Origin of the sequence: Melghirimyces thermohalophilus (assembly GCF_900102685.1) — a bacterium.
Taxonomy (GTDB): domain Bacteria; phylum Bacillota; class Bacilli; order Thermoactinomycetales; family DSM-45169; genus Melghirimyces; species Melghirimyces thermohalophilus.
In genome coordinates this window covers 1-83,769 of the sequence record NZ_FMZA01000017.1, presented here as the reverse complement: position 1 = coordinate 83,769, position 83,769 = coordinate 1, and the positions used below count along the sequence as shown (strand labels likewise).

The window sequence follows — 83,769 nt, the reverse complement described above, 5'->3', positions numbered from 1 at the left end:
GTCCGTGATAAAAGAAAAGTCGATATGCTTGTCCACTTTGCGGAGCAAGTGATCTTCCGGAACTAATTCTTCAATACAGACAAACTCCAGCTCATTTTGTTTCTCTTTATTGGAACGTAACACACCCATCCCTCCCATTCTTCTTCAACCTAATAAACGGTGGGAAGCAGTGAAAAGGATTCCCCCAAAAAAAATAGGCTGTCGAGACTTTCTCGACAGCCTGAGGCTTCCCATGAAGGGAAGCCTTCTCTTTTTCCAAAAGCGGGGTTAATGAGGTTCTTCCCCGTTGTCTCCGATCACGCGGGCACCCATAATGGCTTGTTTACCCCAGAAGGAGCCGTTAAACTTCGTAATCGTCACCCCTACTCCCTTTTTGTAGGTATGGAGAATTTGATTGTTTCCGATATAAATGCCTACATGGTCGATGTTCTTATAGCGGCCCTTGGCACTGCGGGAGGCGTCGAAAAAGACGAGGTCCCCTTTACGAAGTTTGGATCTGTCGTGAATCGGCTGTCCATCCCACTTCGCCTGTGCCCCGGCAGTACGGTTGAGCTTGATTCCGTGTTTCTTGTACACATACTGGGTGAAGCTGGAGCAATCGAACTTGCCGCTCTTATTGTACTCCGCTCCCAACTTGTAGTCCGTTCCCATGAACTTTTTACCGAATTGGATAATCTTATCCGCTTTTTGTTCCCACTTCGGCTTCTTGCTTTGGTTTTGATCTTGACCTTCGTTTTGATCCTGCTTGGTTGCCTTTTGGGACTGATCCTGAGCAGAATTCTTCTTTTGATCCCCGGACTTCTCATCATTGCCCTTCTTTTCCGGGACCTGTAGGGAATCGGAGTGATCACGAGTTGCCTCGGAAGCACCCTTTTGCGGCTTTTCGGTCACTTGATCCCGGGATGTACCCTCAGAGTTTGAAATCCGTTTCTTTTCGGATTTTTCCTTATCGACTTTTTTTTCCGCCGCCTGTTGCGGTTTTTCTTTTGCTTTCTCCGCGGGCTTGTTCGCCGGTTCCTGTTTTTTGTCACCAGGCGCGTTTACGGTGCTGAATACACTCTGTAAGATCCCTTCCACACTAGGAGGCATCTGACCCAAGCTGGGGCTAAAAAACATGGTGATGGCAGCCGCCGTGGCCAACATCCATTTCATATACGAAACTCCTCCTTATATGTAAGATTGAATTATACTTTTGTGAAATCCCCCTTGTTTTCACCATTCACGTTAACATGGATATACTGGAATCTCGATCCGTAAATGTTTCCAACTGTAATTGGTAATTCGGATTCCGGGCCAAACGAAAAAGCCCGCTGAGCCTGTCAGCGAGCTTAGATTCTTAACCTCTTTTCCTCTTTTAGACCACTTTCGCCTTCCGACCGATCGTCGTTTTTTTCCAAGCGGGCATATTGACAGCGACAACCTCGTCGGCGTAGATGATTCCCAAAGCGTCGGTCACATAGACCCGTCGCCCTTTATAGCGGTAGGTCTCTTTGATCTTCAGCTGTTTCACTTTACCAAAGGCACCGATCAGAGACAGCTCATCTCCCGCCTTCAATTGGTCCAGCACATCCGCCGAGCCGGCAGCGGTTCCGCCAAAGACATATTTTCCTCTATACTTAGCCATTTCCTAATTCCTCCTACATAAAAGTGTAATATTCAAATTATTTGTCGGTTGTTGTTTGGCTTGCTTGTGATTACACTCTCATTTTAATATGCATGATCCCGTTCTAACTGTTACTTGTATGAATAATTTTTGAACTATTCGTTTATAAAACAAGCTGTTGTCCCTCCGTGTCCCTCATCACTGGATATGCCCTCGCCGCCTGTATCCGGGGGGGGGATAAACATAAAAAGCACCCGCTATCGGTCGCGGGTGCTCCCTTGGAAAAATCAGATGCGAGGAAGGGTGATGCCCCGCTGGTTCTGATATTTTCCCTGTTTGTCTTTGTACGAAACTTCACAAGCCTCATCACTCTCCAGAAACAGTACCTGGCACAATCCCTCATTAGCGTAGATTTTGGCCGGAAGCGGAGTCGTGTTGGAAATTTCCAGCGTCACATGCCCTTCCCAGCCGGGTTCAAAGGGGGTGACGTTGGTGATGATGCCGCACCGGGCATAGGTCGATTTTCCGACGCACACCGCCAACACATTTTCCGGAATGCGGAAATACTCGACGGAAGTGGCCAGGGCGAAGGAGTTGGGCGGGATGATGCAGACATCCCCCTCGTAATCCAAGAAGGAATCAGCACTGATCGCCTTAGGATCGATCACCGGCATCAGGGCATTGTGAAAGATCTTAAACTGCTTGCCTACCCGCAGATCGTACCCATAACTGGACAAACCGAAGCTGACCGCTTCCCCCTTGCCGATGTTGTGATCGACAAAGGGCTCGATCATCCCGTGCTCCTCTGCCATCCTGCGAATCCATTTATCCGATTTGATGGTCATGATTGCGAAATCTCCTTTATCCTTTGCTTTCGTCTATTTTACAACATTATCGCTCCACACAAAAACCGCCTTTAACCAGGCGGTATGCCAGCGTTAATTTACCTTGCGTGCCTTCCCTGTCCAAAAGGGTTTTCGCAGCAAATTTTTATTAATTTTACCTGAACCAGTATTTTGCTTCATCCACAAACTGAACCGATTTTGGCGCCTTAAAGGGACGCCTTTTTACATTAATTCGAATTCCCGGGAAAAAAGATGAGTTCGATTCCGGTTTTTACTGTTGTGAAAAACATGTCAAATCCGAGGGTGGCGCGACCTGTGACTACGATGAAGGAGGGGGAAGAAAAAACCATCCTGCAGAGGAGAGAAAAAGTGAGGTTATGAACGAGGCGTTTTCGGTCAATCGGACAGCAGTCCGCCGCTTAATGATAGCCAACCGACGGATGTGATGGAGGGGCTGCGCCGCCTGGAGTGCATCCAAATCGATCCCTTCGCAGCGGTGCACCTGGTCTTGTCCGCCCGTCTTCCGGGATATCGCCCTGAAGAGCTGGACCGGCTATTGGATCAGAGACAGGTATTTGAGTATATCGCCAACGCCGCCTGTGTGATTCCGATGGAGGATGATCCACTGTTCGCTCCTATGCGACAGCGACTGCAGGCACCATTGGAAGGGCGGCTCCAAGCATTGAAGCCAGTGGTGGAACATGTCTTAAAAAGGGAAGGGCCTCTGCCGGCGTGGGCTTTTTCTTCGACGGAACGCGTACACGGCTATTGGGACCATCAAGCACCCAAAACCAAGGCGACTTTCACGCACTCAACCTGCTGTTGGATGCGGGATGATTCAAGTGGCCGGGAGAAAAGGCAGCGAACGCTATTTTGACCTTACAGAACAGGTTGTCCCTGATATGGTCTGGCGTCGAGCGAAAGAGATAGACCCGACGAAGGCGAAAGAAGCCCTGCTGGAAAAATATATGCGGGCCTATCGCGTCTTCGAGCCGAGCGACTCCCGCTTTGGCTGGCTTTGCCTGTCGGTTGCTGAACGGAGGCAGGCGATCAGCGGATCGTTGGAGCGAGGAGATGGGGTTCAGCTGGCGATTGAGGGCATCTGCCGGTCCTATTTTATCCTAGCGGAAGACCTGGACAGCTTGCGCAGCCATGTCCCCCGCTCCAATCGGGAATGCACCCCCGAGGAGAATCCCATCCGTTTTTTACACCTCTGGACAACCTGCTGGGCGACGGGAACGGATCGCCGACCTGTTCAGCTTCCATTACCGATGGGAAATTTATGCACCGACAAACAAACGGCGCATGCCGATCCTGGCAGGAGATCGGTTGATCGGCCGGGTCGATCCCCGACTGGACAAAAAACACGGGCGGCTCACCATCCGCTTGTTGCAGCTGGAACCTGACTTTCCCTCCGCCGCCACTTAACCACAGCCCTCCATGCCCTCGCCGAGCACCACGGAGCCCGGGAGCTGGTGGTGGAGAGGACAAAAGGCCCGCAGACTTGATTTAGAACAGACAAAACAAAAGCGACAATCCCCTGGAGAATGGCTGCTGCCGACTTTTCTTACTTCCTTCTCCATCACACGGATTGGACGCAGTTTTGCAGGGCTTTCATATCATAGATCAGCACTTCGTTGCGGTTAAATTCCAGCAAACCCGCTTTGCGGAGTTGGTTGAGCGCACGGTTGATCGATTCCCGGGAAGCTCCAACCATACTGCCGAACTCGGTGTGGGTTATGGGCAGGGAGATGTGCATCACGCTTTCCTTCTGCACTCCGAACTCTTTGGATAACCGGATTAACGAGTAGACGACCCGCTGCTGCACAGTGCCGGAAGTAACGTTCTGCAGACGTCTTTGCAGGCGGATCAATTGACGCCCCATGACCTGCATCACTTTCTTTGCGATCTTGGGCTGATCCTCCAACAAACGATCAAAATCTTCAATTTGGATCGCCAACAGATCCGCGTCCTTAAGCACTTCTGCTGTCCCGGGGTAAGGGGCTTCGTCAAAAAAGCCCACATGGGGAAACATATCCCCTTTATGAAGGAGGGAAATCACTTGGGCGTGCCCCTGTTCGTCCACCTTAAAGACCTTAATCACCCCAGATTGAATAAAGTAGACCGCTTCCCGCTCTTGACCTTCCAAAAAAACAAAGGATTGTTTGCGAAACCGGCGTTGAATGGCGATCGAGGAAAGATGGGTGATCTCCTCGTCAGTCAGCTCGGAAAACAGAGGGATCTGTCGGAGAGCTTTTTCCATGTTTCCCATGAAAGCACCTCCTCTTTGTCAGATGCTACCCTTATATTATTAAAAGCGGTTCATTCCTCGATCCGAAATTTTTACAATAAGCAGGAACGTTTTTTGACCGTTTCGTGACGCGGGGGTGAATCGGGAGTGTCCCACATAAAAAGCCAGACTGCCAACCCTGTATGACGGGTCGGCAGTCTGGAAAAAGCATCGGCGAAGAATTCATCCTTTGAAGAATTCTGCATTCTTCTGGATAAACTCTTTCTCGTCCTCCGGTACCATCTCTTCTTCAAAAATCGCTTCCACCGGACAGACAGGTTCACAAGCCCCACAATCGATACAGGTATCGGGATCGATAAAATACTGTTCCTCACCTTCATGGATGGCATCGACGGGACAGACTTCTACGCAGTCCGCCGCTTTTTCCCCGATACAGGGGGATGTAATGACAAATGCCATCGGAGCTTACCCCCGATCCGCTACTTTTCGAATGGCAACACGCCATACTTCGGGACCCTGCTCAAGATATTCCCATTCAAAGGAACCGGACCTTTCGGCTTGAAATTGATAATATAAGGGTTTGGGGTCATGGTCATTCAACAGTTCCATTGCCGTACCTGGTTGCAAATCATCAAAGGTTGCAAAAATCGTCGGATGCTTTTCTTTCGGGGGGTACAAACGGGCGTCAACATGGGCAGCAAATTGCTTATCAGCCACTAGATCTTCCTCCTTTGATTGAAGCTACCTCAAGTATACGTCGTGGTTATCACAGCCGTTGTGAAATACAACACAAACTCTCGGATTTTATCGAGTCACCTTGAGAATCGCTTTGGCTCCCTTGGAAAATTGGTTTAACTGGTGACTGATGATCGTATATTCGCCAGGTTCATCTACCTCGAATTCAACGACCGTCCCGCCGCCAGGCGACACTGTAACTGTCTGCACCCCATTAAGAGAATTGCGTGGATCTCCATCCACGTAAACGCGATCCAGAGTGGTTCCCACCACGTGCAAGCTGGACATCTCATTAGGTCCCGCATTGACGAAGTAGATGCGAATCCGTTCTCCCGCTTTCGCCTTCAGCGGACGGGCGGCGTCGTACTTGTGCGCAACCCCGTTAAACGCCACGTATTTGGGGCGGTCCTCTTCCATATCTCTCCCTTTATACCATTCGCTTTGGGTGAGGGTGAATGTTCGATCCACCGCCTGATCTGTGGGATATCCCTCCTTCGGTTCGACAATGATCATACCGTACATCCCATTGGCCACGTGCTCCATCATCGGGGTGGTGGCACAGTGGTACATATAGACACCCGGATCCTCGACTTCGTATTCAAATTCATCGGTTTTACCCGGTTGTACATCGGCGAAGTGTTTATCTGGTGCGGCGTTGACCGCGTGGATATCCACACTGTGATTCATCTTCGAATCCATATTCTTCAACTGCAGATGGAGGCGATCCCCCTCCCGAACCTTCAATACCGGACCTGGGACGGTCCCGTTAAAGGTCCAGGCAGGGTACTCCACCCCTTTAGCGATTTGAATCCGCTGCTGCTGGGCCGTCAGTTTCACGTGGACATCCTTCCCGTCCCGTGAAATTTCCACAGGGACCGGTTTTGGATGCTCCTGCTCTTTTTGGCTGCTCTTCGATGGTTCTTCACTAGGCGGGATTCGTTCCTCGATCCAATCCGAGCTGACCCAAACCAATGCCCAGATAATCAGAAGACCTAACGCGATCAGCACTTTCCCTTTCACGATCCCACCTCCTTCCCAAGATCGTAGAGATTGACACGCAGGCTTGTTTTCCCTAAGCTTGCGGGGTCTTCCGAACTTCGTATCTCGAATCCAATACCTCCGCAATTCGACGGCATGGATCGATCCCTTCCCCTTCCACTTTCAGGACGAAGGTGTCCCCTTTTTTTAGATGAGAAAAAAACACCACGAGCCCCAATAAACTCTTTCCGTTGCATAAAACACAACCCCGGCAAAAGTAGACCTCCCTTTCCAGTGAACCGGTAACATTGGACAACTCGATCATTTGATGAAGAGACCAATCTCCTGGAAACACCATCTGTTGTTCCATCATTCGCTCCCTCCGCTCATTGCCAATGTGGAATGCCCGTGAGTGTTTTTATCCCGTCCCTTCCCCTTCAGTATGGAGCGATCAGCCCCCTCTGTTTGTGATCACTCTCACAAAAACGGGCCCTTGTCATGATTTCTCAACAAAGACAACGGGTTTTGTGATAATCATCACCTCCTATTTTCAGTGAAGGGGTTATGATCGATGTGAACACCCTAAAGAAAGAAGGGAAGGTCATTGAGACGAAAATCGAATACCTCCCCCAAAACCGTCGAACTGGATATTCGGGAGGATTTGCGCAATAAAAAAGAGCCCTTTGAAAAGATCATGAAGGCGGTCCGCTCTCTCGAAAGAGATGACACGTTCATCCTGCACGCCACGTTCAAACCGAAACCTCTGATCGGTCTGTTGCGTAGCAAAGGATTTAAGAGCGAGACAGAGCAGTTGGGACCGGATCACTGGGTGGTCACCTTCGTCCATAAAAAAAAGGCAGCCTCCTCGATGGAAGGGACCAGCTCCTCCCACCGACAGCCCGCTCCCTCTGACCGGGAATCATCCCGGGTCTGGGAACTGGACAACCGCGGTCTGGAACCGCCCCAACCGATGGTGCGGACACTGTCTACCCTGGAGCGGATGAAGGACAACGACACCCTCATCATCCACAATGACCGAGTACCGGTCTTTTTGTTGGAGGAACTGGACGGGCTCGGCTATGATTACCGCGTGGAAGAAGCGGAAGACGGTTCCGCCTGGGTGACTATTCGTAAAAAATAGGGGGGATTGGATGCAAATGCATGCGGGAATGCCGGGGACAACGGTGGATCGAGCCACTTTTCGTCTACCTTTCCTGTTTATCGTTACAGGAATGATCGGTTTTGTCACCTTTCACCTTTTCACCCTGGTGGGCCATCTCGGATGGATCGATGACGCACCGCGAAACCCAGTCGGTTGGTCCCATGTCCATCTCATCCTGCTCGGATGGGCCACCATGGTCGCCATGGGCGCCGTCTATCAATTGATTTCCGTCATCCTGCAGCGCGACGTTTACAGCCGAAAACTCGGCTTTATCCAATACGCCCTGTTCACCTTGGGTGTCGCCGGTCTGGTTGTCGGTTTTCGACAGTTTCAAACCGGCTGGATCGCCGCTTTTGCGCTTCTCACCTTTACAGGGATCCTGCTATTCACCTGCAATATCGGACAAACCCTGCGATTGGCCCGCAGTTGGAACCCCATCACTCTCAGTGTCGCCTCGGCTCTCATCTACCTCCTGCTGGCGGGGGGAACGGGACTTACGATGGGAATCGGCTTCGCCACCGGCTGGGATGCATCTTTTCGTCTGCAGCTTTTAACCGCCCACCTCTGGTTGGGAGCGGTCGGTTGGTTTGGGCTGCTGATTACCGGTTTCAGTTATAAATTGCTGTCCATGTTTCACCTCGCCCACCAGGTTCCCACCAGGAAACAGAAGGTGGTGTGGTTCCTGTGGAACCTCGGGGTGATCACAGGGGTCACCGCTTCCATTCTCGATGCTCCCCTCGGCCATTGGCTCGGTGGAGGATTGATCACATCGGCCTTGATCGCATACAGCCTGCACCTCAAGGAGATCCGGAAACACGCGATCAAAAAACACCCCGGCCCCGGCATTGCCTTCACCCAGTGGTCCGCCCATGGCGTCACGCTGATCGCGGTGCTGTTTCTCATCTCAGCTCCCTGGCTCTCCTTCGAGGATCCCCGCCTTCAGTTGATCCTCGGCTGGATTTATCTGTACGGCTGGGTCGGCATGACCATCCTCGGCTATCTCTCCAAAATCGTTCCTTTTCTGTGGTGGACGTACAAATACGGCGTTCACGCCGGTAAACCATCCACCCCCACCCTCGGCGATCTGATCAACCAGCGATGGATTGGGATCACCTTAAAAATGATCGGGATCGCACTGCTCTTGATGACGGCGGGAATCGCCATCCCATCGGAAATGTTCACCGTCCTTGCCGGTGCCGTTCTATCCCTCAGCTCCCTCGCCTATATAACATGGATCGCCCTCGTCTTTGTCCGCTAGGATTGCCGATCAAAAGGAGGTGATGGAACCATGTCCTTAACGGTAGAAGACGCCACTCAACTGCTGAAGCAAGTGATCGATCCGGAGCTGGGCGTCAACGTGGTCGACCTGGGCTTAATCTACGACTTACAAGTAGACGGTGGCTGCGTCTATGTCCGTATGACCTTAACCACCCCGGGCTGCCCGCTTCACGATACCATCGCCGAAGGCGTGCGACGCGCCCTCCAAGAACATCCCGACATCCAAGAAGTTGACGTGGAACTGGTTTGGAACCCGCCATGGAATCCGACGAGAATGTCCGAGGAAGCCAAACGCCAACTGTTCTTTTTCGGATAAATCCTGCGTTGAAAGTCGACACGTTTCCCGTCACGGGAAACTTTTTTATTTATCCCCCGATCGGAGAAGGAGGTTCGCTCAGATCTCCCGCATCCAGACAGGAGATGAGTGGCGGGTCCTTGGTCTCCTTTATCCACGATGCGCCTCCCGGAACCGGTGTTCCAATGCATATCCACCGGGATGATGACGAGTGCCTCTATGTCATCGACGGGGAGCTGATCGCACAGTTGGGAGACGAGAAGCTGGAAGCCCGTCAAGGAGATATCGTGTACATGCCCAAGAGCATCTCCCACGGTTTTCGAATCACCGGTGAGTCGATGCCCAAAGTCCTATCACCGACGAGCGACTCCGAAAAGATGTTCGACGGACTCTCCAGACTACAGCCGAAAGAGACCGAGAAGACTCGAGAGGTGTGCGCCGCTAACAATGTAACATTCCTCTCCCCTCCTTCTGCCGTGAAAATGATATGATCCTTATCCCTTGTCAAACAAGCTAAACCCGTCTTTTATAAGTGAAGAGCCGCCCATGTTATCGGCGGCTTTTATAAAGAGATGGCTTTGATCGCCCTGCGCAGACAACCAAACGGAGATTGGAAAGTAGTGGACGCCCAAAATCAAAGCGACCGAAGCTTTCTTGAACAAACAGAGGGGTCGGGGATTAAACGCTAAACCTTCCCAACTCCGATGAGTGACCTTCCCCTGATACCTGAAATTCCCTCTATAAATAAGCCTTACGCCGGAGCGTAAGGCTTTGTCCTCGGGAACTATTCTTTTGTCGGCTTGCGAAGATGAAAGAGGGAGCGGACTACGAACCAAACGAGGGGGAGCACACCGACCAGAATGAAAATGGTATCGGGCAGCGCTCTCCACCACAGCAGTGTTTCAACCAACGGCTGTTCATAGAAGGAGGGGTCCCGGGCCACCCAAAACCCTTGAGTGTAGGATTCCTGCAACTGAATCATACCCACAGGCAACAAAGTCACCAAAATCATACCAGCCAATCCGATATTGAGTCCCCACATGGAGATCTTCAGCAAGCGGTCGTTCCATTTTTCCGGCTTGACCAGATTCCGCATGGTGTAAAGAAGCACCGCAATCGCGAACATCCCGTACACGCCCATCAGCGATCCGTGACCGTGGGCCGGTGTGAGGAAGGAGCCGTGTTGAAAATAGGAGACCGCCGGGAGGTTGATCAGGAACCCGAGCACGCCGGCGCCGATCAGGTTCCAGATCGCGGTCGAGATCAGAAACCAGAAGGAAGCCCGGTAAGGAAAGTGAACGCCGCCGTGTTTAAGCACCCGGTATTGTCCGTAAGCTTCCAAGATCAACAGGGTGAGCGGAACCACTTCCAGGGCGGAAAAAACTGCACCCAGTCCGATCCATGCCTCGGGAGCACCGATCCAGTAGTAGTGATGGCCGGTGCCGATCACTCCGGAGCCCAACAGTAGAATCAGTTGAAAATACAGGGCGCGCACGGTGGATTTTTTGGTCACCAGGCCCATGTGGACCATCAAAAACCCGATCACTACCACCGCGAAGACCTCGAAAATGCCTTCCACCCACAGGTGGATGATCCACCACCGCCAGTAGTCTGCGTAGGTGATGTTGCTGGATGGGTTGAAGAAAAAGGCGAAGATGTAGAATACCGGAACCGCGATGGCCGCGTAGAAGAGCAGGTGAGTAAGCCCTCCCTTATCCGTCTCTGTGCGGAGTGCCCCGCGCAAGCCGCGCCAGACGATCAACAGCCAGATGAACATGCCGACGGCGAGGATCACCTGCCATATCCGGCCCAGTTCGAGGTATTCCCAACCCTGGTGGCCGAACAGGAACCAGGCGTTGCCCAAGTAGCCGTTGACACCCAACCACTGACCGATCAGGCTGCCGAACACCAGGATCACCAACGCCCAGAAGAGGAAATCAACCCATTTCCCTTGACCCTTCGGTTCCTGTCCTCCGACCAGCGGGGCGAGATAAATCCCCATACCCAGCCAGGCGGTGGCAATCCAGAAGATGGCCAGCTGGAGGTGATAGCCTTTGGTGATATTGAAAGGGAGAATGTCGGCGATAAAACTCAGCCCGAAAAAGCTGTCCGGTTCCAGGTAGTAGTGGGCGAGCAGACCACCGAGCATCGATTGGATCAGAAACAGAAGGGCAACGACCGCGAAGTATTTCCCCGATTTCAACTGACTGGGTGTCACCCGGAGATTTTTCAGATCGAACTGGGGAAACGTCTTCGCTGTATACGCTTCCTCCATATCCAGCTTGTACCGCCAGTACACGTACACGATCAATCCGATGAACCCGATCAGCAGCGCCACACTGGCGGCGCTCCACCAGACGGATGAATAGGACATCTCATTGCCAGCTTCCGAATCGTAGGGCCAATTATTGGTGTAGGTGTAGCTTTCACCGGGACGGTCCGTGCTGGAAAGCCAGCTGGTCCAGAAAAAGAAGTCACCGATTTGCGTCAGTTGATCTCCTTCCCCCACCCAGGCTCGATCCTGCTCCGGCATGTGTTCTTCCTGTATCAATCCGGGTTGAATTCCGCGTCCATCCCCATCGGTGAAGACCTTTGCGTAGTGGTCCCTCACCGCGTTCAAGGCATGGACTTCCGCCTCGCTCAAGGTAAGCGTATCCGTTTCCGGGTCATATCGATTTTTCTTCAATTCCTTCTTGACTTTGTCCTCGATGACGACCTGCTGTTCAGCACTCAGCTCCTCCCACGGCTTGTCGTAATCCCGCTCAGCAAAGAAGGACTGCATCGCTTCCACCTGAATATGCAGGGCTTCCGCCGTGAAGTCCGGACCCAGATAGGAACCGTGGCCCAAAACGGAGCCGTAATCCATCAGCCCGTATTTCTGATAGACTGCTTGCCCCCCTTGAATCTGCTCAGCGGTGGTCACGACATCTCCCGTCGGATCGACCACCTTGTCCGGACGGGGAGCCATGGATTGGTACACCCAATACCCACCGATCAACAACACCGTAAATCCTAAGACGATGGTTAAGATCAGCACCTGTTTCAAAAGTGACCGCCGAAATCGTTGCGGCCGGGGCTTCACTTCCGGTTTCACGCTGTACCCCTCCCTCTATTGATGGCATCGTTTTACACTTTCAGTATGGAGGGCTCAGCCTATTCGGTTTGTGATTCCCTACACAAACGGGGGAACTGTCAACGTTTTGTAAACCAAACCGACCAAAAAAGCCCTGAGGGCTCCCCTGGGGCTTTTAACCGATCATCTTGGATCCGTCCGCAGCTTTGCCGCGTATATTGGCCTTGATATAAAGCAAGCATTCGTTCACAAGCAAGCCCAACACGATCCAGGCGCCGCCGGTGAGAATCCAGCGGTGGATGAGGTGGAGGATGGATAGGTGCGCAAAAACTGTTTCGGATAGATCGAAATGGAGTGTAAACGCATAGAGCATCCCAAAGGTAAAGTTTCTAGACCACTGGGTGATCCGGTGAGTTCCGATCCCCACTGTGGGGCCATATTGCTTCAATCTCATGGCCACCCGGACCAGTTCGATTGTTTCTACGATCACAAACCAGACAAGGACCCAAAGCCAGATGAGCAGGGTCCAGTCTGGTGACACCGCTCCCGAAGTAGCAGCGGCCAAACCGGTAATCGACATCGCCCCATGGATGATGCAGTTGGTGTTTTCCCAATCGTCGGCAACGGTCCATTCCCGCAACCGGCGATAACGATTGACGACGAGCAGCCATCCGACGACATACAGGATGACACCGAAGAGGATCATAGCCTGACTCCAACGCATGAGAATAGGATGATCGATGATAGTGTTGTAGAGTACCACCAGGGATTGTGTACTGACCGTGGACAGCAATAGGACCCCGTGGGACTTGTTCCGCAAGGCGGGTGTGGTGATGATCCTTCTAAAATTGGCCCAACACTGCTTGATAAAGAGGATCCATAAGCACAGATTCACGAGGGCCATCAAAAAGACGATCCATCTCGACTCAGGCATTCGCTCGTATAAAGCAACACCCAGTACCGACGTGCCTGCAATCCACGTTCCCAAACCGAAACTCTGAATAGGGTGCTCCAAATGGCGTCGGTAAAACATTCCCTGTCTGTACGATCGAACAAAGGAGGCCGTGATCAATATCCACACCAGCAATAAAAATACGGTCAGATCTTTACCCAGTCCCTGATCGAGGACGGGGAAATGGTGAATCGCCCCGTTGATGAATATACCAATTGCCATCACCGTCGCACCGGAAGCGGTGACAGCTTCTTTCTTTTTAAAAATCCATCGTTGACTGATGATGACCAAGCTGGCCAATACAAACAGCCGCAACCATTCGTAGGGACTACCGGCGATCCACAGGACCGCCCACACCCCAAACAGCACCACCACCTGTAAGACTGACCAATAAAACGCATGCGTTTGATTCATGACGATAGCCTCCACCCATTCCCTATCTTCTCCAAAATGCGGGACGAATCCATCATACTGGGATTCGCCCCTACTTCCGACACGACAATCTATACGACGGTCTTATCCGATTTCCGTTCGCAAGACGGGCGGCGCTGACGGTAGATCACATAGCGGCGGCGCAAATAAGTGAGTGGAAAACTGAAAACGTGAACCAGGCGCGTAAACGGCCAAACCGCGAACAAGCTGAGAGCAGCTAGGATGTGAATCTTAAAGGCAACCGGAACCGCTGTCATCAAAGAAGCGTCGGGTTGAAAGGTGAGGATTCCCCGTATCCACGGATTGATCGTCGTCCGATAATCAAACCCCGTTTGGCCAACCGCGTTGGTGCCGGTGGCAGTGAGACCGGTAAACAAGACGATCAATATAAGGACGATCGCCACTCGATCTCCAACACTGCTGGTCGCACGCACCCGTTTCACCCGGAACCGACGCACCATCAGGATGAAAGCGCCGATGAGCGTGGACAGGCCGGCGATTCCCCCAGCGGACAATGCCATCATGTGGTACGCCTCATCGGAGATCCCAAGACCCTGATAGACCGAGATCGGTACCAGTAACCCTGCCACATGGCCGACAATGACAAAGATGATCCCCCAATGAAATAGGAGGCTCCCCCATCTCAATGTTCGCTTCTCCAGAAATTCGCTCGACTTGGAGGTCCAACTGAAGGGGTAGTGGTTCAATCGATAAAAGTGCCCTGTGATAAAGATGGTGATCACAATATAAGGATAGATGATCCAGAGAAATTGATTCCACCCGTTCATGGGGCTTCCTCCTCTGCAATCGATTGGATGCCCTGCTGATCGAGGATGAACAAAAGCGCGTCAAAGATAGCGACATATGGGCTGTCCATCTTCGTCAGATGTTCCTGGATATCCTGTATCGCTGGACGATATTCACGGAGAAGGGCCATACCGGAATCGAGCCGCGCCACAGAGGCAAATTCCAGCATGAGCGGCAAATAATCGGGCAGCTCACCTTCCACCATTTGAAAGCCATTCTGGGCATACACCTGCTTTAAGGCGAGCAGTGCGGAGCCGCGTTCGCGCTGCTCGCCGTGCCGGGCATAGGTGAGATACAGATGGGTTTTTTTTCCGAAATCGAAGGTTTGCACGTAACGGATCTGCATCGCTTCGATCCCCTCCTCGTCCACAAACTCCGCGAATCGAAGGATATAGGGAGCAATGGGATCCTCGAACGGATCGATCGCTCGCCGCAGATCGCCCACCATCTTCTTCCACCCCTCCTCAGGATATTGCAATAAAAAGGAGATGAGTCGAAGTCGATTTTGTAATGTCTCCATAAGGAATCACCCTCCTCCAGATCGCGATCGACTGAAATGCGTCGTATCCATCGATCGTCAACCAAAAACCCCGCAGGAACCCGGTCCACCAGCAAAATCGAGTCCACAAGCTCCTTGCTCCAGCATCAGGTCTGAACATTCCTCCTTATGAGCGGCAGGAATGACGAACCGGTCTTCGTATTTGGCGATAGCTAGCAACCGATACATGGCCTCCACCCGATCAGCATCCATCCCCACTTTCTCGAGCCATTCCGGCTCCATCTGCCCCCCGACATGGACCGTACGCATGTAAGAACGCATCGCCGCCATTTTTTTCAATACGCGACGGATCACCTTCGTATCGCCTGCAGCAAGCAAGTTGGCCAAATACTGAATCGGAATCCGCATCTCATCGATAGCGGGAAAAACGTCCTCCGGGTGAGCCGAGCTACCCTTCCCTTCAAACCGATTGATAATCGGGCTGAGGGGCGGTACATACCAGACCATGGGCAATGTGCGGTATTCGGGATGCAGCGGTAGGGCGATCTTCCAATCGACGGCCATCTTATAAACAGGCGAGCGTCGGGCCGCTTCCAACCAATCCTCCGGAATTCCATCGTGACGGGCCTGCGCGATCACTTCGGGATCATGGGGATCGAGGAAGATCGAGAGTTGGGATTCATATAGGTCTTGTTCATCGGCGACGGAGGCGGCCGCTTCCACGGCATCAGCATCGTACAAGAGGATGCCGAGATAACGGATCCGCCCCACGCACGTCTCCGAACAGATTGTCGGCATCCCGGCTTCAATCCGCGGGAAGCAGAGGGTGCACTTCTCCGCTTTGTGGGTTTTCCAATTGAAGTACACCTTTTTATAGGGACAACTGGAGACGCAGAAACGCCATGCCCGACACGCCTCTTGGTCGACCAGCACAATGCCATCCTCATCGCGTTTGTACATGGCCCCGGAGGGACAGGCGGATACACAGGATGGATTGAGGCAGTGCTCGCAGATTCGCGGTAAATACATCATGAACACGTCCTCAAATTCCATGCGAATCGACTCTTCGATGTCCTCCATATTTACATCCTGCGTCCCCGTCTCGTGTGCGCCTGCAAGGTCATCTTCCCAATTGGGTCCCCACTCGATATCCATGTACTCGCCGGTGACGGTGGATTTGGAGCGGGCCACCGGCTGGTGTTTCTTCTCCGGGCTGTCGGTCAGTTTTTCGTAGTCGTAGGTCCAGGGTTCATAATAATCATCCATCGTCGGTTGATCGGGGTTGTGAAAGATGTTGGCCAACCGGCTGGCTCGACCTCCCGAGCGAAGCTCCAATTGTCCGTCTTTAAGGACCCAGCCCCCCCGATAAGTTTCCTGATCCTCCCATTGTTTCGGATACCCGATCCCCGGCTTGGTCTCGACGTTATTCCAATACATGTACTCGGTGCCGGAACGGTTGGTCCAGGTGTTTTTACAGGTGACACTGCAGGTGTGACAGCCGATGCATTTGTCCAGATTCATGACCATCCCGATTTGCGCTTTAATCTTCAAGCCAGTCCACCTCCTGCAATTTGCGAATCACCACGTTCAGGTCCCGTTGGTTCCCAGTGGGGCCGTAATAGTTAAAACCGTAGGAGAGCTGCGCACAGCCGCCGATCATATGGGTCGGTTTGACATGGATGCGCGTCGGGCTGTTGTGGGTGCCGCCGCGTGTTTGGGTCAGTTTGGTCCCTGGGACATTGATCGTCCGATCCTGGGCGTGGTACATAAAAGCTACTCCCCGGGGAAGCCGATGGGAGACGACAGCCCGTGCCACAACCACCCCATTCCGATTGAAACACTCGATCCAGTCATTGTCCTCAATATCGGCTTCTGCCGCATCATCCTTGTTCATCCAGACCGTGGGACCCCCGCGGAACAATGTGAGCATCATCTGGTTGTCAAAGTACATGCTGTGAATCGACCATTTGTTGTGGGGGGTCAAATAGTTCAACGTCACTTCCTTGCCCTCCCTGTCGGGACGGTCGCTCTCGGGATGAAACGGTGCATGGTGAAGCATCGGCTTGTAAGTAGCCAGTCCTTCCCCGAATTCCCGCATTATCTCGTGGTCGACATAGAAGTGCTGTCGCCCGGTGAGCGTTCGCCACGGAATGCTTCGTTCCACGTTCGTCGTAAAGGGAGAGTAACGTCGGCCGCCCTTTTCCGAACCGCTGAAGGTCGGTGAAGTGATCACGGTTTGGGGTTGGGCAGTGATCTGATCGAAGGTAAACCGATCCTCCGCTCGGTCTTCGGCAAGGTCCTTCAGTTTTAGTTGTGTTTTTTCCTCCAACGCCTCCCACGCCCGCAGGGCCAGCTTCCCGTTGGTCGTCGATGAGAGGGTAAGAATCGCTTCCGCGACGCGGCGGTCGGTGCTGATGTCGGGACAGCCCTGTGCGACCCCATCCTGATCGATGGTCCCGTTTACGCGTTTCAATAGATCATACATATCCTCCGCCGACCAGGAAATCCCTTTCGCTCCCATGGGTTTCTCCCGAACCCGCGGCCCTAAGGCGATCATTTTTTCGTATATCTGGCGGTAATCCCGTTCAACCACCTGGATGCGCGGCATGGTCTCGCCAGGGATGGGATCCACTTCCCCCTGATGCCAATCCCGAATCGCGCCGAAGGGCTGGGCCAATTCATCGGGGGAGTCGTGTTGAAGCGGGATCGCCACCACATCGTGGACCGGCCCATCAAACTGCGACCGCGCCATGTCAGAAAAGACCTTGGCCAACTCCTTAAAAACGTCCCAATCCGACTTCGCTTCCCACGGCGTCGCGATCGCCGGGTTAAATGGATGGACGAAGGGGTGCATGTCGGTACTGCTCAAATCGCTCTTTTCATACCAGGTGGCCGCGGGCAGGATGATATCGGAATACAGCGATGTGCCGGACATGCGGAAGTCCACATTGACGAGCAAGTCCAGTTTGCCTTCGGCGGCTTCATCCCTCCAGGTTACTTCCTCGGGGCGTAGACTGGCGGAATCATCGTTCATCAACCCGTGGGAGGTGCCGAGGAGATGCTTGAGGAAATATTCGTGTCCTTTGCCGGAACTGGAGATGAGATTGGCCCGCCACACGAACAGGACTCGGGGGAAGTTGTCCGGTCGATCGGGATCTTCGATGGCGAACTGCAAATCGCCCTGCTTCAACTGGTCCGCCACAAACCGACCGACTTCCTCCGATGTGTCCGCCCCCTGTTTTCTCGCTTCCTCAAAGAGAGTTAACGGGTTGCGATCAAACTGCGGATAGGACGGCAACCAACCGAGCCGTGCCGCCAGCACGTTGTAATCGGCATAGTGACGGTAGCGTGCCTTGGACCGCAGGGGCGAGACCAACTCGTCCACCGGCGTTTCCTCATAGCGCCACTGATCGGTCGCGAAATAGAAAAAGGAGGTTCCATTCTGCAGACGCGGCGGTATTGTCCAATCACGGGCGAAGGCGATCGTTTGCCAGCCTTCTGCCGGACGCAATTTCTCCTGGCCGACATAGTGAGCCCAACCTCCTCCGTTCACACCCTGTGCGCCGACCATCAGCACCAGGTTGAGGATAGCGCGATAGATCGTGTCCGCATGATACCAGTGGTTAATCCCCGCTCCCATGATCACCATCGAACGTCCCTCGGTATCCACGGCGTTTTGCGCAAATTCCCGGGCGATCTGTATCACCAACTCCCGCTTGATCCCCGTTATCGGCTCCTGCCAGGCCGGAGTGAAAGGAGCCACCTCATCGTAGTCGTCAGGCAGTCCGTCGCCCAATCCTCGATCGATGCCGTAATGGGCCAGGATCAGATCATACACACTGGTAACCCGGATCGGGCGGCCGTCCTCCCCTTCAATCCACTTGACCGGGACCGCCCGTTCCATCACGCGCCGTCCCTTTTCATCGAAATAGGGCAACTGAACCGTCACCACTTCATCTTCTGCGCCGAGCAGACTGAGTCGGGGGTTGATCGACTGACCCGTCTCATCATCCTGCATTTTTAAATTCCATGTCCCTTCATCGCTCCAGCGGGAGCCGATGGTCCCCTGAGGAATCGCATATCCCTCCCGGTTCTCGTCGTAGACCACCGGCTTCCATTCCGCACGATCGACCGATTGGTTCAGATCGGACGCTAGCAAAAAACGATCCGCCGTATAGCCCCCCTCCTCTGATCGCAAGGTGACCAAGAAGGGAAAATCGGTAAAGCGCTTCGCATATCGAGTGAAGTATTCCGTTTCCCGGTTCACGTAGAACTCTTTGAGGATGACATGCCCCATCGCCATCGCCAACGCCCCATCGGTCCCCGCTTTGACTGACATCCAATCGTCAGCGAACTTCACATATTCCGCATAGTCGGGGCTGATCGATACCACTTTCGTACCGCGATAGCGGGCTTCCGCCATAAAGTGGGCATCCGGCGTTCGAGTGAGCGGCAGGTTGGATCCCCAGACCAACATATAGGTAGAGTTAAACCAATCGCTGCTCTCAGGGACATCGGTCTGATCGCCCCAAATTTGAGGAGATGCGGGAGGCAAATCGGCGTACCAATCATAAAAACTTAGCAGGGGTGAGCCGATCAGGGATAAAAAGCGAGCGCCCGAGGCATAACTGATCATCGACATGGCAGGAATGGGGGAAAACCCGAGAATGCGATCAGGGCCATAGGTTTTCATCGTATGGATCGTGGCCGCTGATATGATCGCGAGCACTTCACCCCACGAAGCACGCACCAATCCGCCTTTCCCCCGTGCGGCTTTATACCGTTTCACCTTGTCCGGATCGTTCACGATCCGGTCCCAGGCGGCCACCGGATCGTCGGTCTCTCTCAGGGCCTCCCGCCACATATCCCTCAACACACCGCGTATATAGGGATACTTCACTCGCAGAGGGCTGTAGATATACCAGGAGAAGCTAGCACCCCGCGGACACCCGCGCGGCTCAAACTCCGGCATATCCGATCCGGTCGAGGGGTAATCGGTGTGCTGGTTCTCCCACGTCACAATGCCGTCTTTGACAAAGATGTTCCAACTACACGATCCGGTACAGTTAACACCATGGGTGGAACGGACCACTTTGTCGTGCTGCCAACGCCTGCGATAAACCTCCTCCCATTCTCGACCCTGGGGGGACACTTCACTCCAGGATTCGGAACGTTTTTTTCCCGGGGTAAAATATTTCAATTGGTTCAGGAAAGGAATGTTTTTTTTCATGATCCAACCTTCTTTCTCATAGGTCTCGATACATTTTTCATGGCACACGATCTCAGGGACGTCGGACAACGGTCATTATCTCCCATCAAAACCACCACCTCGTTCCTTTCACCTTCAGTATGAGTGGTCCACCCCTTCCCTTTTTGTGATCATCCTCACATGTTTCAAATCCTTCACCATTTCGAAACACCTATAAAAAAGGAGAAGGGGGTCCCTTCTCCATCTCAATCGGCTGCAGCCGTAGCATGAACATCCCGCCCTGATGGGGAGCTGAACGGTATGGACAAAATCACCACCGTATCCCTTCAGCCCGAGGCATCGTGATGGTTATTCAGCATCAGTCGGCGACCACAACAAAATAACTGATACCGGTATGTGGATAAAAAATGATCGTTCCCTTTGATGGTCATTCCTCAATGGATCACCATCGCGATCACATCGATTCGTTTATCCACTTCCTCTTTTCCTACCGCTTGCGCGCCGTAAATTTCACCGGTGAAGGGATGGAACACGCTTCAGCGTGATCGGATTCGCCTGTGGATCATAACCGGCACGGGTATATACCCAACGCATAGAGCCCGGGATTTTGTTCTCTCCATAATTAACTGAAGAAAGATGGAAACATGAGAGGTTTGATTAAGAGGGTTAAGCGTTGGTGCGATGCTATTCGCCTTGACGGTAGGTGGCTTCACAGCCCAGTCCGTATCTGCCAAAAGCGCTGTGGTGGATACCGGTTTGAAAGCTGTGGCCGAGGATCAAGCGGACAGAGCTTCTTTGCAAGCCAGAAGTGAACTGGCCGCCACCACCGAAGAAGAAAAGGAAAATGTTGCAGCCGATCTTGGAGCGGCGGCAACTCCTTTGGATGATGGCGATGAAAATGGCTTTTCACCCAATTTAGACGTTGTCCTCGATGAGCTCCTCGGCGGAGACGATGATAACAACGATGATGATGGACTGCTCGGAGGTCTGCTCTAAATCGGCAACCACAAAGAGGGGCCGCCCCAATCCATGGGCGGCCCCTTTTGACTGCAAGGCCGTTAACGATTGGTCAATTTTTTCCCCTGCATCCTGCGGTACACGATGTAATTGCGGTTTAAATATTCCAGGGGCAAACTCCACATATGGACGAGCCGGGTAAAGGGCCAAATCCCGAACAGGAACAGAGCGGAGAAGATGTGAATCTGAAAACCGATCGGCGCACTGGTCACCAGCTCTACATCAGGGGTGAAGGTTAAGATCCCACGAAACCAAGGGCCGATCGTCTCCCGGTAATCGAAGGCGCCTCCGGAGGCCGTATACCCCACGGTGTTGGTAAAGCCGGTGATGATCACCACCGATAACAGGATCAACACGAGAAAATCCCGTTTTTGGCTGTTGATGCGGATACGGCTCACCGTGGAGCGTCGGTACAACAAGAGAAGGGCGCCGACCGCGGTGGCTACACCAGCCGCCCCACCAAACCAAACCGCGCCGAAATGGTACATCTCCTCGGTGATCCCGACCGCTTCATAAAAACCTTTGGGGACCAGAATGCCCGCCACATGACCGAAAAAGACGAAGATGATCCCCCAGTGAAACAGAAGGCTCCCCCATCGCAATCGACTCATCTCCAAAAACTCACTGGACTTGGCCGACCACCCGAAGGTATCCGTGTTGTAGCGGTAAATATGGCCGACCACAAACAACGTGAGCATGAGATAGGGGTAGATCAACCAGAAGAACTGATCATAGGTACTCATGGGATTTCCTCCGTTCCGTGTCACCTCAAGAGACCACTTGATTTTCCTCGAGAAAGGAGTCGATGGCGCGAAGGCATCCGCGCACCACCCACTGATAGGGGCTATCGATCTCCTCCAGCCCCTCCAAAAGCTGATCGATTCCCTTCTTGTGGATCATCAGTACTTTTCGGCTGTACGGCGAATCCGCAATCGCAGCAAACTCCAGCACCAATGGGAGATAGTCAGGTAGTTCATCGCTCAACAAAGGGAAGCCCGCCTCTCGGAATTCCTTTTTCAATTTGAGGAAAGCTTCCCCCCGTTCCCGTTGATCGCCGAACAACGGGTAGGTGAGATACAAGGTCGTTTTATCACTGAAGTCAAAGGTTTGCACATAGCTCTCACACAGGGTGTCCAGTTCGACCTGATCCAAAAAGCGGAGATAACACTCCCGCACCCCCCGATGCTTCAAGGAGGCGACCTCCTCGCGTAACGCCTCGTTCTCCACCCACTCCCGATCCGGGTACTGTAAAAAGATCGAAGCCAGCTTAAAGATCGTTTGATGTTCGTCCACCGATATCCCCCCAATACGCTTCTCCAAACTGATAGGAATCGGTCATATTCGGATTGACCGCACAATCGGAACAGCCTTCCATAAAATCGTATCCAGCCGTGCCTTGACCGAGAAACATATTGTCCGCATGTTCCCGGTGAGAAGAGGGAATCACATAGCGATCGGAGTACTTGGCGATCGCCGCCAGTTCATACATCTCCCGCAGGGTCTCCTCGGTCATATCGATCTGTTTCAACAGATTCTGATCCGGCTGGCGGCCCAATTGAACCGAACGCATGTAACTACGCATCACCACCATCTTTTTCAGAACCGACCGGATCACCTCGGTATCCCCGGCGGTGAATAGGTTGGCCAGGTATTGGATGGGAATGCGCATATCATCGATGGCAGGAAAAATCATCTGGGGATGGATCCCATCGACCCCGTTGCCAAAGGAGTCCATAATCGGGCTGAGCGGAGGCACGTACCAAACCATCGGCATCGTCCGATACTCGGGATGGAGGGGTAACGCGATTTTTTGCTCCACCGCCAATTTATAGATAGGAGAACGCTGGGCTGCCTCGATCCAATCGTCGGCGTAACCAGCTTTACGAGCCTCCTCCACCACTTTGGGATCGTGGGGGTCGAGAAACAAATCCAGATGAGCCTGATACAGATCCTTTTCATCGGTGACTGAAGCCGCCTCTTCCACCTTATCCAGATCGTAGAAGACGATCCCGATGTAGCGAAGCCGACCGACGCAGGTTTCCGAGCAGATAGTCGGTTGCCCCACCTCGATCCTCGGAAAGCAGAACGTGCATTTTTCCGCTTTATGCGTTCTCCAATTGAAGTACACTTTTTTGTATGGGCAGCCGGTCATACAGAAACGCCAGCTCCGACAAGCGTCCTGATCGACGAGGACGATGCCGTCTTCATCCCGTTTATAGATCGCCCCCGAGGGACAGGAAGCAACGCAAGGAGGATTGATGCAATGCTCGCAGATACGGGGCAGGTACATCATAAACGTCTGCTCAAACTGGAATTTCACTTCTTCCTCCAATCCCCGCATATTGGGATCACGCCAACCCGTTTCATGGACACCGGCTAAATCGTCCTCCCAGTTAGGCCCCCACTCGATCTCCATATAGTCGCCGGTCAACTGGGATTTGGGGCGGGCGACGGGCTGGTGCTGTTTTTCCGGACTCTCGATCAGCGTCTCATAATCGTAGGTCCACGGTTCATAGTAGTCATCGATCGGCGTCACATCGGGATTGTAGAAGATGTTTAAAAGCTTATTGGTCCGTTTGCCGGCCCGCAGTTCCAACTCCCCGTCCTTCAACACCCAGCCGCCTTTGCGCTCGTCCTGGTTTTCCCACTCCTTGGGGTAACCGATCCCCGGTTTGGTCTCCACATTGTTCCACCACATGTACTCCGCTCCAGGGCGGTTGGTCCAAGTGTTATTACAGGTGACGCTGCAGGTGTGGCAGCCGATACACTTGTCCAGGTTCATCACCATGCCGAACTGCGCTTTAATGTTCAAGCCAGTCCACCTCCTGCTCGCTCAGTCTGCGGATCATCACCTGCTCGTCCCGTTGGTTCCCCGTCGGTCCGTAATAATTGAACCCATAACTCAACTGGGCATAGCCGCCGATCATCTGCGTCGGTTTGACGTGAATTCGGGTCGGGCTGTTAAAGGTTCCCCCGCGTTGCTTGCTGATGGTCGATCCGGGAACATAGATGTAGCGGTCCTGGACGTGATACATGAACACGACCCCCCGAGGCAGCCGGTGGCTGACGACCGCCCGAGCGACGACCACCCCGTTGCGGTTGTACATCTCCAACCAGTCGTTATCCGCGATCCCTACCTCCGCCGCATCCTCGTTGTTCAACCAGACGTGGGGCCCTCCCCGGAACAGGGTCAACATCGGCAGGGTATCCCAGTAGGTGCTGTGATACGACCATTTGTAGTGCGGCGTCAAATAACGGAGTGCGATCTCCTTCCTCTTTACATCGGGGCGACGATCCCCCTTATAGAAAGCTGCTTTGCGCAATGGCGCCCGGAAGGTGGGCAACTCCTCCCCGAACTCCAACATCAATTCATGGTCCAGGTAGAACTGTTGCCGACCGGTCAGCGTCCGCCAGGGGATGAGACGCTCCACATTGGTGGTGAAGGGGGAGTAACGACGATTTCCCGTCTCTGTCCCGCTGTAGACGGGAGTGGACAGCACCTGTCTCGGTTGGGAGGTGATCTCCTGAAAGGTGATGTGCTCCTCCGACCGCTCTTCCACCAGGTCCTTCAGCTTCTGTCCCGTCTTTCGCTCCGCTTCCTCCCACGCTTTCATCGCCAAAGAACCGTTGGTGCTACTGGACAGGGACAGGATCGCCTCCGCCGCATTGCGATCGGTGTACAGGCTGGGGCAATCTCGGTACTCTTCGGTCTCCGACGCTCTTCCGATCAACTCCTTCAAACGATCGTACTCTTCCTTCGCGTTCCACCCTAAACCTTTCGCTCCGATCTGCTCCTTGACCATCGGTCCCAGGGCGATAAATTTGTCATACACCTTGCGGTAATCCCGCTCCACGACGTGCAGACGGGGAAAGTTGACGCCCGGCACCGGTTCGCTGCCGTCCTTTTCCCAATCTTGAACCCGTCCGTAGGGTTGGGCGATCTCGTCCCGCGAATCGTGCAACAGAGGGGACGCCACCACATCTTTCACCATCTCCGGAAAATGCTTTTCCGCCAACTTGGAAAAAGTGTGCGCTAGTTTTTTGAAGAAATCCCAGTCGGACCGGGATTCCCACGGCGGCGCGATCGCCGGGTTAAAGGGATGGACGAAGGGATGCATGTCAGTGCTGCTCAGGTCGTATTTTTCATACCAGGTCGCTGCCGGCAGCACCAGATCGGAATAGAGACCGGTGCCATTCATGCGAAAATCCACATGGATCATCAGATCCAGCTTGCCTTCCGGTGCCTCCCCACCCCAATCGATCTCCTGTGTGGTGAGATCGGAACTAGGATCATCCATGTTGGCGTGATGGGTCCCCAACAGGTGCTTGAGAAAGTATTCATGACCCTTGGCGGAGCTGCCGATCAGGTTGGCCCGCCATACAAACATCACCCGCGGAAAATTTTTTGAGTGGGACGGGTTTTTCACCGCAAACTGAAGTTCCTTATTTTTAATCCGGTCAACCACATACTGAATGGCTTCATCATCGTTCTTTGCACCGGATTTCTTATAAAAGTGAATCGGATTCTCCGTAAATTGCGGGTAAGACGGAAGCCATCCGAGACGAGTGGCCAGGTAGTTGTAATCCCCCCCATGCTGATACCTCGGCTGCTCCATCAAGGGCGACACCTGATCACCCATCCCTTGGTCTTCGTAACGCCACTGCTCCGTCGCAAAATAGAAAAACGAGGTTCCGTTCATCAGCCGAGGCGGTCCACCCCAGTCCCGAGCCATCGCGATGGTTTGCCAGCCTTCCAGCGGCCGAACCTTCTCCTGACCGACGTAATGGGCCCATCCTCCTCCGTTCACCCCTTGCGATCCTGTCAGCAGCACCAGGTTGAGGATCGTTCGGTAGATCGCGTCGGAATGGTACCAGTGATTGATACCGGAGCCCATCACGATCATGGATCGTCCCTCGGAGTCGACGGCGTTCTGTGCAAACTCCCGGGCGATTTGCGCCGCCGTTTCGCGATCGATGCCCGTCAGCTTCTCCTGCCAGGCCGGGGTATACGGTTTCGGATCATCATAATCGGCGGGATCATCACCGGGCAGTCCCCGGGAAACCCCTGTTTTAGCGAGCAAAAGATCAAATACCGTGGTGATGTACTGGGTTTTTCCGTTTCGCTGAATGGCTTTGACCGGTACCCCTCGATACAATACGGTTTTACCCTCCGGTTCAAAATGAGGGATCTTCAACGTAACGACCTCATCCTCTCGACCCAACAAGGTGAGCGCAGGATCGATTTCCCCCTCGCCGCTCGCGTCATCCAAGTGCAGATTCCAGTTTCCATCCTGTTCCCAGCGGTGACCGATCGTCCCGTTGGGTACTTTCATGCGATCCGTCCTTTGATCCCACATCACCGTTTTCCACTCCGAATGCTGCGAAGACATCCCTAAATCGCTCGCCCGCAGGAAGCGATCCGCGACGAAGAAGTCATTTCCCTCTCCCTTCAACAGAATCAGAAAGGGAAGGTCGGTAAACTTCTTCACGTAATCCGTAAAGTAATCGGTCGGCTGATCCACATAAAATTCCTTTAAGATAACGTGGGTCATCGCCATCGCTAGGGCACCGTCCATCCCCGGCTGAACCGCCAACCATTGATCGGCAAACTTGACAAAGTCCGCGTAGTCGGGGCTGACGGTCACCACTTTGGTGCCTCGGTAGCGGGCTTCCACATAGAAGTGGGCATCGGGCGTCCGCGTCTGGGGCAGATTGGAGCCCCACACCAGCAGGTAACCGGAGTTAAACCAGTCCGAACTCTCCGGCACATCTGTCTGTTCCCCCCATATTTGCGGGGATGCCGGAGGAAGGTCGGCATACCAGTCATAGAAACTCAACATCGATCCACCGACCAGATTGAGAAACCGAGCCCCGCCGGCATAGCTGACCATAGACATCGCGGGAATCGGCGAAAATCCGAAAATGCGATCAGGCCCGTACTGCTGAATCGTATGGATCATCGAGGCGGCAATCAGCTGATTGATCTCCTCCCAATCGGCACGCACAAAGCCCCCCTTTCCCCGGGCGGACTTATACCGTTTGCTGTTTTCCGGATCCTCGACGATCGATTTCCAGGCCGCGACCGGTTCGCCCGTCCTCTTCAGAGCATCCCTCCACATCCGGAGTAACGCTCCCCTCACATAGGGATAACGGATGCGGAGCGGACTGTATGTATACCAGGAAAACGATGCTCCCCTCGGACAGCCCCGCGGCTCGTATTCGGGCAGGCCCGGACCTGTAGATGGATAATCCGTCTGCTGGGACTCCCAGGCGATAATGCCGTCTTTCACATGCACCTTCCAACTGCAGGATCCGGTACAATTGACTCCGTGGGTGGTGCGGACCACTTTATCGTGTTGCCAACGGCGCCGATACACCTTTTCCGACTCCCGCCCGTAGGGGGACACCTCGGAGTGGGGCGCATTTTTTTCCGATTGCCCGAAGTAACGGAGTTTTTTTAACAACGGAGCCACTTTCCTGTTCATGGACATCACCTTTCGGGTGTTATAACAAATCTCGTTCCTCTTGGCGGCTGTGGATGCGATTGATCAACAACAGCGCTTCAAAACGGGCAAAAACCTCATAATTAACTCCGCTCTGTTTCCACTTCACTTTGATCTCATCCAGCAACTGGCGCATGAGATCGTGATCCCGTTTCATCATATGGACGACGGGTGCCAGTTCCGGATTCCGCTCCACCTTTTTGGGGAACAACCCTTCCTCCTCCGCCTGGGCATGAGCGAGAATTCGCTTTTCCCAGTGCTCGATCAGCGCATCGGCCACTTCATGAACCTCTTCTGTTCGCCGTTCTCCATGCAACCTTCGCAATAAGTCAGTCAGACTTCGCGCCTCGCGAAAGGCACCGTTATGAATGGAACGATGGGAATGTTCCCGTTCCAAGGAAGGACCTGACATCGTAACACCCCTTTTTGTGAATAGCGTCTCCATAACAAAAAATGGTATACATACCTCGGAAAGGCACTACAACTCCATAAAAACCTTTTCATTCCGAATCCATTTTTAACATCATGGTACGAGGGCCATTTTTTAAAATGAATTTTACGGATCTTTAACCTGTTTACTTTAAAGGAGCGAGGACCCCATCATAGCAATCGAGTCTGTTCGTTCAATTTCCATAAAGAATGTGACCTAATACACACTAGGGGCCTTCAAAAATGGTAGAGTGAAGCATGGGAGGGGAAGAACGTAAGGGAGGATCATGCTGTTGAACCAGATTATGTTGTTCTTTCACGTATTAGGGGCGATCGGAATGGGGTTTTATCTCCTGTTGCCCTTTTTTCTGCGACGATCGGTCTTGGAGCAGCGACCGATCTTATATGTGATGTATTGGATGAATTTTATCACCCAATGGGTGCTCGTGCTTCAGCTGTTCAGCGGCGGGCACTTGTATTTCAACGGAAATTATTCTTCTCTATGGATCACTCTGGTGTTGATCACGTTCACCCTGATCGGCGCGTTTGGGGGCATGTTCGGTGCCTATCTTCGGAGATATCGTAAGTCCCCTCAAAAGTTCCCGTTTCATTCGTGGCTGCGGAAGGTCCGTGTGCACGCCATTCTCACTTCGATCTGCATGTTTCTGATCATTGTGTTGATGCTCTTTCCCTACCGGTTTTAATCCGAGTAAAAAACTCCTTTGCCTCCCGGTAGCCTATGCCAGGGAGACAAAGGAGTTTTCTTGTATGAGAGAGCTATACACGTTTACACCGGGCGATCCAACCGGTGAAGTTTTCGATAACGCGGGCTTTCTTCGATCAGCTGAGCATGGGAACCGCGCATGGCTACTCGCCCCTCTTCGAGCATGACCACCTCATCCATCTGCTCGACACCGACCAGGTGGTGCGTGACCCAAATGATCGTCTTCCCTTCGGTCTCCTGAAAGATGGTTCGCAACAAATCGCGCTCGGTCCGGGGATCGAGTCCGACGGTCGGTTCGTCTAACAGGATGACAGGCGTTCGTTGAAGCAGGATGCGTGCCAAGGCGATCCGCTGCCGCTCGCCTCCGGAGAAACGGGCACCCATCTCCAGCATCGGCGTATCGTAGCCGGAAGGCAGTGATTCGATCAACCGGTCCAACTTCACCTGCTTTGCCACTCGATGAATCGCTTCATTGGATGCATCCGGCTGTCCGAGGCGAATGTTGTTGGCCACGCTAGTATCGAACAAGTGAGGGCGTTGATTCAGTACGGAAATCACGCGGGATATGTCATCACTGAATCGATCCGCCTCCACTCCGTTGATGGTGACGCGGCCTCTCTCCGGAATGAGAAGGCCTTGTAACAGCTTCAACAGAGTGGACTTCCCCGCCCCGCTACGCCCGATGATGGCGACCTTCTTCCCTTGTGGAATATCGAGGAAAACCTGATCGACGCTCCATCGATCCGTATTTCCATACCGGTACGAGACCTCTTGCAGTCGAATCGCCGCCCGCTTTTCCGCACGTTCCAACACCGATTGCGACACCCTTCCTTGGGGAGGGGCGGAGGGTGCCTCGGAAAATTCCATCCGCTGGATCCGGTCCAGGGAATCCTCATATTGGGGGATTTTTTCTAACGCCTCCGATAGGGGGAGGAAAACGTCCATCAGTGGAAAAACCGTGAGAGCGAAAGCGGCGATCCATGTTGGGGCCAGCTCGCCGGCAGCCGATTGTTGTCCCGCCCAATAGACCATCAAGATGACCGCCACCCCGGCCACACTTTGCGCCACCAGCGTTCGAACACGCTCCCAGCGGCGCAAAGCCCTCTCCAAAGACGCTACCCTCGCTTCCGCCGCTTCATAGGCGCAAATGAAAGCGGGCGCACGACCGCTGATCAACCAGTCGCTCACACCGGAGACCGCATCCGTCAATCGTCGATACAGCTCGTTTCGACCGCGCTTCATTCGCCGTTGTCTCCTGTAGGTCACCCACAGCGACAACCCAGGCAGGATAAAAACAAGGATCGACAGGTACAACGCCATCAGGAGGGCGAAGGGCAGATCAAACCACCCGAGCGCCGCGACACAGAAGAGATAGATGACCACGGCAGTCACGGTGGGAAAGACGATCCGTACGTAAACATCCTGCAGCTGTTCCACATCTTCCGCCAGTGTGCTGAGAACATCCCCTGTACGGTAGCGGGATCGAATCCAGAGCGCCTGCGGTTCCAACACACGGTAAAGTTGTACGCGCATCTTCGCCAGGATGCGCAAGACGAGGTCATGCCCCACCAATCGTTCCGCATAGTGCAAGACCGCCCGACCGATACCAAAGGTTCGCACCAACACGATCGGCACATAGACCATCAATATATTCTCCGGACGCAGCGCCGCTCTTGAAATGAGGTAACCCGACGTGAACAGGAGGGCACTGGCACATCCCGCGGTCAACACGCTCAGGATGACAATCGATAACAGACGCCATCGATAGGTCCAGAGATCGCCGCGCATCCACGCTACCCATTTCATCGAATCTCTTCTCCTTGTGCCATGATCATCTGCTTGTACCGTCCCTCTTGCGCCAGCAATTGCTCATGGGTTCCCACTTCCACCACCCGGCCTTTATCCAGCACGATGATTTGATCCATGTGAGGCATCCAGTGTAATCGGTGTGTCGCTAAGAAGACCCGTTTGTTCTCGAACAGACGAAGCATGATTTCTTTCAATTCGTACTCGGTCTCCACATCTAAATGGGCCGTCGGTTCGTCCAACAACAACACCGAGCGCGCGCCCAGCAATGCGCGGGCGAGGGCCACCCGCTGCTCTTGCCCACCGCTCAGCTGGTGTCCGCCGTGACCGATCCACTCATCCAAGCCTCTCGGCAACCCTTCAACGGTCGAGCTCAATCCGACCGCATCGACCGCTTGTTTCACTTCTTCCCGCGACGCGTCCGGTCGATAAAAACGGATGTTGTCGGCGAGAGACTGGTTGAACAGATAAGGGTGCTGCGGTATATAGGTCGTTTGCTTCCGCCAGGTCTCATCCACCAGCGACTCCAGCTCCATCCCGTCCAGCTTGATTTTTCCGGATGTAGGCGAGCGAAAGCCGGCCAGCACATCGATCAATGTCGATTTCCCAGCGCCGCTCTCCCCGATAATTCCGACCTTACCGAATCCCTGAATGTCGAGCGATACATCCTCCAACGAAGGGGGAGCGTCCGGTTCATTTTGAACTCCTACCGCATGTAAGCGCAGCGAACTCTGTTCCCCCCAGGTAACGGGCGGCAACTTTGTTGTCGAAGCCCTGTTCTCTCCCTCTCGCTGGACAATCGATTGAATCGCCTCTCCGGCCTCTTTCCCATTGAGGGTCGCATGATAATCCGCTCCGACCATGCGCACAGGCAGGAAAAATTCCGGAGCCAAAATCAGTACGGTGAGCCCAGTCACCAGATCCAACTGCCCTTCGATCAAGCGCAATCCCAAGCTGACCGCCACCGAGGCTACCGATAGCATCGTGAAAAAGTCGAGGGCAAAGGAGGATAAGAAGGCGATGCGCAGTGTTCGCATTGTCGCTGTCCGGTACTGATCACTCACCGCACCGATCGTGCCACCGTGCGCACGGCTTTGACCGAGAAACTTCAGTGTCTCCAACCCTCGGAGGGAGTCGACGAAGTGGTTCGATAGCCTCCGGTAGGATGCCAACTGCGCTTCCGTCTGTTTTCGCGCGGCCCAGCCGATCAAAATGAGAAACACGATCAAAATCGGCATGGTCACCACCAAGATCACACCGGATGCTGTATCCAACATGAAAATGTACAGGAGCAGAACCGCCGGCGTGATTGCAGTTCCGATCATACGCGGCAAAAACAGTTCCACGTACTTGCGAAATTGAAATATGCCTTCCAAGGCCAGGGTCACCAGTCTGCCGGTCCCCTCCCTTTGCACCAACCCCGGTCCCGAGTGGAACAGCCGCTCCATCAGGCGCCTCCGCGTATGAGTCCCCGCCTTTTCCGCGAAACGGTAAGCCACCTTTTGTTGCAGCGATCCTGTCGCGTGACGGAGGAGAAAAAAGGTGAGGAACAACCCGAGCTTCCCCCACTGCGCGGACAATGGAGCTCCGTCAAACAGCGCCGAGATCACATCCGCCAGCCACTTGGCCGAGAGTACGATGGATATGCTTTGAATGAAGACAAGGGTTGACAGCTGCAAGAGTACGAGCTTTCCCCCTTGCCATTTCCACCACGGTTGCATCATCAATACTCCAGGTGCCCCTTTTCACTGACTCGTTTCCGAAAAACGTAGTAGTTCCAGATCTGATACCCGAGCACGAAGGGTAACAGTGTCAATGCTATGATCGTCATCACTTTCAGTGAGTAGGAACCCGATGCCGCATTGTACACGGTCAAATGGAAAGCGGGGTCGATCGTGCTGATCATCACCCGGGGAAAGAGCCCGATAAAGACAGCGGCGAATAGGGCGACGATGACCGATCCGGTCATGCCGAAAGCCCAACCATCTTTTCCTTTGGTAAGAAATGCGCCGGCGGATACAAAGGAGACCGCTCCCCATGCCGCAATCAGGGTTAAAATCGCGCCGCGGGCTTGGAATACGTCGGTCATCATAACCGTCATCGCGCCGAATAGGACGAGCAGAATCGCCAGCGGCAGGAGCAGTCGTTTGGCCATCGTCCGCGCTCGGTCCCGTAAACCGCCTTCCGTCTTCAGAGTGGTAAACACCAACCCGTGCACGAGACAGAGCAGCGTCACCGTCACTCCGCCGACGATAGTGTACGGGTTCACCATATCGGACCATCCAGCTTGCATCTCCATCTGCCGGTCGATGGGCAATCCCTTCAATAACCCGGCGAAGACTACACCGAACAGGAAAGGGGGCAGCAAACTGCCGATAAAGATCGCGTGATCCCATGTGCGCTTCCATCTTTCACGATCCACTTTGCTGCGAAACTCAAAGGCAACCCCGCGACCGATCAGGGCTAACAGAACAAGGACAAACGGCACATAATAACCGCTGAATAGGGTGGCATACCAGTGGGGAAAGGCCGCGAACATCGCCCCGCCTGCGGTGATCAACCAGACTTCGTTGGCATCCCAAAAGGGACCGATAGTATTGATCAGCGTGCGCCGTTCACCCTCCGTCCGAGCCAACAGTTTCGTGGACATACCCACGCCAAAATCAAAGCCTTCCAGAAAGAAGAACCCCGTAAACAACACCGCGATCAGCACAAACCACAACTCATTGAGAGAAAGCATGGTGTTCCCTCCGATCAAATGGATCATTGGATGGTACATCAGCCTTCACCGATTCACCCGGACCCTTTTTGATGACGCGGATAAAGAGATACACCATCACAATCGCCAAGATGGTATAGAGCGCCGAGAAAGTGAGGAGCGAGAACAACACGTCACCCGATGTTACTCCTGGAGAGACGCTGTCCTCCGTTCGCAACAGACCGACAACCGTCCACGGCTGTCGGCCCACCTCGGTCATGATCCATCCGGTGGCATTGGCAAGATGGGGCAGAAAGATCGCCCAGACCATCGCGCGCAAAAACCATCGGTTGGCGCGCTCCAATCGCTTACGGAGTGTCAAATACACGCCGTACAGACTGAGGAGGATCATCAGCGTTCCCGAAGCCACCATGATGCGAAAACTCCAAAACGTGGTCCGTACAGGGGGAATATAATTGCCAGGGCCGTAGGTTTGCTCATATTGGGCTTGCAGTTCGTTCATACCCGGCAGATCCCCGGAAAACTCACTGTAGGATAGATAACTGAGCAAAAAGGGAATTTCGATTTCCCACTGATTTTCCTTTTCCTCGGGATCGATGGACGCGACCACGGTCCAAGGAGCCGGATCGTCGCTGGTTTCCCACAAGGCTTCGCTGGCGGCCATCTTCATCGGTTGGGTATCCACCAGATACTGGGCCTGTTTATGGCCAACAACCGCAACCAACACCGAGGAGATCAAAGCCACCACAATCCCGATCTGAAAGGACTTCTTAAAGAACGTCACTTCTTGCTTTTTCAACATCTTCCAGGCACTGATCCCGGTGATGAGAAAAGCCCCAGTTGCGAAAGCAGCTAACACGGTGTGCGGAAACTCGACCAAAAACTGACCGTTGGTAATCAAAGCGAAGAAATCGTTCATCTCAGCACGACCATTGCGGATCGTATAACCGACAGGGTGCTGCATAAAGGAGTTGGCAACCAAAATCCAGAATGCCGACATCACGGTACCCAGGGAGACCAACCAGATACAGGCCAGGTGCAGTTTCTTAGATAAGCGCTCCCATCCGAAAATCCACAACCCGATAAAGGTGGACTCCATGAAAAAGGCGAGCAACGCCTCGACGGCGAGCGGAGCACCAAAAACGTCTCCAACGAACCGGGAGTAATCGGACCAATTCATCCCGAATTGAAATTCTTGCAGAATCCCGGTAACCACACCGACCGCAAAGTTGATCAGAAACAGCTTTCCCCAGAATTGGGCCATCTTCTTGTAGGTTTCTTTTCCCTTCACCACGTACACGGTTTCCATGATGGCGATCATAAACGCCAGACCGATCGAGATAGGCACGAAAAAGTAATGGAAGATCGTCGTCGCAGCGAACTGAATTCGTGATAGAGTGATCACATCCATCCATTTCCTCCCCTTTCTCGCCTGCCCATCGAAGTAGGATGGAAGCTGTTAGATTCTTGACCTCACCCTTATTGTGGCACGAAATCAGCCTCGAGGAACGTTCCAATTATGACGTATTCTTTGTGAACTATTGAACAAATTGAGAACTTTATCTCCCCGCGCGCTCCGGCGGACCCTCTATCTGCAGCAAAAAACGTCCCGATCGGGTTTCCCCCAACCGGGACGTTCTTCGATCCGTTTTTTATCCTTCCATCTCCGCCGCTTTTTCCACAGCGGGCTGGTAGGTGCATGTGGGATCGCTCGCAAGCGGGTCCCTGGTGAGGGCATAGGCCCGTGCCCGGGAGCCCCCGCAGATGAACCGGTACTTACACATACCACATTTTCCTTTCAATTGATCGGGATCCCGCAACGATTGAAACAAAGGATGTTCGCGATAGATCTCCTCCAGGGATTGCTCTCTGACGTTTCCGCAGGAGACAGGCAAAAAACCGCTGGGAAACACCTCGCCGATATGGGAGACAAAGGCGAACCCATTCCCATCATTCACCCCGTGGGGAGCTCGCAGATGTCCCTTTCCTTGCGGGACCGTCCCCCGCTGGGCCAGCACGCGTCGATAAGGGGGAGCGGCCGTGGTTTTGATATCGAAGGAAACGCGATCCGACAGATCGGCGAGCCAATGAAAAACCTGTTCGTGTTCTTCAGGAGAGATCATATCCCCATTCCGCCCCCGGCCCGTCGGTACCAGGAAGAAGACGCTCCACAACACGACCCCCATGGATTCCATCAACTCGGCCAGTTTCGGTAAATCCTCCAGGTTGTACTTGCTGACCGTGGTGTTGATCTGCAAAGGCATTTCCAGTTCCCGTAGATACTCGATCGCCCGGATCGTCCGATCGTAAGAACCTGGCGTCCCCCGGAACCAGTCGTGAATTTCGGCGGTCGATCCATCGAGGCTGAAGGCCCAGCGATTCAGTCCCACCTCTTTCGCCCGGCGCATGACGTGGGGTTTGACGCGAGGGGTGGCACTGGGAGTCAAGGAGACATGGAGCCCCTGTTCCTTGGCGTAGGCCGCGAGATCGAACAGATCCTCCCGCATCAACGGATCCCCACCGGTAAAAACCAAGATGGGGGAATCCATCTCCCGCAGGCTTCGGATCAGCGATTTTCCCTCCTCGGTGGTCAACTCGCGGGGATCCCTGTGATACTGGGCCTCGGCACGGCAGTGCAGACAACGCAGGGCACAGGCCCTCGTCACTTCCCAGATCACGATAAAGGGATTCCGGTCAAAGTGACTCATACTGCCAACCTCCTTTACTCCTGGCAATTGTCGCCTCGGTCACACTGGAGGCGACGGAAAAACGGAGCAAACTTAAGATACAAAACAGGAAGGTGGCGATCGTGACGTGGATAAGAAATGCCGTCAAGCTTAAATTCGTTTCCAGCAGGAAAGCGCCGCTGAACCATTGCAACACCACCAGCGTCACCGACCAGAGGCTACCCTTCCACAAGTCGGGGCGCTCATGGCGTATGGGAAAAGCCAGAACGAGCAAACGGATGACCAACAGGAGCAGGCCCAGCGCGATCGTCCGATGGATAATGTCCACATAATAGGCACCCATGTGGAGATAGGGACCATCCGGGAGCGGCCACCCTTGAAAGTACGCCCCGTAGCCGGTGCTGGAAACATAAGCTCCAAAATAGATGGCCAAAAAACAATAGATAATCGTAAACCAAACCCATCGTGTAAAAGTGGGTCCTCTCTCATCATCGATTCCCGCTTGGAATGTCTCCCGGCGTTCCAGTCGCTTCAGCAACACGGTCAGCAAGAAGAGACCGGTGAAGGAGAGTAACGCCGTTCCCATATGAAGAGCCAGGACCGCAGGTGGATTGACAAAGAGAACGGCCATCGCACCGAGGAAGGATTCCCCGACAAAGCCGAGCAAACAGAGTCCGATCAACACCCGCACCACCCGGTGCTGTCGGTAACGTCTCCATGTGGCGCGTATCAACCCAACCAGCAAGATTAAATCGCCAAATACGAGCAAGCGATGAATATATTCAATCGCCGTCCGATAATCCCCGGTCGTCGGGATGATCTGTCCGTTGCACAAGGGCCATTCCCGTCCGCATCCCAAAGTGGAAGCTGTATGGGTATCGACAAAGCCCATCGTATTCACCAGAAATAACCCGATTAAAGTCGCCAGAGACAAAGGATAGAGACGGGAGTTCTTTTGAGAAGACATAGATCCGACCCCCTTTTCCCGGTTAGAAAATGACATCAAACGCCACAGCGATAAAAATGAGGGGCAGGTACAGCAAAGAGGCATAAAAGGTCCTTCTCGCCCACAAAGTCTGATCGTCATCCTCCAACCACAGATAAACGTGGGCGAGGCAGAACCCCATATTACACAGGATCGCTGCGACCAGATAAAAGGTTCCCACCGCTCCTGTGAAGAAGGGAACCAGGGAGACCAGAGCCAGGACCGCCATGTAGATCAGGCTCTGCCGTTTGGTCTCCCGCACACCGCGGACAACCGGCATCATCGGAACCCCCGCCCTCTGGTAGTCCTCATTTTTGACGATGGCCAAAGACCAAAAGTGAGATGGTGTCCAACAGAAGATCACCATAAACAGGGAGATCGCCGTCCAATCCAGGGATCCGGTCACCGCCGCCCAACCGATCAGCGGCGGAACCGCTCCCGCCCCTCCGCCGATCACAATGTTGTGGACGGTTTTTCGCTTCAGCCACATGGTGTAAACGACGGCATAGTAGAGATAACCGACCAGAGTCAAAACAACCGTCCACCCGTTGGTATGGACCCAAAACCATACCAACGCAAAAATCTGCAATAGGATTCCCAACACCAACGCAGTCGATGGCGGCACGGTCCCTGCCGGGATGGGACGGTTCACCGTACGTTCCATAATCGCATCGGTATCCCGGTCATACCACATGTTGACTGCCGCGGCCCCTCCAGCCGCGGCAGATAATCCGATCACGATCACCAACAGGGACCAGGGGTCGAGGAAAGCCCCACGAGCAACCATCGCCCCACACAGAGCGGTAAATACCAATAGAGCTGTAATCCGGGGTTTCAATAGCTCTACATACGCCTTAACGATATGTGTGAGTGGAGGACTTTCCGACCGGGCCGACAAATTCGCCATCCTCACCACCCCCTTTTACTGAACCTGAGAATTGAAGGACATTACCCAGATGGAACCGGCGACAACGGCAATCGCGAAAAAGAAAGCGTAGGACATGGAAACCCCGATGTAAGAGGGCCCGGATTTATCCGATAGATGCATAAAGAAGAACAGCTGAACGAGAACCTGCAAGACTGCTAACAACAGAATCCCCGTCACGACCACCCACCTAGCCCACGGCGCCGTCAACGCTAACTGCAAGGCGGCTCCAGTCAACAAGAGAGACAGAATATAACCGATCACATATGACCAGGGAAAGGAACGGGATGGTTTCCCGTCCGTTCTTCCCTGCTTCTCCATCATGTTCATCCGAGCACCCCCATGAGATAGACTGCGGAGAAGACGAATACCCAGACCACATCGAGAAAGTGCCAATAGAGCCCCGCGATAAACGCTTTCCGTGCTGTAACGGGTTGTATTCCAAAGCGCAAGAGCTGTACGATCACGGAAATCATCCATAGGATGCCGAAACTCACGTGCAATCCGTGGGTTCCGACTAAGGTGAAGAATGCCGACAGAGCCGCACTTCGTTGCATGGTCGCCCCCTCGCCTACGAAGGTGACAAATTCATACACCTCGATGCCGATAAAGGCGAGACCCAGCATAACCGTAAACACCAACCAACCAATCAACCCCCGGAGGTTCCCCCGGCGCATTTCATAAATGGCCAGGCCTCCTGTAAAGCTACTGGTGAGAAGTAGAATCGTCTCGGCGGTAACGCCACCCAATTCAAATAGCTCCGATAAGACGGGGCCGCCATCGGTATGGGTGACCAAGACCTGATAGGTGGCGAACAGACAGGCGAACAGCACCAGATCCGTAGCCAAGAACAGCCAAAACCCTAAGATGTGCCTCTGTCCATCCTCATCGTATTCCAACGGCCGGTTCGCCTCCGTTTGGGCGCGAACCACTTCATGTTGTGCCAGTGCCATCTCTATAACCTCCCTTGTGCGCTTTCTATCCGTCGGATCTCCTTCGGGGATAACATGTAACCTTCATCCTGTTCCAGGGACCGTAGGAACAGACAGATTCCAATCCCGATCCCACCTACAGCAGCCAGCGCGAACTGATGGAACACCAAGCCGAAGCCAGCCACAAAGAAAGCGAGGGACATGAGAAAAGGAAGTCCGGAAGAGTTGGGCATGTGAATCGGTTGGATGGAGGAAGATGGGGTGCTTGTCGCTTCATCCCCCTTCTCCTGTTTCATCATCCACCACGCATCGCGCCCTTTCACTTCGGGAATACGGACAAAATTGTAGTGGGGAACCGGAGACGGTAAGGACCATTCCAGGGTCCGCCCATTCCAGGGGTCTCCCGTGGTGTCCCGCTTTCCGTGACGGATGCTGTACAGGATCTGGGCGACGATCAACAGGAAACCGATCCCCATGATGAAGGCCCCCACTGTGGAAACCTGGTTGAGGCCGTTCCAACCCATTCCCGATGGGTACTCATACATCCGCCTTGTCATCCCCATCAGACCCAATGCATACTGGGGCATGAAGCAAACGTAAAATCCGATGTTAAAGAGCCAGAACGCCCATTTACCCAGCTTTTCGACCAGCTGAAAACCGAACATCTTCGGCCACCAGTAGTAAAGCCCCGCCAGCATGCCATAAACCACACCTCCGATTAAGACCTGATGGAAATGGGCAATTAGAAAGTAGCTGTTGTGGAATTGGTAGTCGGCGGGAGCGACTGCCAGCATCACCCCCGTCGCGCCTCCTAACGCGAAGGTAGGAATGAAAGCGAGCATCCACAACATGGGCAGCGACAGCCGAATTCGACCCCGGAACATGGTAAACAACCAGTTAAACACCTTGACACCGGTAGGGATCGCGATCGCCATGGATGCGACGGCAAAGAAGCTGTTCACCCCGGCGGAAGAGCCCATGGTGAAGAAGTGGTGAACCCAGACAAGGTAGCTGGCTACACTGATCAACAGCAGGGAGGCCACCATGGATTTGTACCCGAAGAGCCGTTTTTTGGAGAAGGTACTGACGACTTCGGAAAAAACGCCGTAGGCAGGCAAGATGACGATGTAGACCTCGGGATGCCCCCAAATCCAAAAGAGGTTCATATACATCATCGGGTTGCCCCCATGAAGCATCGTGAAGAAATGGGTACCGACGATCCGGTCCAGAGAGAGAAGAGCGAGCGCGGCGGTCAAGGCCGGAAAGGCAAAAATGATCACAATGCAGGAGGCAAGCACAGACCAGGAAAACATAGGCATCCGCATCATGGACATTCCCGGAGCACGCATTTTGAGAATGGTGACCAGGAAGTTGATCCCGGTGGCGATGCTTCCGATTCCGGAGATCTGAAGAGAGAGCAGGTAGTAATCGATTCCCGGACCTGGGCTAAAAGTCAATTCCGATAGCGGCGGATAATTCACCCAACCCGCATCAGGTGCTCCTCCCAAAACAAAGGAGATGTTGAATAGCAGCGCTCCGAAGAAAAACAGCCAAAAACTGACCGCGTTTAAATAGGGAAACGCTACATCGCGCGCCCCAATCTGTAGAGGAACGACAATGTTGAACATGGCGAAGAGAAAAGGCATCGCCATAAATAGGATCATGATGGTTCCGTGAGTGGTAAAAATCTCATTGTAGTGCTGTGCATCCAAGAACTGAAGATCGGGAAACGCCAGCTGAATCCGCATCAACAACGCATCAACGCCACCGCGGAACAGCATGAGCAGCGCACATATGAGATACATGATGCCGATCTTTTTGTGATCGACCGTGGTGATCCATTCTCTCCACAACCATCCCCACTTCTTAAAATAGGTCAAAGTGAAGATGATGCCGATCGAGACCAGGATAATCGCGACGAGCGAAGCCTGAACCATCGGTTCAGTCGGCCATAGGGACATGGGTCAACTCCCCCTTCAATCTTAATCGTTCAATATGTGTTGATGTTCTTCTTTACGGTAAATGCCACCGTTTTTCATTACGATCTCCTTAAATAGATCCGACGGATAGGAAGAAAACGTTTTTTCCTCCACAACACCAGGCTCTTTCAACTGTTTGTAATCCTCTTTGGTCATTTTCGGCTTGCTCTCTTTTACCTGTTTAGTCCATTCTTTAAATTCCGAAGGTTTTTCAGCGATCACATCGAATTCCATCTTGGCGAATTCCTTCCCGGTAAAATTGGCGCCATGACCGTAATAAGTTCCCGGCTGATCCGCCTGCAACCACATGCGCATCGCCATCCCCGGCATGGTGTACGTCTGTCCGCCCAGTTGGGGAACCCAGAAGGAGTTCATCGGAGCATCAGAGGTCAAGACGAACTGGACCGGCACTCCAGCGGGAATTTTGGCGTAATTTACTGTCGCCACACCGGACTCGGGATATTGAAACATCCACTTCCAGTCGAGAGAGGTCACTTGGATCGTTACGGGCTCTTGATCTGAAGGGGGTTGGGTTAAAGCGAATGTGTCACGTACGGTAAAAACACTTAATACCGCAATGATCACAATCGGGATTCCCCACCAGACGATTTCCAGTCTTTTGCTATCGGCCCATTCCGGTTGGTACGGAGCATCATTGCCGGGACGATCCCGATATTTTCGAACGATATAGATCAACAGTCCGATTACCGGAATCACAACAATCGATATCAACACGGCAGAAAGCACGATCATGTTATATTCCGTTTCTGCGACAGGCCCGGCAGGATCCAACACTAAAAATCGGTCCCGGCAGCCTGTTAACAAGAATGGAACCGCTAACAGCAGCATCTTTCCTAGGGAAGATCGTCTCATCTTGGTTTCATCCCTTTCCACTCCCTGTTCATTCATTTTCACTTCTTTTTATATACAGGATGGAACGATCTCTATGTGTAAAAGGTCACATTCTAATTGGATTTCACAGATCAGTCGCCGGTCAGACATAAACTTGCCACAAAAAATCGCCGCTTTGGCGATTTTTTCATGATCACCTATTTGTGAAATGTTGAACATAAGGTGGCAAAAACCGGTCGATCAAGGGAGGCTAAAGCGCCTTAACTCCCGTGGATCACTCGTGAACTCACATCGGCGGAGTGACACGATTTCCGGGCTTCCTCCTCCACTACTTAGATGGCAGGGAGTCCGATATCGATATCCTGCAACCACATTTCCCCTGAGCCCATACCGGAAACAGTATGGATGGAATTTTCATCTTCCAGAATAGCCGGGTCAATCGCACCATCCCATGCCGATACCGTAAGGTCGCCCCTTTGGCCTGGATGATATGATAGACGGCGTCTCGCATTTGAATGAACAAGTCGTCCAGTTCCTCTGTGGAAAGCCCTTTTCCTTCCGCCAAGTATGGGTCAATGGAAAGGCGACCGATATCGGTCAAGCTCCATACTAGCAGCTCCGTATCCCCGTATTCGCCGATGATATAGGCGCACAATGCGCGTATCCACCTGGTAGGCTTGTCCCAGCAGGTAAAGAAGCAGGCGGTATCCAATATGGTGCCGGAACGATCACCCGTTCCGGCGGTAAGCCCGAATACTTCCAAGTCACATAGCTCAACACATCCACGGGGTTGGTGGCGACAATAAAGATTCCGTTAAACCCGCTTTTCATCACCGAGTCGATGATCGACTCAAAGATACGGGTGTTCTTCTCCACCAGATCCCAACGCGACTCCTCCGGATCCTGATTGACCCCTGCCGTCAAGACGACAACATCGGCATCCTTACAGTCGGAATCGTCCCCCGTCCGAATGGTCATCGGTGATCCGGCGAAGGGAAGACCGTCGTTTAGACCCATCCCTTCGCTTTCTCCTCATTGGCGTCGATGAGGAGCCGTTCATGGCACAACCCTTGAATGGAGCAGGCGTATGCGTAACTTACCCACGACGACAATGCGGGTCGTTTTTCCTGTCCGATCCTTCTCCAATGTTTAATCGTCTGCCAGCAGCTCCCCCAGTCGGCTTAACTCTTCCTCGGGTATATAATTTTCCATCATCGGAAAGACGATTCGCTCTTCCTTACGAACATGAGATTCCAATAAGGTTCCCAAATTGTACAGGAGTTTCCCAGACGGCTCCTCTTCCCCTTCAAGAATCTCTTCCACTTGCCCCCGGATCCGCACGTGTTCCATCAGCATCTCGGTGATCTCCGGTCGTTCCACTGAGGCATAGCGAGAATAAGTGGGTAGCAAAATCTCCTCTTCTTCCCGAAAGTGTCGCTGTCCGCCTTCATTCCAAAATTTCTTCAGCTTCTCACGCAACACCGCCGGTTCCTCCTTCTGTTGCTTCAACTGTCGACTCATGACCAGCGCATGATGGTGGTGATGGGAGAGGGGAAACAAGCTCGGGTGTCTCTTGATCGGCTTTTTCGCCTGCTCGACTTCCGGCTCTTTTTTTGCCGCTAACACCACATACAGAACCCATCCCTCTTTACCATCGTTGTAGATGCGCAATGCATCCTCATCGCCGCAGTAGACAAAATCCTGGCAACCCAGGGTGTGATGCTCGCCACCGATCCACAAGCTGCCTCTCCCCTGCAGTCCCAAAAGAAAGACCTCTTTGCCCGGGTGAGTGTGAGCCGGAATTTCCTGCCCGGGCAACAGATGGAGAAGAAAAACCACGTTCCCATTCCCTTTATAAAGGTTTTTTTTGACGAATCGGGCATCGTCAAACTCCTGTAACTCTGAACAGGATTGGATCTTCATTGCTTATCCCTCCTTTATCACAGACCATATCCTTTCGCCCGCCCCATTGTTGTGAAAAAAATCACAAATAGAGGAACTGATGTTATTTGTGTCTACTTTTTAATCCTTTTTTTACAAGAATATGAAAGTGTGATCGATATCACATTTTTCTCCTTCTGTTTCACATTATAAATACGAAAGAGCAAGTTTAATTTCTTGGATCGATCCGCATACTAACCGGAGGATAGGAGGTAATCAGGATGAATTCCCAAACCATCGAAATTGTAAAATCAACCGCACCGGTGCTCAAAGAACACAGTAAGGCGATCGGGAAACGTTTTTACCAATTGCTGTTCGCAAGCCATCCGGAACTGTACAACCTGTTCAACCAAACCAACCAGCGTCGGGGCATTCAGCAGGAGGCGTTGGCTCACTCCGTGTATGCATCAGGTGAGAACCTGGACCACTTGGAAGCCATCCGCCCCATTATCACCCGTATCGCCCATAAGCACCGGGCGATCGGGATCGTGCCGGAGCAATACCCCATCGTCGGAGAAAATCTGCTGCAAGCGGTGAAAGAGGTTCTGGGCGATCAGGTCAATGATGAAATCATGGGTGCCTGGGAGGAAACCTACGAATACCTGGCCGATGTCTTTATCCGCATCGAAAAAGAGCTGTATGAACAGGCAGAGTCCCAACCCGGCGGATGGAGGGGATTCCGGGAGTTTGTGGTGGATCGCAAGGTGAAAGAGAGTGACGTGATCACCTCTTTCTACCTCAAGCCTGCTGACGGAAAAGCGATCGCCAGCTACCAACCCGGACAATACCTCACGTTGAGAGCGCGAATCCCGGGAGAGAAATACGATCACATTCGACATTACAGCTTATCCGACAAGCCTAACGACGACTACTACCGGATCAGTGTCAAACGGGAGGATGCCCATGATGACATTCCGGCGGGAATCGTCTCCAATTACCTGCACCATCAGATTGCTGAAGGGGATCATCTCTCTTTTAGTGCGCCTGCCGGTGATTTTACGGTGGACTTAGACAACCAGGATCCCCTGATTCTGATCAGCGGCGGTGTCGGATTGACTCCTCTGATGAGCATGTTTAACACCGTGGCAGAACAACAGCCAAACCGACCCATGACCTTTATTCACGCTGCGATCAACGGCAAGGTTCACGCTATGAGGGAACATGTAGCTCAGGTTTCCGATCAGAACCCTCATATCGACTCCTATGTCTGTTATGAACAACCAACGGAAAAAGACCGTCAGGAAAAACGTTTTGACAAAGAAGGGTTTATCGATCGTCCATGGCTGGAATCGATCCTCACTCAAACCGATGGGGTATATTATGTTTGCGGTCCGATTCCCTTTATGAATGTGGTGATCCGGGCCTTGAAAGAGATGGGTATTCCGCAAGAGCGCATCCACTTCGAAGCCTTCAGCCCCATCAGCGTACTGGATGCGCAAAAGGATGAAGTCCATTCGTAATCCGAGCTTGCACAGCTTCTTTCTATCAAACTGCCACCAGATGGCGGGGAAAGGTTCCCTCTTGACGGGTTTTCCTCTATAAGGGTAGACTAAAAGTAACAACATTTATCAGAGTGACTTACTCTCTTTTAGGGAGAGGTCGCTTCTTCTATGTCATATGTACGAATAGAAAGGTTTTTGTAGAGGGGGATAGGCACTTCCGCCTCTTTCTTTTGGGATCTCCAGCCTCTGCTTTTCCATGAGGCAACCACCGTTTTCCCTTCCTCTCATCTACCTTTCAACATCGCCAATAATTGTAATGATCGTTGGTATTGTTATAATTGATGTGGAAGCGGTTGTGTGACAAGGTCACGCCCACTTGGTACGAAGCCTTTAAAATTCAGGGGAAAAGGTTGGTTAAATTGAGCAACAGAGAAACGACAACAGATGTCATTCTAATCGGTGCTGGGATCATGAGTGCCACCTTGGGGACACTCTTGAAAGAATTGGTACCGGAATGGGAAATGACAGTGTTTGAGAAGCTGGCGAAAGCGGGAGAGGAAAGTTCCAACGAATGGAACAATGCCGGAACCGGACATTCGGCACTGTGCGAACTTAACTACACCGTTGAGCAGCCTGATGGATCGATCGATATCAGCAAAGCGATTAAGATTAATGAACAGTTCCAAGTCTCAACACAGTTTTGGTCTTATCTCGTAAACAACCATCTGATCAGTCGTCCTCAAGATTTTATTATGCCCTTGCCCCACATGAGCTTAGTACACGGGGAACAAAATATTAACTTTTTAAAGAAACGTTTTGCAGCTCTATCAAACAACCCTCTCTTCCAAGGGATGGAATTTTCCGATGACCCGGAAAAACTGAAGGAATGGGTTCCGCTGATTATGGAAGACCGCACATCCGATGAACCAATCGCGGCTACAAGGATCGATACAGGAACCGATGTCAACTTTGGCGCTTTAACCCGCAAATTGTTCGACCACTTGGAAAATCAACAGGTAGATATCAACTACGAACATGATGTTCAGGATATCAAACGGACCAGCGACGACTTATGGGAAGTAAAAGTGCGAAATCTCAAAAGCGGTGCAGTTGAACGCCATACTGCAAAATTCGTCTTTATCGGAGCCGGAGGTGGAAGCCTTCATCTATTGCAAAAATCCGGTATCCCCGAAGGCAAACACATTGGCGGCTTCCCGGTCAGCGGGCTATTTATGGTATGCAATAATCCGGATGTGATAGAGAAGCACCATGCAAAAGTCTATGGCAAAGCCAAGGTGGGGGCCCCACCCATGTCTGTTCCCCATCTGGATACCCGATATATCGACAACAAAAAATCGTTGCTGTTTGGACCCTTTGCCGGCTTCTCACCCAAGTTTTTAAAAAATGGTTCCATGTTGGATTTATTTACTTCGATCAAACCGGATAATCTATTCACGATGTTGGCGGCCGGCGCCAAAGAGATGACATTGACCAAATACCTGATTCAACAAGTGATGTTATCGAAAGAACAGCGGATGGAAGAATTGCGCCAGTTTATCCCCAACGCTAAAAGCGAAGATTGGGATATCGTCGTGGCCGGACAACGGGTGCAAGTAATCAAAGATACGGAAAGCGGCGGCAAAGGAACGCTCCAATTCGGCACGGAAGTGGTTACCGCCGCAGATGGCTCGATTGCCGCCCTGCTGGGCGCTTCTCCCGGTGCTTCTACTTCCGTTCACGTGATGCTGGATGTCCTCAAAAAATGCTTCCCGCAACATATGAACGAGTGGGAAGCGAAAATCAAAGAGATGATTCCTTCCTACGGTCAGTCCCTCATAGAAAATCCGGACCTGCTGCAAGAAATTCACGCCTTCACGGCACAAACATTGGGGCTGAGCCAACGGACGGATGAATCTTCCCCCACAGAAGAAGTGGCAGAAAAAGAACCGGCTATCCATTAATCCTTTTTCCTCTCTTGATTATATTTCTCGTCCATTTCAACCCCTGCCGGGGGTTTTTTTATGGGCAAATAACAAAGGAGCCTTCCCCGTACCACCGGGGAAGACTCCTATAAACAATCTGATGAAAGATCGGACCTCACTGAACTTTGAGATCGGATCTTACCGATCTCCTGGGGAAGGCAGTCAAAGAAAAGGTATCCCTTCCTTTTCTCAGTTCTATTATCCCGCGTTATACGATGGAAGCACGCCACTCCGTGCCAACGGAGGAGATCCGGCGACCCCGGATGGCCCGCTCCAAGTCTTCCAAAAGATCATCCGGATCTTCCAGACCCACCGACAGGCGTAGAAGTCCGTCGGTAACGCCCCGTTTGGCCCGCTCTGACGGCGGCATAGCGGCGTGGGACATTTTGGCCGGGTAGGAGAGAATGCTCTCCACCGCTCCGAGACTGACGGCCACAAGTGGTAACCGGACCCGGGACAGGACCTGGCGTACCCGTTGACCGTCTCCCAGATCGAAGGAGAGAACGGCTCCGTGTCCCTCGGACTGGCGGGACTGGATCCGATGGCCGGGATGGTCTTCCAGTCCGGTGTAATAGACCCGGCGAATTTCCGGGAAACGGCGGAGTTCCCGGGCGATGTAGTCAGCCGAAGCGGAAGAGGTATCCATTCGGGTTTTCAGGGTTTTCAACCCCCGCATGGTTAACCAGCAATCCTGTACACCCAGCACCGACCCCAGAGCGTTTTGGAGCAGGGCCAGACGGTCCGCCAGGGAGGCATCCCCTACCGCTACCAACCCGGAGACCACATCACTGTGACCGGCGATAAACTTGGTGGCACTGTGGATGACGATATCCGCTCCCTGTTCCAGGGGCCGCTGATAACAAGGCGTCAGGAAAGTGTTGTCTACGATGGTGTAGAGCCCCTGCTCCTTCGCCAGCTCCGTCGCTCCCTTCAGATCGGTCACTTTTAGGGTGGGATTGGACGGGGTCTCGATATAGAGCGCCCGCGTCTGTGACCGGATGGCCGCCCGCACCTGGTCCAAGTCCGTTGTATCCACAAAGGTGGCCTGAATGCCGAGACGAGGAAGCACTTCGGTCAACACCCGGAAGGTGCCACCGTAGAGGTCTTCAGAGACCACCAGGTGATCGCCCTTAGAAAAGAGGAGAAACACTGTAGAGATGGCTGCCATACCGGAGGCGAAGGCAAACCCCCGAGTGCCGCCTTCCAATTCGGCAATGGTCTGTTCCAGGGCTTCTCTCGTGGGGTTTCCGGAGCGGGCATAATCAAAAGTCCCCGGGTTGTCGATGTCCGCTTGATGATATGTCGACGCCTGATACAGCGGGACACTGGCCGCACCGGTAAAGGGATCGACCTCATTTCCGTTATGGAGCAACCGGGTTCCGAAGTTCATCCTCTCCACACCCTTTCAGTTCATTGATCCAGTCACCTGGGACCGATCCAAGGCCCAGGCGAGGTCTGCGATTAAATCATCCGCGTGCTCGATTCCGACAGACATGCGCAAAAGACGGGGACAGACACCCACCCGGTTGCGGATCTCCTCCGGGATATCAGCATGGGTCTGGGTTACGGGATAGGTGATCAGAGACTCCACCCCGCCCAGGCTTTCGGCAAAGGCGATCACCTGCAGAGAAGAGAGGAAGGTTTCCACCATCTCCTCATCCTTCACCCGGAAGGAAAGCATCCCACCGCTACCTGTCGCCTGGCGCTCCTGCACCTCTCGTTCCCGAGGGAAGAGAGAGGGATAAAACACTTTCTCCACTCCGGGATGGTTTTCAAGGAAGCGGCAAAGCGCCAGCGCGTTCTCCTGATGTTTCTCCATCCGGAGAGCCAGGGTTTTCAGTCCCCGCATCAGCAACCAGGCATCCTGAGGGCCCAATGTGGCACCCAGGGCATTGTGTAGGTCGGCCACTTGTTCCGACAGCTTTTTCGTCGCCGTGACGATCAGGCCGGCCAGGACATCATTGTGACCGCCGAGATACTTGGTCGCGCTGTGGATCACCACATCCGCACCCAACTGGAGCGGGCGTTGGAAATAGGGGGTCATGAAGGTATTGTCGATAATAGACAGCCAGTCATGCTCCCGGGCCAATCGGCAAACCGCGGCTAGATCGGTCACCCGCATCAGCGGATTGGTCGGAGACTCGATAAAAATGCCCCGAGTGCGGTGGGTGGCAGCTTCACGGACGGCGTCCAGATCCCGAAGATCTACATAGGTGAAGGAGAGGCCATATCGGGTTAGCACCTTTTCAAACAACCGGTAAGTTCCGCCGTACAGATCCAGGGAAACGATCAGGTGGTCACCCTGTGAAAAGAGGCCCATCACCGTCTGAATCGCCGCCATTCCCGAACTGCAGGCGAACCCAGCCTCCCCCTCTTCCAGCCGGGCAATCGCATCTTCCAGCACCGATCGAGTGGGATTGGCGGTACGGGTGTAGTCATACCCGGTACTCCGTCCAAGGCCTGGATGTTGGTACGCCGTGGAATGGTAAACCGGAAAGTTGACCGCCCCAGTTTCATGATCTTTGCGGTTACCAATCTGAGCCAGTTCCGTCTGTTTGTGCATCGGTGACACCCCCATTTCTTTAAAACCTTCCATCGGGTGACGTCTAATGCCCTAGACCAAGGCGGGGTCCTGGCTTTTCTTCAGGGCCTGGTCCAGGTCGGCGATCAGGTCATCCACCGCTTCGATACCGACAGAGAGACGGATCAGATCCGGTGCAGCGCCGGCGGCTTTCTGCTCCTCTTCCGTCAGTTGCTGGTGTGTGGTACTGGCCGGATGGATCACCAAGGACTTGGCATCACCTACATTGGCCAGGTGAGAGAAGAGGTTTAGGCTTTCGATGAACCGGCGACCGGCCTCCAGTCCGCCATTGATACCGAAAGAGAAGACTGCACCCTGCCCTTTAGGGAGGTACTTCTGTGCCTTTTCATAGGAAGCGTGTTCCGGCAGTCCTGGATGATCCACCCAGGTAACCAACTCATGCTCCTTCAGCCATTTGGCCACTTTCAAGGCGTTTTCACTGTGACGCTCCATCCGCAGATGGAGGGTTTCCAGGCCCTGTAACAGGAGAAAGGCGTTAAAGGGAGAGAGGGCCGATCCCAAATCCCGCAAAAGCTGCACCCGCGCCTTGGTGATGTAGGCCAGCTCGCCCAGCGCTTCCGTGTAGGAAAGCCCGTGGTAACTGGGATCGGGTTCCACCAGGCCGGGGAACTTGCCATTGGTCCAGTCGAATTGACCGGAATCGACAATCACACCGCCGATGGAGGTGCCATGACCGCCGATAAACTTGGTGGCGGAATGGACCACCACATCGGCACCAAAGTCGATGGGCCGCAAAAGGTGGGGCGATGCCAGCGTGTTGTCCACGATCAGAGGGATGCCGGCTTCATGGGCCACATCAGCCACCGCTTCAATATCCAGCACATCCATCTTGGGGTTCCCCAGGGTTTCAGCGAAAACCGCTTTAGTTTTATCGGTGATCGCCTGTTTAAAGTTTTCCGGATCCGTCGGGTCAACGAAATTCACCTTGATACCCAATTTGGGCAGGGTATGTTCGAACAAGTTATACGTACCGCCATAGAGGCTGCTGGAAGAGACAATCTCATCCCCGGAGCCGGCGATGTTCAAGAGGGCATAAGTGGTCGCTGACTGGCCGGAGCTGACCGCCAGTGCACCGACGCCGCCTTCCAGAGCGGCCACCCGCTTTTCAAACACATCCTGGGTCGGATTCATGATCCGGGTGTAGATGTTGCCCGGCTCCGCCAGGGAGAAAAGATTAGCCGCATGCTCCGTATCGTTGAAGGTGTACGATGTGGTTTGATAGATCGGCACGGCCCGGGCGTTGGTAGCCGGGTCGGGCTCTTGCCCCGCATGGACGGCCAAGGTTTCCGGACGGTAGGATCTTTGTTCTTCGCTCATGGGATCTCCTCCTTAGGATATAAAAAACCTCTTCTCGATAAGAGAAGAGGTTTTAGTCACACCGAAACAAACCCTTCTCTTATCTCTCAGGAAGCCTTTCGGCTCCTGCAAGAATTGGCACCTTCCGGATCACAGCCGGGGTTGCCGGGCTTCATCGGGCTCGTCCCTCCGCCTCTCTTGATAAGAGCGTTGTTCAAATGATTTTATGTTGTTTTTCCAATCTGAAAACTTGTTTTTAATTATACCGTCGGATTCGGTGATCGTCAACAGCGGATTTTCATTTTTCCTGACGGCAATCGAATAAATATGTATTCGGATTCAATGTTATCCGTTTTGCCGCAAAACCTTCTTTTGTTCCCGGAGCAATGATACACTATGGAGGGCAAAACACCGCCATTCTGGGATAGACGGTGTGACGGATGAGGAGGTAGTCTGATGTCGAAAAATAAAGAATGGATCGATCTCACCGATCAGTACGGGGCCCGAAACTACCACCCCCTGCCTATCGTGATCTCCCGGGCGCAAGGGGTCTGGGTAGAGGATGCCGATGGAAACCGCTATATGGATATGCTGAGCGCCTATTCAGCCCTCAATCACGGCCACCGCCACCCCAAATTGATCCAGGCGCTGAAAGAACAAGCGGATAAGGTGACGCTCACCTCCCGCGCCTTTCACAACGACCGACTCGGTCTCTTTTATAAAAAAGTGGCTCAGCTGACGGGCAAGGAGCGGGTCCTGCCCATGAACACCGGAGCGGAAGCGGTGGAAACTGCCGTAAAGGCCGTTCGCCGCTGGGCCTATGATGTCAAGCAGATTCCGGAAGGTCAGGCGGAGATCATCGCCTGTAAAGATAACTTTCACGGCCGCACCATGACCGCTGTCTCCCTTTCCTCCGCCGATGAGTACAAACGGGGGTTCGGCCCGATGCTGCCGGGGATCAAGGTAATCCCTTACGGAGACACGGAAGCTCTCAAACAGGCGATCACCCCTCATACCGCCGCCTTTCTAGTGGAGCCGATCCAAGGGGAGGCCGGCGTGATCGTTCCGCCAGAGGGCTTCCTGCGAGAAGCCGCCGCCATCTGCCGGGAGCACAACGTCCTTTTCGTCGCCGATGAAATCCAGACCGGATTTGGTCGGACCGGGCAAACCTTCGCCTGTGATTGGGAAGGGGTCACCCCGGATCTGTATATTATGGGCAAAGCCCTGGGCGGCGGCGTGATGCCCATCTCCGCCGTGGCCGCCGATGAGGATATCCTCGGTGTATTCGAACCCGGCTCCCACGGCTCCACCTTCGGCGGCAACCCGCTGGCCTGTGCGGTCTCTATCGCCGCTCTGGACGTCCTGGAGGAAGAAAAGCTGGTGGAGCACTCCCGGGAGCTAGGCCTTTATTTTCATAACGAACTGAAAAAGATCGAGCAGCCGGTAATCAAGGAAGTACGGGGCAAGGGCCTATTCATCGGGATGGAACTGAACCAACCGGCCCGCCGCTATTGTGAACAGCTGGCGGATGCGGGGCTACTCTGCAAAGAGACCCACGAGAACACCATCCGCTTCGCTCCCCCGCTCATCATCACCCGGGAAGAACTGGATTGGGCCCTGGACAAGGTGCGCGCCGTTTTTTCATAATATAAACCCTGCGAATCATTACGAATCATTACGGCCATGAAGTGATTATCCTTCATGGCCTTTTATCTTGTCCTGCAGAATGCGCTCATATCGTTCGGCATATTGTCGGGCTGTACGCTCCCATGAAAAGCGGCCTTCGGCAATTTGACGCCCCTTTTGGCCCATCCGCTTCCGCACCGATGGGTTTTTAGACAGTTTCAGGATGGAAGGAGCCAACTCACGTTTCAACCGGGAGGGCTTAATCAAAATTCCGCTCTTCCCCGTGTCCACAGTCTCCCGAATGCCGCCGACGGCGGTGGAAATGACAGGCTTTCCTGAAGCCATCGCCTCCAGGTTGACCAATCCCAATGCCTCCGGACCAATTGAGGGAGTGACTACCAAGTCGGCAAGTGCATAATACGAGGGCATCTTCATCGGGTGGATCGTCCCAACAAATCGGACGTGTCGACGGATCGGCTTGGCTATTCTTTTCAAAGTCCTCACATACCTCGTTTCCCTGTTGGAACCGTAACGGCTGCCGCCGACCACCAGGCAGAGGAGACGAGGTTCTCTTTTCACAGCTTGATGCATGGCTTTTAGCAACAGATGAACCCCTTTGATGGGAATCAACCGACCCGCAAACAGAACCACAATCCGACGGCTCACGTTGAAACGGGAACGCAGACGGCGAGCGGTCCGTTCTCTTTCGTTCCAATGGGCGCGATAACGTTTCGTATCCACCCCGAGATGCACCGGATGGATCGGGGTGGAGGTCCCGTATCGGGCATTGAGGAGGGAACGCAGATAACGGCTGTTGGTGATGATATGGTCTGCATGATTTAAGCAGCTTTGTGGCGTATAACCCTTCAAGGCACGGGGCTTCAAAAAGGTTACAGAATGAAGGCTGAGCAACACAGGACAAGACAACGTTTTTTTGAGAAGGGGGACGAAGGCCGGCCGGTTTTCAACTTGGACCATGTCATGAGGAACCTTTTGAAGATACTGAATGCAAGCATGAAGATAGTCCTTTTGTGCAGTCTCTTTTAAACGGACATACGTGACGCGGTTTTTGGTCTCCCGAGCTTTTAATCCGGGGAAACGTTTACCCAGTACAGTAACCGTCCAATCCGCCGGCAGTCTTGGCGCAATGTTTGAAATCGCGGTCTCCACCGAACTGCCGCCGTATCGGATCGGAACGGGAAAGCTGCCCGGACTGATCAATGCGATCCGCATCCCTTCCGCTCCTTCCTAAAAATCTCCCTTAATCTTATGTGGTAAGGGATCGACTGCTCACGACGGCGATCACCCAATTATGACCACTTGGGACGAACATCCAAGCATCATTCGGACCAGATAATAAACTGAATAGCAATTGGGTGATGGGAGCGTGCCGAAATGAGTCATACGGGAAATGTGGTCGGGATTCTTCTGCCGTCAAAACAGCTGCGACGGATTCGCGCCGGTCTGGTCACGAAAGAACATGAAAAACTTTATTTCCGGTTTGGAAAACAACTGGGGTTGAAACCCGTTCTGTTTGACCTTTGTGGACTTCACCTGAAAAAACAACGCATCACCGGTTATATTTGGGAGCCATCTTCTTCCCGTTATATTCGCGTTCATCGTCCCCTCCCCCCGGTGATTCACAGCAGGGTGCTGAAGCATTCCCAAAAGTTGACCCGTCTGTCCCGGATCATGGGCAAAAGATTATTTAATCCCCCTGTCCGCAGGGATAAAGGATTGATTCACCGATTGCTGTCCAAAAATCACATGGTTCGGGACCATCAGCCGGCCACGATCCGGTTAAAGAATGCCACAAAAGCGGTAGCGTGGATCCATAAGCATCCTGTCGTATTTATCAAGCCTGCCGTCGGCTCTCTGGGGAGGCACATCATCAGAGTTGAAAGAATGCGAGCTGGATCTTTCCGAGTCCACCCTTACAAAAAACGAAGCATGCAAATGTCGTCCCCTCAATTGTTCCAATATGTGAAAACCATCCGTAAAAAAGGGCGTCCCTATCTCATTCAGCGGGGAATACCCTTAGCCCGTTACAAAGGGGCCCCCTTTGACCTTCGAGTATCTGTACAAAAAAATGGCGCCGGGAAATGGGTGGTCAGCGGAATAACAGCCAAGGTCGCTTCAACCAAAAGTTATTTGACCAATTTGGCGCAAAACGGGAAGGCGATTCGTGCCAGGACTGTGCTCGCTCGTTGTTTCCCAAACCAACCGGTCGAAACCCTCCTCAACCGGATTACCCGCCTTTCCATCGCAACCTGCAAAACATTGGAGAAAACCTGGCCTGCCTTTGCCGATGCGGGACTGGATATCGGGGTGGATCAGGAGGGGCGCCTCTGGGTGATCGAAGTTAATTTCCGGGATTTGCGATACTCTTTTCTATCCGCCGGTGACAAAAACATGTTTCAAAGGACTTATCTCAACCCCCTTCGATACGCTCAATTTCTTCATAAATCCAACCCGCCTCATAACACCTCCTTACACGCTGTATCTGGTCAGGGGAAACGGGAAGAGGAAACCGAGGGACAAACCAAGCCGAAACCCGAGATAGAACCTCGTCTGTAGGAAGAGACAAATCCGGGAGGGGATTCTCCTTGAACCGAAACATGCCACACCGCCTCTGGGTTTTTACGATGGAATATGACCCGTATATCATCGGCGGATTAGGGAGAGTGGCCACCGATTTAACCGAAGCCCTGGTCCGAAGTGGAATGTCGATCACTGTAATCAGCAGGAGCAAAAGTTCCCGCATTCACATCACAAAAAAACGAGGTTTACACATCATTCGTCTTCCCTTACGGAAAGCATTTTTCTCCCAAAAGTCGGGAAATTACAGGCCCGCTGTGATCGAGAGATGGCTGGAGCGGCGTGGATTTCAGAAGCCCCAGGCTATTCTCACTCACAGCTTGCAGTTTTCCGACTTGGCTCTACACTACCGAAAAAAACATCGGATACCGCTCATTTACCTCAGTCATTCTTTGGTCGATTCCGATTCCAAGCGCAATCGAAAGCGACAAAAGAGCCAGCTGCAACTGTTGCGAGGGGCCAACAAAATTGTTGTCCCCAGCGCTTCGGAATCGGCCAAACTGAAAAAACGGTACCCTTTCTGTGAGCACAAAACCGTCGTGATCAAGCACGGTATCAGAATACGAAAACCGGCCACCCGTGGCCCTCGACACCGTTTATTGTTTGTCGGCAGACTGGTCCCCTTAAAAGGAGTCGAAGAGCTTTTAAAAGCTGTATACCGATTAAAACAAACGGGCGAAAAAGTCCAATTAACCGTCGTCGGCACCGGCCCGAAAGAGCATTCCACCCATTTCAAATGGGTGGCCAAAAAGCTGGGCATTTCTTCTCAGGTGCGTTGGCTCGGGTATGCCACCCAACGGAAGGTACAAAACATGTACGCCACCCACCACGCCGTGATCATGCCGAGCCGCCAGGAATCTTTTGGACTGGTCGCCCTGGAGGCTCTAGCGAGGGGAATCCCCTTGGTTTCCACGCAATCCGGCGGACTTTCCGAGTTTGTAAATAGCCAAGTGGCCCAAATCATCCCCAAAGTGAACAGCCGCGCGATTGCAGACGCCGTCCAAAACATGTGGAAGCACAAAACGGCGACCAACCGCCGGGTGATCGCCGGTAGAAAGTTGGCGTCAAAGCTCACCTGGCCCTATGCCGCCAGCCAGTATAAGAAGCTGTTTCAGTCGATCCCCGGCATCGAGAGGGAATTACAACCCGCCGATCCTCCATTACAGAAAGGAGATGGAACTCCCGGATGCGGCCAAACAAGATCGTGAGGCAACTATCTCGTCGTTTCGGTATACCCGTGAAAGAAATGTCCATCGTTAAAACAGGGGTATACCGCGTAGTGACTCCTGGCGGAAAGAAATATGTCTTCAAACGGATGGCTTATCCCCCTGCCCGTCTGCGTTGGATAGACCGAACATTACTCCGGCTTCGGCGGGATGGTTCTGTCCCGATTGTTTGGCGACGGCCGCATAAACGTTGGGAAAACCGTCTTTTTGTCAGGGTAAAACCTCAGGGACCTCCCTATACCATCAACCCATGGGCCAAGGGGCGATGGCCTTCTCCTCGATCAACCAAAGAGATGGAGGCTTGCGGGAGACTGTTGGCCACTTTTCATCGATCCGGAAACAACATAGCGATCCCCAAGAAGGGGCAAAACAATCAGATGGGACGTTGGCCTTCTTATCTCCGCAGTGAACTAAACGTGCTGCGAAGGGTGATCTCCAAAGCAAAACGAAACGGATTTCGCAGTCCCCTCGACAAGATGCTGCAAAAGCATGGAGAGGAAATTTTACAAATGGGGAGAGCGGCTCTACGTGCATTGAAACAGAGCCGGTATCCATCCATTTGCCAGCAGAGGAAGGCGACCTTGTGTCACGGTGACGGCGGTCCGTCCAATTTTTTGCTCCATGGAAATCGATTGCGCCTTATTGATTTTGAAACACTAAGGTTGGATTTGCCATCTTACGATCTGTACCGGGTCATTTTCAACTCCTGTAAAGATCATCACTGGAACTTCACTATTGCCCGTTCTATCCTGGACGGGTACCAACAAGTGAACCAGTTACAACCGTCTGATTTTGAAATGCTGAAGATATTGCTCCGTTTTCCAAGAGGGATGTGCAAACTGATAGAACATTATGACAAAAAATCGGCAAAAGAAAAAAGGCGTATTGAAAGGGAGTTCCCGAGAATTCTCGCTGAAGAAAGAAAAATGAATTCATTTATCAAGCAGCTTGAAAATTACGCACAAACGGGTTAAACAAGTGCCCCAGCAGCAGCCGGGGTTGATGAGAAAGAGGCCAGTCCAGCGGCTGGCCTCAGCACGTCATTTACCCCGTCAATCCCATAGGAAGAATATAAGCGATCATCATGGCGAAGTGAGCACCGGTTCCCGCCATGATAAACAGATGGAAGACTTCATGGAAGCCGAAGCGGTTGGGGAAAAAGTCCAACCAGCGGGTGGCGTATATCACTGCACCCACGGTGTAGAGCACTCCGCCTGCCACCATCAGAATAAGCGCACCGGCAGGAAGATTGTGCACCAATTGGGCAAAGGGAATCAGGGCGATCCAGCCCAGAGTGACGTAAAAAGCGGTGGAGACATAACGAGGTGCGTGGATGAAAAAGAGCTTCAACACAATCCCGATCACGGCCAGCACCCAGATGGCGATCAGCATCACCCATTTCCACACCCCTTCCAAGCCGTGATAAAAAACGGGAGTGTAGGACCCGGCGATCAACAGGTAGATGCTGCAGTGGTCCAGCTTTTTCAACACCAGCTCTTTTTTCGGGGTCGTGCGCACCCAGTGATACAATGAACTGGCCCCATACAGCAGGATCACGCTGACACCGTAAATGGTCATGGTCACCAAGGTCGACAGGTTTTCACGGCTCAACAGGATCAGAAAGACGAAGCCCACGATTGCCGCCAAAAAGGTGACAAAATGGGTCCACGTGTTGACCGGCTCTTTCATCTTTAACCATTTCATTCTCCTCACACCTCCACACCACATCGTTTCACCATTCCCTCTATCATAACCCTGAAAAGCGACCTCTGTCATGTTGATCGACGGACATAAAAGGGAACAGGGGCCGTATCGGTGTTCAGACGGTCCGATTCAACCTTTCACCCCAGGTGAACATCTACTGTCCGATCGTTCCTTCACCTTCTCAACCAGAGCATCCGACAGGCACTCCACACCTTGATACACACACTAAGATATAGCCACCCTACTAATCGCATCAACTGTCAGATCGAATCGACAAGCAGAATCGACCAACTGACTTCTCGCCCTAGTTTACCTTTACCTGCTCCCGCAGCTGTTCCAGGGTCTTCTCCCCGATGCCGGAGACTTCTGTCAATTGATCGACGGAAGTAAAGGGACCGTTTTCTTCTCGATAACTGATGATCGCCTCCGCTTTGGAGGGGCCGATTCCGTTTAATTCCTGCAACTCTTCCAATGTTGCGGTGTTGACATCGATCGCAGGAGCGTCCCCGCTCTCACCCGACTTCCCTGCATCCGTTGCTTCTCCTATCGATTCCGGTATCTCCTCCCCCTCTGCGGGTATGTAAAGGGCCATCCCGTCGGAGAGGGGCTGTGCCAGATTGACCCGTTCCATATCCGCCTTTTTCTTCGGACCGCCAGCCTTGCGAACCGCCTCCGCCACGCGGTCCTCGGGGGAAAAGCGGTAGACGCCGGGCTGTTTTACCTCCCCCTTCACATCCACTACCAGCTCTTTCGGTTGTTCTTCTTTCTCCTTCTCCTTCTTCTCCTTCGCCTGGGCCGTGTCCGCCGGCGGTCGATAAGGGGTCATGGCCGGTTCCGCCGGTTTGTCGCTGGTCCAAAAATAAATGATGACGCCGATGAAGAGCAAAATCAGTCCCCCGACTGCCGCCGCCAGCTTCTTTTCCCGCAGGGTCCATTCTTCTTCCCACAACAGGCATTCACCTCCTTTCCTAGCCTGACATCATATTGCCCCGGTGTGGGGCGTAAGATGAAGGAAGATGACTAAGGTGCGGGGATCTCTGTAGATACCTGCAACGGGGAGGAAAAATCATGACCTACGGTTTTATCGGAACCGGCAGCATGGGCCGGACTCTGATTGAAGCCTTGATCCGATCCGGAAAGGTGAAACCTTCCGAGATGATCGTTACCAACCGGACGAAAGCCAAAGCCCAACAGCTGGCCGACCGCTACCCCGGTCTCCGGGTGGCTGCCGATAACCGGCAAGCTATTCACGAATCATCCGTCTTTTTTCTCTGTATCAAACCCGGTGAGTTTCGCACGGTGCTGGATGAAATTTGTGACGTGGTCCGGGAAGACCAGATCGCCGTCTCCATCACCAGCCCGGTGATGATCGCCGACTTAGAAAAATGGCTCCGCGCCCGGGCGGCCAAAATCATTCCCAGCATCGCCAACTCCGTTTGCGATGGCAACTCCCTCTTTGTCCCAGGCCCCCGCTTAACGGAAGAAGACCGGAAACAGCTCTGGGATCTGTTCAGCGCCATCAGTCAACCGATCACCATCGCGGAGAGCGATACCCGGGTCGCTTCCGATCTGGCCAGCGTCTCCCCAGCCTTTATCGCTTTCCTGATGGAAAAACTGGCGGACGCTGCCGCGGAAGAGACCAATCTGCCCCGAGAAACCGCTCTCGCTCTGGTCACCCGAATGGCACACGGGTTGGGGCGTCTCTTGACAGATGGCGGATTCACCCTGGAAAGTTTGCAAGAACGGGTAGCCGTCCCCGGTGGCATCACTCGGGAAGGACTCAACCTGTTGCAAGAAGATATAGGTCCGGTTTTCAACAAACTGATCCGCCTCACCCATGCCAAATACGAAGACGATATTGAAAAGGTACAGCAATCCCTTCGCGCAAAAATCGAAAAATAGCCTTTTTTGGATGATTTTAGTATACCACAACAAACAAAAAGGCGGGAGGAGTTTGCATCCCTCCGCCTCTTTTCCTTGCTAGAAATATTGTGATGAAAGGCAAATCCTTGTGCGAGGGGAAGACCCGAAAGAGCGATTTTGCACCCACAGGCACCACGAAATCAATGGGCTGACGCTCTTGAAGGATGGTGTCCTACCCAGCGAAGAATCAGCATGCAAGGGCGTTTAGAAGAACTCCCATCTAAAGAATTCGCTTACCAAGACGGTTTTGCCCCTGCCCGAAGCAGGATGATTGGCAAGACAGTTCCCACATCTCTGTAGGAAAGCAGTCGGAGCGGCTTCGGGTAAAAGCCGCCGCTCGTTTATCACAACACTTCTAGTTTCAGCCCCGGTCCGGATAATAGATTCCTTCCCGCTCCCACAGATTCTCCATCCGAGCCAAGCGTTGGGAAGCCTGGTTTTTGATGTTGCTCCCCACTGCGGTGAGCAGTCCATTCACCAGGCTGAGAGGGGCCGTAAAGGAATCCACATAAGAGGGCAGCCGGCTGGCGGCATACAGGCAAACATTTGTTTCCCGGGCCAGCGGTGACTCGGGGGAGTCGGTAATCCCCAGTGTCGGAACTCCCTGAGAACGGGCAAATTGGAGGGCCTGTACCGTTCGGTGAGTATACCTGGGAAAACCGATTCCGATCAGCAAATCATCCTCAGTCAAGGCGGACAACCGCTCAAACATGGTGTCGGAGTTATCGATCAGCTCCGTGTTTTGCAGGATCAGGTGGAGATAAAAGGTAAGAAAATAGCCGAGGGCATGGGAGCTCCGGAAAGCCACCACCCGGATCTTCCCCGCCGCTGAAATCCGGTTGACCGCATCCGCAAAGGATTTTCCATCCAGCCGGCTCATGGTCTGTTGCAGGTTATTGACATCGTCGCTCAACACCTCATAGGCAACCCTGGACTCTTCCGGATAAAGATTATCCGCCAGATCCAACCGTTCCACGGTGGTCACCCGTTCACGCATATCGTCCTGTAAGCTCCGCTGCATCTCCGTATAACCGGAATAGCCTAAGGCCACTGCGAACCGCACCACAGTAGCCTCAGCCACACCGGCTTTTTCCGCCAGTTTAGCGGTGGTTAAAAAGGGAGCCGCATCGGGATGGTTTTCTATCCAGGCGGCAATCTTTTTTTGGGCCCGGCTCAATGTTCCGGCCCGTTCCCGGATCCGCCGGTAAACCTCTTCCTTCACCTGCCGTCACCCTTTCTTCAGTTGGTTCACCCCCGCTTCAAATCGAGTCAGTGTCTCCGCCACTTCCGCATCTTTGTGGGAGGTGGATAAAGAGAAGCGATTGACCGGCTTCAGATAAATTCCTTTTTCCAGCAGGTAATGGTCCAGTCGGCGCCGCAGGGCCACGTCCGAGCGAAGCAGGTCCTGGGCATCCCGCACCGGCTGATCATCAAAGATAAGATTAAAAATGGTGCCTTCCCCTACGGTCTGCACCGAAAAATCGGCGCGGCGAAGGACCTCCTCCATCCCCCGGCGCAGTTTATAGGTGGTCCGTTCCACTTCCGCAAAGACCCCTTCCTCTTCCAGGATCCCGATGGTAGCCAATCCGGCGGCCAAAACGGTGGGATGGCCGTTATAAGTCCCGCTATGGAACAGAACGTCGGCCCCTTTCGCTTTTTGATCACCGCCTAATATGTCTCCGGAACGGACTGGGGACGCCAACTCCATAATCTCCCTGCAACCGCCGACAGCCCCGACGGGAAAACCGCCGCCAAGCACCTTACCCAGAGCGGTCAGGTCGGGGGTGACACCGTACCGCCCTTGAGCTCCAGACAGTCCCATCCGGAATCCGGTCTTCACTTCGTCAAAGATCAGTGGAATCCCATGGCTGGCGGTATATTCCCGCAGTTTCTGTAGAAATTCAGGATCCGGCGGGATAAATCCTGCCTGGACCGGCTCCAGAATGACCGCTCCCAGCTCCTTGTGGTGTCGATCCAGGATCGGCTCCGCCGTTTCCCAGTCGTTGAAGGGAAGCACCACCGTCTGTTCCTGAATCTCCTCTGGTAGTCCGAGGGAATCGGGAAGCACCTTTGGCGGCATCCCCTTGCGCCGTTTTTCAGCCGTCACGCTGACCAGCACACGATCATATCCTCCATGGTAGTGACCCTCAAACTTAGCCACCTTTCCTTTTCCGCTCCAAGCACGGGCCAGCCTGAGGGCGAACAGCGTCGCCTCGGTACCGGAGTTGGTGAACCGAACCGCTTCCACCCCGGGAATCAAGCCAGCCAACTTTTTCGCCATCTCCACCTCCAAGCGGTGGGGCGTCCCGAAAATGGGGGTTCCCATCTGCTCCAGTTGCTTCTGAACCGCCTCCATCACGCGGGAATGGCCATGTCCCAGCATCAATGCTCCGTAACACAGGTTGTAATCCAGATAGTCGTTGCCGTCCACGTCATACAACCATGCCCCTGAAGCCGAATGCATAAAGACGGGATAAGGGTGGAAGTGCTTGATGTTGGCTGTAATCCCGCCCGGCATCCAATGGGCGGCCTCTTCATACAAATCAGCGGATCGCCGGGTTTTTTCCAGTAGCGGGTGGACCGGCCGGGCCGGTGTTGCCATGATGGTTCATCTCCCTGAAAGAAATATTTCATTCATCAATGTCTATTGTACGAATGATTTATTTCATTATACGGGGCAGAGGGCAAAAAGTTCAAGGCGGTCAGCCCCTTTCACATCCTTTTAGGCCCTATGTGAACCGATGTGTAGCCGCAAGCGGACCCGTTCTCCTGATTTGGACCAAAATGAAATATTTACTTCACCATGTATAAAGCCGCCTGATCCCAGTGATCAGACGGCTTTAACGGGGCGAGTTTATTTGGCGACGATATTGACCAATTTTCCCGGTACGACAATCACTTTGCGGACGGTTTTTCCTTCCAACAGGCCTTTCACTTTCTCTTCCGCCAGCACGCAGGTCTCCACTTCCTTCCGATCCGCTTGAGCGGGGACGATCGCTTTATGACGGACTTTGCCGTTGATCTGCACGGCGATCTGCACTTCCTTCTGAACCAGAGCCTGTTCATCATACTGCGGCCAGGGTTGCGCATGAACACTGGTCTCATGGCCCATCCGTTGCCACAGCTCTTCCGTGATGTGGGGAACGAAAGGCGCCAACAGCAAGACCATCGTCTCCATCGCATGAGCCAAAGTGCCTCGATCGGCATCATCAGGATAGGCGTGGATGGCGTTGAAGAGCTCCATGATCGCGCTGACGGCGGTGTTAAACTGGAACCGGTCGCCCACATCCTGGGTTACTTTTTTGATCGTCTGGTGGGTCAGTCGGTTCAATTCCTGGGCCTCCCTTTCCTCCGGCCGGAGTTGCGGACGTTCCCGGAGAAGGTCCAGGTTTTGCTGCACCAGCCGCCAGATGCGGTTGAGGAAGCGGTAACTCCCTTCCACTCCGGAGTCGCTCCAGTCCAGTTCACCCTCCGGCGGCGCGGCGAAGAGAATAAACAGACGGGCCGTGTCAGCCCCGTAGTGATTGATAATCTCCATCGGGGAGACGACATTTCCCTTGGATTTGGACATCTTAGAGCCCTCTTTTAGCACCATACCCAGCGGGAAATAATGTTGGAAGGGTTCGATGGCGTCCACCATCCCGGCATCGTGGAGCACTTTGGTGAAAAAGCGGGAATAGAGCAAGTGGAGGACGGCGTGCTCCACCCCGCCGATATAAAGATCCACCGGCATCCATTCATTGGCCTTCTCCGGGGTAAAGGGCTGCTTGGTATTGCGGGCATCGGTGTAGCGCAAAAAGTACCAGGAGGAATCGACAAAGGTATCCATCGTATCCGTCTCCCGGCGCGCTTCACCGCCGCAGGAAGGACAGGTGGTGTGCACAAAACTCTCCGACTTGGCGAGCGGGTTGCCCTTGCCGTCAAAAACCACATCCTCCGGCAACACCACCGGCAGTTCTTCCGAGGGAACGGGTACGGTTCCGCAGTGGTCACAATAGACGATCGGGATGGGGCAGCCCCAGTAGCGTTGACGGGAGATGAGCCAGTCCCGCAGGCGGTAAGAGACGGTTTTCTTTCCCCGGCCTTTTTTCTCCAGATAGTCAGCCACTGCCGAGATGGCTTCCCGATTGTTCATCCCGTCAAAGGGGCCGGAGTGGACCACCACCCCGTCTCCGGTGTAGGCCTCTTCCAGTTCTCCCTGAGGAATCTCTTCATCTTCCGGACGGATCACCACGGGAATCGGCAATCCATATTTTTTGGCGAAGAGGAAATCCCGCTCATCGTGGGCCGGCACACCCATAACCGCCCCGGTGCCGTAATCCATCAACACATAGTTGGCTACCCAGATCGGCACCTCTTCCCCGGTCAAGGGGTGCTTCGCCTTCGCACCGGTGTCCAGTCCCACCTTCTCCACATCGGCGCCGGTACGGGACTGCTCCGATTGGTTGCGGATATCAGCGATAAAGGAGCGGATCTTCTCCTCATTGGCTTTCCCTTGAATCAATCGCTCCACCAGGGGATGCTCGGGGGCCAGCACTAGATAGCTCACCCCATACAGAGTGTCGGGCCGAGTGGTAAAGACCGCCACTTCCTCCTCATCCAACTCCGGAATGGTGAAGCGGACCTCCGCCCCCTCGCTTCGGCCGATCCAGTTTTTCTGCATCGTTTTTACACGATCCGGCCATTGGGGCAGTTTCTCCAAATCTTCCAGCAGCCGGTCAGCGTAATCGGTGATGCGGAAGAACCACTGTTCCAGGTCCTTCTTCTCCACCACCGAGTCACAGCGCCAGCATCGGCCGTCTTCCACCTGCTCGTTGGCCAACACCGTATGACACTCGGGACACCAGTTGACGGCGCCCTTTTTGCGGTATGCCAACCCCCGCTCATACAGGAGTAAAAACAGTTGTTGGGTAAACCGATAGTATTCCGGGGTGCACGTCCCCACATACCGATCCCAGTCATAGGAAAGTCCGAGACGGGACTGTTCCTTCCGGATGTTCTCCATATTGGACAGCGTCCATTTGCGGGGATTGACGCCTCGCTGGATCGCCGCGTTTTCCGCCGGCATGCCGAAGGCGTCGGCTCCCATGGGATGGATCACTCTGTATCCGTTCATGCGCTTGAAACGGGCCACCAAGTCCCCCATGGAATAGTTGCGGACGTGACCCATATGCAGCCCCTCGCCTGAGGGATACGGAAACATTTCCAATGCGTAAAACTTAGGCGCTTTTTCTTCGCCCTCCGGCGTCTTGTATGCTTTTCCTTCTTCCCAAACCTTTTGCCATTTGGGTTCAATCTCTTGCGGCACGTATTTTTCCATCGGCAGTTCCTCCAACCCTCTGAAAAATGAAACCTCCCGCCCCCAGCCAAAATGCTAGGGACGAGAGGTTGATTGACAATCTCCCGCGGTACCACCCTGATTGACATCTGAATCGATGCCCGCTTCCAGGATCCGATATCGGAGATCAGCCGCTGCCGGGTACTGTGGAGGGTCCCGGTTCCCCGGCAAAGGCGACAGGGCGAGTTCGTCCGGGCATCCTCTTCGGCTTGCACCGACCGCCGACTCTCTGAGCAGGATGCGTCACGAATTACTGCTCCCCATCATGGCCTGGTATGGTGGCGTTTCCTTCATGTTGCATGTGAATAATTTAGTTTACATTATATGCAATGAGTTGGACGAATGTCAACGGTTGAAATCAACTTTTTGTTTCACGCTTTTATTGCGCTTCGACCTGGGCCGCATCTCCCCACAGACGTTCCAAGTCATAGAAATCCCGCTCATCCTTGTGGAAGACATGGACAACCACATCGCCGAGATCCATCAACACCCAACGTGCTTCCGACAACCCCTCGACGGAACGCGGAGATTGACCGGACTCCTCCAGCTTTTTCTTGATCGACTCCACAATCGCCTGGACCTGGGTCTGGGAATTGCCGTGACAGACCACAAAATAATCGGCGAAGACGGACAATCCACGTATGTCGAGGATGCTGACACGTTGGGCTTTTTTCTCCTCAGCGGCTGCAGCCGCCAATTTTGCGATTTCCACCAGGTTCAAGAAGACTCCTCCTTCGAGCTTGGTCGGCGGACCCGGTCAACCATGTCATTCCGGGCAGCCATTGTCAGGGGATAAACCTTATGGCCTCGTTGGATCAGGAAAATCAGCGTATTCTCCAGGGACTTCAACACCGCCTTGTCCAAATCCTCCCGTGCCAGTTCACGGACCTCCGAGATCCCGGGAAACCGTCTGCCGGGCTCGATATAATCCGCGAGAAAGATCACTTTGTCTAATAAAGACATATGCGGACGTCCCGATGTATGATAACGGATGGCATCCAGAATTTCACTATCTGTAATACCAAACTGTTCTTGAACCACCTCCGCTCCGACAAAGGCGTGCCATAGTTGCAGGTTGTGTTGAAGAAGATCCTGCGGCGGACCCCCCCGGCGAATAATCGCTTCCATCCGTTCCCGGGACCAATATTTGCAGAAATCATGCAGCAACGCGGCTCGGTCCGCTTTTTCGGCATCGGCACCGTACCGGTCGGCCAATTCCAGTGCGGTATCCACCACCCGCAGCGTATGTTCCCAGCGATTTTTCGGCAATTCCTGCCGAACCGCTTTGGCGAGCTCATCTCGATTCATACAAACGATGCGCCTCCATATACTGACGAACCGGCTCAGGGACGAGATAACGAAAGGTTCCCCCCTCGGCCGCCCGTTCCCGGATCCAGGTGGATGACAGATCGACCTGAACCCCTTCATCGACCAAGGTCAGCCTCTTCTTAATATGTTCGGGAATCCGGTTGGTATCCACATCAACCCCTGGCCGGACCAGTCCGATAATTTCTGCTGTTTCCGTGATTTCCTCTATATTATACCAGTGTGGAAGATCCAGCACCATGTCGGCGCCCACCACCAGGTAAAACTGGGTATCCTGATGGCGCCTAACAAGTTGACGGAGGGTGTCAACCGTATAGGAAGGGCCCTCCCGCTCCATCTCCACCCGGGAGACCCGGAAATACGGATTTTCCGCCACCGCCCGTTCTACCATGGCTAGACGGTCTTGGGAAGAAGCGACTGATCCTTCCTTGTGCGGCGGATTGGACGCCGGGATGAACCATACTTCGTCCAATCCTGCCGCTTGGCGAGCCTGTTCCGCCATGATCAAATGGCCGATATGAATGGGATCAAAACTACCGCCGTAAATACCGATTCTCTTCCGCATTACCGTCACGTCTCCTTCAGGGCTTCCTCCAGGATCTCCCGCATCGTCTCCGTCGGTGCTTCCTGCCCGGTCCACCGTCGGTAAGCCAGCGCTCCCTGGTGAAGCAGCATGCCCAGTCCCCCGTGAACCCGGGCGCCTCGGGTCCGCGCTTCTCTCATCAGACGGGTATCACGGGGATGATAAATCAGATCGCTCACCAACAACCCCTCGTGGAGGAAAGTGGGATCCACGGGGCACGCCTCGGTATCGGGGTACATACCGACAGAAGTGGTCTGCACCAGCAGGCTGGCCCCTTGAAGCTTCTCCCCCGCTTGATCCAGTCCGACCCCTTCTGTCTCCGTCCACGTCTTAAGACGAGCGGCCAGCTCCTGAGCCCGGGTTTCCGTCCGGTTGACCACGGTGATCCGCTGGACTCCCGCACGGGCGAGGGCATATCCCACCGCACGGGCCGCTCCGCCGGCACCGATCAACACCACTTGCTGCTCAGCGGGATCGATCCCGGTTTCGGTGACGAGGGAGCGCAAGTAGCCGGCTCCATCGGTATTGATCCCGATCAGGCGGCCCTCCTCCACCATCACCGTGTTGACCGCCCCGATCAACCGGGCGCTCTCCTCCACTTCATCCAGGTGATCCATTACCGTCACCTTGTGCGGGACGGTCACATTCCATCCTCGAAAGCCGAGAGCCCGCATTCCCTCGACAGCTTGTTTCAAGTCCTCCGGGGCCACATCGTAGGCCAAATAGATATAGGGAAGCCCCTGTTTTTGGTAAGCGGCGTTGATCATCTCCGGTGATTTGGAGTGGCTGACGGGGTGTCCGATCAGGCCCGTTTTCCGGATATTCGCGTCAAGGCGCAACCGATTTCTCCTCCCTTTTTATCATGTATGTGCTCACAGAATGGACGGACGAATCTCCACTCGGACGCCTTCCGGCACCCATAGATCCACTTGACCCCGTGCTTTTCCCGTAGCGATCCAGCCAAGGCCGGAGATGACCAGATCCTGTTTCTGAGTTCCGTTCAAATGGAAGGAATGCCGTCGCAAGGGCGGCAGGGAGTCCGGTTCCTCTGGCGGAATCAACAGTTCCCCCCGGTGTTTCACCCAGATCTCCTCCGCCTTTTCCAATTTGGTGCGGTGGATGTAGAGAGAGTTGGCCACGCTGCAGACAAAGGGCTGCCGCTCTCCTTCGATATAATCCATCCGGGCCAAGCCGCCGAAAAAGAGGGTTTGGCCATCGTTCAGTTGATACACTTTCGGTTTGATCTCCTGATCGGGAATGATCGCTTTCAACTCCTTGGGATCCACCCACTCGCTCATACGATCCCGGCGCAGGATTCCCGGCATATCTACGATCTCCTTCCCATCATCCAAGGGGATATGGATCGTGTCCAAGGTGGTTCCCGGATAGGGAGAAGTGGTGATCGACTCCTCTCCGTCACCAAACTCCTTCAACAAGCGATTGATCAGGGTGGATTTCCCCACGTTGGCCGTTCCGACCACGTAGACATCCCGTCCCTGGCGCTGCTTATCGATGGCCTCTACTACCTCGTCCAACCGATATCCTTTCGCCGCACTGGTCAGCACCACCTCGGCCGGTTTTACCCCCAGCTCCTTTGCCGAGCGGTATACCCACTCCTTCAGCCGCTGCACTTTGGCCGATTTGGGAAACAGGTCCAATTTGTTTCCCAAAATCAGAATCGGGTTGCCCCCGGTATGTCGCTGAATGCCTGGAATCCAACTCCCGGTGAAATCAAAGAGATCCACCACTTGGACAACCAGGGCCTCCTTTTCGCCGATTTCCCGAAGCATGGAGAGAACCTCATCCGGGTCCGCCTCCATCGGAGTCACTTCGTTATAGTGGCGGATGCGAAAACAGCGTTTGCAGATCACATGCTCCCGTTTCAGCGCTGCCGGGGGAACGTACCCCGGCCGATCCGGATTCTCCGTCTGCAGCTCGACACCGCATCCTTCACACCAATATGCCTCGTCCATCACTTCTGCTCCTCCCAACCCAACAATCCCCGCTGCTTCATCCAGCGCAGGATCATTCGTTCCATCAACCGATTGATTTTGGTGAAAATCCCTTCTGCATCGGAAACGGGAACCACCAGAATCGTATGTAACCCGAGGGTATTTCCCCCCAACACGTCGGTAAAGATCTGATCGCCGATCATCACCGAATCGGCCGCGGTCACTTCCAGTCTTCCCATCGCCTTTTTAAAAGCGGCGGAGAGGGGTTTTCGAGCCCGATGGATGAAGGGAACGCGCAGGGGGGTGGCAAACCGGGAGACCCGGGTTCGTTTGTTATTGGAGACGATCATCACCTTAAAGCCCATACCCCGCAGTTGATCCAGCCAGCTCACCAGCTCCGGCGTCGCCTGCGGCCGCGTCGACTCCACCAAGGTGTTGTCCAGGTCGACGATAACCGCTTTCACTCCCCGCCGCTGAAGTTCTCTAAAATCGATTTCATAGATAGACTGCACAAATTCGTCAGGAACCAACCGTTTTAACACTGCTCCACCCCATCGCCGCACAGGTTTATCGGCCATTACTATACCATACCCCCCAGAGCCCGGGCAAAAGAGACGGCAGAGTCATTCTCTCAAACCAAACCAACCGACAGAATCCCGAAGGCACGACACCTTCCATCCATCACACGTTGAAATTGTTGCCCGGCCTAACCCTTTCGCTAGCAAACCGCATATTCTATTCATAAGAGTTTAAAAGAGGGAAAAGGAGGATGTTGCGTGATCAATTTCAACATCGGCAGAAGAATCAACCAATTTAACAGCGAAGGGAGAAACATCGCCGTCATCCCCGGCGCCCAAATCGAAACTCTCGGCGATGGCAAGGTGACCATCACCCGAAAGGGCCGCTCAAATACCTACACCTTGCCCGACGGGTGCGTGGGTCGCAGCCTCTTCGCCGACCCCTCCCGCATCATCATCGACGGCTATCAGTTTAAGGACGGCGTCTTCGAAAAAGTACACCAAGCACATCCCGCTCTCTCCGGACCGGGGGCGATCCGGCTGATCGACGTCTCCTGCCCCGTCTGCCGGTACTCCTACAGACAAGTAGCCCTACCAGCCGACAACAGCATGGACCTCTACTGCCACCTTTGCAACCACTGGTTTGAGGCAAAGACGCTAGCAGGCGGCGTACAAGTCACCTTATTGCCGGAGGAGGATGACGATTGGGAAGACGACGAGGAGGATGAGGAGGAAGACGATCTCTGGTAACCCATTCCCCAGCCCTGTAAATGAAGGGACGGGGAAGTTAATGCTCAAGGGTCTATTGTGCGGCATAACCACCGTCGATCGGTAATTCAATCCCTGTAACAAAGCTGGACTCGTCACTGGCCAGATAGAGTACTCCCTGGGCGATATCCTCCGGCTGGCCAAACCGGGGGAGCGGGGTGGTTTGTTCCAACATCCCTCGGATCTGTTCATTCTTTAGAAGTTCCTCGGTCATCGGCGTTTCCACCACCCCGGGATGGACGGAGTTGACACGGATCGAATCCTTGGCAAATTCGATGGCAGCCCCTTTGGTCAGCATGCGGACCGCCCCCTTGGATGCTGTGTAGGCGCTCGCTCCAGATCCTCCCGTCAAACCGGCGATCGACGAAATATTGATAATCGAACCGCCGCCGTTTTCTTTCATTACCGGCACCACGGTTTTCATCCCCAAAAAGGTACCGGTGGCATGGATCCCCATCACCTTGTTCCACAAGGAAAGCGACGTCTCCAACAAACCGTTTTACGGTGAGACCCCCGCGTTGTTCACCAATATATCGATCTTTCCGTATTTCTCCACAACCTGTGAAACGATGCTTTCCCATTGTGCTTTTGAGGTCACATCGTGTTGAAAATAGGAAGCTTGCGGCGATACCTGCAACAATTCTTTCCCGGTCTGTTCCAGCAACTCTTCTTGGATATCCGTAATCACCACACAGGCGCCTTCCTTCGCAAACAAAAACGCCTCTTCTTTGCCTTGCCCCCCGGCCGCGCCCGTAATCAGGGCCACTTTTCCCTGCAATCGCATTTCGTAAGCATCCCCTTCCGATCATTTCAGAGCGACTCGCTTTGTTCTAACAACTTTTTATAGATGGATAAAAATTTTCGGATTTCCGTTTCATCCAGGGCTTGAAACAGATCCAGACGGAGTTGTTCCCCTTTTTCACGGGCTTCTGCAAGCACTTGTTCACCGGTCTCGGTCATCTGCAGATAGATTACCCGCCGATCCTTCTCATCCGCCTTCCTTTCCGCGTAACCGTCTTTGATCAGCCGATTGGCGATGTGGGTCATGGCTCCGGGGGTGAACCCCAGCTTGTCCGCTTATATCAAATGTTTTCTAACGGGCAAATTTAGGGGGAAGTATGTAACGTACCATCCTCTTTTTATTTATAATTCCAATAAAATTCATTGAATATGGCATGGGCCTTCGTCCCCTCTCTCGGCAAACTCATCCTGGGGCTTTTTCAACTGCTGTTATTCGGTTCTGAGTTGTTCATGCGGGAGACCCCCCCCCGTCTCGACCAGCATGGGTTATTGCTCATTCTCTATCTTTTTTTACTCCTTTTAGACGACCGATATATCGAGCCGGCATTGGGATACCTTGCCTTGAAAAAGGTAAGCAAAGGCGGCCAACTCCTCGGCAAAGTCGACGATACAATCACGGGCGGCAAGGTGACCGACTGGACCGAAAACATCTCCGATCCCATCCTGAAAAAACGGGACGACTTCGTCGAATGGGCCTGCGGCAACCGTTCCTCCGCTGCAACCCATCAAGTGCAGTACGCCTCTACCGGCATAATGATGGCCAAAGGCAGCCCCTCCGCTCCCACCGGAGATAGCAAATGTTTAGCGGAGCAGATTCTTGGGAAGTCGGATAAAAAAGACGACTTCCCATCAAAGACTCAGGACACAAATACAAAATCGGCGGATTCCTTTTACCAAGGCCTAAAAAACTCGAAAACATACAAACCAGTCCAATATGAAGGAACGACAAAAGTTGATGGAAAAGTACGGGATATCTCCCGAAGGGTTTATCAGAGGAAGGATATCAATTGGAATGTGATAGACCCTGAGACTGGTATGACCAACCTAGAACGCGCTAAAGATGGGAGACCACCATTAGGACAAGACGGAAAACCCCTTCAGCTACACCATATAATACAAAAGGAAGCAGGGCCAATGGTGGAAATCGTTGAGATGACTCATCGTCAATATAAAAAACAACTCCATGGTTTAGTTGGAAAGGGACAAAGTTTTAGAAATGACCCTGTATTGGACAAGCAGTACAATAATTTTAGAGCAAAGTATTGGAAATGGAGAGCAGAACAAATACAAAAGGAGGCAGATAAAAAATGAGTCAAGAAAAAATTTTGTCGATGATCCAACAATATGGTAATAATCGTTCTTTCACAGGTCCAGTGGATGATTCCCGGATTAAACAAATTGAAAACATGTTGGAAGTAACCTTACCTGATGATTACAAATGGTTTGTTCGGAACTTCGGCCACGGAGGTATCGCAGGTGTGGAAATATTGGGTATAGCAAAAACTGAGATCCCCACTTGTGTGAAATCCACCCAGACATATAGAGAAGAGGGTTTACCTCATTCTCTCGTTGTCATCGAGAACTGCGATGAATGGGTTTATTGCTTAGACACCAGTAAATTGGTTAATGGAGAATGCCCAGTTATTGATTGGGATTTTTTAGGGAATGCAGGCATACAAACATATAAAAACTTTTACGAATTCTTGTCGGATCGATTCTCAGATGCAGTAGAAAACCTATATGATGATGAAACAAATGGATCATACGATTACCTTTAATCACCTCTTGGTAAAATCGCACCATAACGATGCCGAGTACGTATCCCTTGAAAAGACGAAGAAATCTCTAATAAAACCCTATCGTGACATTGAAAGAAGAAACAACCCCGCTCCTGTAAAAAGAAGCGGGGTTGTTGTGTTATGAATTTTCCAAGGAGACTTGGATCTTTTGCTAAAAGGAATCCACATCGGGTAAAGCGTCTACCGACAAGGGTGTTGACTGGTACAATGGTTTTGAATAAAAGCAGTGGTGGCAGTTTGCTGTTAAAGTAACTTTTTCGGAGGTTTTATTCATGAGAGTTTGGTTACTAAAAAGCGATCTGAACGAGGAATTGGAAGATCTTTAGCTTCTAAATTTTGATGATGATTATGACAAGTATTTTAAGGACTTCAATCAACCGACACCCAAAAAAGCTCAATGGGGAGAGGTGGAGGTTTATACCTTATCGGAGGGGCAACAAAGTGATTTTCCTCAGTTTTGGGGTGATGTGACTCTCCCGGTCTTCTCAAAACATGCGCTACATGCGGTACACGACTTAATTAAAGATCAAGTGGAAGCACTGCCTTTAAAGCATTCCGAACATCAGTATTTTGCTATTCATGTATTAAATGTAGTGGATGCACTCGATTACGATAAAATAGAGGTTAAAAGAATGCTTCGATCCGGACGCAGGTCTGGAATCAAAAAATACTCTTTTTACCCTGAGAAAATCAAAGGACAACATATTTTTAAAGTGTATCTAGATGATAGAGTCCAATCTGATGTGTTGGTTTCTGACGAGTTCAAAGAAAGGGTCACCTCCAGTTCCCTCGTAGGATACAAGTTTGTTGAGGTATGGGACTCGGAACAATCGGATTCGTAAGCGACGGTCTGTTAAAATCAATAGGAGTGTATATTCAAACCGTCTGGGTCGATCCAGACGGTTTCTTTTGACATTGAATGAATATGAGGAGGTTTTCCATGGAGCGCTGGGAACAATGGGTGCCGATCGATCACATACCTCAACCAATATACCTAGATTCCCTTGTCGATGGCCACGAGGGAATCGTCATGAGGTTCAGCAGTGAAGATAGCGAAAAAAAGGTTTTGGTCCAATTTGACGGAGTGGTATGCTCCTATCGAAATACAGATGAAGGTCGTCTATTAAAAACATGGGATTTTCTCAGTCGCCATTATGGGGATCAATTTTACAGTACTTGGCCTCTATTTAAAGTGAAACATTCAGAATACCTGAATTGGTTTCTGAAAGAAAGCGCTGGGATCTATGAAGATATAGAAGTGACGCATTATGTTTTTATCACTCCCCATGATGTGGTTGACGTCCTGTCTACATTTGCACCCCGTGTGATGATCGAATAACGCTCACTCCACAAAAAATTGCAATGGATGAACTCACCTTATTTTCACCATAAAACACCCCCGCTCCTCCAAAGGAAGCGGGGTTTTAATATTACAGAGAGGCTCTGGCTTTTTCTCCGCTGAAAATCCGTATCCGGATAATAGGGGTCGGCCACTAGAATGTTGGACCGGTGCAGCGGGCTTCGGGGCAGAAGCAGTGGTGACGTCGGGCTTCAGGTGGTCCAGTCAGCGGTTAAAGATGGTGTCCAGTCGGTCGGTTTGGATGTTGCCCAAGGGGGACACGTCACCGAAGTCGGTCCCCATGGCTGGGAATACCGATCCCTATCTTCAGCGCACGGATTGCCTCAGGCGCTCAAATAGCACGTTGTTTTCCAGATGGATATGCTGAAACATGTCAGCCTCCAGCTCTTCCAATTTGGAGAAAGACAAGGTGTACGTTCGACAAGCGTCTTCCGGCAATGCATAATCCTTCGAAACCCTTCTCATCTCTTTGAGAAGTTCGCCCGTCTGATCGTGTTCCGCTTCTAAACGGTCGATTACTTGAACCGCTTGATCCAAAACGTCCCGGGAAACTGTCTCTTCATATTCTTTCACGAGAGGAAAGATCTCCTCTTCTTCTTTGTCTAAATGCTCTTCCAGCTCCTCTTTGAGGCGGTGAAACAATGGATGCAACTCGGTGAGCTCGGGATGGGCTGCACCATGTCGATAGGTGACCTTGGTGACAAAGGCGCTTAAAACCGGCAGTTCCTCTCGCAAATAATCGTGATGCGTTTTCATGATGTGGTCGACTAATTCCGAATAGCGCGCTTTACGCCAATCGACGGTATTCTGATTCGATTGTCTCTTCCGGTAGGCCTCATTGAGCTGTTGAAGAAAGGCTTCCTCATCGAGTTTGCGTTGGCGCAGGGCTTTCGTCAACGTTCGCTTTCCTCCGCAGCAGAAGTCGATGTTGTATTTTTTAAACAGGTTGCTCGCGCCTGGAAAGTCTGAAACAATTTCACCGATTTGCTCTTCCCCGTTAAATTTTTTCTCCATTTTAGACACCTCCTGTACGGTGATTATACAGGGCGGTGTCACAGAGCGCTGTGAATCATATCACACGATCAGACCATTTTTCACCTCTGTGCCGATTGAGACTCATTGCCGATGTACCCCTCTCGTATCAACTACCACCTTCAACGTGATTCGCCTGTTTAAACAGCAAATAGATAAAATAAGGAGCACCAATGAGGGACACGACGACACCAGCCGGCACACCCTCCGGGGCAACCAAGTTTCGGCCGATGGTATCCGCTAAAAGCAACAACCAACCACCTAGCAACAGACAGAGCGGCATGTACAGCTGTGCCCGATGCCCGATCATCACTTTGGCCAAATGGGGAGCCATCAGACCGACAAAAGCGATTCCTCCCGTCACAGATGTCGCCACAGCGGCCAAGGCGACAGCAGCGAGAAGGAGTTGAAATCGTTCCCGGTTGGTCCTGACCCCCACTCCGATCGCCACCGATTCATCCATGCTGAGAAGGTTTATCTGAGTCGATTTAAACCATATAAAAGGGACCGCGAGCAATAACCACGGCAATATCGCCCATAAGAAGGGCCAATCGTCCCCCCAAACGGACCCGGCCAGCCATTTAGCGATAAAATCAACCTTTTGCCGCTCTGCTGAGGAGATGAGAACGATCATCGCCCCAGACAGGGCAGTCGAAAAACCCACCCCAATCAGTACGAGACGGATGGGTTGAAGCCCTGTTCGTCGTTCATAAGCCAACACATAAATCGCGATAGCGGTGATGAACGCTCCCACAAAGGCAACGAAGGGGATGGCATAGGCGAAATTGCCCACATCCAAGGGAAAGAACAAGAAAAAGAGGGCAATCGCCACTCCAGCACCTGAATGGATCCCGATAATCCCCGGATCGGCCAAGTCATTACGTGCCACTGCTTGCAAGATGGCACCGGACAAGGCGAGGGCCATTCCGGCCATCAGTGTGATCAAGATGCGGGGAAGACGAATCGAAAAAAGAATAAATTCTTCCTTAAAACTTCCCCCGCCGAACAAGGTGGGAATGATGCGATCATAAGGGAGGGAGGCGTCGCCGAGCCCCATACCCATCACGATAGTGATCACCGTCATCGCAAACAGCGCACTGATCAACCTCTTTTGTCTGCGTCGAAGGGATTGTGAAATCATAGGAATGCTCGACCGCCTTTACGTACAATGATGAGAAAGAAGGGGAGCCCCATTACCGCGACAATGGCAACGACAGGGGTTTCATATGGAGCATGGATGGTTCGGCCGATGGTGTCCGCTAACAACATAAAGGCGGCTCCGACAAGGGTAGCCGACGGTATGATCAAACGGTAATCTGTTCCAACGATGGCACGGACGATATGCGGGACTAACAGGCCGACAAAGGCTAAGTTTCCGGCTAATGAAACCGCCGCACCCGCCAATAAAATAATCATCACAAAAAGAGCGGCTCTGATCCGCGAAGTGTTTTGTCCGAGGCCGACAGCCACTTCCTCATTTAAGCTTAAAATGGTCAGTTGGCGGGACAGGAAAATCGCTCCGAGGATGCTTAAGAAAACGATCGGTGTCACCCATTGAAGCTGATCCCAGGTGGTTCCGATCAGGCCACCTGCTGTCCACATCGAGACATCCTTAGGAATGTCAAAAACCAAGGCAACACCTTCAGCAACGGCAAATAAAAACGTAGACACCGCTGCTCCAGCTAAAATGAGACGAAAAGGGGAAAGACCGTCTCTTTGCAGGTTTCCGATCCCAAAAACGATCAATGATCCGATGGCAGCTCCGATAAAACTGGCAATCATGAGGCCTAGATGGTTGAGCCCGGGAAAGACGGCGATCGCAATCGCCAAGGTTGCATTGGCACCAGCCGTGAGGCCGAGCAATCCCGGATCAGCGAGAGGATTGCGGGTCATCCCCTGCATAATGGCCCCGGATACGGATAAAGCCGCCCCGACGACAACAGCAGCAACTCCGCGAGGAAACCGAATTTCGCGCAAGATGTTGATGTGATCGTTCGTTTGAGAAGAGGTGAGCGCCTGCCAAAAATCCCCTAGGGTTGTATCGGCTGCACCGAAGATCATCGATCCGACAAACATGAACGCCAATAGCAGAACGAACCCACAAAATTGAATAGGAAACGATAACGCCTGACCTTTCATCGATCCTTTTCCCCTTTCTCCCAACACTCAAGAAAAAACGGGCCGATTACCCGCCTTTCCATCATCGACCGAGAAATTTCTGTTTGAAGACCTTCAATTGATATTCCAGGGTAAGCGGATCGTTGAAGAAAAACGCCTTCCCATCCACCACAAAAACTCGGTCCTTTTTAACCGCTGGAATGTTTTGATAGGTATCTGTCTCCATAAAGGAGTTGTCCGTATCATTAAATGTACTGACAACGAGATAATCGCCGGCAAACTGGGGAAGCACTTCAGGGGAGATCGCATGATAACCGGACTCCGAAGCTACTTTCTCCACTCTTTTCGGCATGTTCAAACCCATCGCCTGATAGAGGATCTCTGTGCCGCGTCCCCAATTATCCCCATACACGTAGAGCTGTTTGTCATATTTTTCGATGACAGATACCGTTGCATCCTCGCCAATTTTTTCTTTGATCTCCTGTCCAGTTTCCTTTGCTCGTTTTTTAAAATCTTTCACCCATGCTTTCGCTTTCTTTTCTTTATTGAGTAATTTGCCGATTTCAATATGTTGCTGAAGATAATCCAGCTTTCCATAGGTAAAGGTTACAGTAGGAGCGATTTTCTTCAATTTATCTACATTTTTGGTGTTTGAAAGGCCGATGATCAGGTCCGGATTGAGTTCGATGATCTTTTCCAGGTTTTCATCGGAGACTTCAGGCACATCTTTCAGTCTCTTTTGCCAGCGTGGATTCTTCTTGGACCAGGAGTCGACACCGACGGGTTTGACTCCGAGGGCCATCACGTTACCGGTAAAGGATGAAAGGACAACGACGCGCTGGGGATTCGCAGGGACCTGGACGGGACCTTGTTCCGATTGATAGGTGATCGTCTCCCCTGACGCCTCCTCATGATCTGAACTCTGCGCTGGGTTGCCACAGGCACTAACGAACAGTAGCGACAGTACCAGGATGGGAATCAGCCATCTCTTCATGATGTTCAACTTCTCCTTTGATCAGATGATAGGTGAGACATATGGGCTTATCCGTACGTGGATCTCGATCGATGATCGCATCGATATGAAAGATTTCCCGCAACACATCAGGGGAGATCACTTCTTCACTGGTCCCCGCCTTGACGACTCGGCCCCGTTTCATCGCGATCATGTAGTCGGCAAAGCGCGCCGCTTGATTGAGGTCGTGAAGCACCATGATGATCGTCCGCCCCTGTTCTCGATTCAATTTTTGCAGCAATTCCAGCACTTCTAGTTGATGAGCTAAATCGAGATAGGTCGTCGGTTCATCCAAAAAGATAATATCCGTCTCTTGGGCCAACGCCAGCGCAATCCAGACACGTTGACGCTGACCACCTGATAACGTATCGACAGGACGATCCTTAAACCCTTCTGTGCCTGTCATCTCCAACGCCCAATCGATCATTTTACGATCTTGCTCGGTCAATCGACCCCAACCTTTTTGGTAAGGAAAGCGACCAAAAGAAACCAGCTCCGCCACGGTTAACCCGCTAGCTCCTTCTGGAGTCTGGGGCAAAATCGCCAAGTTTTTCGCGACGGTTTTTGTGTTCTCTCGTGCTATGTCCATCCCATCTAACAAGACCGATCCGGAGCGCGGAGAGATGATGCGCGTCATCGCCTTTAACAGCGTCGATTTCCCGCATCCGTTTGGCCCAATGATCGCAGTCATCTGCTGGTCTGGAATGGAAACATTTAAACCTTGAACAATCAGACGGTCGCCATATCCAATGTGCAAATTTTCCGCGTGCAAGCGAGACATTCGAAGTGACCTCCATCCACGATGAGCCTCAATCGCTCCCTTGATTATGATAACGATTATCAGTATCACTTTAACAAGAGGATGTAGATCCTGTCAATTGACAACCAGTCGGTCGCCCACTATCAAAATGACTGGCTATCATATGCCTCATCGTGATCAAAACGGAAGGCGACAAAACGCATCGGATCCTCCGATTGGACGGACTGGTGCGATCTTACGGATGGAGATGAAGTACAGCATCGATTTATGATGGTGACGAATCTCTCCAGTCGAAGGGATCGGCAGCCACAAAAAACCGCCTCCCCATTATAGGAGTAGGCGGTAGACTCTTCTATTGTGCGGAATGACCACTGTCGTGTTGAAATAGGAAGCTTGCAGCGAGACCTGCAACAGTTCTTTCCCGGGATAAAATGGCGAATCCATGTTTCTAGCGGTAGTCCTTCGCTATTTAATATTCGTCAAAGATTTGCTGGATGGCAGCTCGCTCTTGAGTAACTAGAAGCGATAACATCAGTAAAATGCGTGCTTTGTGGGGCAATAGGTTGTCTGCTGTGATACAGCTCTGCCAGCTTTCCCGGTTCAGCATCACCACTCTGCCATTGCCGACGCGACTGCTTCGGACAACGTGTATATCACGTTCTACCGCCTCAATCAGGCCCGCCTTCTCCTCGGAGGTGCAGTGCCCGCCTCCTGTTCCTGCCAAAACGATCCCCTGGTATCGGCCGCTTCGGATGATATATTGAATGAGATCTTGATCTGCACCGGCATGAGAGTAAAGAATAGCCACTTTGGGAAAGGCGGAGATGGACAGCTTGGAAAATTGCGAGTGAACCGTGTGTTTACGCGATGGTGAGCGGTAAAACTGCACCTTTCGGTCGGGATCGACGTATCCCAACAACCCCAATTGCCCCGATTGAAAAGCTTCCACCCGATACGTATTCGCCTTGGTCGCCTCTCGCGCACAGTTGATTTCATCGTTTAAGACCACGAGCACCCCTTTTCCGATAGAGGCCGGCTCGGACGCCACACGAACGGCATTGATTAAGTTGAAGGGAGCGTCACTCCCGATAGCAGAGAAGGGGCGTTGCGAGCCCACCAACACGACGGGTTTATGCGAATGGACCGTCAGATGGAGAAAGTAAGCAGTCTCTTCCAGGGTACTCGTACCATGAGTAATGACAACTCCGTCATAATCCTCCTCATTGAAGAGGCGTTCAATTCTATTTTTTAAGTCTAACCAATGAGCGGGAGAGATGTTTGAGCTTCCGACGTTAGTCATCTGTTCCACATCGATATCGGCAATCTCTCGGATCTCTGGGATTTCCCGCAGAAGATCATCTCCTGTGTAAAAACCGGACTGATAATCTTTCAGATCCAAACGGTGGATCCCGCGACCGGATATGGTTCCACCCGTCGCAATCAGTTTAATTTTCTTCATGGTTGTTATACACCACCCTGTTACACTTGGTTTTTTTCGGATGATGCTACATCCAATAGGACGTTGAAAGAGGCACGGATGACGCTTGGGTCCCACCCGTTGATCTAGCGGGCCACCACATGGCAGCCCTTCAGCTTAACAGACCGCGCGCAATTGCTGTCACAGCCATGATCGACGCGATGATAAGCGCGATCGGAATGCCTTTTTTCTGAAGATCTTCAATCTAAAGATCTTCAAAATGTACATATTGAATGATGACGAATATGAAAACAGCCCAGTTCACGCCATCAGACCATTGATTTCCTCCACTTGTATCTTCTCGTTATAACTAATGGCCTTGTGCCCAATCTCCATTGATTCAATCGCCCCTTTTTAAGTAGCATTAATCGTTTGGGTTCAATTTCCTATTCACTATTGAGTAGACACTTCAACTATATCACAGGTTTTTGGCACCGTTTTGCGCATTTGGGACACTCGGTTACGCCGAGGTGTTGCTATTTCCGTCGTGTACATCGCCCACGAAATTGGGATGCGCTATCAGTCATTTTCGTTATCTCCCCTCAACATCGGTGCCCCACACACGAGTTAAATACAACAAATATACAACCCCCGCTCCTCCAAAGGAAGCGGGGGTTTGTGTGCTCATATGGTTTCCAGGGAGAGCTGGGCTTTTTTCTGTTGAAAGTCCGTACTCGGGTAGTAGGCATCAGCGACGAGGATGTTGGGGCCGGTGCAGCGGGCTTCGGGACAGAAGCAGTGGTGACGGCGAGCTTCGGCGTGGTCCAGCCAGCGGTTAAAGATGGTGTCAAGTCGGTCAGTTTGGATATTGCCCAGAGGGGGCACATCGCCAAAATCGGTGACGATGACGTCGCCGGTGAAGGTGTTGACATTGAGTCGGTTGCGGCCATCGGGATCGTTGCGAACGGTGATGTTTTTTTCTTTGTGCAGACGTAGCCACAGCTCCCGGTCCGCCGGGTTGTCACTGCAGGGGTAAAAGGGTAAGGTTCCAAAGAGAATCCAGACCCCCTCATCCCGGTGGTCAACCAGTTGATGGATCGTCTCCCGGAAAGTATCCAGGGAGATCAATTCCATCCCCCGGGCAAAGTCGCTGGGATAGAGCGGATGCACCTCATGACGGCGGCAGCCCATCTCCGCCACATCCCGGTGCATCTGGACGATGTGGGGGGAAGTGAAGGGGCTGAGCAGTGTCTCGGCGGAGACAAATACCCCCGCCTTGGAGAGAGCTTTGGCATTGTCTACCATCCGGTGGAATAATTTTTCTCCCGCCTTCTGTGGCACCTCCCGCCCGTATTTTTCAAAGGCGATCCGGTGAAAGTCCGCCGCATCCCGATAGTTGTAGGAAATGTGGAGGACATCCACATCCTCCACCCAGTCCTCGTACCGGGACAGGGGAAGGGTTAGGTTGGAGTTGATCTGGGTGTAAATCCCCCGTTCCCGGGCGTAACGCAACAAAGGTCGGATCGTCTCCTCGACGACCCGGGGGCTTAACACCGGTTCCCCGCCAGTGATGCTCAGGGTTTGCAAGGTATCCACTTCCTCCAACCGCCGGATCAGGGTCTCCACCGGCAGCGCCACCCCTTCCTCCTTGACCAGCATCTCCCCGACAGCACAATGCTCACAGCGAAGATTGCAGAGCTGGGTGACGGTAAACTCCACGCCGGTCAACTCATGCCGCCCTTTCCGCATTCGAGTGTACCAAGGATCCCACGGATCCCAGTCCGGAGACAGAGGCTTTTTAACGAGCGCGGTGCCGGTTTCTGTTTGGTTCATCGTTTCTCACTCCCGGTATGATGTCCAGGATGAGTATAGGGATAGACAGAGCCTCCGGTCAATCCCAGGACATCCAGTCAACCAACTCTGATTACTTTTTCTTCGCCTGTTTCTTCACCGTGTCCAGCAGTTTTTCCACCTTTCACCACCGCATCGCGCTCTTTGGATCCTGCATCACGTCCTTATGCGCACCCCTCCTCAAACAGCTTGTTCCTTCTCAGTTTATCCCGACGCCACCCGATTTTCATCAAGATTCGGTTAATAGAGGATGATCCGAAGAAAAAACCTGCCCTCCGCTAAAAGCTTCGGACAGCATTTAAAAAAGCCGCTAGCATGTGGCTTTGTTCACGCGAAGATGACTTTACAGTGTCTTTATGCCCTTAAAGCGTGGTTTTTATTATTGATCATGTGAATCGCTCGTCCCAAAGCCCCTTCGGCCGCTTCCTGGAGAATTTCAGGCAATGTGGGATGGACATGAATGATGAGAGCCAGATCCTCGGTGCTCAACCAGCGTGTTTGTGGACGAAGAGACGATCCGCTCCTCGACCCTGATGCAGATCATTCAAGAGCGATCCCTCCCCTCCAGCCCCCCCTCCCATTCCCATGGAAACACGAAATAAGGCTTTCAAAGATGCACTGGAAAAAACCCACGGCAATATCTCCAAAGCGGCTAAACTGTTGGGCGTTTCCCGGACCACCTTTTACCGTTGGTTAAAAGAGCAGAAGTAAATGATGTCCCCACCCACGAAGAAACGGGCTGTGTGTGACACAGCCCGTTTCTCAGGCTGTCGAGAAAGTCTCGACAGCCTATTTTTTTGCCGAATCCTTTTCACTGCTTCCCACCGTTTATTAGGTTGAAGAAGAATGGGAGGGATGGGTGTGTTACGTTCCAATAAAGAGAAACAAAATGAGCTGGAGTTTGTCTGTATTGAAGAATTAGTTCCGGAAGATCACTTGCTCCGCAAAGTGGACAAGCATATCGACTTTTCTTTTATCACGGACAAGGTGCGGCCTTTGTATTGTGAGAACAATGGAAGGCCCTCCATTGATCCGGTCGTTCTCTTTAAAATGATGTTTATCGGGTATTTGTTCGGGATTCGTTCTGAACGTCAATTGGAAAAAGAGATTCGAGTTA

General features: G+C 52.8%; 78 protein-coding genes, 3 pseudogenes, 1 riboswitch and 1 other annotated feature. Of the genes and pseudogenes, 24 read left to right on the top strand and 57 right to left on the bottom strand.

What is annotated here, in order from left to right:
• Window positions 1-267: 267 nt before the first annotated feature.
• The 3 genes from BLP91_RS12790 to dcd form a co-directional block, all read right to left on the bottom strand.
• Window positions 268-1,152: a C40 family peptidase gene (locus BLP91_RS12790; RefSeq protein ID WP_091571766.1), complete on the bottom strand. Its 885-nt coding sequence runs from the start codon at window positions 1,150-1,152 to the stop codon at window positions 268-270.
• 202 nt (window positions 1,153-1,354) lie between these two features.
• Entirely contained in the window at window positions 1,355-1,624 is a 270-nt protein-coding gene (locus tag BLP91_RS12785) for a hypothetical protein (RefSeq protein ID WP_091571764.1), read from the bottom strand.
• Window positions 1,625-1,890: 266 nt separating this feature from the next.
• The gene (dcd, locus tag BLP91_RS12780) at window positions 1,891-2,448 is read right to left on the bottom strand and encodes a dCTP deaminase (protein ID WP_091571761.1); all 558 of its coding nucleotides are present in this window, start codon (window positions 2,446-2,448) and stop codon (window positions 1,891-1,893) included.
• A gap of 436 nt (window positions 2,449-2,884) precedes the next feature.
• Between dcd and BLP91_RS12775 the strand changes: the two are divergent.
• From BLP91_RS12775 to BLP91_RS17570, 3 genes and pseudogenes are all read left to right on the top strand, one after another.
• Window positions 2,885-3,325, top strand: a pseudogene (locus BLP91_RS12775) (DNA glycosylase AlkZ-like family protein); the annotation flags it as partial.
• Window positions 3,282-3,548, top strand: a pseudogene (locus tag BLP91_RS17575) (DNA glycosylase AlkZ-like family protein); the annotation flags it as partial. The pseudogenes BLP91_RS12775 and BLP91_RS17575, both read left to right, overlap by 44 nt.
• A gap of 52 nt (window positions 3,549-3,600) precedes the next feature.
• Window positions 3,601-3,876 (top strand): DNA glycosylase AlkZ-like family protein, encoded by a 276-nt coding sequence (locus BLP91_RS17570; RefSeq protein WP_425412227.1) that lies wholly within the window; start codon window positions 3,601-3,603, stop codon window positions 3,874-3,876.
• A gap of 154 nt (window positions 3,877-4,030) precedes the next feature.
• On the opposite strand, the gene BLP91_RS12765 is transcribed toward BLP91_RS17570, so the two are convergent.
• The 5 genes from BLP91_RS12765 to BLP91_RS12745 form a co-directional block, all read right to left on the bottom strand.
• Complete coding sequence (locus tag BLP91_RS12765; RefSeq protein WP_091571754.1) at window positions 4,031-4,720, bottom strand: Crp/Fnr family transcriptional regulator; 690 nt, start codon at window positions 4,718-4,720, stop codon at window positions 4,031-4,033.
• Window positions 4,721-4,921: 201 nt separating this feature from the next.
• A complete protein-coding gene (locus BLP91_RS12760; RefSeq protein WP_091571751.1) occupies window positions 4,922-5,158 on the bottom strand; it encodes a ferredoxin family protein in 237 nt (78 codons plus the stop codon).
• 6 nt (window positions 5,159-5,164) lie between these two features.
• The gene (locus BLP91_RS12755; RefSeq protein ID WP_091571748.1) at window positions 5,165-5,416 is read right to left on the bottom strand and encodes a DUF2249 domain-containing protein; all 252 of its coding nucleotides are present in this window, start codon (window positions 5,414-5,416) and stop codon (window positions 5,165-5,167) included.
• A gap of 87 nt (window positions 5,417-5,503) precedes the next feature.
• Complete coding sequence (locus tag BLP91_RS12750; protein WP_245662261.1) at window positions 5,504-6,454, bottom strand: multicopper oxidase domain-containing protein; 951 nt, start codon at window positions 6,452-6,454, stop codon at window positions 5,504-5,506.
• Window positions 6,455-6,506: 52 nt separating this feature from the next.
• A complete protein-coding gene (locus BLP91_RS12745; protein WP_143003554.1) occupies window positions 6,507-6,782 on the bottom strand; it encodes a hypothetical protein in 276 nt (91 codons plus the stop codon).
• A gap of 234 nt (window positions 6,783-7,016) precedes the next feature.
• Here BLP91_RS12745 and BLP91_RS12740 point away from each other — a divergent pair, with 234 nt between their 5' ends.
• From BLP91_RS12740 to BLP91_RS12725, 4 genes are all read left to right on the top strand, one after another.
• Window positions 7,017-7,553, top strand: a complete 537-nt coding sequence (locus BLP91_RS12740) for a DUF2249 domain-containing protein (RefSeq protein WP_245662260.1) — start codon at window positions 7,017-7,019, stop codon at window positions 7,551-7,553.
• 10 nt (window positions 7,554-7,563) lie between these two features.
• Window positions 7,564-8,832, top strand: a complete 1,269-nt coding sequence (locus BLP91_RS12735; RefSeq protein ID WP_245662259.1) for a heme-copper oxidase family protein — start codon at window positions 7,564-7,566, stop codon at window positions 8,830-8,832.
• A gap of 30 nt (window positions 8,833-8,862) precedes the next feature.
• The gene (locus tag BLP91_RS12730; RefSeq protein ID WP_091571743.1) at window positions 8,863-9,168 is read left to right on the top strand and encodes a metal-sulfur cluster assembly factor; all 306 of its coding nucleotides are present in this window, start codon (window positions 8,863-8,865) and stop codon (window positions 9,166-9,168) included.
• Window positions 9,169-9,287: 119 nt separating this feature from the next.
• Entirely contained in the window at window positions 9,288-9,638 is a 351-nt protein-coding gene (locus BLP91_RS12725; protein ID WP_176757965.1) for a cupin domain-containing protein, read from the top strand.
• 293 nt (window positions 9,639-9,931) lie between these two features.
• On the opposite strand, the gene BLP91_RS12720 is transcribed toward BLP91_RS12725, so the two are convergent.
• The 6 genes from BLP91_RS12720 to BLP91_RS12695 form a co-directional block, all read right to left on the bottom strand.
• On the bottom strand, window positions 9,932-12,241 hold the full coding sequence (locus BLP91_RS12720) for a nitric-oxide reductase large subunit (protein WP_091571738.1): 2,310 nt from the start codon (window positions 12,239-12,241) through the stop codon (window positions 9,932-9,934).
• A 154-nt stretch (window positions 12,242-12,395) separates the two neighbouring features.
• Window positions 12,396-13,586 (bottom strand): TDT family transporter, encoded by a 1,191-nt coding sequence (locus BLP91_RS12715; protein WP_091571735.1) that lies wholly within the window; start codon window positions 13,584-13,586, stop codon window positions 12,396-12,398.
• 89 nt (window positions 13,587-13,675) lie between these two features.
• The gene (gene narI, locus BLP91_RS12710; protein ID WP_091571732.1) at window positions 13,676-14,392 is read right to left on the bottom strand and encodes a respiratory nitrate reductase subunit gamma; all 717 of its coding nucleotides are present in this window, start codon (window positions 14,390-14,392) and stop codon (window positions 13,676-13,678) included.
• Entirely contained in the window at window positions 14,389-14,931 is a 543-nt protein-coding gene (narJ, locus tag BLP91_RS12705) for a nitrate reductase molybdenum cofactor assembly chaperone (protein WP_091571730.1), read from the bottom strand. The genes narI (BLP91_RS12710) and narJ (BLP91_RS12705) overlap by 4 nt, the downstream gene beginning before the upstream one ends.
• A gap of 57 nt (window positions 14,932-14,988) precedes the next feature.
• Window positions 14,989-16,461 carry a nitrate reductase subunit beta gene (gene narH / locus BLP91_RS12700; RefSeq protein ID WP_091571727.1) on the bottom strand — a complete coding sequence of 491 codons (1,473 nt, stop codon included), beginning with the start codon at window positions 16,459-16,461 and terminating at the stop codon, window positions 14,989-14,991.
• Entirely contained in the window at window positions 16,451-20,140 is a 3,690-nt protein-coding gene (locus BLP91_RS12695; protein ID WP_176757964.1) for a nitrate reductase subunit alpha, read from the bottom strand. The genes narH (BLP91_RS12700) and BLP91_RS12695 overlap by 11 nt, the downstream gene beginning before the upstream one ends.
• Before the next feature lie 735 nt (window positions 20,141-20,875).
• Here BLP91_RS12695 and BLP91_RS12690 point away from each other — a divergent pair.
• A complete protein-coding gene (locus BLP91_RS12690) occupies window positions 20,876-21,115 on the top strand; it encodes a hypothetical protein (protein WP_143003552.1) in 240 nt (79 codons plus the stop codon).
• A gap of 62 nt (window positions 21,116-21,177) precedes the next feature.
• On the opposite strand, the gene narI (BLP91_RS12685) is transcribed toward BLP91_RS12690, so the two are convergent.
• From narI (BLP91_RS12685) to BLP91_RS12665, 5 genes are read right to left on the bottom strand one after another with little or no spacing between them, the layout of a single operon-like run.
• Entirely contained in the window at window positions 21,178-21,879 is a 702-nt protein-coding gene (gene narI, locus BLP91_RS12685) for a respiratory nitrate reductase subunit gamma (protein ID WP_091571720.1), read from the bottom strand.
• Window positions 21,880-21,904: 25 nt separating this feature from the next.
• Window positions 21,905-22,429 (bottom strand): nitrate reductase molybdenum cofactor assembly chaperone, encoded by a 525-nt coding sequence (gene narJ / locus BLP91_RS12680; RefSeq protein WP_091571718.1) that lies wholly within the window; start codon window positions 22,427-22,429, stop codon window positions 21,905-21,907.
• Window positions 22,404-23,948 carry a nitrate reductase subunit beta gene (gene narH / locus BLP91_RS12675; RefSeq protein ID WP_091571715.1) on the bottom strand — a complete coding sequence of 515 codons (1,545 nt, stop codon included), beginning with the start codon at window positions 23,946-23,948 and terminating at the stop codon, window positions 22,404-22,406. Before narH (BLP91_RS12675) ends, narJ (BLP91_RS12680) begins: the two co-directional genes overlap by 26 nt.
• Complete coding sequence (locus tag BLP91_RS12670) at window positions 23,938-27,621, bottom strand: nitrate reductase subunit alpha (RefSeq protein ID WP_091571780.1); 3,684 nt, start codon at window positions 27,619-27,621, stop codon at window positions 23,938-23,940. Before BLP91_RS12670 ends, narH (BLP91_RS12675) begins: the two co-directional genes overlap by 11 nt.
• Window positions 27,622-27,640: 19 nt before the next feature.
• On the bottom strand, window positions 27,641-28,051 hold the full coding sequence (locus BLP91_RS12665) for a hemerythrin domain-containing protein (protein WP_091571713.1): 411 nt from the start codon (window positions 28,049-28,051) through the stop codon (window positions 27,641-27,643).
• A 310-nt stretch (window positions 28,052-28,361) separates the two neighbouring features.
• On the opposite strand from BLP91_RS12665, the gene BLP91_RS12660 reads away from it, so the two are divergent.
• A complete protein-coding gene (locus BLP91_RS12660; RefSeq protein ID WP_143003551.1) occupies window positions 28,362-28,772 on the top strand; it encodes a hypothetical protein in 411 nt (136 codons plus the stop codon).
• An 83-nt stretch (window positions 28,773-28,855) separates the two neighbouring features.
• Here BLP91_RS12660 and cydC read toward each other — a convergent pair whose 3' ends face one another.
• From cydC to BLP91_RS12595, 14 genes are all read right to left on the bottom strand, one after another.
• Window positions 28,856-30,598 (bottom strand): thiol reductant ABC exporter subunit CydC, encoded by a 1,743-nt coding sequence (gene cydC, locus BLP91_RS12655; protein WP_091571707.1) that lies wholly within the window; start codon window positions 30,596-30,598, stop codon window positions 28,856-28,858.
• Complete coding sequence (cydD, locus tag BLP91_RS12650; protein ID WP_425412226.1) at window positions 30,595-32,319, bottom strand: thiol reductant ABC exporter subunit CydD; 1,725 nt, start codon at window positions 32,317-32,319, stop codon at window positions 30,595-30,597. The genes cydC and cydD overlap by 4 nt, the downstream gene beginning before the upstream one ends.
• A 2-nt stretch (window positions 32,320-32,321) precedes the next feature.
• The gene (gene cydB, locus BLP91_RS12645; RefSeq protein ID WP_091571704.1) at window positions 32,322-33,338 is read right to left on the bottom strand and encodes a cytochrome d ubiquinol oxidase subunit II; all 1,017 of its coding nucleotides are present in this window, start codon (window positions 33,336-33,338) and stop codon (window positions 32,322-32,324) included.
• On the bottom strand, window positions 33,322-34,728 hold the full coding sequence (locus tag BLP91_RS12640; RefSeq protein WP_091571700.1) for a cytochrome ubiquinol oxidase subunit I: 1,407 nt from the start codon (window positions 34,726-34,728) through the stop codon (window positions 33,322-33,324). The genes cydB and BLP91_RS12640 overlap by 17 nt, the downstream gene beginning before the upstream one ends.
• A gap of 241 nt (window positions 34,729-34,969) precedes the next feature.
• Entirely contained in the window at window positions 34,970-36,025 is a 1,056-nt protein-coding gene (locus tag BLP91_RS12635) for a radical SAM/SPASM domain-containing protein (RefSeq protein WP_091571697.1), read from the bottom strand.
• Window positions 36,012-36,971 (bottom strand): COX15/CtaA family protein, encoded by a 960-nt coding sequence (locus BLP91_RS12630; protein ID WP_176757963.1) that lies wholly within the window; start codon window positions 36,969-36,971, stop codon window positions 36,012-36,014. The genes BLP91_RS12635 and BLP91_RS12630 overlap by 14 nt, the downstream gene beginning before the upstream one ends.
• Before the next feature lie 22 nt (window positions 36,972-36,993).
• Window positions 36,994-37,896, bottom strand: a complete 903-nt coding sequence (cyoE, locus tag BLP91_RS12625) for a heme o synthase (RefSeq protein WP_091571691.1) — start codon at window positions 37,894-37,896, stop codon at window positions 36,994-36,996.
• Between the two features lie 15 nt (window positions 37,897-37,911).
• Complete coding sequence (locus BLP91_RS12620) at window positions 37,912-38,244, bottom strand: cytochrome C oxidase subunit IV family protein (protein WP_091571688.1); 333 nt, start codon at window positions 38,242-38,244, stop codon at window positions 37,912-37,914.
• Window positions 38,241-38,867, bottom strand: coding sequence for a cytochrome (ubi)quinol oxidase subunit III (locus BLP91_RS12615; RefSeq protein WP_091571686.1), 627 nt, complete (start codon window positions 38,865-38,867; stop codon window positions 38,241-38,243). Before BLP91_RS12615 ends, BLP91_RS12620 begins: the two co-directional genes overlap by 4 nt.
• 2 nt (window positions 38,868-38,869) lie before the next feature.
• Window positions 38,870-40,807 carry a cytochrome aa3 quinol oxidase subunit I gene (gene qoxB, locus BLP91_RS12610; RefSeq protein ID WP_091571683.1) on the bottom strand — a complete coding sequence of 646 codons (1,938 nt, stop codon included), beginning with the start codon at window positions 40,805-40,807 and terminating at the stop codon, window positions 38,870-38,872.
• Window positions 40,808-40,828: 21 nt separating this feature from the next.
• Complete coding sequence (locus tag BLP91_RS12605; RefSeq protein ID WP_091571774.1) at window positions 40,829-41,698, bottom strand: ubiquinol oxidase subunit II; 870 nt, start codon at window positions 41,696-41,698, stop codon at window positions 40,829-40,831.
• A 307-nt stretch (window positions 41,699-42,005) separates the two neighbouring features.
• Window positions 42,006-42,278, bottom strand: a complete 273-nt coding sequence (locus BLP91_RS17390; protein ID WP_342670301.1) for a hypothetical protein — start codon at window positions 42,276-42,278, stop codon at window positions 42,006-42,008.
• Between the two features lie 8 nt (window positions 42,279-42,286).
• Window positions 42,287-42,694, bottom strand: coding sequence for a lactate/malate family dehydrogenase (locus BLP91_RS17185; RefSeq protein ID WP_245662258.1), 408 nt, complete (start codon window positions 42,692-42,694; stop codon window positions 42,287-42,289).
• Window positions 42,695-42,826: 132 nt separating this feature from the next.
• A complete protein-coding gene (locus BLP91_RS12595; RefSeq protein WP_091571681.1) occupies window positions 42,827-43,600 on the bottom strand; it encodes a hemerythrin domain-containing protein in 774 nt (257 codons plus the stop codon).
• Between the two features lie 239 nt (window positions 43,601-43,839).
• Between BLP91_RS12595 and hmpA the strand changes: the two genes are divergently transcribed.
• Window positions 43,840-45,078 carry an NO-inducible flavohemoprotein gene (hmpA, locus tag BLP91_RS12590; protein WP_091571678.1) on the top strand — a complete coding sequence of 413 codons (1,239 nt, stop codon included), beginning with the start codon at window positions 43,840-43,842 and terminating at the stop codon, window positions 45,076-45,078.
• 401 nt (window positions 45,079-45,479) lie between these two features.
• Window positions 45,480-47,021, top strand: coding sequence for a malate:quinone oxidoreductase (locus BLP91_RS12585; RefSeq protein WP_425412224.1), 1,542 nt, complete (start codon window positions 45,480-45,482; stop codon window positions 47,019-47,021).
• 229 nt (window positions 47,022-47,250) lie between these two features.
• Here BLP91_RS12585 and BLP91_RS12580 read toward each other — a convergent pair whose 3' ends face one another.
• The 3 genes from BLP91_RS12580 to BLP91_RS12570 are packed head-to-tail and all read right to left on the bottom strand — an operon-like array spanning window position 47,251 to window position 50,961.
• Window positions 47,251-48,432 carry an aminotransferase class I/II-fold pyridoxal phosphate-dependent enzyme gene (locus BLP91_RS12580; RefSeq protein WP_091571672.1) on the bottom strand — a complete coding sequence of 394 codons (1,182 nt, stop codon included), beginning with the start codon at window positions 48,430-48,432 and terminating at the stop codon, window positions 47,251-47,253.
• Between the two features lie 15 nt (window positions 48,433-48,447).
• Window positions 48,448-49,605 (bottom strand): aminotransferase class I/II-fold pyridoxal phosphate-dependent enzyme, encoded by a 1,158-nt coding sequence (locus BLP91_RS12575; RefSeq protein WP_091571669.1) that lies wholly within the window; start codon window positions 49,603-49,605, stop codon window positions 48,448-48,450.
• Window positions 49,606-49,656: 51 nt separating this feature from the next.
• Window positions 49,657-50,961: a homocysteine synthase gene (locus BLP91_RS12570; RefSeq protein WP_091571667.1), complete on the bottom strand. Its 1,305-nt coding sequence runs from the start codon at window positions 50,959-50,961 to the stop codon at window positions 49,657-49,659.
• Window positions 50,962-51,037: 76 nt separating this feature from the next.
• Window positions 51,038-51,148: riboswitch (SAM riboswitch) on the bottom strand.
• Between the two features lie 248 nt (window positions 51,149-51,396).
• On the opposite strand from BLP91_RS12570, the gene BLP91_RS12565 reads away from it, so the two are divergent.
• Window positions 51,397-52,587, top strand: a complete 1,191-nt coding sequence (locus BLP91_RS12565; protein WP_091571664.1) for an ornithine--oxo-acid transaminase — start codon at window positions 51,397-51,399, stop codon at window positions 52,585-52,587.
• Window positions 52,588-52,632: 45 nt separating this feature from the next.
• Here the strand turns inward: BLP91_RS12565 and BLP91_RS12560 are convergent, their stop codons facing one another.
• Complete coding sequence (locus BLP91_RS12560) at window positions 52,633-53,799, bottom strand: glycosyltransferase family 4 protein (RefSeq protein WP_091571661.1); 1,167 nt, start codon at window positions 53,797-53,799, stop codon at window positions 52,633-52,635.
• 162 nt (window positions 53,800-53,961) lie between these two features.
• On the opposite strand from BLP91_RS12560, the gene BLP91_RS12555 reads away from it, so the two are divergent.
• From BLP91_RS12555 to BLP91_RS12545, 3 genes are read left to right on the top strand one after another with little or no spacing between them, the layout of a single operon-like run.
• On the top strand, window positions 53,962-55,143 hold the full coding sequence (locus BLP91_RS12555) for a YheC/YheD family endospore coat-associated protein (protein ID WP_091571658.1): 1,182 nt from the start codon (window positions 53,962-53,964) through the stop codon (window positions 55,141-55,143).
• Between the two features lie 29 nt (window positions 55,144-55,172).
• The gene (locus BLP91_RS12550; protein WP_091571655.1) at window positions 55,173-56,372 is read left to right on the top strand and encodes a glycosyltransferase family 4 protein; all 1,200 of its coding nucleotides are present in this window, start codon (window positions 55,173-55,175) and stop codon (window positions 56,370-56,372) included.
• Window positions 56,351-57,364, top strand: a complete 1,014-nt coding sequence (locus tag BLP91_RS12545) for a phosphotransferase (RefSeq protein WP_091571653.1) — start codon at window positions 56,351-56,353, stop codon at window positions 57,362-57,364. The genes BLP91_RS12550 and BLP91_RS12545 overlap by 22 nt, the downstream gene beginning before the upstream one ends.
• Window positions 57,365-57,434: 70 nt before the next feature.
• On the opposite strand, the gene trhA is transcribed toward BLP91_RS12545, so the two are convergent.
• Both trhA and BLP91_RS12535 read right to left on the bottom strand, forming a co-directional pair.
• Window positions 57,435-58,094 (bottom strand): PAQR family membrane homeostasis protein TrhA, encoded by a 660-nt coding sequence (trhA, locus tag BLP91_RS12540; RefSeq protein WP_091571650.1) that lies wholly within the window; start codon window positions 58,092-58,094, stop codon window positions 57,435-57,437.
• 304 nt (window positions 58,095-58,398) lie between these two features.
• Complete coding sequence (locus tag BLP91_RS12535; protein ID WP_091571647.1) at window positions 58,399-59,043, bottom strand: helix-hairpin-helix domain-containing protein; 645 nt, start codon at window positions 59,041-59,043, stop codon at window positions 58,399-58,401.
• Between the two features lie 119 nt (window positions 59,044-59,162).
• On the opposite strand from BLP91_RS12535, the gene comER reads away from it, so the two are divergent.
• Window positions 59,163-59,996, top strand: a complete 834-nt coding sequence (comER, locus tag BLP91_RS12530; protein WP_091571644.1) for a late competence protein ComER — start codon at window positions 59,163-59,165, stop codon at window positions 59,994-59,996.
• Between the two features lie 382 nt (window positions 59,997-60,378).
• Here the strand turns inward: comER and BLP91_RS12525 are convergent, their stop codons facing one another.
• The 9 genes from BLP91_RS12525 to BLP91_RS12485 form a co-directional block, all read right to left on the bottom strand.
• The gene (locus tag BLP91_RS12525) at window positions 60,379-61,239 is read right to left on the bottom strand and encodes a MurR/RpiR family transcriptional regulator (RefSeq protein ID WP_091571641.1); all 861 of its coding nucleotides are present in this window, start codon (window positions 61,237-61,239) and stop codon (window positions 60,379-60,381) included.
• A gap of 6 nt (window positions 61,240-61,245) precedes the next feature.
• Window positions 61,246-62,619, bottom strand: coding sequence for an aspartate aminotransferase family protein (locus tag BLP91_RS12520; protein ID WP_091571637.1), 1,374 nt, complete (start codon window positions 62,617-62,619; stop codon window positions 61,246-61,248).
• Window positions 62,620-62,871: 252 nt separating this feature from the next.
• Window positions 62,872-65,337, bottom strand: a complete 2,466-nt coding sequence (gene leuS / locus BLP91_RS12515) for a leucine--tRNA ligase (RefSeq protein ID WP_091571635.1) — start codon at window positions 65,335-65,337, stop codon at window positions 62,872-62,874.
• A 53-nt stretch (window positions 65,338-65,390) separates the two neighbouring features.
• Window positions 65,391-65,631 (bottom strand) — a binding site (T-box leader).
• 103 nt (window positions 65,632-65,734) lie between these two features.
• Window positions 65,735-66,076, bottom strand: coding sequence for a ribosome silencing factor (gene rsfS, locus BLP91_RS12510; RefSeq protein ID WP_091571632.1), 342 nt, complete (start codon window positions 66,074-66,076; stop codon window positions 65,735-65,737).
• Window positions 66,073-66,663, bottom strand: a complete 591-nt coding sequence (gene yqeK / locus BLP91_RS12505) for a bis(5'-nucleosyl)-tetraphosphatase (symmetrical) YqeK (RefSeq protein ID WP_091571630.1) — start codon at window positions 66,661-66,663, stop codon at window positions 66,073-66,075. Before yqeK ends, rsfS begins: the two co-directional genes overlap by 4 nt.
• Entirely contained in the window at window positions 66,650-67,246 is a 597-nt protein-coding gene (gene nadD / locus BLP91_RS12500) for a nicotinate-nucleotide adenylyltransferase (protein WP_091571627.1), read from the bottom strand. Before nadD ends, yqeK begins: the two co-directional genes overlap by 14 nt.
• A gap of 5 nt (window positions 67,247-67,251) precedes the next feature.
• Window positions 67,252-68,103 (bottom strand): shikimate dehydrogenase, encoded by an 852-nt coding sequence (locus BLP91_RS12495; protein ID WP_091571623.1) that lies wholly within the window; start codon window positions 68,101-68,103, stop codon window positions 67,252-67,254.
• 33 nt (window positions 68,104-68,136) lie between these two features.
• On the bottom strand, window positions 68,137-69,237 hold the full coding sequence (gene yqeH, locus BLP91_RS12490; protein WP_176757961.1) for a ribosome biogenesis GTPase YqeH: 1,101 nt from the start codon (window positions 69,235-69,237) through the stop codon (window positions 68,137-68,139).
• The gene (locus tag BLP91_RS12485) at window positions 69,237-69,794 is read right to left on the bottom strand and encodes a YqeG family HAD IIIA-type phosphatase (protein WP_245662257.1); all 558 of its coding nucleotides are present in this window, start codon (window positions 69,792-69,794) and stop codon (window positions 69,237-69,239) included. Before BLP91_RS12485 ends, yqeH begins: the two co-directional genes overlap by 1 nt.
• Window positions 69,795-69,992: 198 nt before the next feature.
• On the opposite strand from BLP91_RS12485, the gene BLP91_RS12480 reads away from it, so the two are divergent.
• Window positions 69,993-70,484, top strand: coding sequence for a hypothetical protein (locus BLP91_RS12480; protein ID WP_091571617.1), 492 nt, complete (start codon window positions 69,993-69,995; stop codon window positions 70,482-70,484).
• 52 nt (window positions 70,485-70,536) lie between these two features.
• On the opposite strand, the pseudogene BLP91_RS12475 reads toward BLP91_RS12480, so the two are convergent.
• A pseudogene (locus BLP91_RS12475) lies at window positions 70,537-71,286 on the bottom strand (SDR family NAD(P)-dependent oxidoreductase).
• A gap of 26 nt (window positions 71,287-71,312) precedes the next feature.
• Complete coding sequence (locus BLP91_RS12470; RefSeq protein WP_342670300.1) at window positions 71,313-71,570, bottom strand: MarR family winged helix-turn-helix transcriptional regulator; 258 nt, start codon at window positions 71,568-71,570, stop codon at window positions 71,313-71,315.
• A gap of 102 nt (window positions 71,571-71,672) precedes the next feature.
• On the opposite strand from BLP91_RS12470, the gene BLP91_RS17180 reads away from it, so the two are divergent.
• The 5 genes from BLP91_RS17180 to BLP91_RS16430 all read left to right on the top strand — a co-directional run bounded on the left by BLP91_RS17180 (window position 71,673) and on the right by BLP91_RS16430 (window position 74,801).
• Entirely contained in the window at window positions 71,673-72,614 is a 942-nt protein-coding gene (locus tag BLP91_RS17180) for an HNH/ENDO VII family nuclease (protein ID WP_245662256.1), read from the top strand.
• Window positions 72,611-73,081: an SMI1/KNR4 family protein gene (locus tag BLP91_RS12460; protein WP_091571612.1), complete on the top strand. Its 471-nt coding sequence runs from the start codon at window positions 72,611-72,613 to the stop codon at window positions 73,079-73,081. Before BLP91_RS17180 ends, BLP91_RS12460 begins: the two co-directional genes overlap by 4 nt.
• Before the next feature lie 428 nt (window positions 73,082-73,509).
• Window positions 73,510-73,944 carry an imm11 family protein gene (locus BLP91_RS12455; RefSeq protein ID WP_091571609.1) on the top strand — a complete coding sequence of 145 codons (435 nt, stop codon included), beginning with the start codon at window positions 73,510-73,512 and terminating at the stop codon, window positions 73,942-73,944.
• Between the two features lie 98 nt (window positions 73,945-74,042).
• A complete protein-coding gene (locus BLP91_RS12450; RefSeq protein ID WP_091571607.1) occupies window positions 74,043-74,441 on the top strand; it encodes a hypothetical protein in 399 nt (132 codons plus the stop codon).
• 159 nt (window positions 74,442-74,600) lie between these two features.
• Complete coding sequence (locus BLP91_RS16430) at window positions 74,601-74,801, top strand: hypothetical protein (protein ID WP_143003550.1); 201 nt, start codon at window positions 74,601-74,603, stop codon at window positions 74,799-74,801.
• Here BLP91_RS16430 and ric read toward each other — a convergent pair.
• From ric to yfkAB, 7 genes are all read right to left on the bottom strand, one after another.
• On the bottom strand, window positions 74,769-75,476 hold the full coding sequence (gene ric, locus BLP91_RS12445) for an iron-sulfur cluster repair di-iron protein (RefSeq protein ID WP_091571604.1): 708 nt from the start codon (window positions 75,474-75,476) through the stop codon (window positions 74,769-74,771). The genes BLP91_RS16430 and ric overlap by 33 nt on opposite strands.
• Window positions 75,477-75,603: 127 nt before the next feature.
• The gene (locus tag BLP91_RS12440) at window positions 75,604-76,632 is read right to left on the bottom strand and encodes a FecCD family ABC transporter permease (RefSeq protein ID WP_176757967.1); all 1,029 of its coding nucleotides are present in this window, start codon (window positions 76,630-76,632) and stop codon (window positions 75,604-75,606) included.
• Complete coding sequence (locus tag BLP91_RS12435) at window positions 76,632-77,633, bottom strand: FecCD family ABC transporter permease (protein WP_091571598.1); 1,002 nt, start codon at window positions 77,631-77,633, stop codon at window positions 76,632-76,634. Before BLP91_RS12435 ends, BLP91_RS12440 begins: the two co-directional genes overlap by 1 nt.
• Window positions 77,634-77,694: 61 nt before the next feature.
• Window positions 77,695-78,606, bottom strand: coding sequence for an iron-hydroxamate ABC transporter substrate-binding protein (locus BLP91_RS12430; protein WP_091571596.1), 912 nt, complete (start codon window positions 78,604-78,606; stop codon window positions 77,695-77,697).
• Window positions 78,557-79,405 carry an ABC transporter ATP-binding protein gene (locus BLP91_RS12425; RefSeq protein WP_091571593.1) on the bottom strand — a complete coding sequence of 283 codons (849 nt, stop codon included), beginning with the start codon at window positions 79,403-79,405 and terminating at the stop codon, window positions 78,557-78,559. Before BLP91_RS12425 ends, BLP91_RS12430 begins: the two co-directional genes overlap by 50 nt.
• A gap of 448 nt (window positions 79,406-79,853) precedes the next feature.
• On the bottom strand, window positions 79,854-80,843 hold the full coding sequence (locus BLP91_RS12420; protein WP_091571590.1) for an asparaginase: 990 nt from the start codon (window positions 80,841-80,843) through the stop codon (window positions 79,854-79,856).
• Between the two features lie 642 nt (window positions 80,844-81,485).
• Window positions 81,486-82,634 (bottom strand): radical SAM/CxCxxxxC motif protein YfkAB, encoded by a 1,149-nt coding sequence (gene yfkAB / locus BLP91_RS12415; RefSeq protein ID WP_091571587.1) that lies wholly within the window; start codon window positions 82,632-82,634, stop codon window positions 81,486-81,488.
• 603 nt (window positions 82,635-83,237) lie between these two features.
• On the opposite strand from yfkAB, the gene BLP91_RS12410 reads away from it, so the two are divergent.
• Both BLP91_RS12410 and BLP91_RS12405 read left to right on the top strand, forming a co-directional pair.
• Window positions 83,238-83,363: a helix-turn-helix domain-containing protein gene (locus BLP91_RS12410; RefSeq protein ID WP_091571584.1), complete on the top strand. Its 126-nt coding sequence runs from the start codon at window positions 83,238-83,240 to the stop codon at window positions 83,361-83,363.
• A gap of 144 nt (window positions 83,364-83,507) precedes the next feature.
• The coding region (locus BLP91_RS12405) for a transposase (RefSeq protein WP_143003549.1) at window positions 83,508-83,769 on the top strand (262 nt) is incomplete at its 3' end.

Excerpts from the sequence above, each read along its gene's own strand:
- BLP91_RS12555 (WP_091571658.1), top strand. The coding sequence starts at position 53,962 with ATGAGTCATACGGGAAATGTGGTCGGGATTCTTCTGCCGTCAAAACAG.
- qoxB (WP_091571683.1), bottom strand. The coding sequence starts at position 40,807 with ATGTCCCTATGGCCGACTGAACCGATGGTTCAGGCTTCGCTCGTCGCG.
- BLP91_RS16430 (WP_143003550.1), top strand. The coding sequence starts at position 74,601 with ATGTTGGACCGGTGCAGCGGGCTTCGGGGCAGAAGCAGTGGTGACGTC.
- cydD (WP_425412226.1), bottom strand. The coding sequence starts at position 32,319 with ATGCAACCGTGGTGGAAATGGCAAGGGGGAAAGCTCGTACTCTTGCAG.
- BLP91_RS12630 (WP_176757963.1), bottom strand. The coding sequence starts at position 36,971 with ATGTCTTCTCAAAAGAACTCCCGTCTCTATCCTTTGTCTCTGGCGACT.
- yfkAB (WP_091571587.1), bottom strand. The coding sequence starts at position 82,634 with ATGAACCAAACAGAAACCGGCACCGCGCTCGTTAAAAAGCCTCTGTCT.
- trhA (WP_091571650.1), bottom strand. The coding sequence starts at position 58,094 with ATGAAATGGTTAAAGATGAAAGAGCCGGTCAACACGTGGACCCATTTT.
- cyoE (WP_091571691.1), bottom strand. The coding sequence starts at position 37,896 with ATGGCGAATTTGTCGGCCCGGTCGGAAAGTCCTCCACTCACACATATC.
- BLP91_RS12620 (WP_091571688.1), bottom strand. The coding sequence starts at position 38,244 with ATGAACATGATGGAGAAGCAGGGAAGAACGGACGGGAAACCATCCCGT.
- BLP91_RS12615 (WP_091571686.1), bottom strand. The coding sequence starts at position 38,867 with ATGGCACTGGCACAACATGAAGTGGTTCGCGCCCAAACGGAGGCGAAC.
- BLP91_RS12435 (WP_091571598.1), bottom strand. The coding sequence starts at position 77,633 with ATGAAAGGTCAGGCGTTATCGTTTCCTATTCAATTTTGTGGGTTCGTT.
- BLP91_RS12745 (WP_143003554.1), bottom strand. The coding sequence starts at position 6,782 with ATGGAACAACAGATGGTGTTTCCAGGAGATTGGTCTCTTCATCAAATG.
- BLP91_RS17185 (WP_245662258.1), bottom strand. The coding sequence starts at position 42,694 with ATGGGTCTAAACGACGGTCTTCCCTTCGCCGGATCACCGATGACCATT.
- BLP91_RS12410 (WP_091571584.1), top strand. The coding sequence starts at position 83,238 with ATGGAAACACGAAATAAGGCTTTCAAAGATGCACTGGAAAAAACCCAC.
- BLP91_RS12460 (WP_091571612.1), top strand. The coding sequence starts at position 72,611 with ATGAGTCAAGAAAAAATTTTGTCGATGATCCAACAATATGGTAATAAT.
- BLP91_RS12425 (WP_091571593.1), bottom strand. The coding sequence starts at position 79,405 with ATGTCTCGCTTGCACGCGGAAAATTTGCACATTGGATATGGCGACCGT.
- BLP91_RS12670 (WP_091571780.1), bottom strand. The coding sequence starts at position 27,621 with ATGAACAGGAAAGTGGCTCCGTTGTTAAAAAAACTCCGTTACTTCGGG.
- cydC (WP_091571707.1), bottom strand. The coding sequence starts at position 30,598 with ATGAAATGGGTAGCGTGGATGCGCGGCGATCTCTGGACCTATCGATGG.
- hmpA (WP_091571678.1), top strand. The coding sequence starts at position 43,840 with ATGAATTCCCAAACCATCGAAATTGTAAAATCAACCGCACCGGTGCTC.
- BLP91_RS17180 (WP_245662256.1), top strand. The coding sequence starts at position 71,673 with ATGGCATGGGCCTTCGTCCCCTCTCTCGGCAAACTCATCCTGGGGCTT.
- BLP91_RS12520 (WP_091571637.1), bottom strand. The coding sequence starts at position 62,619 with ATGGCAACACCGGCCCGGCCGGTCCACCCGCTACTGGAAAAAACCCGG.
- BLP91_RS12790 (WP_091571766.1), bottom strand. The coding sequence starts at position 1,152 with ATGAAATGGATGTTGGCCACGGCGGCTGCCATCACCATGTTTTTTAGC.
- BLP91_RS12695 (WP_176757964.1), bottom strand. The coding sequence starts at position 20,140 with ATGAAAAAAAACATTCCTTTCCTGAACCAATTGAAATATTTTACCCCG.
- BLP91_RS12640 (WP_091571700.1), bottom strand. The coding sequence starts at position 34,728 with ATGGATGTGATCACTCTATCACGAATTCAGTTCGCTGCGACGACGATC.
- ric (WP_091571604.1), bottom strand. The coding sequence starts at position 75,476 with ATGGAGAAAAAATTTAACGGGGAAGAGCAAATCGGTGAAATTGTTTCA.
- narJ (WP_091571730.1), bottom strand. The coding sequence starts at position 14,931 with ATGGAGACATTACAAAATCGACTTCGACTCATCTCCTTTTTATTGCAA.
- BLP91_RS17570 (WP_425412227.1), top strand. The coding sequence starts at position 3,601 with ATGTCCCCCGCTCCAATCGGGAATGCACCCCCGAGGAGAATCCCATCC.
- BLP91_RS12765 (WP_091571754.1), bottom strand. The coding sequence starts at position 4,720 with ATGGGAAACATGGAAAAAGCTCTCCGACAGATCCCTCTGTTTTCCGAG.
- BLP91_RS12595 (WP_091571681.1), bottom strand. The coding sequence starts at position 43,600 with ATGAAGATCCAATCCTGTTCAGAGTTACAGGAGTTTGACGATGCCCGA.
- BLP91_RS12760 (WP_091571751.1), bottom strand. The coding sequence starts at position 5,158 with ATGGCATTTGTCATTACATCCCCCTGTATCGGGGAAAAAGCGGCGGAC.
- BLP91_RS12605 (WP_091571774.1), bottom strand. The coding sequence starts at position 41,698 with ATGAGACGATCTTCCCTAGGAAAGATGCTGCTGTTAGCGGTTCCATTC.
- BLP91_RS12730 (WP_091571743.1), top strand. The coding sequence starts at position 8,863 with ATGTCCTTAACGGTAGAAGACGCCACTCAACTGCTGAAGCAAGTGATC.
- BLP91_RS12665 (WP_091571713.1), bottom strand. The coding sequence starts at position 28,051 with ATGTCAGGTCCTTCCTTGGAACGGGAACATTCCCATCGTTCCATTCAT.
- BLP91_RS12420 (WP_091571590.1), bottom strand. The coding sequence starts at position 80,843 with ATGAAGAAAATTAAACTGATTGCGACGGGTGGAACCATATCCGGTCGC.
- BLP91_RS12565 (WP_091571664.1), top strand. The coding sequence starts at position 51,397 with ATGTCGAAAAATAAAGAATGGATCGATCTCACCGATCAGTACGGGGCC.
- BLP91_RS12715 (WP_091571735.1), bottom strand. The coding sequence starts at position 13,586 with ATGAATCAAACGCATGCGTTTTATTGGTCAGTCTTACAGGTGGTGGTG.
- dcd (WP_091571761.1), bottom strand. The coding sequence starts at position 2,448 with ATGACCATCAAATCGGATAAATGGATTCGCAGGATGGCAGAGGAGCAC.
- nadD (WP_091571627.1), bottom strand. The coding sequence starts at position 67,246 with ATGCGGAAGAGAATCGGTATTTACGGCGGTAGTTTTGATCCCATTCAT.
- BLP91_RS12485 (WP_245662257.1), bottom strand. The coding sequence starts at position 69,794 with ATGGCCGATAAACCTGTGCGGCGATGGGGTGGAGCAGTGTTAAAACGG.
- narI (WP_091571720.1), bottom strand. The coding sequence starts at position 21,879 with ATGAGTACCTATGATCAGTTCTTCTGGTTGATCTACCCCTATCTCATG.
- yqeK (WP_091571630.1), bottom strand. The coding sequence starts at position 66,663 with ATGAATCGAGATGAGCTCGCCAAAGCGGTTCGGCAGGAATTGCCGAAA.
- BLP91_RS12450 (WP_091571607.1), top strand. The coding sequence starts at position 74,043 with ATGGAGCGCTGGGAACAATGGGTGCCGATCGATCACATACCTCAACCA.
- BLP91_RS12785 (WP_091571764.1), bottom strand. The coding sequence starts at position 1,624 with ATGGCTAAGTATAGAGGAAAATATGTCTTTGGCGGAACCGCTGCCGGC.
- narI (WP_091571732.1), bottom strand. The coding sequence starts at position 14,392 with ATGAACGGGTGGAATCAATTTCTCTGGATCATCTATCCTTATATTGTG.
- BLP91_RS12560 (WP_091571661.1), bottom strand. The coding sequence starts at position 53,799 with ATGCGGATCGCATTGATCAGTCCGGGCAGCTTTCCCGTTCCGATCCGA.
- BLP91_RS12635 (WP_091571697.1), bottom strand. The coding sequence starts at position 36,025 with ATGAGTCACTTTGACCGGAATCCCTTTATCGTGATCTGGGAAGTGACG.
- BLP91_RS12580 (WP_091571672.1), bottom strand. The coding sequence starts at position 48,432 with ATGAACTTCGGAACCCGGTTGCTCCATAACGGAAATGAGGTCGATCCC.
- cydB (WP_091571704.1), bottom strand. The coding sequence starts at position 33,338 with ATGCTTTCTCTCAATGAGTTGTGGTTTGTGCTGATCGCGGTGTTGTTT.
- yqeH (WP_176757961.1), bottom strand. The coding sequence starts at position 69,237 with ATGGACGAGGCATATTGGTGTGAAGGATGCGGTGTCGAGCTGCAGACG.
- BLP91_RS12575 (WP_091571669.1), bottom strand. The coding sequence starts at position 49,605 with ATGCACAAACAGACGGAACTGGCTCAGATTGGTAACCGCAAAGATCAT.
- leuS (WP_091571635.1), bottom strand. The coding sequence starts at position 65,337 with ATGGAAAAATACGTGCCGCAAGAGATTGAACCCAAATGGCAAAAGGTT.
- BLP91_RS12735 (WP_245662259.1), top strand. The coding sequence starts at position 7,564 with ATGCAAATGCATGCGGGAATGCCGGGGACAACGGTGGATCGAGCCACT.
- BLP91_RS12545 (WP_091571653.1), top strand. The coding sequence starts at position 56,351 with ATGCGGCCAAACAAGATCGTGAGGCAACTATCTCGTCGTTTCGGTATA.
- BLP91_RS12570 (WP_091571667.1), bottom strand. The coding sequence starts at position 50,961 with ATGAGCGAAGAACAAAGATCCTACCGTCCGGAAACCTTGGCCGTCCAT.
- comER (WP_091571644.1), top strand. The coding sequence starts at position 59,163 with ATGACCTACGGTTTTATCGGAACCGGCAGCATGGGCCGGACTCTGATT.
- BLP91_RS12430 (WP_091571596.1), bottom strand. The coding sequence starts at position 78,606 with ATGAAGAGATGGCTGATTCCCATCCTGGTACTGTCGCTACTGTTCGTT.